111 protein-coding genes, 1 rRNA gene, 3 pseudogenes, 3 riboswitches and 1 other annotated feature (1 of these 119 running past the window's edge) are annotated in these 115,343 nt (G+C 41.4%); of the genes and pseudogenes, 88 read left to right on the plus strand and 27 right to left on the minus strand.

Annotated elements, in window-relative coordinates; all coding sequences use genetic code 11:
• From rrf to purD, 14 genes are all read left to right on the plus strand, one after another.
• Nucleotides 1-104: ribosomal RNA gene (gene rrf / locus ACIQYG_RS12695) — 5S ribosomal RNA — on the plus strand; the annotation flags it as partial.
• Between the two features lie 459 nt (nt 105-563).
• Nucleotides 564-764: an NETI motif-containing protein gene (locus ACIQYG_RS12700; protein WP_095390347.1), complete on the plus strand. Its 201-nt coding sequence runs from the start codon at nt 564-566 to the stop codon at nt 762-764.
• Between the two features lie 74 nt (nt 765-838).
• A riboswitch (purine riboswitch) is annotated at nt 839-940 on the plus strand.
• Nucleotides 941-1,121: 181 nt separating this feature from the next.
• On the plus strand, nt 1,122-1,610 hold the full coding sequence (gene purE, locus ACIQYG_RS12705) for a 5-(carboxyamino)imidazole ribonucleotide mutase (RefSeq protein WP_252279620.1): 489 nt from the start codon (nt 1,122-1,124) through the stop codon (nt 1,608-1,610).
• Nucleotides 1,594-2,754 (plus strand): 5-(carboxyamino)imidazole ribonucleotide synthase, encoded by a 1,161-nt coding sequence (gene purK, locus ACIQYG_RS12710; protein WP_402838509.1) that lies wholly within the window; start codon nt 1,594-1,596, stop codon nt 2,752-2,754. Before purE ends, purK begins: the two co-directional genes overlap by 17 nt.
• Nucleotides 2,751-4,043 (plus strand): adenylosuccinate lyase, encoded by a 1,293-nt coding sequence (gene purB / locus ACIQYG_RS12715; protein ID WP_402838511.1) that lies wholly within the window; start codon nt 2,751-2,753, stop codon nt 4,041-4,043. Before purK ends, purB begins: the two co-directional genes overlap by 4 nt.
• Before the next feature lie 102 nt (nt 4,044-4,145).
• Nucleotides 4,146-4,865 carry a phosphoribosylaminoimidazolesuccinocarboxamide synthase gene (gene purC / locus ACIQYG_RS12720; protein WP_402838513.1) on the plus strand — a complete coding sequence of 240 codons (720 nt, stop codon included), beginning with the start codon at nt 4,146-4,148 and terminating at the stop codon, nt 4,863-4,865.
• Entirely contained in the window at nt 4,858-5,112 is a 255-nt protein-coding gene (gene purS, locus ACIQYG_RS12725) for a phosphoribosylformylglycinamidine synthase subunit PurS (RefSeq protein ID WP_034306118.1), read from the plus strand. Before purC ends, purS begins: the two co-directional genes overlap by 8 nt.
• The gene (purQ, locus tag ACIQYG_RS12730; protein WP_402838516.1) at nt 5,109-5,795 is read left to right on the plus strand and encodes a phosphoribosylformylglycinamidine synthase subunit PurQ; all 687 of its coding nucleotides are present in this window, start codon (nt 5,109-5,111) and stop codon (nt 5,793-5,795) included. Before purS ends, purQ begins: the two co-directional genes overlap by 4 nt.
• Nucleotides 5,779-7,998, plus strand: a complete 2,220-nt coding sequence (gene purL / locus ACIQYG_RS12735) for a phosphoribosylformylglycinamidine synthase subunit PurL (protein ID WP_402838517.1) — start codon at nt 5,779-5,781, stop codon at nt 7,996-7,998. Before purQ ends, purL begins: the two co-directional genes overlap by 17 nt.
• The gene (gene purF / locus ACIQYG_RS12740) at nt 7,983-9,398 is read left to right on the plus strand and encodes an amidophosphoribosyltransferase (protein ID WP_192207627.1); all 1,416 of its coding nucleotides are present in this window, start codon (nt 7,983-7,985) and stop codon (nt 9,396-9,398) included. The genes purL and purF overlap by 16 nt, the downstream gene beginning before the upstream one ends.
• 42 nt (nt 9,399-9,440) lie before the next feature.
• Nucleotides 9,441-10,466 carry a phosphoribosylformylglycinamidine cyclo-ligase gene (gene purM / locus ACIQYG_RS12745; protein ID WP_098370360.1) on the plus strand — a complete coding sequence of 342 codons (1,026 nt, stop codon included), beginning with the start codon at nt 9,441-9,443 and terminating at the stop codon, nt 10,464-10,466.
• Nucleotides 10,466-11,041, plus strand: coding sequence for a phosphoribosylglycinamide formyltransferase (gene purN / locus ACIQYG_RS12750; protein WP_402838521.1), 576 nt, complete (start codon nt 10,466-10,468; stop codon nt 11,039-11,041). Before purM ends, purN begins: the two co-directional genes overlap by 1 nt.
• 18 nt (nt 11,042-11,059) lie before the next feature.
• Nucleotides 11,060-12,595 (plus strand): bifunctional phosphoribosylaminoimidazolecarboxamide formyltransferase/IMP cyclohydrolase, encoded by a 1,536-nt coding sequence (gene purH, locus ACIQYG_RS12755; protein ID WP_063595367.1) that lies wholly within the window; start codon nt 11,060-11,062, stop codon nt 12,593-12,595.
• 19 nt (nt 12,596-12,614) lie between these two features.
• On the plus strand, nt 12,615-13,889 hold the full coding sequence (gene purD, locus ACIQYG_RS12760) for a phosphoribosylamine--glycine ligase (protein WP_402838523.1): 1,275 nt from the start codon (nt 12,615-12,617) through the stop codon (nt 13,887-13,889).
• Between the two features lie 49 nt (nt 13,890-13,938).
• On the opposite strand, the gene ACIQYG_RS12765 is transcribed toward purD, so the two are convergent.
• Nucleotides 13,939-14,205, minus strand: coding sequence for a YgaP-like transmembrane domain (locus ACIQYG_RS12765; protein WP_402838525.1), 267 nt, complete (start codon nt 14,203-14,205; stop codon nt 13,939-13,941).
• Between the two features lie 145 nt (nt 14,206-14,350).
• Between ACIQYG_RS12765 and ACIQYG_RS12770 the strand changes: the two genes are divergently transcribed.
• From ACIQYG_RS12770 to ACIQYG_RS12845, 16 genes are all read left to right on the plus strand, one after another.
• Complete coding sequence (locus ACIQYG_RS12770; RefSeq protein WP_402838527.1) at nt 14,351-16,096, plus strand: adenine deaminase C-terminal domain-containing protein; 1,746 nt, start codon at nt 14,351-14,353, stop codon at nt 16,094-16,096.
• Nucleotides 16,097-16,139: 43 nt separating this feature from the next.
• Nucleotides 16,140-17,177: a DUF3048 domain-containing protein gene (locus ACIQYG_RS12775; RefSeq protein WP_402838528.1), complete on the plus strand. Its 1,038-nt coding sequence runs from the start codon at nt 16,140-16,142 to the stop codon at nt 17,175-17,177.
• 26 nt (nt 17,178-17,203) lie between these two features.
• Nucleotides 17,204-17,518, plus strand: coding sequence for a YerC/YecD family TrpR-related protein (locus ACIQYG_RS12780; RefSeq protein ID WP_402838530.1), 315 nt, complete (start codon nt 17,204-17,206; stop codon nt 17,516-17,518).
• A 215-nt stretch (nt 17,519-17,733) separates the two neighbouring features.
• On the plus strand, nt 17,734-18,417 hold the full coding sequence (gene pcrB / locus ACIQYG_RS12785) for a heptaprenylglyceryl phosphate synthase (protein WP_402838532.1): 684 nt from the start codon (nt 17,734-17,736) through the stop codon (nt 18,415-18,417).
• A 61-nt stretch (nt 18,418-18,478) separates the two neighbouring features.
• The gene (pcrA, locus tag ACIQYG_RS12790) at nt 18,479-20,725 is read left to right on the plus strand and encodes a DNA helicase PcrA (protein WP_402838534.1); all 2,247 of its coding nucleotides are present in this window, start codon (nt 18,479-18,481) and stop codon (nt 20,723-20,725) included.
• 103 nt (nt 20,726-20,828) lie between these two features.
• Nucleotides 20,829-22,835, plus strand: coding sequence for an NAD-dependent DNA ligase LigA (ligA, locus tag ACIQYG_RS12795; RefSeq protein WP_402838537.1), 2,007 nt, complete (start codon nt 20,829-20,831; stop codon nt 22,833-22,835).
• Nucleotides 22,836-22,846: 11 nt separating this feature from the next.
• The gene (locus ACIQYG_RS12800; protein WP_402838539.1) at nt 22,847-24,016 is read left to right on the plus strand and encodes a CamS family sex pheromone protein; all 1,170 of its coding nucleotides are present in this window, start codon (nt 22,847-22,849) and stop codon (nt 24,014-24,016) included.
• Between the two features lie 379 nt (nt 24,017-24,395).
• Nucleotides 24,396-24,686 (plus strand): Asp-tRNA(Asn)/Glu-tRNA(Gln) amidotransferase subunit GatC, encoded by a 291-nt coding sequence (gene gatC, locus ACIQYG_RS12805; protein WP_034306082.1) that lies wholly within the window; start codon nt 24,396-24,398, stop codon nt 24,684-24,686.
• A 12-nt stretch (nt 24,687-24,698) separates the two neighbouring features.
• Nucleotides 24,699-26,159 carry an Asp-tRNA(Asn)/Glu-tRNA(Gln) amidotransferase subunit GatA gene (gene gatA, locus ACIQYG_RS12810; protein ID WP_402838916.1) on the plus strand — a complete coding sequence of 487 codons (1,461 nt, stop codon included), beginning with the start codon at nt 24,699-24,701 and terminating at the stop codon, nt 26,157-26,159.
• 12 nt (nt 26,160-26,171) lie between these two features.
• Nucleotides 26,172-27,599: an Asp-tRNA(Asn)/Glu-tRNA(Gln) amidotransferase subunit GatB gene (gatB, locus tag ACIQYG_RS12815; RefSeq protein WP_076372752.1), complete on the plus strand. Its 1,428-nt coding sequence runs from the start codon at nt 26,172-26,174 to the stop codon at nt 27,597-27,599.
• A gap of 142 nt (nt 27,600-27,741) precedes the next feature.
• Nucleotides 27,742-28,314: an RNA polymerase sigma factor gene (locus ACIQYG_RS12820; RefSeq protein WP_402838918.1), complete on the plus strand. Its 573-nt coding sequence runs from the start codon at nt 27,742-27,744 to the stop codon at nt 28,312-28,314.
• Nucleotides 28,311-28,778 (plus strand): hypothetical protein, encoded by a 468-nt coding sequence (locus tag ACIQYG_RS12825; RefSeq protein ID WP_402838542.1) that lies wholly within the window; start codon nt 28,311-28,313, stop codon nt 28,776-28,778. The genes ACIQYG_RS12820 and ACIQYG_RS12825 overlap by 4 nt, the downstream gene beginning before the upstream one ends.
• Nucleotides 28,771-29,841: a hypothetical protein gene (locus ACIQYG_RS12830; RefSeq protein WP_402838544.1), complete on the plus strand. Its 1,071-nt coding sequence runs from the start codon at nt 28,771-28,773 to the stop codon at nt 29,839-29,841. Before ACIQYG_RS12825 ends, ACIQYG_RS12830 begins: the two co-directional genes overlap by 8 nt.
• Nucleotides 29,838-30,764, plus strand: a complete 927-nt coding sequence (locus ACIQYG_RS12835; RefSeq protein WP_402838546.1) for a LiaF transmembrane domain-containing protein — start codon at nt 29,838-29,840, stop codon at nt 30,762-30,764. Before ACIQYG_RS12830 ends, ACIQYG_RS12835 begins: the two co-directional genes overlap by 4 nt.
• 181 nt (nt 30,765-30,945) lie before the next feature.
• The gene (locus ACIQYG_RS12840; protein ID WP_095390365.1) at nt 30,946-31,860 is read left to right on the plus strand and encodes a diacylglycerol kinase; all 915 of its coding nucleotides are present in this window, start codon (nt 30,946-30,948) and stop codon (nt 31,858-31,860) included.
• A 62-nt stretch (nt 31,861-31,922) separates the two neighbouring features.
• Entirely contained in the window at nt 31,923-32,498 is a 576-nt protein-coding gene (locus tag ACIQYG_RS12845; protein WP_402838549.1) for a GNAT family N-acetyltransferase, read from the plus strand.
• Between the two features lie 45 nt (nt 32,499-32,543).
• Here ACIQYG_RS12845 and ACIQYG_RS12850 read toward each other — a convergent pair whose 3' ends face one another.
• Complete coding sequence (locus ACIQYG_RS12850; RefSeq protein ID WP_101225004.1) at nt 32,544-32,762, minus strand: methionine aminopeptidase; 219 nt, start codon at nt 32,760-32,762, stop codon at nt 32,544-32,546.
• A gap of 189 nt (nt 32,763-32,951) precedes the next feature.
• On the opposite strand from ACIQYG_RS12850, the gene rlmD reads away from it, so the two are divergent.
• Nucleotides 32,952-34,322: a 23S rRNA (uracil(1939)-C(5))-methyltransferase RlmD gene (rlmD, locus tag ACIQYG_RS12855; protein ID WP_402838552.1), complete on the plus strand. Its 1,371-nt coding sequence runs from the start codon at nt 32,952-32,954 to the stop codon at nt 34,320-34,322.
• 491 nt (nt 34,323-34,813) lie between these two features.
• The gene (locus ACIQYG_RS12860; protein ID WP_402838554.1) at nt 34,814-35,335 is read left to right on the plus strand and encodes a YitT family protein; all 522 of its coding nucleotides are present in this window, start codon (nt 34,814-34,816) and stop codon (nt 35,333-35,335) included.
• An 8-nt stretch (nt 35,336-35,343) separates the two neighbouring features.
• Here ACIQYG_RS12860 and ACIQYG_RS12865 read toward each other — a convergent pair whose 3' ends face one another.
• The 4 genes from ACIQYG_RS12865 to ACIQYG_RS12880 all read right to left on the minus strand — a co-directional run bounded on the left by ACIQYG_RS12865 (nt 35,344) and on the right by ACIQYG_RS12880 (nt 38,314).
• Entirely contained in the window at nt 35,344-36,204 is an 861-nt protein-coding gene (locus ACIQYG_RS12865) for a DUF421 domain-containing protein (protein ID WP_402838556.1), read from the minus strand.
• Nucleotides 36,205-36,235: 31 nt separating this feature from the next.
• Entirely contained in the window at nt 36,236-36,442 is a 207-nt protein-coding gene (locus ACIQYG_RS12870; RefSeq protein WP_076372773.1) for a DUF1657 domain-containing protein, read from the minus strand.
• Nucleotides 36,443-36,637: 195 nt separating this feature from the next.
• Complete coding sequence (spoVAD, locus tag ACIQYG_RS12875) at nt 36,638-37,663, minus strand: stage V sporulation protein AD (protein WP_402838558.1); 1,026 nt, start codon at nt 37,661-37,663, stop codon at nt 36,638-36,640.
• Nucleotides 37,664-38,110: 447 nt separating this feature from the next.
• Complete coding sequence (locus ACIQYG_RS12880; protein WP_057278507.1) at nt 38,111-38,314, minus strand: DUF1657 domain-containing protein; 204 nt, start codon at nt 38,312-38,314, stop codon at nt 38,111-38,113.
• A gap of 282 nt (nt 38,315-38,596) precedes the next feature.
• Here ACIQYG_RS12880 and ACIQYG_RS12885 point away from each other — a divergent pair, with 282 nt between their 5' ends.
• From ACIQYG_RS12885 to ACIQYG_RS12895, 3 genes are read left to right on the plus strand one after another with little or no spacing between them, the layout of a single operon-like run.
• Nucleotides 38,597-39,001 (plus strand): hypothetical protein, encoded by a 405-nt coding sequence (locus tag ACIQYG_RS12885; protein ID WP_402838560.1) that lies wholly within the window; start codon nt 38,597-38,599, stop codon nt 38,999-39,001.
• Entirely contained in the window at nt 38,998-40,275 is a 1,278-nt protein-coding gene (locus tag ACIQYG_RS12890; protein WP_402838562.1) for an ammonium transporter, read from the plus strand. Before ACIQYG_RS12885 ends, ACIQYG_RS12890 begins: the two co-directional genes overlap by 4 nt.
• A gap of 45 nt (nt 40,276-40,320) precedes the next feature.
• A complete protein-coding gene (locus tag ACIQYG_RS12895) occupies nt 40,321-40,548 on the plus strand; it encodes a group-specific protein (RefSeq protein ID WP_076372781.1) in 228 nt (75 codons plus the stop codon).
• Nucleotides 40,549-40,952: 404 nt separating this feature from the next.
• Here ACIQYG_RS12895 and ACIQYG_RS12900 read toward each other — a convergent pair whose 3' ends face one another.
• The gene (locus ACIQYG_RS12900; RefSeq protein WP_402838565.1) at nt 40,953-41,390 is read right to left on the minus strand and encodes a hypothetical protein; all 438 of its coding nucleotides are present in this window, start codon (nt 41,388-41,390) and stop codon (nt 40,953-40,955) included.
• A 249-nt stretch (nt 41,391-41,639) separates the two neighbouring features.
• Between ACIQYG_RS12900 and ACIQYG_RS12905 the strand changes: the two genes are divergently transcribed.
• The 5 genes and pseudogenes from ACIQYG_RS12905 (at nt 41,640) to ACIQYG_RS12925 (ending at nt 46,077) form a co-directional block, all read left to right on the plus strand.
• Nucleotides 41,640-42,296, plus strand: a complete 657-nt coding sequence (locus ACIQYG_RS12905) for a 5-bromo-4-chloroindolyl phosphate hydrolysis family protein (RefSeq protein ID WP_402838567.1) — start codon at nt 41,640-41,642, stop codon at nt 42,294-42,296.
• Nucleotides 42,293-43,465, plus strand: coding sequence for a toxic anion resistance protein (locus ACIQYG_RS12910; protein WP_402838568.1), 1,173 nt, complete (start codon nt 42,293-42,295; stop codon nt 43,463-43,465). Before ACIQYG_RS12905 ends, ACIQYG_RS12910 begins: the two co-directional genes overlap by 4 nt.
• Nucleotides 43,466-43,476: 11 nt before the next feature.
• Entirely contained in the window at nt 43,477-44,046 is a 570-nt protein-coding gene (locus tag ACIQYG_RS12915; RefSeq protein ID WP_402838570.1) for a nitroreductase family protein, read from the plus strand.
• A gap of 621 nt (nt 44,047-44,667) precedes the next feature.
• Nucleotides 44,668-44,745, plus strand: a pseudogene (locus ACIQYG_RS26970) (SEC-C metal-binding domain-containing protein); the annotation flags it as partial.
• Nucleotides 44,746-45,078: 333 nt separating this feature from the next.
• Nucleotides 45,079-46,077, plus strand: a complete 999-nt coding sequence (locus ACIQYG_RS12925; RefSeq protein ID WP_402838574.1) for a S8 family peptidase — start codon at nt 45,079-45,081, stop codon at nt 46,075-46,077.
• A gap of 49 nt (nt 46,078-46,126) precedes the next feature.
• Here ACIQYG_RS12925 and ACIQYG_RS12930 read toward each other — a convergent pair whose 3' ends face one another.
• Together ACIQYG_RS12930 and ACIQYG_RS12935 are read right to left on the minus strand one after the other, a co-directional pair.
• The gene (locus tag ACIQYG_RS12930) at nt 46,127-46,789 is read right to left on the minus strand and encodes a YcnI family copper-binding membrane protein (protein WP_402838576.1); all 663 of its coding nucleotides are present in this window, start codon (nt 46,787-46,789) and stop codon (nt 46,127-46,129) included.
• A gap of 21 nt (nt 46,790-46,810) precedes the next feature.
• Nucleotides 46,811-48,442 carry a copper resistance CopC/CopD family protein gene (locus ACIQYG_RS12935; RefSeq protein WP_402838578.1) on the minus strand — a complete coding sequence of 544 codons (1,632 nt, stop codon included), beginning with the start codon at nt 48,440-48,442 and terminating at the stop codon, nt 46,811-46,813.
• Between the two features lie 300 nt (nt 48,443-48,742).
• On the opposite strand from ACIQYG_RS12935, the gene ACIQYG_RS12940 reads away from it, so the two are divergent.
• Complete coding sequence (locus ACIQYG_RS12940) at nt 48,743-50,182, plus strand: cadherin-like beta sandwich domain-containing protein (protein WP_402838919.1); 1,440 nt, start codon at nt 48,743-48,745, stop codon at nt 50,180-50,182.
• A 59-nt stretch (nt 50,183-50,241) separates the two neighbouring features.
• Here ACIQYG_RS12940 and ACIQYG_RS12945 read toward each other — a convergent pair whose 3' ends face one another.
• The 3 genes from ACIQYG_RS12945 to ACIQYG_RS12955 form a co-directional block, all read right to left on the minus strand.
• Nucleotides 50,242-51,867, minus strand: coding sequence for a PAS domain S-box protein (locus ACIQYG_RS12945; protein ID WP_402838580.1), 1,626 nt, complete (start codon nt 51,865-51,867; stop codon nt 50,242-50,244).
• A 115-nt stretch (nt 51,868-51,982) separates the two neighbouring features.
• On the minus strand, nt 51,983-52,639 hold the full coding sequence (locus ACIQYG_RS12950) for a TVP38/TMEM64 family protein (RefSeq protein WP_402838582.1): 657 nt from the start codon (nt 52,637-52,639) through the stop codon (nt 51,983-51,985).
• A gap of 122 nt (nt 52,640-52,761) precedes the next feature.
• On the minus strand, nt 52,762-53,247 hold the full coding sequence (locus ACIQYG_RS12955) for a QueT transporter family protein (RefSeq protein WP_402838584.1): 486 nt from the start codon (nt 53,245-53,247) through the stop codon (nt 52,762-52,764).
• 6 nt (nt 53,248-53,253) lie between these two features.
• A riboswitch (PreQ1 riboswitch) is annotated at nt 53,254-53,298 on the minus strand.
• 169 nt (nt 53,299-53,467) lie between these two features.
• Between ACIQYG_RS12955 and ACIQYG_RS12960 the strand changes: the two genes are divergently transcribed.
• Together ACIQYG_RS12960 and ACIQYG_RS12965 are read left to right on the plus strand one after the other, a co-directional pair.
• Nucleotides 53,468-53,989 carry a YbaK/EbsC family protein gene (locus ACIQYG_RS12960; RefSeq protein ID WP_402838586.1) on the plus strand — a complete coding sequence of 174 codons (522 nt, stop codon included), beginning with the start codon at nt 53,468-53,470 and terminating at the stop codon, nt 53,987-53,989.
• Between the two features lie 46 nt (nt 53,990-54,035).
• The gene (locus ACIQYG_RS12965) at nt 54,036-54,914 is read left to right on the plus strand and encodes a hypothetical protein (RefSeq protein WP_402838588.1); all 879 of its coding nucleotides are present in this window, start codon (nt 54,036-54,038) and stop codon (nt 54,912-54,914) included.
• A gap of 85 nt (nt 54,915-54,999) precedes the next feature.
• Here the strand turns inward: ACIQYG_RS12965 and ACIQYG_RS12970 are convergent, their stop codons facing one another.
• Nucleotides 55,000-55,296, minus strand: a complete 297-nt coding sequence (locus ACIQYG_RS12970) for a DUF3892 domain-containing protein (protein ID WP_402838590.1) — start codon at nt 55,294-55,296, stop codon at nt 55,000-55,002.
• A 275-nt stretch (nt 55,297-55,571) separates the two neighbouring features.
• On the opposite strand from ACIQYG_RS12970, the gene adhP reads away from it, so the two are divergent.
• Nucleotides 55,572-56,585, plus strand: coding sequence for an alcohol dehydrogenase AdhP (gene adhP / locus ACIQYG_RS12975; protein WP_402838921.1), 1,014 nt, complete (start codon nt 55,572-55,574; stop codon nt 56,583-56,585).
• A gap of 41 nt (nt 56,586-56,626) precedes the next feature.
• Here the strand turns inward: adhP and ACIQYG_RS12980 are convergent, their stop codons facing one another.
• From ACIQYG_RS12980 to ACIQYG_RS12990, 3 genes are read right to left on the minus strand one after another with little or no spacing between them, the layout of a single operon-like run.
• A complete protein-coding gene (locus tag ACIQYG_RS12980) occupies nt 56,627-58,057 on the minus strand; it encodes a sigma-54-dependent transcriptional regulator (RefSeq protein ID WP_402838592.1) in 1,431 nt (476 codons plus the stop codon).
• A gap of 1 nt (nt 58,058) precedes the next feature.
• Nucleotides 58,059-59,678, minus strand: coding sequence for a GAF domain-containing sensor histidine kinase (locus tag ACIQYG_RS12985; RefSeq protein WP_402838594.1), 1,620 nt, complete (start codon nt 59,676-59,678; stop codon nt 58,059-58,061).
• A 12-nt stretch (nt 59,679-59,690) separates the two neighbouring features.
• Nucleotides 59,691-60,839, minus strand: a complete 1,149-nt coding sequence (locus ACIQYG_RS12990) for an iron-containing alcohol dehydrogenase (RefSeq protein WP_402838595.1) — start codon at nt 60,837-60,839, stop codon at nt 59,691-59,693.
• A gap of 271 nt (nt 60,840-61,110) precedes the next feature.
• On the opposite strand from ACIQYG_RS12990, the gene ACIQYG_RS12995 reads away from it, so the two are divergent.
• From ACIQYG_RS12995 to ACIQYG_RS13045, 11 genes and pseudogenes are all read left to right on the plus strand, one after another.
• A complete protein-coding gene (locus ACIQYG_RS12995) occupies nt 61,111-62,514 on the plus strand; it encodes a M28 family peptidase (RefSeq protein ID WP_402838597.1) in 1,404 nt (467 codons plus the stop codon).
• Nucleotides 62,515-62,749: 235 nt separating this feature from the next.
• Complete coding sequence (locus ACIQYG_RS13000; RefSeq protein WP_260398000.1) at nt 62,750-63,175, plus strand: DUF5082 domain-containing protein; 426 nt, start codon at nt 62,750-62,752, stop codon at nt 63,173-63,175.
• On the plus strand, nt 63,175-63,465 hold the full coding sequence (locus ACIQYG_RS13005) for a YwqI/YxiC family protein (RefSeq protein ID WP_098373749.1): 291 nt from the start codon (nt 63,175-63,177) through the stop codon (nt 63,463-63,465). The genes ACIQYG_RS13000 and ACIQYG_RS13005 overlap by 1 nt, the downstream gene beginning before the upstream one ends.
• Nucleotides 63,462-65,618: a T7SS effector LXG polymorphic toxin gene (locus tag ACIQYG_RS13010; protein WP_402838600.1), complete on the plus strand. Its 2,157-nt coding sequence runs from the start codon at nt 63,462-63,464 to the stop codon at nt 65,616-65,618. The genes ACIQYG_RS13005 and ACIQYG_RS13010 overlap by 4 nt, the downstream gene beginning before the upstream one ends.
• A 52-nt stretch (nt 65,619-65,670) precedes the next feature.
• A complete protein-coding gene (locus tag ACIQYG_RS13015) occupies nt 65,671-65,913 on the plus strand; it encodes an Imm59 family immunity protein (protein WP_252279664.1) in 243 nt (80 codons plus the stop codon).
• A gap of 198 nt (nt 65,914-66,111) precedes the next feature.
• Nucleotides 66,112-66,351, plus strand: coding sequence for a hypothetical protein (locus tag ACIQYG_RS13020; protein WP_402838603.1), 240 nt, complete (start codon nt 66,112-66,114; stop codon nt 66,349-66,351).
• Nucleotides 66,352-66,668: 317 nt separating this feature from the next.
• Nucleotides 66,669-67,689: pseudogene (locus tag ACIQYG_RS13025) on the plus strand (ADP-ribosylglycohydrolase family protein).
• Between the two features lie 148 nt (nt 67,690-67,837).
• On the plus strand, nt 67,838-68,227 hold the full coding sequence (locus tag ACIQYG_RS13030) for a hypothetical protein (RefSeq protein WP_402838605.1): 390 nt from the start codon (nt 67,838-67,840) through the stop codon (nt 68,225-68,227).
• Between the two features lie 107 nt (nt 68,228-68,334).
• Nucleotides 68,335-68,610: a hypothetical protein gene (locus ACIQYG_RS13035; protein WP_402838606.1), complete on the plus strand. Its 276-nt coding sequence runs from the start codon at nt 68,335-68,337 to the stop codon at nt 68,608-68,610.
• Between the two features lie 233 nt (nt 68,611-68,843).
• Complete coding sequence (locus tag ACIQYG_RS13040; protein WP_402838608.1) at nt 68,844-69,017, plus strand: hypothetical protein; 174 nt, start codon at nt 68,844-68,846, stop codon at nt 69,015-69,017.
• A gap of 145 nt (nt 69,018-69,162) precedes the next feature.
• The gene (locus ACIQYG_RS13045; RefSeq protein WP_133351656.1) at nt 69,163-69,354 is read left to right on the plus strand and encodes a hypothetical protein; all 192 of its coding nucleotides are present in this window, start codon (nt 69,163-69,165) and stop codon (nt 69,352-69,354) included.
• Between the two features lie 230 nt (nt 69,355-69,584).
• On the opposite strand, the gene ACIQYG_RS13050 is transcribed toward ACIQYG_RS13045, so the two are convergent.
• The gene (locus ACIQYG_RS13050) at nt 69,585-70,841 is read right to left on the minus strand and encodes a DUF445 domain-containing protein (protein WP_402838611.1); all 1,257 of its coding nucleotides are present in this window, start codon (nt 70,839-70,841) and stop codon (nt 69,585-69,587) included.
• A 302-nt stretch (nt 70,842-71,143) separates the two neighbouring features.
• Here ACIQYG_RS13050 and ACIQYG_RS13055 point away from each other — a divergent pair, with 302 nt between their 5' ends.
• From ACIQYG_RS13055 to ACIQYG_RS13070, 4 genes are all read left to right on the plus strand, one after another.
• Complete coding sequence (locus tag ACIQYG_RS13055; RefSeq protein ID WP_402838613.1) at nt 71,144-71,821, plus strand: response regulator transcription factor; 678 nt, start codon at nt 71,144-71,146, stop codon at nt 71,819-71,821.
• Nucleotides 71,818-73,197, plus strand: coding sequence for a sensor histidine kinase (locus ACIQYG_RS13060; RefSeq protein ID WP_402838615.1), 1,380 nt, complete (start codon nt 71,818-71,820; stop codon nt 73,195-73,197). Before ACIQYG_RS13055 ends, ACIQYG_RS13060 begins: the two co-directional genes overlap by 4 nt.
• Before the next feature lie 99 nt (nt 73,198-73,296).
• Nucleotides 73,297-74,403, plus strand: a complete 1,107-nt coding sequence (locus ACIQYG_RS13065) for an ABC transporter permease (RefSeq protein ID WP_402838923.1) — start codon at nt 73,297-73,299, stop codon at nt 74,401-74,403.
• On the plus strand, nt 74,400-75,077 hold the full coding sequence (locus tag ACIQYG_RS13070) for an ABC transporter ATP-binding protein (RefSeq protein ID WP_402838617.1): 678 nt from the start codon (nt 74,400-74,402) through the stop codon (nt 75,075-75,077). The genes ACIQYG_RS13065 and ACIQYG_RS13070 overlap by 4 nt, the downstream gene beginning before the upstream one ends.
• A gap of 180 nt (nt 75,078-75,257) precedes the next feature.
• Here ACIQYG_RS13070 and bioC read toward each other — a convergent pair whose 3' ends face one another.
• Genes bioC through bioF form a run of 3 tightly spaced genes read right to left on the minus strand, consistent with a single transcriptional unit; the run spans nt 75,258 to nt 78,020 of the window.
• The gene (bioC, locus tag ACIQYG_RS13075; RefSeq protein WP_402838619.1) at nt 75,258-76,085 is read right to left on the minus strand and encodes a malonyl-ACP O-methyltransferase BioC; all 828 of its coding nucleotides are present in this window, start codon (nt 76,083-76,085) and stop codon (nt 75,258-75,260) included.
• Nucleotides 76,075-76,824, minus strand: coding sequence for an alpha/beta fold hydrolase (locus ACIQYG_RS13080; protein WP_402838620.1), 750 nt, complete (start codon nt 76,822-76,824; stop codon nt 76,075-76,077). The genes bioC and ACIQYG_RS13080 overlap by 11 nt, the downstream gene beginning before the upstream one ends.
• Nucleotides 76,821-78,020, minus strand: a complete 1,200-nt coding sequence (bioF, locus tag ACIQYG_RS13085) for an 8-amino-7-oxononanoate synthase (protein WP_402838622.1) — start codon at nt 78,018-78,020, stop codon at nt 76,821-76,823. The genes ACIQYG_RS13080 and bioF overlap by 4 nt, the downstream gene beginning before the upstream one ends.
• Before the next feature lie 420 nt (nt 78,021-78,440).
• Here bioF and ACIQYG_RS13090 point away from each other — a divergent pair, with 420 nt between their 5' ends.
• The 15 genes from ACIQYG_RS13090 to ACIQYG_RS13160 all read left to right on the plus strand — a co-directional run bounded on the left by ACIQYG_RS13090 (nt 78,441) and on the right by ACIQYG_RS13160 (nt 91,508).
• Nucleotides 78,441-79,280 carry a YitT family protein gene (locus ACIQYG_RS13090; protein ID WP_402838624.1) on the plus strand — a complete coding sequence of 280 codons (840 nt, stop codon included), beginning with the start codon at nt 78,441-78,443 and terminating at the stop codon, nt 79,278-79,280.
• Between the two features lie 153 nt (nt 79,281-79,433).
• Complete coding sequence (locus ACIQYG_RS13095) at nt 79,434-79,619, plus strand: hypothetical protein (RefSeq protein WP_034305959.1); 186 nt, start codon at nt 79,434-79,436, stop codon at nt 79,617-79,619.
• 360 nt (nt 79,620-79,979) lie between these two features.
• Nucleotides 79,980-81,269 (plus strand): ABC transporter substrate-binding protein, encoded by a 1,290-nt coding sequence (locus ACIQYG_RS13100; protein ID WP_402838625.1) that lies wholly within the window; start codon nt 79,980-79,982, stop codon nt 81,267-81,269.
• A gap of 149 nt (nt 81,270-81,418) precedes the next feature.
• Nucleotides 81,419-82,279, plus strand: a complete 861-nt coding sequence (locus ACIQYG_RS13105) for a carbohydrate ABC transporter permease (RefSeq protein WP_076370709.1) — start codon at nt 81,419-81,421, stop codon at nt 82,277-82,279.
• The gene (locus ACIQYG_RS13110) at nt 82,279-83,097 is read left to right on the plus strand and encodes a carbohydrate ABC transporter permease (RefSeq protein ID WP_402838629.1); all 819 of its coding nucleotides are present in this window, start codon (nt 82,279-82,281) and stop codon (nt 83,095-83,097) included. Before ACIQYG_RS13105 ends, ACIQYG_RS13110 begins: the two co-directional genes overlap by 1 nt.
• Before the next feature lie 57 nt (nt 83,098-83,154).
• Nucleotides 83,155-84,189 carry a LacI family DNA-binding transcriptional regulator gene (locus ACIQYG_RS13115; RefSeq protein WP_402838924.1) on the plus strand — a complete coding sequence of 345 codons (1,035 nt, stop codon included), beginning with the start codon at nt 83,155-83,157 and terminating at the stop codon, nt 84,187-84,189.
• Between the two features lie 226 nt (nt 84,190-84,415).
• Nucleotides 84,416-85,144: a ThuA domain-containing protein gene (locus ACIQYG_RS13120; RefSeq protein ID WP_402838631.1), complete on the plus strand. Its 729-nt coding sequence runs from the start codon at nt 84,416-84,418 to the stop codon at nt 85,142-85,144.
• Between the two features lie 13 nt (nt 85,145-85,157).
• Nucleotides 85,158-86,180 carry a Gfo/Idh/MocA family protein gene (locus tag ACIQYG_RS13125; RefSeq protein ID WP_402838633.1) on the plus strand — a complete coding sequence of 341 codons (1,023 nt, stop codon included), beginning with the start codon at nt 85,158-85,160 and terminating at the stop codon, nt 86,178-86,180.
• A 17-nt stretch (nt 86,181-86,197) separates the two neighbouring features.
• On the plus strand, nt 86,198-87,238 hold the full coding sequence (locus tag ACIQYG_RS13130; protein WP_402838635.1) for a Gfo/Idh/MocA family protein: 1,041 nt from the start codon (nt 86,198-86,200) through the stop codon (nt 87,236-87,238).
• Nucleotides 87,239-87,259: 21 nt separating this feature from the next.
• Nucleotides 87,260-88,228: a sugar phosphate isomerase/epimerase family protein gene (locus tag ACIQYG_RS13135; protein ID WP_402838636.1), complete on the plus strand. Its 969-nt coding sequence runs from the start codon at nt 87,260-87,262 to the stop codon at nt 88,226-88,228.
• A 646-nt stretch (nt 88,229-88,874) separates the two neighbouring features.
• Nucleotides 88,875-89,195, plus strand: a complete 321-nt coding sequence (locus tag ACIQYG_RS13140; protein ID WP_402838637.1) for a PadR family transcriptional regulator — start codon at nt 88,875-88,877, stop codon at nt 89,193-89,195.
• 70 nt (nt 89,196-89,265) lie between these two features.
• Nucleotides 89,266-89,619, plus strand: a complete 354-nt coding sequence (locus tag ACIQYG_RS13145) for a DUF1048 domain-containing protein (protein ID WP_402838639.1) — start codon at nt 89,266-89,268, stop codon at nt 89,617-89,619.
• A gap of 198 nt (nt 89,620-89,817) precedes the next feature.
• Complete coding sequence (locus ACIQYG_RS13150) at nt 89,818-90,579, plus strand: ABC transporter ATP-binding protein (RefSeq protein ID WP_402838641.1); 762 nt, start codon at nt 89,818-89,820, stop codon at nt 90,577-90,579.
• Complete coding sequence (locus tag ACIQYG_RS13155) at nt 90,580-91,329, plus strand: ABC transporter permease (RefSeq protein WP_402838643.1); 750 nt, start codon at nt 90,580-90,582, stop codon at nt 91,327-91,329.
• Between the two features lie 14 nt (nt 91,330-91,343).
• A complete protein-coding gene (locus ACIQYG_RS13160) occupies nt 91,344-91,508 on the plus strand; it encodes a carboxymuconolactone decarboxylase family protein (RefSeq protein ID WP_402838926.1) in 165 nt (54 codons plus the stop codon).
• A gap of 99 nt (nt 91,509-91,607) precedes the next feature.
• On the opposite strand, the gene rluF is transcribed toward ACIQYG_RS13160, so the two are convergent.
• The 4 genes from rluF to brnQ all read right to left on the minus strand — a co-directional run bounded on the left by rluF (nt 91,608) and on the right by brnQ (nt 95,870).
• Nucleotides 91,608-92,315 carry a 23S rRNA pseudouridine(2604) synthase RluF gene (gene rluF / locus ACIQYG_RS13165; protein WP_053533639.1) on the minus strand — a complete coding sequence of 236 codons (708 nt, stop codon included), beginning with the start codon at nt 92,313-92,315 and terminating at the stop codon, nt 91,608-91,610.
• Between the two features lie 101 nt (nt 92,316-92,416).
• On the minus strand, nt 92,417-93,319 hold the full coding sequence (locus tag ACIQYG_RS13170) for a DMT family transporter (RefSeq protein ID WP_402838645.1): 903 nt from the start codon (nt 93,317-93,319) through the stop codon (nt 92,417-92,419).
• A 164-nt stretch (nt 93,320-93,483) separates the two neighbouring features.
• Nucleotides 93,484-94,416, minus strand: a complete 933-nt coding sequence (locus ACIQYG_RS13175) for an aldo/keto reductase (protein ID WP_402838646.1) — start codon at nt 94,414-94,416, stop codon at nt 93,484-93,486.
• 122 nt (nt 94,417-94,538) lie between these two features.
• Complete coding sequence (brnQ, locus tag ACIQYG_RS13180) at nt 94,539-95,870, minus strand: branched-chain amino acid transport system II carrier protein (protein ID WP_402838648.1); 1,332 nt, start codon at nt 95,868-95,870, stop codon at nt 94,539-94,541.
• A gap of 98 nt (nt 95,871-95,968) precedes the next feature.
• Nucleotides 95,969-96,215 (minus strand) — a binding site (T-box leader).
• Between the two features lie 206 nt (nt 96,216-96,421).
• Here brnQ and ACIQYG_RS13185 point away from each other — a divergent pair.
• The 6 genes from ACIQYG_RS13185 to ACIQYG_RS13210 all read left to right on the plus strand — a co-directional run bounded on the left by ACIQYG_RS13185 (nt 96,422) and on the right by ACIQYG_RS13210 (nt 104,460).
• Nucleotides 96,422-96,595, plus strand: a complete 174-nt coding sequence (locus ACIQYG_RS13185) for a hypothetical protein (RefSeq protein WP_164468807.1) — start codon at nt 96,422-96,424, stop codon at nt 96,593-96,595.
• 498 nt (nt 96,596-97,093) lie between these two features.
• Nucleotides 97,094-99,835, plus strand: coding sequence for a GTPase domain-containing protein (locus tag ACIQYG_RS13190; protein ID WP_402838649.1), 2,742 nt, complete (start codon nt 97,094-97,096; stop codon nt 99,833-99,835).
• Nucleotides 99,836-99,929: 94 nt separating this feature from the next.
• A riboswitch (SAM riboswitch) is annotated at nt 99,930-100,035 on the plus strand.
• A gap of 115 nt (nt 100,036-100,150) precedes the next feature.
• On the plus strand, nt 100,151-101,263 hold the full coding sequence (locus ACIQYG_RS13195; protein ID WP_402838650.1) for a sugar ABC transporter substrate-binding protein: 1,113 nt from the start codon (nt 100,151-100,153) through the stop codon (nt 101,261-101,263).
• Between the two features lie 56 nt (nt 101,264-101,319).
• Nucleotides 101,320-102,822: a sugar ABC transporter ATP-binding protein gene (locus ACIQYG_RS13200; protein WP_402838651.1), complete on the plus strand. Its 1,503-nt coding sequence runs from the start codon at nt 101,320-101,322 to the stop codon at nt 102,820-102,822.
• Nucleotide 102,823: 1 nt separating this feature from the next.
• Nucleotides 102,824-103,828 carry an ABC transporter permease gene (locus tag ACIQYG_RS13205; RefSeq protein ID WP_402838653.1) on the plus strand — a complete coding sequence of 335 codons (1,005 nt, stop codon included), beginning with the start codon at nt 102,824-102,826 and terminating at the stop codon, nt 103,826-103,828.
• Nucleotides 103,829-104,100: 272 nt separating this feature from the next.
• Nucleotides 104,101-104,460 carry a winged helix-turn-helix transcriptional regulator gene (locus ACIQYG_RS13210; protein WP_402838654.1) on the plus strand — a complete coding sequence of 120 codons (360 nt, stop codon included), beginning with the start codon at nt 104,101-104,103 and terminating at the stop codon, nt 104,458-104,460.
• A 76-nt stretch (nt 104,461-104,536) separates the two neighbouring features.
• Here the strand turns inward: ACIQYG_RS13210 and ACIQYG_RS13215 are convergent, their stop codons facing one another.
• Complete coding sequence (locus tag ACIQYG_RS13215; RefSeq protein WP_402838655.1) at nt 104,537-105,067, minus strand: NAD(P)H-dependent oxidoreductase; 531 nt, start codon at nt 105,065-105,067, stop codon at nt 104,537-104,539.
• A gap of 1,116 nt (nt 105,068-106,183) precedes the next feature.
• Here ACIQYG_RS13215 and ACIQYG_RS13220 point away from each other — a divergent pair.
• Nucleotides 106,184-107,020, plus strand: coding sequence for an alpha/beta fold hydrolase (locus ACIQYG_RS13220; RefSeq protein ID WP_402838657.1), 837 nt, complete (start codon nt 106,184-106,186; stop codon nt 107,018-107,020).
• Nucleotides 107,021-107,568: 548 nt separating this feature from the next.
• On the plus strand, nt 107,569-108,552 hold the full coding sequence (locus tag ACIQYG_RS13225; protein ID WP_402838659.1) for a ketoacyl-ACP synthase III: 984 nt from the start codon (nt 107,569-107,571) through the stop codon (nt 108,550-108,552).
• 158 nt (nt 108,553-108,710) lie between these two features.
• Here the strand turns inward: ACIQYG_RS13225 and ACIQYG_RS13230 are convergent.
• Nucleotides 108,711-108,959: pseudogene (locus tag ACIQYG_RS13230) on the minus strand (hypothetical protein); the annotation flags it as partial.
• A gap of 254 nt (nt 108,960-109,213) precedes the next feature.
• Here ACIQYG_RS13230 and ACIQYG_RS13235 point away from each other — a divergent pair.
• Nucleotides 109,214-109,666: a helix-turn-helix domain-containing protein gene (locus ACIQYG_RS13235; protein ID WP_402838660.1), complete on the plus strand. Its 453-nt coding sequence runs from the start codon at nt 109,214-109,216 to the stop codon at nt 109,664-109,666.
• Nucleotides 109,667-109,798: 132 nt separating this feature from the next.
• Here the strand turns inward: ACIQYG_RS13235 and ACIQYG_RS13240 are convergent, their stop codons facing one another.
• Nucleotides 109,799-110,155 carry a hydrolase gene (locus tag ACIQYG_RS13240; protein WP_402838662.1) on the minus strand — a complete coding sequence of 119 codons (357 nt, stop codon included), beginning with the start codon at nt 110,153-110,155 and terminating at the stop codon, nt 109,799-109,801.
• Between the two features lie 174 nt (nt 110,156-110,329).
• Here ACIQYG_RS13240 and ACIQYG_RS13245 point away from each other — a divergent pair, with 174 nt between their 5' ends.
• The 5 genes from ACIQYG_RS13245 to qoxB form a co-directional block, all read left to right on the plus strand.
• On the plus strand, nt 110,330-111,025 hold the full coding sequence (locus ACIQYG_RS13245) for a hypothetical protein (RefSeq protein ID WP_402838664.1): 696 nt from the start codon (nt 110,330-110,332) through the stop codon (nt 111,023-111,025).
• Between the two features lie 190 nt (nt 111,026-111,215).
• Entirely contained in the window at nt 111,216-112,451 is a 1,236-nt protein-coding gene (locus ACIQYG_RS13250) for a S1C family serine protease (RefSeq protein WP_402838665.1), read from the plus strand.
• Between the two features lie 365 nt (nt 112,452-112,816).
• Nucleotides 112,817-113,131, plus strand: a complete 315-nt coding sequence (locus ACIQYG_RS13255; RefSeq protein ID WP_402838667.1) for a hypothetical protein — start codon at nt 112,817-112,819, stop codon at nt 113,129-113,131.
• Nucleotides 113,132-114,217: 1,086 nt separating this feature from the next.
• A complete protein-coding gene (gene qoxA, locus ACIQYG_RS13260) occupies nt 114,218-115,147 on the plus strand; it encodes a cytochrome aa3 quinol oxidase subunit II (RefSeq protein ID WP_402838669.1) in 930 nt (309 codons plus the stop codon).
• Between the two features lie 73 nt (nt 115,148-115,220).
• On the plus strand, nt 115,221-115,343 hold the beginning of the coding sequence (gene qoxB, locus ACIQYG_RS13265; protein WP_402838671.1) for a cytochrome aa3 quinol oxidase subunit I. Its footprint extends 1,824 nt past the window's final position; the window shows 123 of its 1,947 coding nt (coding positions 1-123); its start codon is at nt 115,221-115,223; its stop codon lies off the right edge, out of view.

Below are 115,343 nucleotides of genomic sequence, written 5' to 3' on the forward strand. Positions count from 1 at the left end.
AGCGAAGAGGTCACACCCGTTCCCATTCCGAACACGGCAGTTAAGCTCTTCAGCGCCGATGGTAGTTGGGGGTTTCCCCCTGTGAGAGTAGGACGCCGCCAAGCCATTTAAAAAGATCAGCCATCCGGCTGGTCTTTTTTTGCATTGCGATATTTTCAGCTTCAGGGAGGAGTGACGTAAATTAACATCTAAATCGGCCTGTAGGTTAATTTATTTCCAACAGCTTTCTTATATAATCGGTCTAACTTGAATTGAAATAATTCATGGGAGTAAGATACGAATATGTACCGATCATGAAGCAGGGGTTAATATCATGAAACAGGCTCTAGTAATTCAGGAGGGGGAGAAGGATAGGATATTGAAGGGGATGCATAGTTTATGAGTGTGGTGCTTTTACGGAAGGCAGGGATATCATATTCTGAGGCATTACGGACCTTCCATTATAAAGTAATCGATTTTATTCAAATGTATTCTTGTCTTTACTTGTGCTTTTCATTATACTAGGAAGAATTTATTATTGATAATATGCAAGGACAAAATAGAACTATGAAGGGATCGGTATTGTGAGTAAAAAGAGTAAGGAAAAGTTTGAAGTTATCGAGGGCGAGACGATTGATGCATGTTTAGATCGAATTAAAGCGGCAGGTTACTTTCCTGTAAGGCGAACGGAAGAGCCTATCTTTGCCGAGAGAATCGAGAATGGCAAAGTCCATTATGTGCCAGTTGATCGAAAAATTGTATTCGAAGCAAAATTAATTGAGTAAAACACGAACGATTAATTAATATCATGTAAAAATATTCGATTTTAACTTGACATTAAAATGTCCGGAAGGTAAGATGAAGTTACATTAATACATCTCATATAATCATGGGGATATGGCCCAAAAGTTTCTACCTGATGACCGTAAATCATCGGACTATGAGAAAAGCATCTGACTATTTCGGAAATTAGCCAAGTCTTTTTGTACTTTTTGCAAAAGGGCTTTCTTTTCCGGACAGGTTGCTTTCTCGATGAGGAAGCAACCTGTCCGGTTTTTTAATTTACATGTTTAAAGATAAATGATAAGCGTCCGTCTGCATACTCGGGACGCCATAATATGAGTGTTGGAGGGAAAGATGATATGAAACCGCAAGTTGGGGTTATTATGGGAAGTGTCTCGGATTGGGAAACGATGAAATACGCTTGTGAATCATTGGAACAGCTTGAGATTCCCTATGAAAAAAGAGTCGTTTCCGCCCACCGGACGCCGGATTTACTATTTGAATATGCAGAGAGTGCAAAAGATAGAGATATTAAAGTGATTATTGCCGGTGCAGGCGGGGCTGCACATCTTCCAGGTATGACCGCCGCTAAAACGATTGTCCCTGTTATTGGCGTGCCAATACAGTCGAAGGCATTAAATGGGATGGATTCGTTATTATCGATTGTTCAAATGCCTGGTGGCGTACCGGTTGCAACGGTTGCGATCGGAAAAGCCGGCGCAGTCAATGCCGGTTTGTTGGCGGCGCAAATATTAGCGGCTTTTGATTCTGACATTGCTGATAGGTTAGAGGCCTTACGAGACGAAACCAGAGAAAAGGTGTTACAGAGCAGTGAACAACTTAAATAATACAATCATTTTACCGGGACAGACCATTGGAATTATCGGCGGTGGGCAATTGGGCAGGATGATGGCCTTGTCGGCTAAGGCATCGGGCTTTAAGATAGCGGTCCTTGAGCCGACTGCAGAAGGTCCATGTGCTCAAGTGGCGGATATTGAAATCACTGGTGCTTATGATGATATCGAAGCATTGAAAAGGTTAGCTGACGTCAGTGATGTCATAACATACGAGTTTGAAAATATCAGCTCACAAGCCTTGGATTGGTTAAAGCAACATGCATTTCTTCCACAGGGCTCAGAATTATTAAAGCTGACACAGGATAGATTGACTGAAAAAAAAGCCATATCTGATGCAGGGGCTTCCGTTGCTCCATATCAGGAAATACAGGATATTTCAGAAATTTACCTTCATATAGAGAAATTAGGGTACCCTAGTGTGTTAAAAACGACGCGGGGCGGTTATGATGGAAAAGGGCAGTTGGTCATTAAGGAAGAAGCCGATATCAAAAAGGCTGAATCCCTGCTCAAAACAGGTGTATGTGTGCTGGAAGCCTGGATTCCTTTCGTAAAAGAAATATCCATCATCGTGACGCGTAAGGCGGATGGCGAGACAAGTCATTTTCCGATTGCGGAAAACATTCATATTGAAAACATTCTTCATAAAAGCATTGTTCCAGCCCGTATTAGTCAACAAGCTGAACGGAAAGCTATTAATGAAGCTTTGCAGCTTGCAGAGAAACTTGATTTGGTGGGGACATTGGCAGTCGAGATGTTTTTAACCGCTCAGGATGATATCATCATTAATGAATTAGCGCCAAGACCTCATAACTCAGGCCATTATACAATGGAGGCATGTGAGACTTCACAGTTTGAACAGCATATAAGGGCTGTCTGCAATTGGCCTCTCGGAAATACCGCGTTATTGAAGCCTGTTGTAATGATAAACATCCTTGGTGAGCATATCGGGCCCTTAATGGATGAAATTCCGACGCTTTCAGATTGGAAGGTTCACCTTTACGGTAAGAAAGAAGCCAAGCTTAAGCGGAAAATGGGTCATGTGAATATTTTACGTCCAACGATTGAGGAAGCTCTTTTGGAAAGTGATCGAAGCAAAATATGGAATCAACAGGTTGAAACGGAGGAAGTAAAATGATTGAACGTTATACCCGCCCAGAAATGGGAAACATTTGGACAGAAAAGAACCGCTTTAATGCGTGGTTGGAAGTTGAAATCTTAGCTTGTGAAGCATGGTCTGAACTAGGTGTCATTCCAAAAGAAGATGTGAAGCTTCTTCGCGAAAATGCTACATTCGATGTGGACCGTATCAATGAAATCGAAAAAGATACACGCCACGATGTTGTTGCTTTTACACGTGCGGTTTCTGAAACATTGGGTGAAGAACGGAAATGGGTCCATTACGGACTGACTTCTACTGATGTGGTGGATACAGCTCTTTCATATGTGATAAAGCAAGCGAATGAGATCCTTGCCAAGGATTTAAATAATTTCGTGGAGATCCTGAAAAATAAAGCGAAAGAACATAAATACACGGTTCAAATGGGACGTACACATGGAGTTCATGCTGAACCGACCACTTTTGGGTTGAAACTGGCTCTTTGGTATCAAGAAATGAAACGCAACGTAGAACGTTTTGAAGAAGCTAGAAAGAACATAGAGGTTGGGAAAATCTCTGGAGCTGTCGGAACCTACGCAAACATCGACCCGTTCGTTGAAAAATACGTTTGTGAAAAGCTTGGCCTTGAAGCAGCGCCAATTTCAACACAAACATTGCAACGCGATCGCCACGCACATTATATGAGCACATTGGCTTTAATTGCGACATCAATTGAAAAGTTCGCAGTGGAAATTCGCGGCTTGCAAAAAAGTGAAACACGCGAAGTGGAAGAATTCTTTGCAAAAGGGCAAAAAGGATCTTCGGCAATGCCTCATAAACGGAATCCAATCGGTTCTGAAAATATGACGGGTATGGCTCGTGTAATCCGCGGTTATATGATGACAGCATATGAGAATGTGCCATTATGGCATGAACGTGACATTTCGCATTCTTCTGCTGAGCGCATCATCTTGCCCGATGCAACGATCGCATTAAACTACATGCTGAACCGTTTCAGCAACATAGTGAAGAACTTGACCGTTTATCCAGAAAATATGAAACGCAATATGGACCGTACGCTGGGATTGATTTTCTCACAACGTGTGCTGCTCTCCCTTATCGATAAAGGACTTGTCCGTGAAGAAGCTTATGATACGGTTCAGCCGAAAGCGATGGAAGCATGGGAGCTTCAGGTTCCATTCAGAAGCCTGATCGAAAAGGATGATAAAATCACAAGCTTGCTTACGAAAGAAGAACTTGATGATTGTTTCGATCCTACACATCACCTGAAAAATGTTGATGTAATCTTTGATCGTTTAGGTTTATAAAAGTGAAGGCGGCAAACATGGCACCTCTAATGGTGATATGTTTGCCAAGCCTGATCAACGGCAGGAAGATTCATAATATTCACAATGTGGGGGTCTTGACAGATGGAAAAACGAGAATTGTTGTATGAAGGAAAAGCGAAACAGATTTTTGCAACGGACAACAGTGAAATAGTATGGGTGGAATACAAGGATTCCGCAACAGCGTTCAATGGTGGGAAGAAGTCAGAGATTGCTGGAAAAGGTAAGTTGAATAATCAAATTACTAGCTTACTATTTTCAAAGCTTGCCCAAGAGAATATCCCGTCCCATTTCATTGAAATGCTTTCCGACCGGGAGCAGCTAGTCAAAAGGGTATCCATCATTCCGCTTGAAGTCGTTGTCAGAAATACGGCTGCCGGCAGTTTTTCTAAAAGGACGGGCATTGAAGAAGGCCAGCCGCTCAAGAAAACGCTGATTGAGTTTTACTATAAAGACGACGAGCTCGGAGATCCTCTGTTAACGGAAGACCATATTGAAGAATTGGAACTTGCAAGCAAGGAAGATGTAGCGATTTTAAAAGAAAAGGCACAAGAAATCAGTATCGTCCTAACTTCCTTCTTTAAAGAGTTGGACATTAAATTAATTGATTTTAAATTAGAGTTCGGCAAAACCCCGAATGGAGACATTCTGCTGGCAGATGAAATTTCACCTGATACCTGCCGATTATGGGATATTAACACGAACGAAAAATTAGACAAAGATGTATTCCGCCGTGATTTAGGCAGTTTAACAGATGCTTACGAAAAAATACTAGCAAAGTTGGAGGGTACTCAACATGTATAAGGTTAAGGTATATATCACACTACGCGAAAGTGTACTAGATCCACAGGGAGCAGCAGTGCAACAATCACTTCATAGCTTGACATATAACGAAGTCAGTGATGTTCGAGTGGGGAAATACATTGAACTTACAATTAAGGATACGGATCGTGATTTAGATCAACTTGTGAAGGAAATGTGTGAAAAGCTATTGGCCAATACGGTAATTGAAGCTTACCGTTATGATGTTGAGGAGGTTATCACCCAATGAAATTTGCTGTCATAGTTTTCCCTGGCTCCAATTGTGATGTCGATATGTACCATGCGATAAAGGATGCACTGGGGGAAGAAGTGGAGTATGTTTGGCACTCTACAGACAATCTCGATCAGTATGATGGGATTCTCCTTCCTGGAGGTTTCTCTTATGGAGACTATTTACGCTCTGGAGCAATTGCACGATTTTCGAATGTAATGGCTGAAGTCGTAAAAGCGGCACAAGCAGGAAAGCCTGTCTTGGGTGTCTGCAATGGTTTTCAGATTTTACTAGAAGCAGGACTTTTACCTGGAGCGATGCGCCGTAATGAAGGCTTGAAATTCATTTGCCGCAATGTAGCATTGAAGGTTGAAAATAATCAATCGATGTTCACGACAGGATATGAATTAAATGAAACGATTACGATCCCGGTTGCCCATGGTGAAGGGAATTACTACTGCGATAATGAAACATTGGCTGAATTAAAACGAAATAACCGCATCTTGTTCACTTATGATGGTGAAAATCCAAACGGAAGCTTGGAACAAATAGCGGGAATTACAAATGAACAAGGAAATGTCCTCGGAATGATGCCTCATCCCGAACGTGCTGTTGATTCGCTGCTTGGCAGTAAAGACGGCTTAAAGATTTTTCAATCCATCGTAAAAAACTGGAGGGAATCACATGTTATTACAGCTTGAACCAAGTCCGGAAAAAATTAAATCGGATCGATTGTACGCAACTATGGGACTATCCGATGATGAATTTGCAATGGTGGAGAAAATCTTAGGCAGACTGCCGAATTATACGGAAACTGGATTGTTTTCAGTTATGTGGTCAGAGCATTGTTCCTACAAAAATTCAAAACCCATCTTAAGGAAGTTCCCGATTACAGGGGAGAAAGTGCTGCAAGGTCCTGGTGAAGGAGCAGGTATCGTTGATATCGGTGACGATCAGGCTGTCGTTTTTAAAATAGAAAGTCATAACCACCCTTCGGCAATAGAACCTTATCAAGGTGCTGCTACTGGTGTCGGCGGTATTATCCGTGATGTTTTCTCCATGGGTGCACGTCCGATCGCGATGTTGAACTCGCTTCGCTTCGGTGAGCTAGACAATGATCGCGTGAAATATTTATTTAAAGAAGTGGTTGCAGGGATTGCAGGATACGGGAATTGTATCGGAATTCCAACTGTCGGCGGAGAAATTCAATTTGATCCATCGTATGAAGGAAACCCTCTAGTCAATGCCATGTGTGTCGGTTTGATCGACCATAAGGACATTAAAAAAGGCCAAGCGCATGGAGTGGGCAACACAGTGATGTATGTGGGTGCCAAAACTGGACGTGATGGCATTCATGGAGCAACATTTGCATCTGAGGAGCTATCAGAGTCTTCTGAAGAAAAACGCCCTGCCGTACAAGTAGGCGATCCATTCATGGAGAAACTGCTATTGGAAGCATGCCTTGAATTGATTCAAAATGATGCCCTTGTTGGCATTCAGGATATGGGAGCAGCAGGTCTTACAAGCTCATCTGCCGAGATGGCGAGTAAAGCTGGCTCAGGAATAAAAATGAACCTTGATTTGGTACCGCAGCGTGAAACGGGAATGACAGCATATGAAATGATGCTTTCTGAATCACAAGAGCGGATGCTGATCGTTGTCACTAAGGGACGCGAGCAGGAAATCGTTGACTTGTTTACGAAATATGACCTAGAAGCGGTCGCTGTTGGAGAAGTAACGGATGATAAAAATCTAACTCTTTCCCATCAAGGTGAAATCGTTGCTGAGGTTCCTGTTGATGCACTGGCTGAAGAAGCTCCGATTTATCACAAGCCATCTGCAGAACCGCAATATTTCCGTGACTTCCAAAGCATGACGGCAGAAGTGCCGGTCATTGGAGATTATAAAGAAACATTGGTATCACTATTGAAGCAACCGACAATTTCGAGTAAGGAATGGGTCTACGACCAATATGATTATATGGTTCGCACGAATACAGTCGTTTCACCTGGATCGGATGCTGCAGTAGTGCGTGTACGGGGTACGAATAAGGCCCTTGCCATGACGACGGATTGCAACTCCCGCTTTATTTATTTAGATCCTGAAACAGGCGGCAAAATCGCAGTGGCTGAAGCTGCCCGTAACATCATTTGCTCGGGTGCTGAACCTTTAGCGATCACGGATTGCTTGAATTTTGGAAACCCAGAAAAACCTGAAATATTTTGGCAATTGGAAAAAGCGGCAGACGGTATGAGTGAAGCGTGCAGAAGCTTAAGTACTCCTGTAATTGGCGGAAATGTTTCCCTTTACAATGAAACGAATGGTGAAGCGATTTACCCGACACCTGTAGTTGGGATGGTTGGATTAGTCAGTGACCTTCAGCACATCACAACACAAACTTTTAAAAATGAATCCGATTTGATTTACGTGGTCGGCGAAGCGAAAGTTGAATTCGGAGGCAGTGAATTACAGAAAATGCTCGAGGGTAAAATCTTTGGACGCGCTCCAGAACTTGATTTGGCCGTTGAACAAAAACGTCAGCAGCAGATTCTAACTGCAATCCAAAAAGGACTTGTTGCATCTGCCCATGACCTTTCGGAAGGCGGTCTGGCAGTGGCTTTAGCTGAATCTTTATTCGGGGCTAGCAAACTTGGCGCAAAAGTGAATATATCCGGTGAACCGGTATCCGAATTATTCAGTGAAACGCAATCACGATTCCTACTGTCCATCAGTCCTGAAAACCAAACGGCATTTGAAGCACTTGTTGAAGATGCGATATGCATAGGCTCAGTAACGACAGATAATAAATTAGTCGTGGCAACAAGTGATAGTAAAGTATTGGAAGCGGACGTTGAAGATTTACAAACAGCTTGGAAGGGAGCCATACCATGCTTGCTGAAATAAGAAGCCTAAACGAAGAGTGTGGTGTTGTTGGAGTCTGGGGACACCCCGATGCTGCACAGCTTGCTTACTACGGTTTGCATAGCTTGCAACATCGTGGTCAAGAGGGAGCAGGCATCGTCGTGACGGATGGTGAGCAGATGTCCATCTCAAAGGGCGAAGGACTTGTCACAGAGATTTTCACTGCCGAAAAAATGCAGGCACTTTCCGGTACCGGAAAAGCGGCAATCGGCCATGTCCGTTATACAACGGCAGGCGGCGGCGGGTATCAAAATGTTCAGCCTTTCCTGTTCAATTCGCATACAGGAGGGCTGGCCCTTGCTCATAATGGGAATATCGTCAATGCCCATCAGTTAAAAGCACAGCTAGAAGGACAGGGAAGCATTTTTCAAACGACATCTGATACGGAAGTTCTGGCACATCTGATTAAACGCTCTGGCTACTCTGATGTAAGAGATTCCGTGAAGAACAGTTTAAGCATGCTGAAGGGAGCCTATGCCTTTGTCATCATGACCGAAAACCAAATGATCATGGCAAGAGATCCGCATGGCTTCCGCCCGCTTTCCTTGGGGAAAATAGGCGATGCCTATTTCGCTGCATCAGAAACATGTGCCCTTGACATTGTAGGAGCAGAATTCATCCGCGATATTGAGCCGGGTGAACTCGTTGTCATTAATGATGAGGGAATCACATCCGAGTACTTTTCGCTTTCCAGTCAACAGGCAATGTGCACGATGGAATACGTGTATTTTTCCCGTCCGGATAGCAACATTGATGGAATCAATGTTCATACGGCACGAAAAAACCTTGGTAAGCAAATGGCACTGGAAACTAAAATTGAAGCCGATGTAGTTACAGGTGTACCTGATTCCAGCATCTCGGCAGCGATTGGCTATGCTGAAGCTGCAGGCATTCCCTATGAAATGGGTTTAATAAAGAATCGTTATGTTGGACGGACATTCATTCAGCCATCACAAAGTTTGCGTGAACAAGGCGTGAAAATGAAACTATCACCTGTAAGAGGGGTAGTGGAAGGTAAGCGGGTCATAATGGTTGATGATTCAATCGTCCGTGGGACAACGAGCAGAAGGATTGTCCGCATGTTAAAAGATGCCGGGGCAAAAGAAGTGCATGTAGTTATCAGCTCACCACCGATCAAGAATCCATGTTTTTATGGCATAGACACGTCTAAAAAGGAAGAACTGATCGCGAGCTCTAAATCGGTGGAGGAAATAAGGGAAATCATCGGTGCTGATTCCTTAACTTTTTTAAGTGTCGAAGGTATGGTCGAAGCTATTGGACGACCGTTTCCTGGAGAAACGCGCGGTTCATGCCTAGCTTGTTTCACCGGAAATTATCCGACTGAAATTTTTGAATACGAACGAGAAAAAACAAAATGTTAATCAAGTCGGCAATGATGATTGATTTTCGGAGGAGGATTTCAAATGGCTAATGCATATAAACAGGCTGGTGTGGATATCGAGGCTGGTTATGAAGCGGTAAATCGAATGAAAAAACATGTAAAGCGCACATTTCGTCCAGAAGTAATGAATGGTCTGGGCGGTTTCGGCGGCATGTTTGATTTATCTTCCTTGAACCTTAAAGAACCTGTGCTCATTTCAGGTACGGATGGAGTGGGTACAAAACTTTTATTGGCGTTCATGATGGATAAACACGATACAATTGGAGTGGATTGTGTAGCTATGTGCGTCAATGATGTTGTCGTTCAAGGTGCTGCACCTTTATACTTTTTAGATTATATTGCCTGCGGTAAAGCAGATCCCGAAAGAATTGAAATGATCGTCAAAGGAATTGCAGATGGCTGTGAGCAGGCGGGCTGTGCTTTAATCGGCGGAGAAACGGCTGAAATGCCAGGCATGTACGAGACGGAAGAATACGATGTGGCAGGTTTTACTGTAGGTGCCGTTGAAAAATCACGTCTTATTACTGGTGAAGCAATCTCGGCTGGTGATGTCGTTATTGGACTCGCTTCAAGCGGCATCCACAGTAATGGGTATTCCCTTGTTCGTAAAATTCTTCTTGAAGACTCAGGCATGGGGCTTCATGACTTCGTGCCGGAATTGGATTGCAAGTTGGGAGAGGAATTATTAAAACCGACAAAAATCTATGTGAAGTCCGTTTTATCGACGTTGGAAAAATTTGAGGTTAATGGTCTTGCCCATATCACAGGTGGAGGATTCATCGAGAATATTCCGCGTATTCTTCCTGAAGGATGCGGTGTTGAAATCGAGCTTGGAAGCTGGGAAATTCCAACTATATTCTCATTCCTTGAAGAAAAAGGGAACCTTGTAAAAGAGGAAATGTTCAATATCTTCAATATGGGAATTGGAATGACGGCTGTCGTGAAAAAAGAAGTGGCATCCGATGTGCTAGCCCACCTGCGGTCTTGCGGTGAAGAAGCCTCAGTTATTGGAACGGTTGTGGATGGAAATGGAGTGTCGTTCAAATAATGAAACGCCTTGCTGTCTTTGCATCAGGTAACGGTAGTAATTTTCAATCAATTGCTGAAGCAATAAAAAGGGGGAAGTTGGAGGCGGAAATCTGTCTTGTCGTTTGCGATCGTGAAGATGCATATGTGCTTGAGAGGGCTAAGCTTGAGAATATTGATTCTTTCTCCTTTTCAGCGAAAAATTACTCCAACAAGACTGAGTATGAATCGGAAATCCTGGAAAAACTTCGCCAATATGAGATAGAATTTATCATTCTGGCTGGTTATATGCGTTTGATCGGACCGACATTATTACAAAAGTATTCACAGAGGATTGTGAATATCCACCCTTCACTTCTGCCTAGTTTTCCAGGCAAGGATGCAATTGGCCAGGCTTTTGATGCCGGGGTGAAGGAAACCGGGGTAACGGTTCATTACGTTGATGATGGAATGGACACAGGACCGGTCATTGCCCAAAAAGCAGTGCCAATTCTTGAGGGGGATACGAAAGACATCCTTCAAAAAAGGATTCAGGAAATGGAGCATGACCTATATCCGTCAGTTTTGCAGGAGCTATGCCACAAGAAACTTACTTAATGGAGGGACCAACATAACATGAAGAAACGTGCATTAATTAGTGTATCGGATAAAACAGGTATCGTAGAATTTGCTCAAGGTTTAATTGAAGCAGGTTTTGAAATCATTTCTACAGGCGGTACCAAAAAAACGCTGCAGGATAATGGGATTGAGGTAATTGGAATCAGTGACGTCACCGGTTTCCCGGAAATATTGGATGGACGTGTTAAAACGCTTCACCCGAATGTCCATGGAGCAGTGTTGGCAAAACATGATGACAAAAATCACGCAGCACAGCTTGCAGAGCATAATATTGAACCCATTCAACTTGTCTGTGTGAACCTATATCCATTCCAAGCGACTATTTCCAAACCGGAAGTCACTGTGGAAGATGCTATTGAAAACATCGATATCGGTGGACCGACAATGCTTCGTTCTTCTGCTAAAAACCACGAATATGTGACTGTTATCGTTGATTCCAATGATTATCCTACCGTATTGGCTGAGCTGAAACAAAACGGCGGGGTATCAAAAACCACGAATCGCCGCCTGGCTGCAAAAGTTTTCCGTCATACAGCAGCATATGATGCCGTTATTTCAGAGTACATGACAGAGCTTGCCGATGAAGAAAATCCTGAATCATTGACTGTTACCTATGAATTGAAACAGTCGCTTCGTTATGGGGAAAATCCACATCAAAAAGCCGCATTCTATAAAAAACCGCTTGGTTCCGTTTTCTCTATTGCAGAAGCGAATCAATTACATGGGAAAGAACTTTCATACAACAACATTAATGATGCTGATGCAGCACTTCAAATCGTTAAAGAATTCAATGAGCCGGCTGCAGTTGCAGTCAAACATATGAATCCTTGCGGCGTCGGTGTCGGTGCGACCATTTTGGAAGCATATGAAAAAGCTTATGAGGCAGATGCCACTTCCATTTTCGGTGGAATCATCGCTTTGAACCGTGAAGTCGATAAGGCGACTGCGGAAAAGCTTCATGAAATTTTCCTTGAAATCATCATTGCCCCTGGGTTTACACAAGAGGCAGTGGAAGTATTGACAAGCAAGAAAAACCTCCGTTTATTAACGATCGATTTCGACGCGGTTAAAAAGCCTGAACGTAAATTGACATCCATTGAAGGCGGATTACTTATTCAAGATCAGGATGCACATAGCTTAAAGGATGCAGAGGTAAAAGTGGCAACGAAACGTGAGCCTACCCCTGAAGAGTGGAAAGCCATGGAACTTGGCTGGAAAATCGTGAAACATGTCAAGTCGAATGCAATAGTGGTTTGTAACGATCAAATGACATTAGGTGTCGGCGCAGGCCAAATGAACCGTGTGGGAGCTGCAAAAATTGCTCTGGAACAAGCTGGGGAAAGAGCAACAGGAAGTGCATTGGCATCAGATGCTTTCTTCCCGATGGATGATACTGTAGAAGCGGCAGCGAAAGCGGGCGTCACGGCGATCATTCAGCCTGGTGGATCTGTTAAAGACGAGGATTCAATCAAGAAAGCTGATGAATATGGGATTACGATGGTGTTTACAGGAATTCGTCACTTTAAACATTAATCAAGAATGAGGTGCGATAATGAATGTACTAGTAATTGGCCGGGGCGGCAGGGAGCATGCAATAGCCCGCAAACTATTTGAAAGTAAACGGGTTGGGACCGTTTTTGCAGCACCGGGAAATCCAGGGATGACCGATGTAGCGACTCTTGTTCCAATTGATGAAAACAATCACCGGGATTTGGTTGCCTTTGCAAAGAAGAATGCAGTTTCATTAACGGTGATCGGGCCCGAAACCCCATTGTTGAATGGACTTGCAGATGATTTTACGGAGGCAGGATTACAGGTATTTGGCCCTAATGGCCGTGCTGCAGTCATCGAGGGAAGTAAATCGTTTGCTAAAGATTTAATGAAGAACTACAGCATTCCGACAGCGGAATATGAAACTTTTTCTGATTATGATTCAGCAAAAGCATATATCGAAAAAATGGGTGCCCCCATCGTCATAAAAGCGGATGGTTTGGCAGCAGGAAAAGGTGTCGTAGTTGCTATGACGATGGAAGAGGCGTTAGACGCCATCCATGATATGCTAGTCGGAGCAAAGTTCGGGGAAGCATCTGCCAAAGTCGTTATTGAGGAATTCCTTGATGGCGAGGAATTTTCATTGATGGCATTCGTTAATGGGGAAAAGGTGTACCCGATGGTCATTGCTCAAGATCATAAGCGGGTTTTTGATGGAGATCAGGGTCCGAACACAGGTGGAATGGGTGCATACTCACCGGTTCCGCAAATTTCCGATGAAATGATCCAGACTGCAGTCGAAACGATTCTTAAGCCCACGGTAAATGCGATGATTTCGGAGAAGCGGAGTTTTACAGGAATATTATATGCCGGGTTGATCGCTACTGAAAAAGGCACAAAAGTCATTGAGTTCAATGCCCGTTTTGGCGATCCGGAAACGCAAGTTGTTTTACCGCGCCTAAAAACAGATTTCGTAGATACGCTTGAAGCTGTTCTTTCTGGTGAGGATTTAGAACTTGAATGGCATGAAGAAGCTGTGCTTGGAGTGGTCGTCGCAGCAGATGGATATCCAGGGGAATATAAAAAGGGGTCTATCATTAAAGGCTTGGAAAAGATTGATGCGAATGCACATGTTTATCATGCGGGAACGGCTCTCAATAACGAGGGGAATTTCATCGCGAATGGCGGACGTGTACTTTTGGTTGCTGCAAAAGGGAAAGATTTGGCCTCTGCCCAAGCTGAAGTATACAAAGAGTTAGGGCATATTGAGAAAGACGGCTTATTTTGGCGAACGGATATTGGCTACCGTGCAATAAAATACAATTTTTCATCATAATATAAAGAAGCTGACTCTAAGCGGAGTCAGCTTCTTCTTTAAGAAAAACTTAATATGAATCAGATTGATTAGATTCATTTTCCTGTTTTGGTTCTTTTGTCATCAAGTTTTGTCCGTTTTCCATCGCATCGACGACAGGACAATAACGGAGGATTCCTTCGCCTATTTTCATGGCAGAAAGCATGACCACGATTATATAAGATTGGCTTTTCCATGGTTTTTTCACCATCTTAGCCGTAGCCCATGTTAGAAATGTAAAACCACAAGTAATTCGCATTAATGCATTTATTATACTGATATTTTGTTTAAACTTCATATAAAATCCATCCCTTCACAAAAATTTAACAATAATCTGGATAACATTACTGTTCTAATGGGGCAAGTATGTTACTATGAAATAAAATTGGATTGAAAATGGTTTTTTCATACATCTGTTTCTAATAACTTATGGGGGAATGTTTATGCTTGAACAGCGCTATAGATGGAAAAATAAACATCTAAGAGAACATATAGATGTGCTGGATGGCAATAGGGCACCACACATTCTGCTAAAAAATACGACTTATTTAAATCAGGCTTTACGAAAATGGGTAAAAGCGAATATATGGATATATGAAGATCGCATCATATATGTTGGCGATAAGCTTCCTGATAATATAGACCGCTGTGAAATGGTCGACTGTACAAACCAGTACTTGGTCCCGGGTTATATTGAGCCGCATTCACACCCTTCTCAATTATATAATCCCCTTTCTTTTTCACGTTATGCATCTCATTTTGGCACAACGACATTGATCAATGATAACTTGCCGTTTCTATTGCAGTTAGATAAAAAGAAAGCGTTTTCTCTTTTGAAAGAATTACGTAACATTCCTGTAACAATGTATTGGTGGAGCCGCTTTGACGGACAAACGGAATTGATCGATGAAGATATGGTCTTTTCCCATGGGGCCGTTAAATCATGGCTGGAGCATGATGCCGTATTACAGGGCGGGGAACTAACAGGATGGCCGAAGCTTCTCGATGGGGATGACATGATGTTGCACTGGATTCAGGAAGCCAAGCGAATGAGGAAGAAAATAGAAGGTCACTTTCCAGGTGCTTCAGAGAAGACTTTAGCAAAAATGACCTTGTTCGGCGCCGATTGTGATCATGAGGCAATGACAGGTGATGAAGTCATGTCACGCTTGCTGCAGGGCTATTATGTATCGTTAAGACATTCTTCGATCCGTCCGGATTTACCAAAGCTGATACAGGAAATCCATGAACTGGGCATCGACCACTATGACAAATTCTTTTATACGACAGATGGATCGCCGCCGTCCTTTTATGAAGGTGGTTTCATAGACTGCTTGATCAAAATAGCGATAGAGCATGGAGTTCCGGTCATCGATGCTTATAACATGGCAACTATCAACATCGCACGATATTATAACATTGAATACCTTCATGGCAATATTGCCACGGGAAGGGTAGCGAACATCAACTTCCTGACCGATGTAAAGGAACCCGCACCGGTTTCGGTAATGGCGAAAGGGAAATGGGTTAAAAGGGATGGTGAAATCATTCCGGATAAACAGGAAATCGAATGGAGTGATTTCGATTTTAAACCGCTCGATCTTGATTGGGATCTCAGTTTAAAGGAAGATTTTGAATTTTCCATGCCGTTTGGAATTGAATTGGTCAATAATGTAATTACGAAACCGTACTCCCTTGCCAATGATGTTGGACATGAAGAACTGAACTTTGAGGATGATGAATGCTTTTTCATGCTAATCGATCGCGAAGGGAAATGGCGTATCAATACGATATTAAAAGGGTTTGCGGACAAATTGTGTGGCTTTGCCGGCTCTTATTCCAATACAGGTGATATCATACTGATCGGTAAAAGGAAAAAGGATATGCATTTGGCATTTAACCGGCTGAAGGAAATCGGCGGTGGAATCATTTTGACGGAACAAGGCAAGGTGATCCATGAACTTCCTCTGAAATTAAAGGGAGTCATGTCCACCAAGGAGGTTCCCGAATTGATAGAAGAAGAAAATGAATTGAAACATTTACTGCGTGAGAGAGGTTATCGCTTCGCCGATCCTGTGTATACCCTTTCATTCTTTTCGACAACCCATCTGCCATATATAAGGCTGACCCAGCGAGGAGTATATGATGTAATGAATAAAACTATACTCTTTCCTACTATAATGCGTTAAAATATAAGAGAAGAAATGGCTAATAAATCAGAGGAGTGGAAAGATGAATTTTAAGAGAGTTCTTTTCATCGTTATTGCTATTTTCCTGCTGGCAGGCTGTTCGACTAAAGAAGATCCTGCATCGGATGACAGTAAGCCGAAAGACCAAGCTGTCATCAAAAATACAGATGTGAAAAATGAACCTTCCAATGAGTTTCCACTTACAGGTGTAGCCACCGAAGCAGGCAGTGAACGAAGGGCTGCAGCAGTGATGATTAATAATCATCCGGAAGCACGCCCACAATCGGGCCTCTCAGAAGCCGATATGGTTTACGAAATGCTCGCAGAAGGTGACATAACCAGATTTTTAGCTATCTTCCAAAGTGAAATGCCAAGCCAAATCGGTCCGATCCGGAGTGCAAGGGACTATTATATCGAATTGGCTAAAGGCCTTGATTGCATCTATGTCTGTCATGGGAATAGCCCCGAGGCAAAAACCATGCTGGACAAAGGGTATATTGATAACTTGAACGGATTATATTATGATGGTACTTTGTTTCAACGTTCGGCAGATCGAAAAGCACCGCATAATTCCTACACCTCCTTTAAGGATATCCAAAAAGGTGCAAAGGAAAAGGGATATGAGTTGAATGGTGCACCGGAGCCTTATGCTTTCCTTACAAAGGAAGAGGCAGCTGGACTTCAAGGGGAACAGGCATTGAAAACCGAGGTTTCCTACGGATCAGACGAGTATGATGTACAGTATGAATACGAAGCCACGGAAGAGAAATATAAACGTTATTCGAATGGAGAGCAAACAGTCGAGCATAAATCGAATAAACCTATTTTACTGGATAATATATTGATCATTGAGGCTGCTCATCAAGTGATCGACGATAAAGGGCGTCGTAAAATCGACTTGAAAAGTGGCGGAAATGGTTATTTACTTCAAAAAGGAAAAGCGAATGAAGTAGAATGGGTTAGTAAGGATGGTCGGATTACACCAGTGAAAAACGATAAGGAAGTAGGGTTGATTCCAGGGAAAACTTGGATCAATATTATTCCGGATGATCCTGGTTTAGTAGGAGACGTCTCATTTTGATACCCATGAAATTGAGGGGGAGTAACATGCAAATTGATAAGTTAAGAGGAAAAGAAACGGATCAGCTGTTTAAGTCGATCCTTTCCTTGCGTGATTTGGACGAATGCTATCGATTTTTTGATGATTTATGCACAGTTAATGAAATTTCATCATTGGCACAGCGTCTTGAAGTAGCCCGCATGCTTGAAGAAGGAAAAACCTATCATAAGATCGAAACGGAAACGGGTGCAAGCACGGCTACGATTTCCAGGGTCAAACGCTGCTTGAACTACGGAAATGATGCTTATTCCATGGCTCTGAACCGTATTAAGGATAACGTAGAGGAAACAAAAGAATCTTAATTCTTTCGATTATAATAAAAAGCCGGGGAATTCATATCCCGGCTTTTTATTTTGAGTTCCCTCATTGCCGGCTGTCTTTCAGCAGTATCCATGTTATATTGGATTTTAGATTCAGAGGTTCCATTTGGTAATAACATTTTATCGATACTTCTCTTTTTTAATGAAAAATCTTAATGCTATAATGGTGTAATGGGAAGTGTGAATGGAGGATTATAATGTACGATTTTCGCGAGTGGAAACATGTTTTCAAACTCGATCCAAATAAAGAAATAAGTGATGAGGCACTTGAGAAAGTCTGTGAATCAGGTACTGATGCAATCATGGTCGGGGGAACGGATGGAATCACGCTTGAGAATGTGCTTCATTTAATGGCACGTGTCAGACGATATACCGTCCCCTGTGTGATGGAAATTTCTTCAGTTGAAACGGTGACGCCAGGGTTTGATTTATATTTCATTCCGAGTGTCCTGAATAGCACCAACCCGGATTGGATGATGAAACTGCATCAGAAAGCAGTCAAGGAATACGGATACCTTTTGAATTGGGATGAAATTTTCGTTGAAGGGTATTGTATCCTGAATCCTGAGTGCAAGGCCGCCCAATTGACGAAAGCCAATACCGATTTGGATATGGATGATGTGGGTGCATACGCTATGATGGCAGAAAAGATGTTCAACCTGCCGATTTTTTATTTGGAATACAGCGGTGATTATGGCGATGTCCAGGTGGTGGAAGCGGCCAAAGAGAGTTTGGAGGATACCGTACTATTCTATGGCGGTGGGATAAAATCGGTTGAACAGGCCAAAGAAATGTCTAAGATTGCGGATGTCATCGTTGTCGGCAATGTGATTTATGAAGATTTGAAAGTGGCACTTGCAACAGTTACGGCTGTTAAATGAAAACATGTAATAAATATAGTATACTAAAACAGAAACGAATGTTCGTATAGGTGGTGTGATAATGCAATATTTAGCGGAAAAATTATTAATAGGTTTGAATGAACAGCAACAAAAAGCAGTGAAAGCAACAGATGGTCCACTTTTAATCATGGCTGGGGCAGGAAGTGGAAAGACGCGTGTGCTGACTCACCGGATAGCTTACTTGATGGTCGAGAAGGAAATAGCGCCTTGGAACATCCTTGCAATCACGTTCACCAACAAAGCGGCACGTGAGATGAAGGAGAGGATCCGTGCCATACTTGGCGGTGCGTCCGAAGATATCTGGATTTCGACTTTCCACTCGATGTGTGTCCGTATTTTACGAAGAGATATCGACCGTATCGGATTTAATAGGAACTTTTCGATATTGGATACGACGGATCAGCAATCGGTCATAAAACAAATCATGAAAGACCGTAATATGGATACAAAGAAATATGATTATCGTGCCATTTTGGGTAGCATCAGTTCAGCGAAAAATGAATTGGTCGGGCCGGAAGAGTACCTAAAGACGGCGTCTGATTACTTCACTAAAGTAACTGCCGATGTCTATACGGAATATCAAAAACGGCTGCGTAAAAATTCAGCGCTCGATTTCGATGATTTGATCATGATGACGATTCAATTGTTCCAGCTCGTACCTGAGGTGCTTGAATATTATCAGCGTAAATTTCAATACATTCATGTAGATGAGTACCAAGATACGAACAGGGCTCAATACATGCTTGTTAAACTATTGGCTTCACGCTTCCGTAATCTCTGTGTCGTCGGGGATTCCGATCAATCGATCTATCGTTGGCGCGGTGCGGACATTGCGAATATCCTTTCATTTGAAAAAGATTATCCGAATGCAAACATGATTTTCCTTGAACAGAATTACCGCTCGACGAAAAAGATCCTTGCAGCTGCGAATAAGGTTATCGATAACAATCAAAACCGTAAGCCGAAAAATCTTTGGACCGAGAATGCAGATGGCAATAAGATATTCTATTACCGTGCGGACAATGAACAAGGGGAAGCACAATTCGTAGCCGGAAAGATAAATGAGTTAGTTCAGGACGGCAGCAGGAAATATTCAGATATAGCAATACTTTACAGAACGAATGCACAATCACGTGTCATGGAGGAAGTTCTGCTTAAATCCAATATAAATTATGCAATAGTCGGGGGCACTAAGTTCTATGACCGTAAAGAGATTAAGGATTTACTTGCCTATCTTCGCCTTATTGCGAATCCTGATGATGACATCAGCCTTCGCCGTGTAATCAATGTACCAAAACGCGGAATTGGTGCAACTTCGATGGATAAAGTGGCAGATTATGCAGATCAATATGATGTTTCCATATATAAAGCACTGGAGTCTGTGGAAATGGCAGGAATAAGCGGGAAGGCTACCAAAGCGGCAAGGGAATTCCATACGCTGATCACGAACTATACAAATCAGCAGGAGTACTTATCCGTGACGGAACTTGTGGAAGAAGTCATCAAGAAAACCGGTTACCGTGAGATGCTGCAGGCAGAAAAAACGATTGAATCACAAAGCCGGCTTGAAAATATAGATGAGTTTTTATCTGTTACGAAAGCATTCGAAGATAACAGCGAGGACAAATCATTGGTGGGCTTTTTGACTGACCTTGCGTTGGTTGCCGATATAGACCAACTTGACGAGAATACCGAAGAAGCTACAAATATGGTAACGTTGATGACATTGCATTCAGCGAAGGGACTTGAATATCCGGTGGTCTTTCTATTGGGCCTTGAAGAAGGGGTTTTCCCTCACAGCCGCTCGCTTATGGATGAAGAGGAGATGGAAGAAGAACGCCGTCTGGCTTATGTGGGAATTACAAGGGCCGAAAATGAACTATTCATAAGCAATGCCCAAATGCGGACATTGTATGGACGGACGAGCATGAATCCCGTTTCACGTTTCATCAGTGAAATACCAGAGGAACTTCTCGAAGACTTAAAGCCGAAACCTGCTCCTAGAGCTAGGCAAACGCCTTTCAGCTCTTCGAGAACTGGGTCTCCTTCAACAGCTTCAACAAGAAAAGTGCCTGCCTTTGGAAAAGCTGTTTCTTCACCATCCGCAACGGGCGGTGAAGAAATCGGCTGGGCTGTCGGTGACCGTGCATCCCATAAAAAATGGGGTATAGGAACCGTAGTGAGCGTAAAAGGGGAAGGCGAAGGAAAGGAATTGGATATTGCCTTTCCAAGTCCAATCGGCATTAAACGCCTATTGGCGAAATTTGCACCAGTTGAAAAAGCATAAGCTATTAATACGCTCCTACTGGTAAAGAATAGGGATATCTGACTTTAGACACCGCTCTTCTATAAGAAGTGCGGTGGAGTCTTCTTTAGAAAGGATTGAACGTATGGACTTACAAGCTGCAGAGAAGAAAGTTCTGGAACTGCAAACGTTATTGAACCAATACAGCTATGAATATTATGTGATGGACCAGCCATCAGTACCTGATGCTGAATATGATCGGCTGCTCCGTGAACTTATTGGGTATGAGGAGAAATTTCCGGAACTGCAAACGGCGGACTCACCGACACAACGGGTCGGTGGCGCCATTTTGGATATGTTTGAAAAGGTGGAGCATACCACACCGATGCTTAGTTTAGGCAATGCCTTCAACGAAAGTGACTTACGGGATTTCGACAGAAAGGTCAGACAATCTGTAGGTGACAATTTTTCCTATGTATGTGAATTGAAAATTGACGGACTTGCCGTCACACTTCAATATGAGAATGGATACTTCGTAAGAGGGGCAACCCGAGGAGATGGAACGATCGGTGAAGATATTACCGCTAATTTGAAAACGATCAAGTCGATCCCATTGAAGTTGCGGGAGCCGGTCGCCATAGAAGTGCGCGGCGAGGCCTTCATGCCCAAAAAATCATTCGAATCACTAAACAAGGCTAAGGAAGAACGCGGTGAGGAACCATTTGCAAACCCACGAAATGCCGCTGCCGGCTCGTTAAGGCAGCTTGATCCAAAACTTGCTGCGAAACGGAACTTGGATATTTTCCTTTATGCGATTGCCGATTTGGGGGAAACAGGGGTCCGCTCCCACAGTGAGGGTCTGGATTTATTGGATCGACTCGGGTTTAAGACGAATCGGGAGAGAAAAACATGCTCGAATATAGAGGAAGTACTGGCCTATATAGTAGAATGGACGGAACAACGTTTAAACTTAGCCTATGACATTGATGGAATTGTCGTTAAGGTGGATTCCCTTGAACAGCAGGATGAATTAGGTTTCACTGCAAAAAGTCCGCGATGGGCCATTGCTTATAAATTCCCAGCTGAAGAAGTCATTACAACCCTAAGGGATATCGAGCTGAATGTGGGCCGTACGGGTGTATTGACCCCGACTGCCGTTTTGGATCCCGTCCGGGTAGCGGGTACGACTGTGCAGCGAGCTTCACTTCACAACGAAGACTTAATCCGTGAAAAGGACATCAGAATCGGAGATCAAGTGGTTGTGAAAAAAGCGGGTGATATCATTCCAGAAGTAGTCAATGTACTGGCAGAGCGCCGTACAGGGGAAGAAGTCGAGTTTCAGATGCCGACTGAGTGCCCTGAATGCAGCAGTGAACTTGTCCGGCTGGATGGGGAAGTTGCTTTACGCTGCATCAACCCGAAGTGTCCTGCACAAATACGGGAAGGCTTGATTCACTTTGTTTCCCGTACAGCAATGAATATAGACAGTCTTGGTGAAAAAGTGATTAGCTTGTTATTTAAAGAAGAACTCATACAAGATGTTGCTGATATCTATAAGCTTACATACGATCAACTGATTGCTTTGGAAAGGATGGGGGATAAGTCCGTCAATAAACTTCTCCAAGCAATTGAAGCTTCGAAAACCAACTCGTTGGAAAAATTACTATTCGGGCTGGGCATTCGCCATGTTGGTTCAAAAGCTGCCAAGACGCTTGCGAGGGAATTCGGGACGATGGAAGCCTTAAGCAAGGCGAGCCGTGAAGAACTAACGGCCATCAATGAAATAGGCGATAAGATGGCTGATTCCATCGTAGCTTATTTTGAATTGGAAGAAGTCCATGCATTATTGAATGAGTTGGATGCAGCCGGTGTGAATCTTACTTTCAAAGGGCAAAGAGCTGTTGCTATAGAAGATATCGACTCCATTTTTGCCGGTAAAACAGTCGTTTTAACGGGTAAACTGCATCAGTTAACACGTAACGAAGCAAAAGAGAAATTAGAGGCGCTAGGAGCTAACGTTGCTGGAAGTGTCAGCAAGAAAACCGATTTGGTCGTAGCTGGTGAAGATGCCGGTTCCAAACTGGCAAAAGCTGAAAGCCTAGGCGTCATGGTATGGGATGAAGAGAGACTGATTGAGGAACTAAATAAATAAGAGGTGTAGCTATGAGGAAACACTCTATTTTGGGGATGATTCTTATACTGCTTCTTGCTGGATGTGCGCCTAGTTTCGAGGATAAGCAAGAGGTAGTTCAAGACTCCAAAGACAAAAAAGAAACGGCAATTATTCCGAAGTATAAAATTTCGGAAGAATATTATCAAACAATCCTACCGTTTGAACCATCAAAAGCACGCGGTTTGGTCGTATCCAATCTAAATACCCGATATGACATTGAAGAATTCGAAAATGGATTGATGCGGTTGGCGCAAACCCAATTCGATCCGGAAGATTACCTTTTTCAAGAGGGGCAAATGCTGAATAGTTCCACCATATCTTCCTGGCTGAACAGAAAATATACCGATAGTCAGTTGAAAGAAAAGAAAAAGAAAGCCTCAGAGAACCTTGGCTTGAATCCGGTTGATCCAGGTAAAGGTGACATTGATAAGCGAAATGAAGAAAATCCGATTTATCTTGCCCATATTTTAGAACATAATTACTTGGTGAAAACAAAAGATAATTCAGTGAGCCTTGGCGGAGTTGTAATCGGTCTTGCGTTGAATTCAGTGCATTACTATCAAAAAGAGGCATTCGGTGCCACCTATGAAAATAAAATCGATAGTAAAAAGCTAAAGCAAGAAGGGGAGAAAATTGCTGCAGAAGTCTTAAAAAGGCTGCGTAAAATGGATAAGCTGAAAAATGTTCCGATTACGATTGCCTTATTCGAGCAAAATGAAAAATCTTCAGTAGTCCCTGGGAATTTCATTTCCTATACAAATATCGATAAAAACTCTGACAATATTGGAAAATGGACGAACTTGGACGAAGAGTATTTCCTATTTCCTTCTGCTGCTGCTGAAAAAAAATACCGTGATGACGTCAATACTTTCACGAACTTTAAAGAAGATGTCGAAGAATACTTCCCTAACTTTAACGGAGTCATCGGCAGGGCGTTCTATATGGATGATCAATTGCAAAGCCTGAACATCGATATCCCGATTCAATTTTATGGGAACTCGGAAGCGATTGGCTTTACCCAATATGTTGCTGGGCTCATAATGGAACGTTTCCCGAACTATATTGCCGTACAGGTATCCATTACGTCTGTAAATGGACCTGAAGCGCTCATAGTCCGTGAAGCAAATCAGGACGAACCAACCGTGCATATATACGAATGAAAAAAGATGAAGCTTAGCGGCTTCATCTTTTTTGCGACCTGCTTTTCATTGAAACCTATTTCCTTGTGGACTTCAAATAACCTTTAACAAGGAACAAAAATATAAAATAGAAAGAAACCCTTCCATCTTAGGGAACAAGTGCTTTAAAAAGGAAACATTTGTCGGATATTAAAAGCCTTATTGTCATTTCCCCGGAAATTTCGGCAACTTTCCCATATTTCCCGGAAAATATCTCTTTTTCCTTATGAAATAATTGAATTTCGACAATGTATCTCTTGTTGCTTTACTGTGCAATAGTTTGATATGATTTAAGCGTTAATTATTTGGAGAAAAGCGACGAAATTCAGTCGATTTGGATATTTTTTCGGAGGTGAAGAGAATGTCACGTATTTCTATGGAACAAGTTAAACACGTTGCCCATTTGGCCCGATTGGCCATTACGGAAGAAGAAGCAAAACAGTTTCAGCATCAGCTTGACCAAATGATTTCATTCGCAGAGCAGTTGAATGAGCTTGATACGGATCAAGTTAACCCGACTTCTCACGTTTTGGATATGAAGAATGTTATGCGCGAAGATGTCGCAAAACCGGGATTGCCAGTGGAAGAAGTAGTTAAAAATGCACCGGATAGCAAAGAAGGATATATCCGTGTACCATCTATAATTGAATAAGGAGGGACAATGATGTCGTTGTTCGAACAAAAGGTTTCTGAGCTTCATGAACGCTTACATAAGAAAGAGATAAGTGTCACTGATCTTGTTGACGAATCGTATAAGCGGATCGGACAGGTAGAGGACAAGGTGAAGGCATTTTTGACACTTGATGAAGAAAACGCCCGCAATCAAGCAAAACGATTGGATGATCAATTGGTAAAAGGCGAGAACGAAGGCGCTTTATTTGGTATGCCAATCGGAGTGAAGGATAATATTGTCACTAAAAATTTGCGTACGACTTGCGCGAGCAAAATTTTGGAGAACTTTGATCCAATCTATGATGCAACAGTTGTCCAAAAGCTACAGAAGGCAGAAACGGTTACGATCGGGAAATTGAATATGGATGAGTTTGCGATGGGTTCTTCCAATGAGAACTCCGCATTTCAGGCAACACGCAACCCTTGGAACACGGAATATGTGCCAGGCGGTTCTTCGGGTGGTTCAGCTGCATCTGTCGCTTCCGGTGAAGTCCTATTCTCTTTAGGTTCCGATACGGGTGGATCGATTCGCCAACCAGCGGCATATTGTGGAGTCGTCGGCTTAAAACCTACATATGGACGGGTTTCCCGATTCGGACTTGTAGCATTTGCGTCTTCATTGGACCAAATCGGGCCAGTTACAAGAACTGTTGAAGATAACGCTTATTTGCTTGAAGCGATTTCGGGTGTAGATCCAATGGATTCGACCTCTGCAAATGTTGACGTGCCGAATTTTGTGAATTCATTAACAGGCGATGTTAGAGGATTGAAAATAGCTGTGCCTAAAGAATATCTTGGCGAAGGCGTTGGTGAGGAAGCGCGTAATTCCGTACTTGAAGCGTTAAAAGTATTAGAGGGTCTTGGAGCTGAATGGGAAGAGGTATCCTTGCCGCATTCCAAATATGCTTTAGCTGCCTATTATCTGCTATCTTCATCGGAAGCTTCGGCTAACCTTTCACGTTTTGACGGTGTGCGTTATGGACATCGTACAGATAATGCAGAAACTCTTATAGAAATGTATAAGCAAACCCGTGCAGAAGGATTCGGTGACGAAGTGAAACGCCGTATCATGCTTGGGACGTTCTCCTTAAGTTCCGGTTATTATGATGCTTATTATAAAAAGGCTCAAAAAGTACGTACATTAATCAAAAAAGACTTTGAAGATGTCTTTGAAAAATACGATGTCATCGTTGGGCCGACTACACCTACGCCTGCATTTAAAATTGGTGAAAAAGTCGACGATCCATTAACGATGTATGCTAATGATATTTTGACGATTCCAGTCAATCTTGCTGGTGTACCGGGTATATCCGTGCCATGTGGATTCGCAGCGAATGGTCTTCCGCTTGGACTGCAAATGATTGGGAAGCATTTTGATGAAAGCACGATTTACCGCGCTGCTCACGCATTTGAGCAAGCAACAGATTTTCATAAACAATTTCCTAAGCTGTAAGGGGTGAAAATAATGGACTTTGAAACGGTGATTGGTCTAGAAGTACACGTAGAATTAAAAACGGATTCTAAAATTTTCTCAGCGAGCCCAAATCATTTTGGTGCCGCTCCAAATAGTAACACGACTGTAATTGACCTAGGCTACCCAGGTGTATTGCCTGTCGTCAATAAAAAGGCTGTTGATTTTGCAATGAAGGCTGCAATTGCCCTGAATTGCGAAGTGGCGGAAATTACGAAATTCGACCGGAAAAACTATTTTTACCCGGACAATCCTAAAGCATACCAAATTTCACAGTTCGATCAACCGATCGGTGAGCATGGTTGGATTGAAATCGAAGTGGGCGGCAAGAAAAAGAAAATTGGCATTACCCGCATTCATATGGAAGAGGATGCTGGAAAGCTGACACATAAAGGGAACTATTCACTTTGTGATTATAACCGCCAAGGTACGCCTCTTGTTGAAATCGTATCCGAACCGGATATCACTTCCCCGGAAGAAGCATATGCTTATTTGGAAAAGTTGAAATCCATCATTCAATACACCGGCGTTTCCGATTGTAAAATGGAAGAAGGCTCACTTCGTTGTGATGCTAACATTTCCTTGAAACCTGTCGGCCAAAAAGAATTCGGTACGAAAACCGAATTGAAAAACTTGAACTCATTCAACTTCGTTCGCAAAGGGTTGGAGCATGAAGAAATCCGACAAGCGGAAATCTTGAATGAAGGCGGCATAATCGAACAGGAAACTCGCCGTTTCGACGAAGCTACAGGCAGAACCGTACTAATGCGAATTAAGGAAGGCTCCGATGATTACCGTTACTTCCCGGAACCGGACTTATTGACGATCCATATCGATGAAGAATGGAAAGCGCGTATCGCTGCCGAGATTCCGGAACTTCCGGATGCCCGGAAAAAACGCTATGTCGAAGAATTTGGCTTACCTGAATATGATGCAGCCGTTTTAACGGTGACGAAAGAAAGTGCTGATTTCTTTGAAGCGACAGTCGCTTCAGGCGCGGATGCAAAACTAGCATCCAACTGGATCATGGGTGAAGTTTCCGCTTTCTTGAATGCAGAAGGCAAAGAGTTGCATGATGTCAAATTGACTGCTGAATCGTTGGCTGGAATGATCAAGCTGATTGAAGATGGCACGATTTCTTCTAAAATCGCTAAAAAAGTTTTCAAAGAATTGATTGAAAACGGCGGGGATGCTGAAACGATCGTCAAGGAGAAGGGACTAGTCCAAATTTCCGACGAAGGCGCATTGCGTACAGCCGTTGAAGAAGCATTGAATAATAACCCGCAATCAATTGAAGATTTTAAAGCCGGTAAACAAAAAGCAATCGGCTTCCTTGTCGGGCAGATTATGAAAGCGACAAAAGGACAAGCCAATCCACAACTTGTTAATAAAATTTTGGTGGAAGAAATCAATAAACGTTAATATTGACCGTATCACTTTTAAAGTGGTACGGTTTTCTCTTGAGTAATGAAAGAGTTTACTAAGAAAAATAATAAGCGGGAAAATAATTTTGATTTTTTTTGAGTTATCTGTAGGGGTAACTCCTTTTTGTGTCGTCTATTACATGAATGTTTATCAGGAAAGGGGAAGAGAAGTGACCGATGAGTTAGTTGAGAAGGTAAGGGCTGGGAATGATCATGCATTCCGAATGTTGATTGAAACATATAAACAGACGATTTATAGAACCGTCTATTCCGTCTTGCGGAATCAAAAGGATGCAGAAGATGTTACCCAGGAAGTCTTTATCAAAATCTACACTTCTCTTCCTCAATATAAGAACCAAGGCTTCAAAACTTGGATTACCCGAATTGCGGTCAATCATGCAATCGATCTAAAGAGAAAGAGGGAACGCCAAAAGGAAGAATTACAGGACGAACATTCATCGGAAGTTAATTTGGGCTTAACTGATGAAGTCGAGGCAGTATTTTTTCGGAACGAAAGGCGAAAGCAAGTATTACGGAAGCTGAATGACCTTCCAGAGGGATATCGGGACGTTGTATATGGCTATTACATAAATGAAAAGACATTCAAGCAAATTGCAGAGGAACAGCAGATTCAAGTGAAATCTGTGGAGGTAAAGCTATATCGGGCAAGAAATTGGATGAGAAAACATTGGAAAGAGGAGGATTTTTCATGAATCATGTTCCAGAGGCAGGATGGGCTGCATATTTGGCAGATGAAATACCAGAGGCTCTAAAAATTGAATATGAAAATCATCTATACTCCTGTGACAAGTGTTTGTCCACCTATATGGAAGCGATGGAAAAAGAAGAAACAAGTCTGGGAATTGAAGGATTTGATATTGCAGGTCCAGTCATGGACTCGATTAGCCGATTGAAAGGCGGCTCTGTTGAAGAGGCTAAGCTACACCGGAAAGAGAAGTCACTTCGGACAATCACAAGACATTACCTGATTGCGGCCGGCTTTACGATTTTATTAATGGCAGGCGGAGTATTTCAATCATTGACAGAATACGTGGATTCTGTGGAATCAAGCAGCGATAAGAAAACGCAGTCCTTAACCGATGGACTTATTGATAAAACATTTAATTGGATGGATACAATCGAAAAGAAAAATAAGGAGGGGTTTAGGAATGAATAAAAGTCCGGTATTAGCTTTTTTATTATCCTTTCTGCCAGGTTTCGGACATTTTTACCTAGGAAGGAAATATAAAGGGTTATTTTATTTTCTTGCCACGGCTGGATTGGGGCTAGGAGGTCTTTTTCTTTCGTTGATTAGTCAATCGGATGCGTTTCTGGCTTTTTCCGTTATTGGAATGGTGTTTTATTTCATCAGTATATTTGATTTGGTGGTCACCTCACTGAGGAATCCTAAAAGTGAAGAGGATGTGGAGGGAATGGCAAATCAGCCGGAAGCCGAAAGATTTTATGTAATCATCCTTTCATTCGTTCCTGGATTAGGGCATTTTCAATTAGGCCTCATGAACCGTGGGCTCATTTTTCTCATCGGCTTTTTAGGCCTTGGCATCATGGTGATATTCATCAGTGTGATGACACAAATGGAAGGCCTGTTAATATTCATGGCACTATTGCCTGTTATCTGGATTTACAGCTTTTTTGATTCTGTTCAACAGTTGAATAAAAAGCAAAAAGGTGAGGAGCTCATCGATCGGACCGTTTTGGAAGATTTCGAGGAGAGACGGGAATCCGGGAAGAAGAGTAAATCGGTCGCGACTTTATTCGCTATTTTCCCTGGTGCAGGTCACTTATATTTAGGGCTGCAAAAACGTGGGATACAATTGATGGCTGGCTTTTTATTCGCCATTTACATACTGGATTTACTCCGGTTAGGTTTCTTCTTTTTCCTTATTCCAATTATCTGGTTTTATAGTTTTTTTGATGGATTGCAAAAAGCATCGAAAATGGAGGAGGGTCCAATAGAAGATACGCCCATCATTTCGGGAATGGTCAATCATCAAAAATGGTTAGGACTGGGGTTGGTGGGACTTGGAATCTATTTCTTGGCTAGTAATATGATCGTCCCGGCCATTGCTCCTCATTTAGATGAATGGATTGGAAGTAACTTGGAATATTGGTTTAGAGATTATTTTCAAAAAGGTCTTGTATGCATCCTTCTTATAGGCGGGGGAATCAAATTGCTGTCGGGAAGTAAAAAAGGGAGTGTCAAGGAGGAGAGAAAATGAGAACATGGAGAGTCGGAACGATTTCAATGGGAATCTCCCTGATTGGTTTGGGTTTGGTTTTACTGGTTTCTCAAATTGCGGATATGAATTTGACGACGATTCTGCTATCATGGTGGCCGTTGCTATTCATTATCTTGGGTGCAGAGATTCTCTTCTATATTTATTTTTCCAGAAAAGAAAGTTCTTTTGTGAAGTATGATATTCTTAGCATTCTTTTCGTGGGTTTGCTTGGAACGACAGGAATAGTTTTAATCCTGCTTACATCAAGCGGATTGATGGATCAAGTCAGGGCTGCCGTGAATAGTGAAGAGAGAACGGTCAATTTGCCTGGTTTCAATCAAAAGGCAGGGAAAGGCATACAGAGAGTTGTCCTGGACTCTGGCCCATACCCATTGACAATTGAAAGTAGTAATGACGGGGAAGTTTCCGTTTTTGGAACATATGGTGAGCGGGTAATGGAAGGTGCTGATTCGTTGTTGAAGAAGGCGGAAGATTATTTACTCGTTGAGAGAAATGGTGATACGCTTTATATAAGCTTCAAGGATTTGCCGATTCAAAATGGACTTTTGGACAGTGGTACAATGAATCTTAAGGCATCCCTTATAATCCCTGCTGAGTTGGCAGTGGAGATAGACGGACAAAGTACCGATCTTGTCTTGAAGCCTAGAAAGCTCTTGAATGACTGGAGTGTGAAGGATAGCGGAAATCTAAGTGTTTTCCTTCAGGATAATAGTGATATCAAGATTGATGCTAGAGGGGTCGAGGAACTTGAAGGTCCTGAGAATGGCTGGAAGATGAATGAAGTGAAAGAAGAAACAAATGAAGAAGGTATTGTAAAAAAGAATGGGATATTCAATATTGGTGAAGGGAAACATACATTGACGGTTACTGACACATTTAACGTGAATGTTCAATATCCATGATTGAAATCATTTACTAGAATAAAATTGTAAAAAGCATTATAATTTTCCCTGATAAGATTTCTAGTAAAAATGCAGAAGATATGGACCGGAATACGGTCCTCTTTTTTTCGAATATTGCTTTTCATGTAACGAAGGATTAAGATGTAAATTATGGAATCAATATGTATAAGGATGATGGGAAATGAAAAGAGCAAGGTTGATTTACAACCCGACTTCGGGCCGGGAAGCCATTAAGAAGAGCCTGCCAGGTGTGCTAGCAAAGCTTGAAGAAGCTGGTTATGAAGCTTCTGCACATGCGACGACCGGTGCTGGGGATGCGACGAAAGCGGCTAAGATAGCGATTGAACGCGGCTATGATGTAGTTATTGCAGCAGGGGGCGACGGTACGATTTATGAGGTTGTTAATGGACTGGCCACTGCAGAGAAACGTCCGAAACTAGGAATCATTCCGACGGGAACGACCAATGATTTCGCGCGGGCGCTGCATTTACCGAAGTCGATTGAAGGGGCAGCCGAAATTATTGCCGGTGGGCATACGATGCCGATCGATATCGGGAAAATGAACGATAAGTATTTTATCAATATCGCTGGCGGGGGCAGATTGACCGAATTGACCTACGACGTTCCGATCAAGCTGAAAACGATGCTTGGTCAGCTAGCATACTATATTAAAGGAATTGAAATGCTACCTTCAATTAAGCCGACTGAAGTTTCCATTGAATATGATGGAAAGCTTTTTGAAGGAGAGATCATGCTTTTCTTGGTGGCTAACACGAATTCGGTCGGCGGCTTCGAGAAACTGGCCCCTGACGCGTCTTTGAATGATGGTATGTTCACGTTGCTTATTTTAAAAAAGGCAAACCTAGCTGATATTGTCCGTGTCGCAACATTGGCAATGCGCGGTGAGCATATCCATGACAAAAACGTCATTTATGAAAAAGCCAATCGAATTAAAGTACAGGCCAAAAAGGACATGATGCTTAATTTGGATGGGGAATTTGGCGGGATGGCCCCGGCTGAATTCGTCAATCAGTACCGCCATTTTGATGTATTCATCCCGCAAGGACTATTGCCGGATGATCCGGCAAATAAATAAGGTGAAAAGGCCACTGAATCTGGTGGCCTTTTCAGTTTAATGAAGCAAGGAGAATGGCAAACATGTATATCAGGAAAGCGACACCGGAGGATGCGGACAAGGCCGCCATATTGACCCGGTTAGCGATTAAGGAAATTGCAGAGGTTCTGACAGGTGAAACGGAAGAAGAAAGAATACTTTCCGTTCTTGCCGATTTGTTCAGGAAAAGTGGGAATCGGGTCAGCTATGAAAATACGCTTGTCAGTGAACATGATGGACAAGTATCTGGATTGATCATTGCTTACCATGGCAAGGATGCCGAAAGCTTGGATGAACCGATAGTGAAACAATTAAGGATGAAAATGAAAGACCCAAGCGTTACGCTCGATAAGGAAGCGGAAATGAGAGACTTTTATTTGGATACAGTGTCCGTTGACCCGGATTTTCAGGGAAGAGGAATAGGTAGTGCACTGATTCAATATGTGGAGGGATACGCTAAACATAAGGGATATCCAAGGATTTCTTTAGTTGTGGAAAATGAAAATGAAGCGGCGAATCGTCTCTATAGCAGATTAGGATATATAGAAATGAAAACAATTTCGATTAGCGGCCATGAATTTCGCTATATGGTAAAGGAAATGGAAGAACCTCCTGTTTAACAGGGGGTCCTTTTTAGTCTTTTGAAGTTTTGGCACTGTATGCGATTACATTTGCTGCCCATTCATGGCTGCCCAATCAGCGTAAGCTCCGGTGCCATTACAGCCGGGACAGTCGTGGATATCGGAAAAATGATATTCCGTAGGTACGAAGGAGCTGTATCCACGTCCGTAACAATCCGGACAGAGGCCCTTTTCCTCCATACTTGCTCGATGTTTTTCTAACCTTGTAGCATTCCAGGCCGATATAGAGTTAAATAAACCCATTTCCTCACCTCATTTATTTTTCCTTATTTTTCTTTTTTTATTGAACTTTTATACATGGAACTATGAAAAATCCGTAATTCCTTCCACTATATTTTTATGAAAAACAAGGTAAATTGGTGAGTGGTTTTGTGGCAAGGCCTCTATTGTGGTAAAATACAGGCTAGCATAAAAAAGAAAAGAGAAGATGATATGAAAAAAACAGCACCAGTTGCTAAAAATGATATAGTAGAGGTTTTATTTGAAGATTTAACCCATGAAGGAGCTGGCGTCGCCAAAGTCGATGGCTACCCGATCTTTGTTCAGGGCGCCCTTCCAGGTGAAAAAGCAAAAATCAAAGTGATGAAGGCTAATAAGGGTTATGGTTTCGGACGCTTGATGGAGATTATCGAAAACAGTCCATACCGGGTTGAGGTCACGACTGAAGATTACCATAAATACGGTGGTTGTCAGCTGCAGCATATGAGCTATGAAGGGCAGTTGGAATTCAAGGAAAAGCAAGTACGTGAAGTGATGACGCGCATTGGGAAACTTGAGGATGTAAAGGTTCACCCAATCATCGGGATGGAGAATCCAACCCATTATCGCAATAAAGCGCAAGTGCCTGTTGGTGAAAAGGATGGCCAGCTAATAGCAGGGTTCTTCAAACCGAGGACACATGAAATCGTTGAAACGAAAGAAAGCATTATCCAAAATGAAGTGATCAATGAAGCCGTTCAAGTTGTTAAAGAGATTTTTAGTAAACTTGGTATCCCTGCTTACGATGAAGAGGCACATAAAGGCGTATTGCGGCACATCATGGCCCGTTATGGTAAGCAAACAGGGGAATTAATGATTGTTCTTGTTACAAGAACGAAAAGTATCCCTTTCATCGAAACCATCGTGAAGGAAATCGTTGAGCGTCTCCCGCAAGTGAAATCCATCGTTCAAAACGTGAATTCCAAGAAAACGAATGTTATCTTGGGCGATAAAATGACTGTGCTATGGGGCGACGAAGCAATCCATGATATGATCGGTGATGTGAAATTTGCGATATCAGCAAAATCCTTCTACCAAATTAATCCAGACCAAACGAAAGTCCTTTATGATAAAGCTCTTGACTATGCAGGGCTGACTGGTGAAGAAACGGTGATAGATGCCTATTGCGGCATTGGAACCATCTCTTTATTTTTAGCAAAAAAAGCGAAAAAAGTAATCGGTGTCGAAGTGGTCGAAGAAGCGATAGAGGACGCACGCCGCAACGCTGAATTGAATGAAATCTCAAATGCAGAATTCATGGTCGGCGATGCGGGTAACGTTATTGCTGAATGGTATCAAAAGGGCAACACTGCTGATGTCATCGTTGTGGATCCGCCTCGCAAAGGTTGTGAAGAATCCCTTCTGAATACGATCATCGAGATGAAACCTAACAAAGTCGTATACGTATCATGCAACCCAGGCACTTTAGCGCGTGATCTTCATATCTTGGAAGAAGGCGGATATAAAGCGGTTGATATCCAGCCTGTCGATATGTTCCCAATGACGACACATGTTGAAAATGTAGTGTTATTAGAGTTGAAATGATTGAATGAGGGCCCGGTCTAATTGACTGGGCCTTCATTTTTATTATGCTTGTACAATATGGACGTTGATTTCCGCTCAGGCACTCGCTTTCCCGCTTGGTCGGCCCTTAGCGTGCGCCGCGGAGGCTCCCTTAGACACGCTTTTCACGCAGGAGTCTCTCGCACCCGCTCCAATCAACTTAGTTACAAAAGTTAGATAGAAACCATGCCTAAAGGAGTTGCAGGGCTGCTTTGGGTCAGTTGTTTCGGGAACCTCATTTGAAGAGGGATATGTGTTCAGAACCCCTTTTGTCAACAAACTGTGGGTCCCGGTCTAAATGACCAGGACCTTTTTTACATAGTTGAATTGAAGAAAAGGAAGAGGGATTTTTTTTTGCATGTTTATTCTTGACGCCCTGACTTGGACATATATTAAGAAATATATGGATTGGGAGGCAAGGTGATTTTATTAATTTTCAAAAAGCGGTGGCTGTAATTGTTGGTAGCTTTTTGGTGGGCATTGGAATTAATGGATTTTTGGTTCCTCATCATTTAATAGATGGCGGCGTAATTGGGATTGCGCTCATCCTACATTATTTCTTTGGTTTTCAAACGGGACTATCCATGTTGATCCTTAGTATTCCTATATTTTTATATGCCTGGTATTATGAACGGCCTTTTTTCTATAGCAGCGTTCACGGATTGCTTTTGACATCCCTTTTTATGGATTGGCTTAATCCATTGAAAAAGGTCTTTTCCATTTCAATTCTGACAAGCTCTTTGATTGGCGGTGCCATCATAGGCATGGGCATAGGACTCATGCTTCGATATGAGACAAGCAGCGGGGGAACGGATATGTTAGCCAAAATCATCTCAAAATCTACCTCCATGGATATTGCTTTGGCGATTATCGTCATAGATACACTAATCATTTCAGCAGCAGCATTCACCTTAGGTATCGAAATTTTTCTTTTTTCATGTGTGACGATCGTCATCATTGGACTGATCACATCGCTTATGAAAATGAGGAGATGAATAAATAATCAGTTCCTTAAGATATGGGCTACGTCATCTATTGCCTTTTGCAGCTTTTCGCTATTTTTAGTATACATCTCTTTAGCTTCCTTTGATTCAGTTCCAAGTGCAAACAACTCTAAGTCCGCTTGGCATTTTTTCAAAGTCGCGAGAATAAGAGGCTTTTCTTGAGGAGAAGGAACTTTAAGTTTATCATCAAAAAGGTCCACAGTTAATTCTCCGTTAGAATTGGCTTGACCAAGAAAAACATTATCGAGGATTACCCCCAACTTATCCAGTTCAGTATGAAGCCAATGTCGGTTCAGACCAATCGTGGAAAGTGGTTCATCAAGTATATGGCCGTCCATGATGATGGTTTGTGGCTCCTTTACTGCAGCCACTGGGAGGTTAAGGTCCTTAGGTGTTATAGGTTGATTTTGCTTCTTTAACATTACGGAAAAATCCCCATTGGCTTCCAATAAGGCAAACTCAACTTCAGAAATATCAAAGACATCCTTTTTTCGGAGCAATCCCAGCAATTCATCAATGGTATATTTCTCTTTTTTTAAATTATCTTCCATGACTTTCCCATCTTTGATGAATACCGATGCTTTTCCTTCAATAAGATCACGAAAGGTTTTACTTTTTAGGGATATTAATCCTGCAATGTAGGGGGCTATGGCAAAAACGAGAATGGACAGTACGCCATACATAATATTGCCTTCCACTTTTGTAGCTAATTCTGCCCCAACATTACCAATGGTTATGCCCGTTACATATTCAAAAAAGGAGAGCTGGGACAATTGTTTTTTTCCTAACACTTTAGTGATCAAAAAAAGAACAATTAAAAAGAAAAATGAACGTAAAAGAATTTCTATCCAATCCGGCATTACCAAACACCTCCTGCTTTGATCATGGTTATTAAAAACCTTTATATTGTGGTTCTTCCCGTTCTAACTCGCCCACACGCTTCTGTACATCCTTCATAACTTCATTCACCACCAGCATCGTTTCATGTAAAATGCGTTTAGATTCATCATCTTGAGTCCGGAGTGCTAAGCTGGATAAGCCTGCTTCAACTCCTTTTAGGCTAGAGACACATTGTTTGACATTGGAAGCTATCGTCATGCAGCATCCTCCTTATCTTTTTAGGTCTAAAATAATGACACGGAACAATGAGGTCAGGCACTGGTTGCTTCAAACATGTCAGCGGCAACAACCGATCAATCGGTGCTTTTCCACATCCGCTAAGGCTACGGAAACAATCCCCGCAGCCAAGAATGTTCATCGAGTATGAGCAGGGATGTGTTTAAACATCAAACCTTAGTTTTGTGCTTCTCCATCACCATCATATTCAATCGATACGGCATGGGCGATGCATGGAATCGTCTCACTTTGTTGAAAGGATAGGGGAGATAGCAAGGCACCGGTAGCCACGACGAGCAATCGTTTTATTTCTCCTTTTTTCATGCGATTTAATAGATGTCCATAAACGACGGTTGCGGAACATCCAGGGCCACTTGCCCCGGCCAGGACCGGTTGACCATCCCTGTATATCATTAAACCGCAATCTTTATATTGCTCTTCTTTAATCGGGGTGCCATGTTTCTTAAATAATGCCAGAGAAACTTCATGTCCAATCTTTCCTAAATCCCCGGTCACTATTAAATCATAATAGGATGGGTCGAGGTTTCTTTCTCTGAGATGTGCTTCAATCGTATCTACAGCGGCTGGGGCCATGGCACCGCCCATATTGAAAGGATCGGTCAATCCCATGTCGATGACACGGCCTATCGTAGCTGAAGTGACTCTTGGTCCCTCCCCGGCACTGCTCAATAAAGCCACCCCGGCCCCTGTAACGGTCCATTGGGCTGTTGGAGGTTTTTGCCCTCCGTATTCAGTTGGGTAGCGAAATTGCTTTTCTACTGCGGTGTTATGACTTGATGCTCCTGTCAATAAGTACTCTGCTCCTTTGGTATTGACAAGGTAGGCACCAAGAGCCAGTCCCTCCATGGAGGTGGAGCAGGCACCAAATAAGCCGAGATAAGGTGTTCCAAGTGTTCGACAGGCAAAACTGGTAGGGGTTATTTGATTGATAAGGTCGCCTCCGAGGAAGAATTGAATCTGTTCCTTCTGAAGACCCGCCTTTTCGATTGCTTTTGTACTCGCTTCTTCCAATAAGACTTTATGTGCTTTTTCATAGGTATCTTGATTGATCCATAAATCGGAATGGAGAAGATCGAAATCATCCGCAAGCAAACCGTCTGCTTCAAATGGACCGCCAACGGTTCCTGTGGAGACGATGACGGGCTTTTGATCAAACACCCATGTGCGATGCCCCGTAAGCATTATTAACCACCCCATTGTATGAGTATTGTCAGTAAGATAAAGCAAAGGAATAATCCTAGCCAATTTGATATCTAAAACGAAACCTGAAAGTGGAATGAAGCTGCCAATTCGTTCAAACACTCCAAGTCCGATGAGGAGCAGTCAGCTTCTTCTTTTTAATCAAGGAACATCCTCGTATCACTTCTTTCATTCATTCCCGTACAAACGGAATTTTCAAAACGATCGTATACGATGGCAGTCGATCCAAGATTTCCACTTTAAGAATTCACGCCCTTTTTAATCCAGGACCCGACTGATTCATTAGCTTGATTTCCGCAGTTAGGTCAATTCAGGTATGTAACCCTTTGGTAGTTTGGGATTAGCTTAAAGATTCTGTACTACATTAAAACGACGATGAAAGATATAAAAAAGGCTGGTTGCTTTAACCAACCTTTTTTATATGAATGATTATTGTTTATATTGTGGTTCCTCGTTTTGAATCTCTTCAATGCGAGGAGTGATGCTGTCCACGATCGTTTGTGTTTGTTGGGCAGCTTGTTGGTACAATTGTTTGGCTTGTTCATTATCTGTTGAAAGGGCGAAGGTTTCGAAGCTTGCTTGAGCGCTTTTTAACCCTGCTATCGTTGTTTTGACATCGTTTATAACTGTCATATATAAACCCCCTAGTTTTTTTAAACTGCCTTATTAGAGTGAGAAGAAAATGATTATCTATACCTTCCAAATTTATCTATGAATTGAATCGAATGACTAGCAAAAATTCCATTAATTAAACGTTTGATTAACGGGAGGGCAACAGGCAGAATTCCTTGTTAAAATCCTCCTTTTTCGTTGTGCTAATCGTTTTTATCGTTTAATTATTGACCGAATTCAGAATTTTAAATATAATTGTAGAAAACATGACGTAATTACGTGAGGTGATGTGACATTTATATTATGGATGATTTATATAGTAGAGTTGTTTTTGAAATTTCATCTGAAGAAGTGATAAAAGGACTGCTATTCCATAAAAGCAAACAGGAGTCGGAAATTGAATCGATCAAAGGTAAAATTCATAAATATGAACAAAAACGAAGAGCTGAGGAAGCTTGGTATCAATCCCTGTCTCCATTTAAACGTTTTTTTACAGGGCGTGCCCCAAGTCATCACCAGGCGGTTGAACATTTGGTGAATGTTAAAGATAGATATAAACAAATCGAGAAAATAAAACGGAGGGTCGCTTTTTTAAATGAGGTGATCGGTTTACTTGAGGCTGAACCGGAAAAAAGGGAAATGAATCTACCATCAGACATCATTAAAGAAATAATGGCCTGGCAGAAAGCGGAGGGAACGCCGAGATGACTCTAGAAACGTTAAACGCTGGCTTGGATACGATTTGGGTGGTTCTGACAGCAGCCATGATACTATTGATGGAGGGCGGGTTTGCCTTATTGGAGGCAGGGTTCGTCCGTACGAAAAATAATGTGAACATCATCATGAAGGTTTTTGCCGATATTACGATAGGAACGCTTTGCTATTTCGTCGTTGGTTTTGGTTTAATGTATGGAATGGATGTATTTGGAATCATCGGGGCAAGCGGATTTCTGCTTAAAGGTGATCTGTCGCATATCGACCTTACAATTTCCATGGATGCATTTTGGTTATTTCAAGGGGCATTCGTCATCGCCGTCATTTCCATCGTTTCGGGAGCAGTTGCGGAAAGGATCAATTTTCGGGCGTACCTTATTTTTGTTGTAATGATGACGGCATTCATCTATCCGATTGCCGGTCACTGGGTATGGGGTGGCGGCTGGTTAAGCGGGTTGGGCATGCAGGACTTCGCAGGGTCTGCTGTCATTCATGCACTAGGCGGTTTTTCTGCACTTGCGGCTGCCATTATAATCGGGCCGAGAGCAGGTAAATTCACTTCACGGGGGACCAGCTCCATTTCACTGCCGAGTAATCTCCCGCTGGCATCTGTTGGGGCATTCCTTTTATGGTTTGGCTGGTTTGGGTTTAATGCAGGAAGCACCTTGCAAGCTACAGATGTCCGCATTGGCCATATTGCCATTGTCACGATGCTCTCAGCTGCATCAGGGGGAGCGGCGACCTTGATTTATACACTATTTAGATATGGACGATCGGATGCACCTTCCGTCATCAATGGCTCACTTGCTGGTCTTGTCGGGATTACAGCTGGATGTGCATTCGTTAGTGATCTGTCGGCGTTACTGATTGGAGCAGTTTCTGGAATGTTGATGTTAGCTGCGACAAATTGGTTGGAGGCCCGGAAAATCGATGATCCCGTCGGTGCCTTTCCTGTTCATGCGGCATCAGGAATGTGGGGTACGATAGCGGTAGGGCTTTTCTCCATTGAAAATGGATTATTTGCCGGCGGGGGATGGCATTTGCTCGGAGTTCAAATATTAGGATTAGTGGTGTTATGCATCTGGGGCTTTTCAGTGACATGGCTTGTTTTTAAAGTTATAAATGTTTGGTTGCCTATAAGATCCACTGAAGAAGAAGAAGAACTTGGGTTGGATATCAGTTATCATGGCATCATGGCCACACATACCTCGCCGGGGTTCATCAAGGTAGAGGACTACTATAAACAGGATGAAGAATTGACAAGGTAATTGACTATAATACCATGGTAAAATCAAGTAAGAGGTGAATTTTAAATGGGTGCATGTAATCTTAACCATTCGCAACAAGATGTCAGGCTGAAATTTGAGAGTCAAAAGGCATTTTTACCAACCGAATTGAGTCAAACATTAGATCGATATCTTGAAAAAGGGAATTCGCAGGAAACATTGAATGAACTTTTTCATCTATTGAAGAAGTATGACTTGTCTACCCAGGAGGAACAGGAATCTAGAAACGAAAAGTTGAAACGGATAATGTTGTAAACGAGAAAGAACGGGGGTGTGAGTATGACTCCCGTTCTTTTTTGTTTTTTCCATTATGGAATCTTATGTTAAATGATTTAAGGGATTCCGCGGAAAGGTGGCTGATTCCATTTCCTTTTATTCAGCCCGTCAGTAATTTAACTATTTTTTTAAAGAAGATAGCAGGATTCACATTTAAGGCGGCGAAAACAATTGTGTATATTACACATAGTGAAATCGTAAAGCTCTGTAACCGAAATGGTGTAACTTAAAAATGGATTAATCAGTTTAAGTAACGTGGACAAGGGTTTAGTGAACCTTTAAAGATTTAATCAATCGTTTGATTAAATTTCATATACCGACATTTAAAGCCTCGGAAAATGAAAAAAGCGGGAGCTCACAATGAGCTCCTGCTATTTCTTTCATTAAAAACCATCATCCGTTGCGGTGAAGGGGATGTTAAGGTTTCTTTCCACGGCCCGAAGTCTTTGATTCAGTCTATTTAACCTATTCGTATGTCGCTGGTCCGTTTGACTCAGCCTGGTGATTTCCTGGTTAATGCGGTTCACTTCACGATTTATCCGCGTGATTTCTTGGTTCTGCCGATTGAGTTCCCTGGTTTGACGCTCGTTTTGACGCTCAAGTTCCCGAATTCTTCTTTCAATTTGTTGAGGCTGCCTTTCAATATCGAATTGGTCTGGCACTTGGCTATATGGATGCTCTTGTACCTGCGGAACGTTCCAATCTTGCTGTGGCATATAATCAAATCGTTCAGGCTGTTGGAAATATGGGTTAAAATTAGGCTCATAGTACTGGTGATTTCCATTTTGTTGTGGATAAGGATAAAATCCGTATGAATTCATGGTCAACTCTCCTTTTTAAAATCAGGATGGATACCTTATAACTTATGTAAGTTCCAGTGAAGTGACTAGGCGTTTGCCCATATGAATGGGAAGAAGAGGTAATTCACAGAAAAAATTTCAATAAATTTGCAGAAACCATCCGGTTCCTATATCGTTTAGGATAGGAGAAATTCTTTTATCCGACTTGAAACCAATTCCAAGGATAATCCGTATATAAAGAAAAGAGTGTAAGTCAGGAGTGTAATGATAATGAATCGATTTCTTGCTGATCTTGTTCCGATATTGATTGCATTTCCAATGGTTTTGCCGGTTTGGATGATTAGCTATTTTGCATTGAATCAACCGTTTGCCCTGTCCGTTGTCATATCTTTAGCAGGAGGGGTGCTTGCATACTGGCTAAGTTCCGTATATTTTTCATCAAGATACCTCAAAAAACATGAATTGACGAGAAAAGAATATCAATATATAAAGAAAAATTTAATTGAAGCAAAACCGAAGATATGGAGGGTGCAAAAAGCACTAATCTCGGTCAGGCATATCTCTTCTTTTAAACAGAGGAAAGATATGATTAAAATGATCAGGAAAATATATAGTCTGACAAAAAAAGAACCGAAGCGGTTTTATCAGGCAGAACAGTTTTATTACTCGCATCTTGATTCCGCCATGGAGCTTTCGGAGAAATATGTTTTTTTAGCACAGCAGCCAAAAAAGAATAGGGAACTCGAACTTTCACTAACAGAGACTCGTAAAACCTTAACGGAACTTACTAATACGATAGAAAAGGATTTATATAAAGTGATTGCCGATGATATCGATAACCTTAACTTTGAATTGGATGTTGCTAAGCAATCCATTAAAGCTAGAAAAGAGTCACAAGTAATTGATGAAAGCAGGAGGTTAAAATGAATAACAATGATCCAAACCTGTTGAATAAAACGAATAATGCCAATTTGATGGATGACCTTTTAGCCAATCCATTTGATGGGATGCAGGAGCTTGAGAAAGTATCTTCCCAAGAAGCGAAACCGGTTAAACTGATTGATGTCATTCCTGAAGAGAACAGGGCAAAGGCTTATCAGCTTGCCGAACAAATCGACCCAACGAATCATCAGGCAATGATATCCTATGGTACACCCGCCCAATCAAAGCTCCTGACCTTTTCTAATTCCATGCTTGAGCATGTCCAGAAAAAAGATGTGGGTGAAGTGGGCAACATTATCAGTGATTTAATGAAAAAGTTAAACGAACTGAGCCCAGATGAGTTAAAACCGGATAAGCCCTCATTTTTTGCGCGTATGTTCGGGAAGCTCTCGGGATCTGTACAGGAGGTGCTATCCAAGTATCAAAAAACTGGTGCCCAAATTGACCGAATCAGTGTTAAACTCGATCGGAGCAAGAATATCCTGTTATCGGATATCGTAATTCTCGAAAAGCTATATGAAACGAATAAGGATTATTTCCAGGCATTGAATGTCTATATTGCAGCTGGGGAAATCAAACTCGAAGAAATCCATGAGAAAACGATTCCGGAGCTAAGGAAGGCCGCGGAATCAAGCAATGATCAAATGAAGTTTCAAGAAGTCAATGATATGCTGCAATTTGCTGAACGATTGGATAAAAGGCTTCATGATTTGAAATTGAGTCGTGAAATCACGATTCAAAGCGCACCGCAAATCAGGCTGATCCAAAACACGAATCAGGCACTAGTCGAGAAAATACAATCTTCGATCATGACAGCTATTCCACTTTGGAAAAATCAAGTTGCGATTGCACTGACCCTAATCAGGCAAAGGCATGCTGTAGAAGCACAAAAACAGGTTTCCAAGACTACAAATGACTTGTTATTAAAGAACTCCGAGATGCTGAAAACGAATACCATTGAAACAGCAAAAGAAAATGAGCGCGGGCTTGTCGATATCGAAACATTGAAGAAAACTCAAGCTAACTTGATATCCACGCTTGAAGAGACCATGCGGATTCAAGAAGAAGGCAGGCATAAACGCCGTCAAGCCGAACAGGAATTGGCGTCTATGGAAAATGAACTGAAACAGAAACTATTAGAGATAAAGGGATAAGGGGAGATAATATGGATACTATCGAGGCTATAAAAACGAGAAGAAGCATTGGAATCGTTAAGCAAGATCCTGTTCCTAAAGAAATGATCGAGCAAATCATTGAAGCTGGAACATACGCACCTAATCATCATCGGACGGAGCCTTGGCGTTTTTTTGTATTGACAGGGGAAGGAAGAAATAAACTTGGGCAGGTATTCGAAGAAATAACAAGAATTGAAAATGCTGATGATACCCCTGAAAGTTTAATCAGCAAGCTCGAAAGGCAAAAAAAGAATCCATTAAGGGCTCCAGTCATCATCGCAGTGGGCATAGAGCCTAGTGAAAAGAATAATGTCCTCGTGGCAGAAGAATATGCTGCAGTGAACAGTGCCATCCAAAATATGCTTCTTGCAGCACATTCTCTAGGTCTGGGAGCAGTATGGAGAACGGGGAAAATAACTTATCATGAAAAAGTCCGTGAATTTTTCAATTTATCTTCTAAGGGTGAGGTATTGGCTTTCATATACTTGGGTTATCCTGACATGGAACCGAAACCTGCTAAGAAAACACCGATTGATGAATTGACCACATGGATCGGATGAAGGATTGAGGGGGCTGCATCAGTTTATAGACACTGATGCAGCTTTTTTTATTGCCTTGATAAGGCTTCCTTGAGTCTCCTTTTACTGATAGGGATTTGGCTTTGTCAGGCTTCGTTTCAAGTGACGATTGATGAATTAGGTTGTACAATACAAAAGAAGAATAAATTTTGATGAATTAGGATGTGTCTATAGATGAGAACGATTGATCCATTTGAGATACTCGATGGAAAAGCGATAAAATATTTGGATGTATTTGGCGTTGAGGATGGCATTGCTTTAAAGAGTAAATACGAAGATAAATCGTATTGGATTTATGATTACTATTGCATGCATCAGACTTGTGATTGCCAGGAAGTATACCTTGAATTCGTTGAGGAGCGCAAGGGAAATAAACAGGCGGGACAGCATTTTGGAGTAAGGGTTTCTTTCGGGGATAATCAATTTGTCCTGGAGGATTATAATATTTCGAAGCAAAAGGCGATGGATATCGCGGAAGATACGCTGAAGTACAGTAAAGATGTAATGGAGTTATTTAAACAGCGGTATCAGCAAATGAAGGAAAAAGGCACGCAAATTATCGTGGAAAGTGCAAAGGCAGCTAAAATGCCGCATGTTCATACAGAACCCGTCATTGGCAGAAATGAACCTTGTCCATGCGGAAGCGGGAAAAAATATAAAAAATGCTGCGGTGCAGCATAACATCTTGGAAGCTGACTCGATTCGGGGTCGCTTCTTTTTTTATTGGAAAAGCGCATGCTTGGAAAAAAAATGAGTAATGAATGAAAAAAACGTGGCATTAAACGAACGTTTGTTCTATAATAAGAGTACCAGATAATTACTCAAAAAGAAATAAAAAGTAGTCATTTAGACGGAATTTTCCGAAAACTTCTTTTTTATTTTCATAAATCTGGTATATATAAGAGAGAAGAGTTTTTTGATCTCATCTCTTTCAACGGTAGACGGCAACCAGACGGGATAAAAATCCTTACACTGATGGCAGTTTAACTTTTGAACGAAGGAAGGGGTAATCAAATGACAAGGGAAAAAAGATTAATACCTTACAAAGTTCTTGAAGTAATGGAAACGGTGAAAGAGAAGGTTCCTGAGGGTGTCGAGCTTGTGAAAGCACCGGCAATTTGGGAAAAAAGCAATCATGGTGAGGGCGTGGTAGTTGCCGTCATTGATACAGGCATTGACAAAGGGCATCCAGACCTCAAGGAAAGAATCATTGGCGGGAAGGATTTTACTAATACCGGGGATTATCAAGATGATAACGGACATGGGACACATGTTAGCGGTACGGTTGTGGCTGCCATTAATAATGCTGGTGTAGTGGGAGTGGCTCCGAAAGCAAGCATATTAGCGTTGAAGGCCCTAAATGGTCAAGGACAAGGCGACATAGATTGGATTAATGGGGCTCTAGAGTATGCAATCAATTGGCGGGGACCTAATGAAGAAAAGGTTTCGGTTATTTCACTTTCACTTGGCGGACCTCCGGATGAGACTGAACACAAACTCATTCAAAGGGCCCTTCAGAACGATATCCTTGTTGTTTGTGCAGCTGGAAATAGCGGTGATGGGCGTCATGAAACGGATGAATTGGATTATCCAGGAGCATATCCCGAGGTAGTGGAAGTGGGAGCTGTGGATTTAAGCAGAAATTTAGCGGATTTTTCAAATACGAATGATGAAATTGACTTGGTGGCTCCAGGGGTTGATATTCTCTCTACGTATCCAGGAAATAAATATGCCAGGTTGAGCGGAACGTCAATGGCTACTCCTCATGTAAGCGGTGCGGCAGCTCTCTTGAAAGTGATTGCTGAAAAGGAATTTGATCGCAATTTAACTGAAGCGGAATTATATGCACAGCTGGTGAAAAGTACGGAAGATCTGGGAATAAGCAAAAAAGCACAGGGAAATGGACTGCTTAACTTAACGATTACGGAACAAAGAGCTGAAAAATCGATTAAGATTACAATAGAATCAGAAAATCTTAAGTTACCGAGTAAATCAGTGGTCATGGAATATTAGAAGAGAAAAAAGGTGCCCCAAGAAATTTTTGGGGCACCTTCCATGACGGTCATTTTTTAGTTTTCCTTAGAGCTGCAAAAAGCGCTACAATGGAAAGAATTAGTGAGATGACAGCAAGGGTGATGATCAGCGTTTGATTGCTACCATCTTCTGTTGTTGCTGTATCCTTTAAATTGTTAGTAGTCGTGGAATCATTAGTGTCACCTTCATCTTCGTGACCATGGTCCGCAGGTTCTGCATCAGCCTTGGGCGCTACCGTAATTTCCGTTACAGAATGCGGTAGGTCTGAGCCTTCTTCCCCGCTCCATTCAACAATTTCACCATCTTCGTAATATTGAAATGCATCCCAGGCAACTTTCGTTTCTTCTTTAGGATTTTGTGCTACGAAAGAGAATTGCTGGAACTGTCCAGCAGCTATCCCTTCATCAGTTGCTGCCCAAGTTACCGTTTTTACATGCCCATCTTTGTCACCTTCTGTCGTTACTTTCCATCCCGGTACAGGCTGATAGCTTTCAAAAGTAACCCCTTCAGGTACTTTTATAGTCACCTTTGTAGTGGCAGTTTCCTTTTCTACGGGTACTTTAATTGTATAAGTTTCCCACGCTTCAGGTGCAGATGAACTAGGCTTGACTGTAACGTGAGCATATGCTGAACCGGAAAAAATGAATAATGCAGCAAATGTGAAAATAAGTAGCTTTGAAAAATTTTTCATTTGTATAAATCCCTCCTGTTATCAATTCCCTATGAAAATTATAAAATCAGCATTGATTGATTCCAGGCTTTCAGTTAATCCGTGAACATGGATCTTCCACTTTCCTGGCATGGTTAATATAGACTTTGATGTAAATGTACCTGTGTTTTTCTCCTTCATCTGCAGCTTTATTTCACCGCGTGGCGTATCCAATGGCTGCATAGTGATTGTAAGCTGCTCTATTTCAGCAATTGGCTTGCCTTCATTGGATAGATTTACTTGAATCAGGTTATCCCCGACTTCATTGGGAGTCACCATTAATGTAATCTCGTTATTTTGTTCAGTCCGTAACGTTTTTTCAATGGGACCGGGAGAAGACATGGCAGTTTGGACATTTGTCAATAAAGCTGCAACGAGAAGTATGGCGATTCCTAAACCAAACTCCATTCCCACACTATAACCAAGTTTTTTCGTTTGCTTTTTCCCACTGAGAAAATGAAAGCCTCCTAAAACGATCATGATCAACATGAGACCGATTTTCGCTAGTAACAATTGGCCATATGTTGTGTTAAACATTGAATGGATAGTTGGTACATGCTGTAAACTGCTATATATCCCGCTAATGATCAGTATGATTACAAACAGAAATGCCCATTTGGAAAACCTTTGAATGATCGACCAGTAAAATGTTTTCTTGTCTTCTTGGACTGCCTGCCGATCTGCAAGCCCAGGCAAAATTACCAATAAGGCCATAAGGCCGCCGAGCCACAAAGCCATGGACAATAAATGAAGGAAATCCATCAAAACGGCCAGAACCTGATTAGGAACGGTTGCTGTATGTCCAGTGAAAGCCTTACAAATCATCAAGCTGGCAATTATGATGAAAGAAATGATAGGCAGTGATTTATTCAAGGAGTTCTCGAGCATGAAATAAATTACTAAAAATAGAAGGAGCAATATTAGAATTTCTATGATCCAGACCGTTCCAAAGTTTGTAGCATTCAATACTTCCTTTATATAACTTACTTTAAATGCATCGGTCCAACCTACGCCAGCATCGATCGTAACTTTTAAAGGCAGACTGCAGAAGATGGAAAATGCTAAACCTGCATATGAAAGCCAAAGGTATAGACGGGTTCTTCTGCTGGCTTCAAAAAGACGAGAATCCTTCATTAACGATAATCTGAAAAAAAGGATTCCGGTAAGGGCAGCGAAGCATATGTATTGAAGACTTTGCAGTATAACGTTGATGGAATTCGGAAAACTTGCATTCACCTCGGAATTTTTTTGATCGGATAGGCCCGCCGAATCTCCGAATTGAAAGGGAATTGTTCCTTCAATGGGATGGCCATCACTCGAAACCACTCTCCATTTAATATAGTAAATCCCTTCATCGATAGCGCCCTTCCACTTAGCTTCCAGTACTTTTTCACTTTGTTGCGAGATTGTACTGTCTTGAGTGTGGATTTTGTCTCCATCTTGGCTGAATACCTCAAGCGAATGAAAAGCTGGTTGAATATTCTCGCTGAATTGAATGCTGATCTTTTCAGGAAGAGTATCCATCGCTTCATTCGGGCTAGGATTAGAGCTGATTACTGTAGCATGACCGGAAGCCATTGCCGGGTATAAAAGCAAACTGAATAGGCTGACTACCAGCCATAAATATTTTTTCATCTTGGTGTGCCATCGTCCTTTCATCAGATTATGTAAGCCCATTATAAAAGGAAAATGTGAAAAAACAGTGAAAATAATTTAGTTATCTAAAGGCAGTTTAAGAGGTTCGCTAGGTTTAGATTTGCCTTCCGCTCCAGTATAGCCATAAATAAGGGGTAGGGATTCCACTTTGCACAAAGTTGTTTACCAAATAGGCATCCTCCTGTTGGTATAAACTCCATTAAGAAATAATTAAGGTTCCTTTATTAATCTGTTCCTATCATGTTTAAGGAAATATAGGGGGAATAGGTTTTGATAAAGATGGGATTAAAAGAAAAAAGTGTGAAGGTGATTTTGGTTGGTTCCCTTGTGGGGATGGGAACATCCACTTATATGTCAGCGGCAGAAGCTGCGGAAGGCACTTCTATCATTCTGGAAGAAGCACAAACGGTGAATAGTCTTTCAAAGTTAGAAATAGAGGGTATAGCACTGGATCAAAAATTTTCAGATGATGTACACAACTATAGTTCAGCAGTGGGGAATGATGTGGAAAAGATCACCTTGCTTGCAGCGAGCCCTAACGAGAATGCAGTTATTTACGTGAATGGTATTAAAATGACAGATGGTAAAGTGAAGGATTTAACTCTTCAAACTGGGATGAATACGTTCGAAATCACCGTCAGCGATGGGGAAAATGAAACCGTTGCCTATACTCTCAAGGTCGAAAAACATGAAAGTGATGATAACCATTTAACATCGATTGGATTATCAAAAGGCTCATTAACATTCGATTCTAAAGTGACAGCTTATCATGCTTCAGTTGAAAATGAAGTCCAGTCCGTTAAGGTAACTCCGACATTGAGTGACAGTAAGGCAATTGTAAAGGTGAATGGAAAGGATGCAACCAGTGCAGGTGTGAAGGTTGCCCTTCCAGTCGGTAAGACAACGGTGAAGATAATCGTTACAGCAGAAAATGGAGATGAAAAAATATATACACTCACGATTACACGGGCCGCAGCAAAGGAAACTGAATCGAAAGCTGTTCCTAAAGAGGGTGAAGTTCAAAAGGAGCCCTCAACAGGAACGAGTAAAGCCCAACCTTCCTCAGATAAGGGGAATAAATCATCTTTAGCATCAGCAGGATCCTCCAATAATCAAAAATCAGGCGGTGGTGTCAGCCAAGCACCGAAAGCACAGCAAATTGAAAGTATTTCAACACAAAAAGTGAAAACGGATTCTGTTGAGAAAGTTACGTCAGCAGATTCTTTAAGCGAGGAAGGCAATGATGCACCAGTGTTGAACGGTCTGACGTTATCATCCGGAGTATGGAACAAATCTTTTGAATCTAATGAGCATACCTATCATATCAAGGTCGATAATGATATTTCTTCAGTCGAAATGAATGCAGCGACAAATGCCAGCGGAGCAACGATTGAATACGACGGTAAGAGCAGTGAAAAAGTGAAAATCAAGGATAAAGCGAAAACGGCTATTTCCGTTACCGTTTCAAAGGATGGGGAGCGTCGTACTTACGTCCTTGTTTTCGAAAAGGATATGGATGTTGAAATGGATGTGGAAGAAACCGTGGATGATGTCAAAACAAAAGAAGTGGAAGTTGAGGCAAAGCAAACGAGTACAGCTGGCAAGGCGGATAGCGAAACATCCAATGATACAGGTGGCCAGGTTAATGGGAAACAACAGGTTGAGACCGTGTCATTCTTTAGGAATATAAAGGATTTCTTCACCTCCCTGTTTAAATAGGATGGTTTTGAATCCTGCAAAAAAAGGACAAGGTTTAGGCTTGTCCTCGAAATTCATATTTAGATGGGCAAAATGATTTGGACCTCGGTTCCTTGGTTTAGTTCACTGTTAAAGCGGACCTTTCCCCGATGCGCCTCAATGATTCGGCAACTGACTGTCAATCCTAATCCGGTTCCTTTTTCTTTTGAAGAATAGAAAGGCTCTCCAAGATGCTTTAAGCGGTTTTTTTCTATTCCGCTTCCATTATCTTTGATGGTGATGGAAAGGTTATTGTTCATACGTTCGAAATCAATCCAAATGTGATCGGCGGATGCCTCCATGGAATTCTTGAGCATATTTATGAAAACTTGTTTTAATTGGTTTCCCTCACATAATAGAAGCGGTATTTCATTTTTGACAGATATTGATATTTGGGTGGGGTACGAGTCCGCCTCAGGTTTTAACAAGGTTTTGACATCATTCATCAGGTCGATGATTTGATGTTTGCTGAATGGAAGTTCCTGTGGTTTTGCCAGAACGAGTAACTCGCTTACAATAAGATTGATCCGGTCCAATTCACTTAACATGATCGTATAGTATTGTTCATAGGGATGGTCGCTCTTTTTAAGCAGCTGGACGAAACCCTTTAAAGAAGTCAGCGGATTTCGTACTTCGTGGGCTACACTTGCGGCAAGTTCGCCGACTATCGATAATTTTTCGGTTCTTCTTAAGCGTGCTTCGGTTTCTCGAATTTGAGTGACTTCTTTAGCATAAGTAATGATACCGACTAAATCCTCGCCAACCATCATTGGGACAAACGTACAAGAAAGTAAGATGGACTTCCCGTACTTCGTCAGGAATTCTATATCCTTCCCTTTTTTGATCCCCTTTTGGTTTTCCATGACATATTGGCATGATGTACGGATCAATTCCGCGTCTTCTGCTGAAAAGTTCAAATTAATGAATGAGGCGCCATGTATTTCTTCCTGTTGAAAGCCTGTTACCGTTTCAAACCTTGGATTCACGGTCGTGATCATTCCATTTAAATCAAGCATCAGCATCGGATAAGGGTTGTGTTCAAACAATGATTTATAGCGTTGTTCGCTATCGAATAATTGATTCTCCGCGACAACTCTTTCAGATATATCCCTGCCAATGACGACTAAGCCTTTACGTGAACCATCTTCATTGAACAGGGGAACTTTAATTGTATCAAAAGTCTTGTGATTGCCATCGGGAAGAGGGATGATTTCCTCACACCTTGTAATTTCCCCCTTTACCCACGTTTCTTCATCGGAATCTTCACAGTAGATCAAAGACTCTTTATAAAATTCGGAGTATTCTGCGAGCTCACTGTCTCTTTTTCCCTTATAATCTACATGCTCCAATTGAAATAATTGCAGCCCGAAGGTATTGGATTCAAGCCATCGGCCATCCCCATCCTTGAAGTTAACGAAATCCACCATTGAATTGATGAGTGTGCGCCGACGTTGTTCCGCTTCTTTTAATCGTTTGAATTCTTCCTTTTTAGCTAAATAAAGATATAAGATAAAGCCTATTGATAAAAGGAAAACGATGCCTTCAGCCCTTTGGAGTTGAATGAAGACCTCTTTATTATGGATATTTGTAATTAAAAAATAGTCGAATACGACTAATGTAAGAATCCCGGATAGGATATATATTGCTAAGATGGAGCGTTTGGACATGGAGATTCTCCCTGATTTTAAGACATTTCAAAGGTAAAATTACATACACATTTTAACAAACTATCGGTAAAAAATATATGCAGAATCCTAAATAAAAAAACAGGGGCCAATGTGGTCACCTGTTTTTTCTGAATAAGGTTAGTTTCTTCTTCTTTTTTGCACGCTTATAGATAATGAAGAATAGTAAAAAGAGGAGTGCGAGAGCAGCTAGCGTATATTGGTTCATTTCAACAGATAGCAGTCCATAGGGAATCAGCGATAGGAAGAAAAAGTATATAAGGTTGCCAAGTGCCGTCGCTAATAAAAAGTCCTTGAAAGTGACGGTGCTGACTCCAGCTGCCAAGTTAATTAAGCTTGTTGGGATAAGCGGGAAAATCCTGCCTGTAAAAACGTACATGAAGCCATGCTCCACAGCAACTTTTTGCCATTTTTCTCCAATCCTCTTTAAGAGAAGCTCTTGAAACCAGTTTCTTGCTGCATAAAAAATGAATCCTGAGGCAACAACACTTGTAAACCAACTCCATAGATAGCCATATATGAATCCGAATATCGTGACATTGATGGTCAGGAGCAAAATTAAGGGTATGATTGTAAAAGAATTTTGTACAAACATCAATACGAATGTCACAATAAATGTAAGCCAAAGGTTTTCCTTCAATATACCAATAACAGAATCCAAATCACTTTTCCAAACCAAAGTGAACAACTCTGCATTAGAGTAAATAAATACTGCGATTATCAGTAGACCAATTATGGTCAGGACTTTTTTCAATGGGCCACCACCATTCATACTAATAGTTTATCATTTTCGAGTTCATTGGTGAAAAAAAAGAGCTGCCGCATCATGCAGACAGCTCTTTTCCATTATAGTGGGTTAACGACGCGAAGATTCCTTTAAAGCCACTTTTCAAACTGAATTCTTTTGTTCATTGCATAAATGATTGGCGCGCCAATCAGGAGGACAACGAACTCACCGACAGCCGTAGTCATCCAGCTTAGCCAGAATGGCAAGCCAAAGGCAAGGTTCAGTTCAATTGCAATTAAAAACATTGTGAACGTGAAAAAGATAATCGTGGCGATCATCCGTCCTTGAATGCTTTTAATGAAACGAGAAACGAAGATGACAAGCAATAAGGCGAGCAGGGATTGCCCCACCCCAAAAATCAAATCATATGGCACCATCGGTGAAAAGAGCAGATTCGAAATGAAGACCCCGCCAACGATACCGTAGATATACTTTTTATTGAATACAATCAGATGATTCAACATTTCCGGGACACGAAATTGGAACATCTCAAAAGCTATTGGTTTAAACACCAATGAGACCGCCACATACAGGGCAGCCAATAACCCGTTTATCACGAGTGTACGAACATTCATTTTACTCTCTCCCTAGTTTTTTATCGTGGGATGGTTACGAACCACGTGCAGGCGTTTACCCGATGATTAATAGTATCCCATGTAAGCTTGTTTCGTCAATTTGTAAAGAATGGTTTTAAATTATAAGTTTCCAAGCGGAAGAAGTCGCACAATAGGATTTTGATTTATTGCAATGAAGGATGATATTATTTCAATATGTACTTTAAAGGAGTGAATATAATTGTCGATCGAGAGTGTCAAAAGCCATTTTAAGCAATGGAATCGGGAAGGCGACGTAAAGGAGTTCGAAACATCGAGTGCTACGGTGATTGAGGCAGCGGAAACCATCGGTGTAATCCCAGCGCGGATTGCCAAGACTCTTTCCTTTAAAGGGGAAGGTGAACATGCAATTTTGGTTGTTGCCGCTGGGGACGCGAAAGTGGATAATAAGAAATTTCGTCAGGCGTTCGGTTTCAAGGCACGAATGCTTTCACCTGAAGAAGTGCTTGCACAGACCGGCCATGCAATCGGAGGAGTTTGCCCGTTTGGGCTGGCAAACGATTTAGCTGTTTTTCTTGATGTATCGATGAAGCGCTTTGAGTCATTGTTCCCGGCATGCGGCAGTACGAACTCTGCAATAGAACTTACACTCGCTGAATTATTTGAATATTCAGGTGCGAAGGAATGGGTCGATGTTTGTAAGGGTTGGGAAGAAAAGGCGAATGAGGAAACGGCGGTAGGCAATGCAGCTGATGTCATCTGATGAATAGTTCCATAAAGATTCACTGAATGGAATGGAGTCCACTAGTGTGGACTCTATTTTAGTGGCGATCGCATGCATCGTGAAGAAAGTGTTCCTGAGCGGAGGTTTAAAGATGTTAAATGGAAGCCAAAGAAAAAGCAATAGCAGCTATCTCAGTCTTAAAACTCTTTATGAAGAAAATATAACGGTTAAGAGCATTGCCCAGGAGCTTGAGTTTTGCCATAAAAACGATTTGGCGCTGGATATCCAGAAAGCAATGGAAAAAAAGAATTTTGATATATTGGCAGTGCAAGATCAGGGGGAAATCATCGGGTATATCGAGAGGGAAGAACTAGGTGAAGGGATCATTTCTGAATATTTAAGAAACTTTTCACCAAGGGAAATGGTTTCGGATTCAACCCCTTTGATCCAGCTTCTCCATATCTTCAAGAATAAAACAAGGGTGTTCGTATTAGAGAATAATTCAATTAAAAAGTTGATTACTCATGCCGACCTTCAAAAGCCTCCGATCAGGATGCTGATATTCGGATATATTACCTTATTGGAAATGAGGATGAGCGATATCATCCTGGATAGATTCGGTGATGGCAGCTGGTATCCAATGATCAGTGAAGACCGTTTAGAAAAGGCAACCGAATTATATAGAAGGAGAATTGATAAAAATGAGGATATCAATATAATAGAGTGCCTGCAAATCAGTGATAAATTCGATATTATACATAAAGATAAAGAATTGAGGCACTTCTTCCAAATCCCTTCGAAAAGTAAAGGGAAGAAGGATGCGAATGCCATCCGGAAATTACGGGATAAGATTTCCCATGCTAATGAACTGGGTCTGGACATGTCATGGATGGAAATCATCGAGGTTGTCGAGTCCTGCGGCCGACTGCTCGAAATCTCTGAATCCTATCACTATGAAAAATAAGATCCGGCTAATCATGCTGGTTCTTTTTTTTAGCGCATCCAGACAGAAAAAAAACTGCCCATATCAGGCAGTTTCCCCGAAAAACTCAAAACTCCGGCAGTTGATCCAGGTTATTTTCCTTTATCCCATCGGGCTCACTCCGCAATATGTCACGTCCATATTTATGAAAGACGTCAACGTTGGCCAGGTTGCCCGCCTTTGCTTCCGCAAGGGCTGTCGGGTAGTCGAGTTCGCGGCCGGAGTTCGTCTTGATGGCGATAATATTGTCCTCTTCATTTTTCCTTACGGCGATGATTTCTTCTTTTCCTGCTGAATCAAGTTGGTTTGCTTGCGGTGTTCCCTGCTGTTTATATGATTCATAGGCTTCTTCAAATTGGTCCATGTTTTTGATACCTCCTATTTATAGGGTGAACCATTTTTTCTGCAATATACAAACCGGATTTCGTCCAACTTGAGCCGTTAATTCGTCCAAATGGGCCGATTTTTCGGCACTTTTATTAGTGAATGCTGTCGTCTTGGCCTTTTTGCAGTGGCATGGCACTTGCATCTTGTATAAGAGTAGCAAGAATTAATATCCACTAGATTAAGGGAGGAATATGAATCATGAATGTAAAACAAGGGGCAAGCACTGTAAATGCAAAACAACAGGTCAAGACAATGAAAGCGGCCGTCGTCAATGAATTTAACCAAAAACTTGAGATAAAAGAAGTTCCGATCCCAGACTTGGAATATGGTGAGATATTAGTGAAAATTAAAGCCTGTGGCGTGTGTCATACCGATTTGCATGCGGTACATGGTGATTGGCCGGTAAAACCGAAACTTCCGCTTATCCCCGGACATGAGGGTGTGGGCATTATAGAAACGGTGGCGGAAGGAGTAACTTCCTTGAAAGTGGGTGACCGTGTTGGGATCCCTTGGCTTTATTCGGCCTGCGGCGATTGTGAATACTGTCTGACCGGCAGGGAAACGCTTTGCTTGGATCAATTGAATGCAGGATATTCCGTGGACGGCGGGTATGCGGAATATTGTAAAGCACCTGCCAAATATGTGGTGAAGGTTCCTGAGGGGCTTGACTTTGCGGAGGTATCACCGATTTTCTGTGCAGGTGTAACGACTTATAAGGCGCTTAAGGTATCAGAAGCAAAACCTGGCGATTGGGTAGCGATTTATGGAATTGGCGGATTGGGACATGTTGCTTTGCAATACGCAAAAGCGATGGGCTTTAATGTCATTGCTGTCGATATTCAAGATGATAAGCTTGATCTGGCAACGGAATTGGGGGCGGATTACACGGTTAATGGGCTTAAGACCGATCCTGTACAGGCCATTAAGGATAAAGTTGGCGGTGTGCAGGCCTCCATTTCTGTAGCGGTTACGAAAAAAGCATTCGAACAGGCTTACAGTTCAGTCAAGAGGGGCGGGACACTTGTCGTAGTCGGATTGCCGAATGATGAACTTCCAATCCCAATTTTTGATACAGTGTTAAATGGGGTAACTGTAAAAGGGTCAATCGTCGGGACGAGAAAAGATTTACAGGAAGCTGTTCAATTTGCGGCTGAAGGTAAAGTCAGAACGAATATAGAGACGAGGAAACTTGATGAAATCAATGATGTATTTTCAATGATGGAAAAGGGAGAAATCAACGGACGCATCGTATTGACGCTGGAATAGGAATGGATGAGGATGCCCTGGAACGGGGCATCCTCTTTTTATTATGTCTGGTTCTTCTCATTTAATATATAGCGTAATTTCCTTATGGATATCTGCAAGCGTTTGGCTGCTTCATTCCGGTTGCCGTAGGTTTTTTGCAGTGCCTGCATGACAAGCTCCTTTCCAATTGTCGATTGAAGCTGTTTGATTTCCGTAAGTATATCTTCAAGCATCAGTTCATCCTTCTCATTAAAGTCATCCACTAGCCTTTTTCGCCATTCTTCAAGAAGGTTTTCAGTTGACTGAGTCTCATTAGGGGACAAGTTTTTGTCAGGGGTGATCTGGCTGTTGGATAGAGAGATATCATTGGCGGTTATTACCGACTTATGGTCTGCAAGAGTTAGCGTGCGCATGACCACATTAGATAGTTCGCGTATGTTGCCTGGCCAGTTGTATTGCTGTAGTTTTTCAATGGCTTCATTGGAAAATGAGATATCTCCATGACCATTTCTCTCGATCAAGTGACGGACAAGCAAGGGAATATCTTCTTTTCGGTTCCTTAATGGCGGGATATCCAGAGTCACGACGTTCAGTCGGTAAAATAGGTCTTCCCGGAATTTATTTTTGTCCACTGCCTGCTGCAGGTTTTCATTGGAGGCCGCCACTAACCGGGCGTTCGTCCGTAATGTCCCGCTGCTGCCAACCCTCATGAATTCCCGCGTTTCCAAAACCCGAAGCAATTTGACTTGAATGGCCGGACTTGCATCCGCAATTTCATCAAGGAAAAGCGTCCCGTTCCCGGCAATTTCGAAAAACCCTTTTCGCAGCTGGGTCGCTCCGGTGAAAGCCCCCTTTTCATGACCGAATAATTCGCTTTCAAGCAGGGATTCAGAGATCGCTCCACAATTGATGCCGATAAAAGGTTCATGGTTTCGGGGGCTGGCTATATGGATGAAGCGGGAAAGCACTTCTTTTCCGCTTCCGGTTTCTCCTTCGATTAATACATTGACGGATTTTTGGGCAACCTTGAAAGCCGTTTCAATCAAATTCTTCATTAAAGGACTTTCACCGACAATGAGTCCTGAATCCTCGGCTAGCTTATGGATGAAATGCTGATTCAAAGCTTCATTTTCATTCAATAGGTTGTCAATCTGTCTTTCCAGTACTTCAATATCCACAAAGGGTTTTTCCATGTAATCACTCGCGCCAAGTTTCATTGCATCAACAGCGGTCTTGACGGTGCTGTATCCGGTCATGATCAGTATCTTGCAACGCGGCTGCAGTTGTTTTAGATGCTGCAGGAGGGAAAGTCCATCACAATCCGGAAGCTTCAGGTCTATCATCGCGACATCAAATCGCTGCTGATTCCAATCGATTTCATGAAAATCCTTCCCGCTATTCACAACTTGTACGAGATAACCTTTCATCGTAAAAAGGCGGGATAGAAAAGTCCCAACCTCTTTCTCATCGTCTACCACAAGTAAATGAACCACCTTATCGTCCCCTTTCCTCTTCTGCTTGTAAGGGAAGCCTCAGGAAAAAAGTGCTTCCTTGTCCTGGTGTGCTCAAAACGTCGATCTTTCCGCCATGGTCTTTGGCAATGCCAAGGCTTACAGACAGCCCCAAGCCTGTACCTTTTTCACGGTCTTTAGTCGTATGGAAGGGATGGAATATGAAGGGCAGGCGTTCTTTTTCAATCCCCGTTCCGTTATCAGTCACCTGAACCACCATGAACTTGTTTTCTGAATAGGTAGTGATTGCAATCGATTTTTCCGTTTGGGCGGACTCATCCAATGCGTCCTTGGCATTCAATAGCAAGTTGATGATGATCTGTTCTATCTGCGGCTGGCTGCCCTTTATGTAAGGAAGGTCTTCCTGAAGGGTAAGATGGAGGGAGATCTGCTTCTTCCCAAGCTGGAACTTCAAAAGGTTCAGGACCTGGTGAATGGCTTCGTTAATAGAGTAATAGTGGAATCTATACTCATCCTGCCTTGAGAAGGTAAGCAGGCTTTTAACTATTTGCCTGCATCGGTCCCCGCAAATCCTGATATCGTTCAATAGCATATAATCCAGATTGTCCTGAGGGGTTTTCCGCATTAAAATTTGCGAGTTACCTAGAATGGCCGTTAATGGGCTATTCAATTCATGGGCAATCCCTGCTGCCATTTCACCAATCGCCCCAAGTTTACCGGCATGCAATAGCTGGACTTCCATCTGTCTTCTTTCGGTGACATTTTTATAATAAGCAATGACCCCATATACTTGTTGCTCCTTATTCTGAATCGGGTAAGCATGCATTTCCAAGATGGTATCATGCTGAAGGAGAATTTCCTGAAACCCTGGCTTATTAAATGAAAAGGTATCTGTAATCAGATTTTGCGATTTTTCAATTAAAGGAACCAGCTCGGGAAAGTCCCTGGCTGAATCATTGGATTGATAAACCGTTCCTTTGTGATCGAAGACGATGATCATATCTTCAACTGCCTTGAATGTATCCTCCCACTCCTGTTTGGAATGAAGAACTTCCTTATAAAGCTGGGCATTCTCCAAAGTTAACGCAAGCTGGTTGGATAGTTGCTCAAGAAATTCGAGTTCATCTTCATGCCATGTTTTCTTTTTCTTCCTGCCGAAAGTCCAAATTCCGATTTTTTTACTTTTTCCGTATAAAGGGACTAATAGAAGTGATTCGATCTCAAGGGATAATAGACGTTCCTTTTCCGGGAAGTCCGGTAACTGGTTAACTTCCACCTGAATCGGCTGCTTTTCTTTCAGGGCGGATGAGAAGTCCTGAAAAGGGTGTAACAAGTTTTTGGAATCCATTTCAAGTTCGCAGTGACCATTAGGGCAGATGTGAAGCAGGGCAGGTTCTTCCTCATACAATATGACAAAATGACTGTCATCGAAGGTAATGAGCTGCTTAAGTTTTGCAATTACATTTCGGAGAATCTCTTGGATGTCGATGTCCATATTCATATTTTTTGTGATGTCATTCATGATTTCAAGCTGCATATTCTTCTTCTTCAGCTGATCCACGGTTTTCTTAAGTTCCGTATAATACGTTTTCTTTGAAGATTTAACGCCTGTCATTAAATCTATCATTTCAAGTTTGTTCATGCTTTTCACCTCTTAAAGGGCTGTAAGAAGCAGCTGATTAATCTGTTCCAATGACATATCACGAGGGTTTGTGATCATGCAGGCATCCTCAAGAGCGGTCATCCCTATCGAATCTATCATTTCTTTCGTAATGCCGACATCACTTAAACTCTTGGGAGCCCCTATATCCTGGGATAATTCCCTTACGAAGTGAATGGCTGCCATTCCTGCTTGCTGCTCGGTCAATGCCCGTGTATCGATGCCCATGATGCCTGCAATCTCGCTGAATCGCCTTGGTGAAGCAATTCGATTGAAATCCATGACATGGGGAAGGAGTATCGCATTGATTTCACCATGCGGAAGGAGGTACTTGCCGCCTATGGCATGTGAAATGGCATGGGCAGCTCCCAAAATGGCATTGGAAAAAGCCAGTCCAGCCTGCAGGCTCGCCATCGCCATCGCTTTTTTTGCTTCCTCATTATGCCTGGAGGCAACAGAGGGGCGTAAGTGGCGGGAAACGATGAAAAGCGCGTTTTTAGCTTGTACATCTGTCATTGGTGTGGCCGCGAGTGAAACATAGGATTCAATGGCGTGGGTCAAAACATCCATTCCCGTAGCTGCGGTCAAATCCGGTCCCAAGGTGGTCAAGGTACCAGGGTCGACTATTGCAATATCGGGGACGAGTGATTTTGAAATGATCGTCATTTTTTTCTCGCGGAATGAATCGACGATCACCGAAAACTGTGATACTTCCGAACCCGATCCTGCCGTGGTCATGATCATCACCATGGGCGGGAGGGGAGAGTGGACTTTATCAACACCTTCATAATCACTGATGATGCCGCCATTCGTTACTAAAAGGGCAACCCCTTTGGCGACATCCAAAGCACTGCCTCCGCCCAAACCGATGATGGCATCACATTCTTGTTCTTTAAATGCCAAACAGCCGGCTTCGATCTCCCTGTCCTTCGGATTGGTCGTCATTTCAATGAAGGTAGCAAAAGCAAGGCCTGCATCTTGGCAGGATTTAATGACTATATCTAACCAGCCGGCATTGGCCACCCCTGAGTCGCTTACTATCAGCGCCTTTTTGGCGCCCAGCCGCAAGCAGGCCTCGCCAGCTTGTTCAATCGAACCTTTTCCAAAAATCACTTCCGGCATCACGAATTTAGTTATCGACATCTTTGCGCCTTCTCCCTGTGAAAATTCTATCTCTTCTGTATTATTTTCCCGAAAAAGAGCGAAAATCCTGTTTGGTTTCCAGGTATTTTTATATAATATGACAAAATATCGATTGATAGAGAACTTTCGGCATGAGTCAAAACTCCCGATAACTTCTTTAATTTGTAAATTCGTTACTTTAGACATGCATGAATAGGGATAAACCTACCTAGTTAGTATTATCTATATATTGTAAAATTATGGAGAAATCTATTAAACTGGGAGGCAATCTATGAAAAAACAATTTCTATCTGTAACCTTGATCGCAGCATTGACACTCGGGACAGCCGGGACAACCACCGCTTTAGCAGCGCCACATTCATCGCCGGTGCTATCTGCACCATCCACGGACAAGCAAGTCATTAAAAGAATCGATGCCGATAAAATCTACAAGAATATTGAATACCTCTCACAAACACCTCGGGTGGCTGGTACGGATTCTGAGTATAAAGCCGTCCAATTCATCAAAAAGCAATTTCAATCTTATGGCTATAAAGCCGATATTGAAGAGTTCAAATTTTTATCTTATACAGACCCAAATCTGGTCGAGCTGTCCGTTGCTGGATTTGATGGGGAAATCCAAGCGAACCATTTAACCTATTCAGTTAATGGGGACCTATCCGGTGAAGTGGTATATGCCGGTTTAGGAACGAAGGAAGAGCTTGAGGAAACCGATGTTGCAGGGAAGATTGCCCTAATACAAAGAGGGAGCCTCACTTTTGCAGAGAAAGTATTGAATGCAGCGGAAAAAGGGGCATCGGGAGTCATCCTATTCAATAATGCAGATGGGGAATTAAACGGGACACTCGGAGAGGATAATGACAAGTATATTCCATCCGTCACGATCACCAAGAAGGATGGAGAAGCCCTTTTGGAAAAATTGAATGCTGGAGTCAAATTGACAGCATCATTAAAAATCGAAGGAGCCCATTCCGGAGAAAAAACCTCTTATAACGTAGTTTCAACTAAAAAAGCAACAAAGAACAATAAAGCAAAAAAGAGCGATATCATTTATATTACTGGACATCATGATTCCGTCGCGGGGGCACCCGGAGCGAATGATGATGCATCAGGAACATCCGTCACCCTTGAACTTGCACGTGTTCTGAAGAATCTTCCTACAGATACGGAAATTCGCTTCGTCACCTTTGGGGCAGAGGAAAATGGATTGTTGGGTTCACAGCATTATGTGAGCAATCTTCCTGATGATGATATCAAGCGGACCATTGCTAATTTCAATCTGGATATGGTGGGAAGCAGGGATGCCGGGGATTTGGTCATTTTGACTAATGATGGAGAAATGAACCTTGTAACCGAGCTGGCCCAGGCATCAAGTACAAGACTGAATGGCGAGCCGACTCCATATGGACAAGGCGGGAGAAGTGACCATGTATCCTTTGCTGAGGCAGGAATACCCGCTGCGTTATTCATCCACAGTCCTACAGAACCTTGGTATCATACACCTGATGATACCATTGATAAAATCTCAAAAGAAAAGCTTCAAGATGTAGCTGAAATTGTCGGCACCGCCGTCTATGACCAAGCTAAAATCGAAACTAAAAAACCTGATCTCAATCATAATAAAGGGAAAAAGGTGAAAGTACCGCATTTATTTAATGAAAAGGAATTCAGATAATGCAGTAAATATTTAGAGGGTGCAGCCTGCACCCTCTTTTTATGTTTAAAAATGGAAAAGAAGGGGTAATAAGTCTAATTCGGAATTGATGCCTATGGGAAGGATTCCCTAAATCGGTGGCATAAATAGCTTATTTATCCCTATTTAACTCTAAGACTATAATCCTTATAATAAAAATTATGAAAAATATGACAGTCTACATAATGAGAATAGTATGTTTGAGGTGATTTTTTAAGTGTATGCAAATTCATTGAGTGAAATTCACTCAGCCCTCTCCAGCAAAATGTCCGATGTGAATGAAAAAATCAATCGTTTGGAGCAGGCAAAAAGACAAATCAAAGACGAACAGAATGCTTGTCTGGGGGAAATTGCTAAAATTAAAAATCCGGATTTGGCAAAAAGCTGGACGGGAAACCGTGCAGAAGACTTTCAAGATGCCCGCAGTGATGCATATAAGGCAATGTCAACGATCATTCATGATGATTATGACGACTATCAAGAGAAAATCGACGGTAAAATCATGATGCTTAATATAGAAAAAAAGGCTCTGAGTGCAGCAGGAACCATAGCACATGAGGCGGATGTTCTTTTAGGTAAAGGGGAAGCCGTCATAGATCAATTGGAAAGCAAAATATCATATTTAAAAGGGTGGTTGTTTTAATGACGACGATCAAACTGAATCATCCTGCCGTAACGAAACAAGTCGATCAGGTGAAGACGGCACTTGGTACAGTCACGCTTGGAAATTTGCCGGCAGGCGAGCTTGGCAACAATAAATTGGAATTCACTTCGAAATGGATCGACCGGGAAACGAACCTGGAGAAGGTCTTTGAACAATATATCAAAATCGTCCAGAAAAATGTGGAAGATACCCGTGCCAACATTGACTTATTAAAAGAACAGGATGAAGCCATCGCCCATGCGTCTTCACATGGGTATCCTACGCGATGAAAATATATGAAGCCGAGACATTGACGGCCGCAACCAAGTCGCGTGCCAAGCAATATGAAGAACTAAAGAAGGAAGTCTCAGCCCTGAAAAAGGAATTTCAGGGCATTGTCGGCCTGGATAACGAGTTTCAGGGAGCCGGTGCTACCGCTATCAAAAGCTTCTATGAAGCGCAAATTGAGGTGGCGGACGCCTGGATGGAACTATTCACGACCCAGATCAGTTTTTTGGAAGGCATTCCGGCCAGTCTGGAAGAGGCGGACCTCTCCGGAAATACGGTGGTCGAAGTTCCCTTTTTAGATGGCGAAGTCTCAAACGGCATCAACCAAGCGAAGTCGCTTGTCGATCAACAAGCGAACGATCTTCAAAGGATCCTCGACAGCATTGACGATATTCTGCCTCTTGATATGTTCGACCAAAAGGACTTTAATGAAAAAATCACGCTGGCCGGGCATAGACTGGATGACACCGTGACAAAGGTCGAGAATGTGGACAGGCAATTGGTCGAGGAATATGATGTGTCCATTGGGCAGGAAAACGTGGCCGTTGGCCTCTTCCGTGCCTTGCTTGATGCCACCAAACAGGATGGAAACGTTTCGCCGATGACATTCAATCAATCGGCCTTCAAGAGCAGTGACGTCTATCAAGTGAAGGATGAAGTCGCAAGTCAGATGAAAGACTATCAGACCTTCAAAAAGCAGCAAGCCGAAGCCCGGAAAATCGAACAGGAAATGGAAGAACTCGAAAACCGCCCATGGTACGAAAAAGCCTGGGATACGACAAAAACCTTTACAGGGGAATTCACGGGTTATTATGATTCAATCAGGGCCTCGACCGGAGTCGATCCAGTAACAGGGCGCAAGCTGTCCGATGCTGAACGAATCGCCGCCGGCGCCATGGCAGCCGCTGGATTCATCCCCGTCGTCGGCTGGGCCGGCCGGGCCATCAAAGGCGGCAGCGCCATCTACAAAACCGCCAAAGGGCTCAACGCAGCGAACCACGCGCTCGATGCCTATAAAACGACAAAAGGCTTTAGCCTCCTCCAGAAAACCGAATACGGAATATACGGACTCCTCGCAGCCAACGGCCTCGGCGAAGCGGCCACAGGAAAAGACATGTTCGGCAACCAGCTAACCGAGGAACAGCGCCAGAACGGGCTGTTAATGGCACTCGGAATCGGCGGTGTGGCAGGTGCCGCCAAGGTCGCTGATAAAGTAGCGAGTGGTACAAAGTTCATCCCTTACAGCAAAGAATTTGCGCAAAAGCAGGTTCAGAAGGTTCAAGCTACAATAACAGATATAGCGAGATCAGGAAAAAACACGTTAAAAAATATAGGTGAAGAAATCGGTACAAAAGAAATCCCTAAACGGATAAGTATGGAACAAGTATCCCTTGCAGGAGGACGAACCCTTCGCCAAGTTATGCTGGAAAAACAGACAATTAAGGAAGCCTATCAGAAATTCACGGTGAAGGATAGCAAAGTAGAGGGTGTTTCTGGGGAGAGTATTTCTAAGGATACGGTTAAACATGTAGAAAACTTATTAAAGAAATCGACATGCAATTCAGTTGAGCTTAAAACTTATCTCATGAAAATAGATGAATACAAAGGAACAAATTATGCTGACGAATTTGAATCATTTGGTAAGTGGCCTGAGGACATCCAGATACCCAAAGAGTCTAGCATACTGAATGCAGATGGTTCAATTAATTGGTCAGAAGTTCCTCAAGGTGGATATGTGCTTGATAAGAATGGAAATGCAATAAAAGAAGAATTTATACCTAAATTAGGGGGAATTATTGATAGGTACGGGCCACCAAATGGTAGATATACCTCACCAGTTATGGATGGAAAACCGTATGAATATGTACAGAGGTCCTTGCCTTATGTTGAGGATGCGACGAAATATCATCAGTACAAAGTAATAGGGGATTTTTCAAGATTAAAAGAGTATGTTATGAATTGTACGGATAGAGAATTAAAGATGAAAGTAGAAGCTCAAATTGAAAGGTACTACAATGGAGATTACAGCAAAGTTATAACCCAAAAAGGAGGAATTGCAGAAGGTTTTGGGTCACCAGGAGGTGGAATACAATATGAACTTCCTTTACCTGTAGAATGGCTTGAGGGGTTAGGGATGTTAAAAGAAATTAAGTAATCAATTCAAAAAGATATTTTTCTATTTATTTAAATTAAAGGAGATTAAACAAATGACACAACAGGAAGCAAAAGAAATTATCGAGCAAGAGAAATTAAAAAGATACAATTGGTTTAATGAACATCCACAAAGAGAAAATGAGGTAGGAATTAGAGTTGATGGTGATCAATGGGTAGTATATGTAACAGATGAAAGGGCTAGTGTGGTTACAGGTTCTATTACAGAATTTAATAATGAAAGTGATGCTTTAGAAAACTTTATAAAAAGATTAAGATTAGAAAAAATATTGTTTTAGTATCATATGATAGTATTTATGTGTTTAAAATGTGGTTACCCAGTGCCGAATAAACCATCTTTCAAACCTAAAACACATAATCCAAGGAACGCATATTTTTTAAAAAATTGTTTTACCGCACCTTCAAATGCTTGAACTTTTTTTAACCTAAATAATAATGGTCAAGCTGAGGAATTTGTCCAATGGGGTAGTGGTAAAATGACACGAAGTGAATATGAAAATAAGATAAAAGAGTTAGGTGTAGATTTACAAGAACTCAATATTGTTATTGGAAAAAAAACTAATGTACCAATTTCAACAGGTTGTTACTTTGAAGATGGAAATTGGATATTGTATAATGTGGATGAAAGACAAAATTTTTCAATTATTGAAAAGGGTAACGAGGATCGAATTTTCAAGTTTTTATTTATGATAACGATGGGGAAAATAGGGAAGTAGAATTATTGGAGATAAACCAGTTGATTTGAAAACCAGACTACTTAACCAATGCACCAAAAACCATTGCAAGCCGTGGTAACATAGTTAAGAATATCGAAAATGAAAACCGTATTTTGCTAGAATAAAATGAAACCTTGAGTGGCTAAAGCCATTCAAGGTTTTTTTATAAAAGGAAAAAAAACTAAAGTAATTTTGTGGTATAGGTATTAGTGTATATAAAACCAAAGTGTTACCTTAATCAATCCGTAGTACATTGAATTGAGCAAGGAGTACAGAAGCAGACAAAATAGTACTTAAATAAAAAGTAGGTGTAAAGAATGGCAGGCAGAAGAATGGTAGACAGATGGGAAGACGATAGTAAAAGTTTTTTGAGATATAATCTAAAAAAAAGAATGTTACCAAGTCTGTATGGCGGTATTGTTGGAGACTTGCTTGGTGTCCCAGTTGAATTTAAAAAAAGAGGGACTTTCACTATTAATGATATAACGGGATATGGAACCTATAATCAGCCGCCAGGCACTTGGTCGGATGATACTTCATTAACTTTATGTTTAATTGAAAACTTAATTGAAAAAGGCGATTCAGCGGAGCTCATGCAAAAATTCGTTCAGTATATGGAATCTGGCTATTGGACACCACATCATGAAATGTTCGATATTGGCAGAACAACCAGTGAAGCCATAACCAAGTTTAGAAATGGATCCCCGGCACCAGAATGTGGCGGAAATGCCATGTTTGATAATGGGAATGGGGCGTTGATGAGGATCGCTCCCGTGGCATTTATCCTTTTTAATAACTTTAATTTCATTGAAAAAATCCAAACCATTAAAAAATATACGGAAGTTACACATTCTCATCCGCGTTCTGTGGTAGGTTCCATTATTTATGTCGAGTTTTTACTTAGACTTTATTATAATAATTCTCCTGAAGTTTCAAAAAGGGAAATAAAAGAACTTTTTGATGAGAATTTTGATAAAGATCATATATACCAAAGAGCTGCAATTCTATTCAAGGATTTTTGAGGAAGATTTCTTTTCATTACCACATGAAGAAATTCAGTCAGATGGTTATGTCGTTCATACGTTGGAAGCAGCCATTTGGTGCTTAGGAAATTCAAATTCGTTTAGCGATGCCGTTTTAAAAGCAGTGAATCTAGGGGATGATACGGATACAGTAGGTGCCATTACAGGGACAATGGCAGGTATGTACTATAAAATGGACGACATTCCTAAAGAATGGCTTGAGAAAATCACAAGAAAAGAAGATATTGATAAATTAATTGAGCAATTCCATAGATTTTGTGCAGATAAAGCAATTAAAGAACAATATGGGGATTGAAGTAAAACCCCTCATATAAACATAAGAAACGCCCTATAAAAGTCCTTTATAGGGTTTTTTTATGTTCTGAGGACAGATTATGCTATGTTAAAAGGGAAGCGAAGCAGTTTATTATTGGTGATGGAAAATTAAATAATGGAGTGGGAAAATGATAAGAAAAGGTGAGTATACGATCTATAATGGGAGAGAGTATAGATTCATAGAGTCTGATACAGTGGAAGCTATTGAATTAATTAGCAATGATAAAAAAGATATGGACAATGGCTTTACTTATTACAAAAATAATATTTACACGAAAATGGTAGGTGTAAGTGAAGTTAAAGAATTATATTCTATTAATCCCTATGCTGTATATAAGGGAGAGGTGTTTCCAGCATCTGAAGAAAAAAGAACTGGAAATGTATTGTTGGCTACAACAAACACTAAACTTGCTAAAAGGATGGGGTTTGAACGGACAGATAAATATATGTACTCCAAATCTGTGGAATGGGATGAAGTGAAAATAATCGAGGAGAGGAAACCTTATTCATTAGATTAATTTCTTCATTTCAAACGCGATTATATTTATTGTACTATCCCCTCTAATGAGCTTTGGAACTGTTTTGTTAAGGGTCTCCTTTATAGGCGAGTAGATAGGAAGATGAAATGGATAAGAAAAAGCAGTTAATCGATCAATTAAAAGTTGAAATAAATAATCTTGAAAAAGATTATAGTAATGAAATTACTAGCGGCGTTTTTCAACTTATATATATTAGATATAAGAATGCATTGGATGTAATGGAGTGTAATGAAGATATAAGGGAATTAAATATTATTGGCGGCGTAAGGGCTTATATGGATAGTTTTAATGACTATCAAAATCCGTTATTAGGAGAATTACATAAAGCTGAAAAATTAAATAGAGAATTATTCCATGCTTGATAAAGTTTGAAAATGGAGGAACCTATGATAAGAAAAGGAAAGTATGCAATACATAATGGTAGCGAGTATAGTGTTAGTCTACTGAAAGATAAGCTATAAGGTTAATAAGTAATAAATATGCTGATCTAACTCAAGGTTTCAAACATTTAGATGAAAATATCTATATAAAAAATGTTTCTGTAGAAGAGGTAGATTTATTTAAGATAAATTCAAAGGCAGTATATAAGGGAGAGATGTTTTCAGCTTCTGAAGAAAGAAAAACCGGAAAAGTATTGTTGGATACAACAAACACTGAACTTGCTAAAAAGATCGGGTTTGAACGAACAGATAAATTTATGTACTCAAAATCTGTGGAATGGGATGAAGTGGAGATAATCGAAGAAAGGAAACCTTATACATTAGATTAATTTCCTGATTTAAAGCGCCTACATAAAGTAAAAGCGGTTATTTCTTCAAAAAAGTGGGTATTAAGAATTAAGCGGTCTTTCATTTAATATCTAGCACTAAGTTTTCTTTATGTTGAATAAGGAGAATTTGGTGGGAGGTGATTAAATGAGGAAAGCCTATGGTATAAAAAGTTTGATGATCTACCTTGAGTCGGTAAATTATCCAATTACTGAAGAGGAAATCAATGATCTAATATTAAATAAAAAGATACCCCACCTCAGACCCATCGATAATTTGTTGATTTTTAATTTAGATCATATTGATGGCTGGCTTAGTGATCAGCATTTCAAACCTTAGTTAATTGAAGCCCCGCTTTGAGTGGGGCTTTGATTAATATGTTGTACCTGTAATCTAAGTCTATTGATGCAAACACGTGAATATGAAAATGGGAAGGCTAGCCGAGGTGTTTCATGAAAACCTTGGCTGGCCTTTTGTTTATCCCTACATTTTCAGAAAAACGAATCAGCGCCAGTTGATTTAGTAACAACAGTATAATGCCTTTACCAAACCGGCCGAAGGTGCCTGGATTATAACAGCTTAAGCAGAGCCTGTACACCTGTTAGGATAAGCCCTATGATAAAACCACAGACCGCCCCGTTCACCCGAATCCATTGTAAGTCTTTTCCTACACCATTTTCCATCATATCAATCAGCGTTTCATTGTCTAGCTTATCTAAGTTTTCTTGTACAAGATTGCCGATTTGCGTATGATTTTTTTCAATGAGAACAGTAATTTGTTTCTGTATCCAGTTATCGATGTGGATGCTATTTTCCTTAATATTGTCCAGTATATGATGAATCAGTGGCGTAAGGTAAGTATCCATGAAATGTTCATCTTCGACGAAATCCAATGCTTCTTGTTGAATTTGTTTTAGGCTTCCCTCTATTGTCGCCTCAGGCTCCCATTTTGTCAGAAGTTGATTTTTCCATTTTTCAACTCCTTCCAACAGTTCCCGGTTATGGTTAATGCCTTGTATCTCTTTCCGGATATATAAGATTAAAGCTTCTCTATTTGGTTCTTTCTCGTTTTGTAAATTATTTACGACACTTAATAACAGATTTTGGATGATATTCCCAAGTTTCTCTTCGTTAAGTAGACTTTGAATGGATTTAACGGCAAACTGAAGCATACCTTCCAGTTCAATCTTGCTGAGTACATCCATGGAAACAGTGCCAAGTCGATGACTGGTTTCTTTTTTCCCTAACCAATCTTCCGCTTTTTTCAAAACATGATCCAAAGCCTTCTTATCAAACTCTTCGTTAAGTAACTCTGAACTTACTAAATGCAGAATCTTGTCCATGTCTATGTTAGAAAGTGATGCTTTAATTTTTTTTGTAACGAAAGGTGTAACCTTTTCTATATCTATATAACCAATCATTTGCTTGATCAGTTTAATCAGGACTTTTCTAAAAGTATCACTTTGAATCTCTTTTACTAAAATAGGGATCAATTTTTCAGTAAAAGGAATATGTTTTACTTTGTCCTGAATGCTTTCCTTAGAAAGCCAGTCGTTTTTTAGCATCGAAACAAGTGCATTTGTCATTCTTTTACGATTGTTGGGCAAAAGCGCTGTATGGGGGATTGGTAAACCAAGTGGATGGCGGAATAATGCAGTGACTGCAAACCAATCTGCCAATCCGCCGACTAAACCAGCCTCAAACCCTCCATGTAATAAATCCAGCGGCAACGTACCTTGAAATGGAGTGGTTGCAATATAACCCGCCCCCATGATAATTAGTGAATATCTAGCTATTTTTCTTGACGATTTTATTTTTGGTGACATTATATTCTCTCATCCTTAAAATTCATCTATATGTTTAATGCCTTACTTTTATCTAGTAGTAGTATAGCAGGTAGTTCAAAAAAATACTCCCAACAAAGACAGTAAGTTCATTTATTGGGGAATGGGAAAATCACTTATTAAGTGATGAAACTTTAAAAAATGCATTTCAATATGAATCGAAATTATTGGAAAGCTAATTTATAAGGAACCGGAAAATGAATTAGATTTGTTGTTTTACAGGTTTAATTATTGCTATTGTATGTTTAGCCAGAGCCTATAAAAGAAGTGGAGATGTGGTTTCTTTGATACATATTTTAATTGCGGATGATGATCGGCATATTCGGGAGTTGCTTAAATTCCACTTGGAAAAGGAAGGGTACATGGTATCGGAAGCGAAGGACGGGAATGAAGCTTCCTTGCTACTGGAGAAGGAACGGATCCATCTGGCTGTTGTCGATATTATGATGCCGTATAAAAACGGACTGGATCTTTGTAAGGAAATCCGCGATCAATATGATCTGCCGGTCATTTTATTGACAGCTAAAGATCAACTAATCGATAAGGAAAAGGGCTATTTTGCGGGTACGGATGATTACCTCGTAAAGCCGTTTGAGCCAAGGGAACTATTATTTCGGATAAAAGCGCTATTGCGAAGGTACCGTATGGTGAATTCTGAATCCATCTCATTGAATCAAACGGTGATTGACCGTAAAAGTTACGAAGTGCGAATAAAGGGGAATACGCTGCTCCTGCCGCTTAAGGAATTTGAGCTGCTGGCTCAGCTGGGGAGTTTTCCTGATCATGTTTTTACGCGTGAGCAGCTTATCGAACTTGTGTGGGGTGCTGACTTTGCAGGGGATGATCGAACGGTTGATGTCCATATTAAACGGTTAAGGGAACGTTTTGCCGGGCGGACCGATGATTTTGTTATAACGACTGTCCGTGGCTTAGGTTATAAACTGGAGGTCAACAAGAAGTGAAAACACTCTATTTCAGGATAGTTATTCAAACCATTTTGATCATGGTGCTTGCCAGTGTCATCGCTTTTTTAATTTCCAATGTTTATTATCACCAGGTTCAAAAACCCTACAATGGTGAGAAGATAAGCAAAGTCGCAAGTGAGATCGTCTCCTTATATGAGGAGAATCCTGATCAGGATATTGATGCGTATTTAAACCATGTTGCAGGATTGCACTATCAAATGTATCTATTTAATGAGCAAGGTGAAGGAACTTTATATGGTGAGCCGTTTCGGGATACGAGCTTGGATCGCGACACGATTTCCGGAGTTTTGAATGGGAAGACCTATCAAGGGATCACCAATTATAATAATGGGTTATTTATTACGGGGTTTTTTGAAGATGTATTAATTAATAGCATTGGGGTCCCGATGAAAGTGAATGGCGAAAAGCATGCATTGTTTGTAAGGCCGAATATAGAGCTGCAGTTTGGCGAATTTCGCTTTTTCCTTGCAGTTTTGCTTGTACTGACGCTCCTTCTCAGTTTTTTATTTGTGATCATTAACACGCGTTTCATCGTTAAGCCGATTACGAAATTAACGGAGGCTACAAAAAGAATCGCCGATGGGGATTATAGTAGTGAATTGAATGTCTCCCGAAGCGATGAAATAGGGGACTTGGCACAGCATTTCTCGAAAATGACTCAAAGCATACAGCGGTTGGATGATATGAGGCAGGAGTTCGTATCGAATGTATCTCACGAAATTCAATCTCCGCTTGCATCGATCCAAGGTTTTTCCCAAACCCTTCAATCGGAGGAATTAACAAAAGAACAAAGAAATCAGTACTTGTCCATCATTGAAAAAGAAAGCAGGCGCATGTCGTCGTTAAGCAAACAGCTGCTCATGCTTGCTTCGTTGGATAAAGTAGATGAACCGCTGCAGCGGTCAAAGTTTGATTTAGCGCAGCAAATCCGGCAGGTGTTGTTCATGCTGGAATGGAATTGGCGGGAAAAGGATATGGTGATCGAAATGGATTTGCCGTCAACCGTCATTTCTGCAGATGAAAAACTGTTAAATCAAGTTTGGACGAATTTGATAACCAACGGCATTAAATACTCGGAAAGCGGCAGTTCAATCGATATTCGGATTAAAAGAATAGGCAGTACTGTTGAAGTGATGATCGCGGATACGGGCATCGGAATTCCAGAAGAAGACCTCCCTTATATCCTTGATCGCTTTTATAAAGTCGACAAAGTGAGGAATAGGAGTGAAACCGGAAGCGGATTAGGACTTTCGATTACGAAGAAGACGGTTGAACTTCATGGGGGAACGATTGAAGTTCAAAGCGAACTTGGTAAAGGGACCACTTTTTATGTACGGATGCCCCTTATGTAATCAGTTGTTCATCTTCCATTCATATTGATTGTTTACAATCTGGTCATACCGATTCAAGCAGAACTTGATCGGTAAACAAAAGGAATGGGAGATGAAATGATGTTTTTGGCAATACGTGAACTAAAGCATTCAAAATTACGTTATCTGCTGATTGGACTGATCATGGTATTGGTCGCTTTGCTTGTCTTTATCATTTCAGGATTAGCTAATGGACTTTCTTCAGATAATGCTTCATCCATACAAAACATGAAGGCCGACTATTTCGTTATGGAGCATGACTCTAAAAATAAATTGAACCGATCGATCATATCGATGGAAAAGCTGGATGAAATCCGAGCTTCATCGGATGTTAAAGCAGCCGAAGGACTTGGGCAAATGATGATCACATTGAATAAAGTCGGTTCTTCGGAGAAAACGGATGTCACGATTTTTGCGACTGATGCCAGTGGGATTTTAGCACCGAAGCTCATAGAAGGAACGAGCTATGACAATAAGAAACAAGGCGAAGTCGTTGCAGATCGTTCTTTAAAAGAAGTCGGTTATAAATTGGGTGATTCACTTAAAGATGACCTATCTGGTAAGGTTTTTACCATTGTTGGTTTTACTGAAAAGCAGTCTTATAGCCATTCACCTGTAGTGTACATGAATGTTAAGGGGTGGCAGGAGATTAATCCTGGATTGAAAAATCACGGAAAAGACTCAATCAGCACAATAGCCTTGCAAATGGATTCGAAGTCAGAAGAGAATGTACGTGAATCATTGCCTGAAGGACTAACGCTCATTTCGAAAGAAGAATCACTTCAGAGTATACCAGGGTTCAAAGAGGAACAGGGTACGTTGACGATGATGATTGCCTTCTTGTTTGTCATCGCAGCTTTCGTTTTGGCTGTATTCTTTTATGTGATTACCTTGCAGAAGACGAATCAATTTGGAGTCCTTAAAGCACTTGGGGCCAATACTGGCTACCTGGCAAAAAGTATCGTTGGTCAAGTATTGCTGCTTGCCGTGACATGCATAACCATCAGTGTTGCCCTGACATATGGCGTCACTTTAATCATGCCAGAAGGAATGCCATTTGAATTGAGTACCGATTTGGTCGTTAAATATTCCGTGTTACTTTTGGCTGTATCCGTATTGGGTTCGCTGCTATCACTATACCGAGTAGCGAAGATAGATGCGATCGAAGCAATAGGGAGGGTATCATGATGGGGGATAAACTATCATTTGAAAACGTCAGTAAGATTTATGGGGAAGGCGATAATAAGGTTATAGCCCTTGATGATATTTCCCTGAATGTGAGAGCGGGGGAATTCGTCGCCATCGTGGGTCCTTCAGGCTCAGGAAAAAGTACTTTCCTTTCAATAGCAGGTGCGTTACTAACCCCGAGCAAAGGCCGCCTACGGCTGAATGGCGAGGATATTACAACACTATCCCCAAAAGAATTGACTCGAGTGCGCCTTGAAAAGATCGGGTTTGTATTCCAATCGTCGAATCTTGTGCCATATCTCTCCGTACGAGATCAGCTTCTGCTACTTTCTGAACTGATTGGCAAGCGAGATAAAACAACTGTTAAAAAAGCGGACGAATTGCTTAGCCACCTCGGACTTGGACACCGGGCTGGCCACTTTCCGGAAGCACTGTCGGGCGGTGAACGGCAGCGTGTAGCCATCGCCCGTTCGCTGATGAATGATCCAGAAATCATTTTAGCGGATGAACCGACCGCAAGTCTTGATTCCAAAAGAGGCAGGGATGTTGTTGAAATGCTTGCAAATGAAGTGAAATCAAGAAATAAAGCAGCCATCATGGTGACGCACGATGAAAGAATGTTGGATTTATGTGATCGAGTGGTCAATATTACGGATGGCAAGGTATTTGGATGAAGTTATACGTAAAATGGCCGCCGCCTCTCCAAAGGAGTTAGGAGAAGCGGCGGCCTGAATTGCTTGACTGGGAACCTGGCTAATTGACAGTAAGCGGCTGAAATACTAGTCGTTACTATATATGAACGGTCTGCAATTATGTATAATATTTTGCTTGTATCCCAAATGCTTATCTTCGGATCAATCATGTTTTTCCATCTTTAAGAACAAACAGTGATAGGTTGCTTTCACACCTGATTCGTTTCGGTATTCTGCTTCGTATATGTTCATTAACTCTCGAAAAAAGGATGGGCGCTGGCAGTAGTTTTCTTTGTTGCTGTTAGCTGCGCCAATCTTTTTAATAGAAGTGAAAAATTCACGTACTGTCTGAAAGTACTCCAGTTCAAGCTTTTCTATTTTTGTTATCTCGATTGGAACTGCTGCTGGATAGGGGATTGCCGCTTCACAAACTTGGGATAATTCTTCCAGAGTGTAAAACATTTGGCCTGGTGAACTATCCATGGATAGTTGAAGCTTTTCTTTCGCATGTTCATATGACCGATGAAGCTCTTGAAAGGTATCTATTCCGAACGTTGAAAATATCAGGCTTCCTTCAGCCGTTAATCGTGTACACAGTTTTTCAAGGGTTGCAGGAAGATCATTCAGCCATTGAAATGTTGCATTGGAAATAATCAAGTCGTAATTTTCATTTAGCGCCATTTCTTCGATGTCCGTACATAAAAATGTAACACGGTCTTCCTTTGTCATTCCTTTTGCTTTTGCCACTTCAACCATTCCAGGTGCCAAATCAACAGCCGTAATAGCGGCATTAGGGAATGTTTTGACGAGTAACCTGGTTAAGTAACCGGTGCCGCAGCCGATTTCAAGAATATTGATTTTATGATTGGTGTTTTTTTGAGGAAGCAAATCCACTAATTGCTTTGCCATGTTTTTTTGAACATTGGCATACGCATCATATGTTTTCGCGTGTTCACTGAACCGCTTGCTTAACAATCGTTTATCTATCATGAACGTACTCCTTTTGAATAAATGTTTTTATATGCTCCATACATTCCTGTGGTTTTGTGAAAAATGGAATATGACCAGCCCCTTCGAGAATACGAACCTCGGCTTTCCCACCCAAATTCTCTTTAATGAAAGATGAGGCTTCAAGTGGACAAATGTTGTCTTCCCTCCCATGAAGCATTAAAAAGGGGGCTTCAATCCGGTCTAGTCTTGCTCGAGCATCTTTCTGAAGTAAATAATCCAAACCAACCAGAAGTGAAGACACATCATCGCCATGAAACTCGTGTTGAATTGTCTTGATGAATTGATGATAAAAACCTGCTTCTTTTTCAGCATCGGAAAACATTGCTTCATAGAAAGAAGTCAAAGTCTTCTCTTTATTGCGCTGCAGTTGTTTCTTCATGCGCTCGACCATTCTTGGATTCCAGCCAAATGAATAATTTTCTCCTGTAGTGAACCGACTTGTTGCGCCAAAAAGGATAAAACCTTTTATTTTTTCTCGAAACGAACTTGAAAGTTCAAGTGATACTAGTGATCCTAATGACCAGCCCAATAAATAAACAGGACCATCGATGGAAGCGATTGTGTCTATGACCCGTTCATCAAAGTCATTTAGTGCCTTCATATCTCTCCAGTCTATAAATGAAAGGTGAAATGCTTCTGACAGCGGTTTGATTAACGGTTGAAACGCATCTTTTTCCATTCCCCAGCCAGGAAGCATGACTAAATTCGGCCGTTTCATTCAATAACACCCATTTCTTTTCCAATGATCGAAACTTTTTCAACTGCCCAATCAAGATCTTTTTTATCGTGAAGAGCTGTTACGGTAAACCGGATTCTTGCCTCATTTTCAGGAACGGTCGGCGGCCTCACAGCAATGGCCGCAATTCCTTCTTTTTGTAAACGTGCTGCAAATTCCATCGTTTTTTCGTTTTCCCCGATGACGATAGGAACAATTTGTGAGCGGCTTCCGCAAATATTAAATCCGTTATATGTGAGTTCTTTTCTAAAGTGTTCTGAATGTGTTCGGAGCAATGAGCGGCGTTCTGGTTCTTGCTGTACAAGTGCAATCGCTGTTTTTATAGCACCGAGTATGGCCGGGGGAAGTGCAGTTGAATAAATGAATCCGCGCATGCGATTTTTTAAATAGTCGATGAGCCATTTTTTTCCGACAACATAGGCCCCGAATGAACCGAGCGCTTTACTGAATGTTCCCATTTGGATATCAATTTTATTTTGAAGATGGAGATGACTGGCATAGCCTTCACCGTTTTCACCGTAGATGCCGCTTCCGTGTGCTTCATCTGTCATCAACAGTGCGTTATAACGTTCCTTTAACCGAACAAGGTCTTCAAGAAAAGCGAAGTCACCATCCATGCTGAAGACCGTATCCGTCACGATTAATTTACGTGCTTCAATCGGTGATTTTTTTAAAAATGCTTCTAAATGAGCTAAATCATTATGCCGATAGCGTATATGCTTTGCACGGCTTAAAAGAGCTCCATCTACAATGCTTGCATGATTCAATTTATCGCTGTAAATAATATCGTTCCGCGACAGCAGGGTTGAGATAATTCCAAGGTTCGCGTTATATCCACTGTTGATGATCAGTCCTGCTTCGGCCTTCTTCCAATTGACAAGAGCTTGTTCCGCTTGCTCGTAAAGAGGATGATTGCCAACAATTAAACGTGAAGCCGTTGCTCCTGCACCATATGTATGTACTGCATCAACCATAGCCTTTTTCAGCCGCTCATCTCCTGCATATCCTAAATAGTTATTAGAAGCTAGATTAAGCATCCTGCACCCGTTGATCGTAAGCCAAGGCTGTTCGGCACATCCGGTTGATACGAGTTCACGCTTTTGAGAAATCTCTTCTAAATGAGCCAGTTCTTTTTTTATTTTTTCTTCCCAACAAGGTAATTGTTTTTCACTGTGCATGGCCATTCTCCTTTTTATATGTTAACTAAAATTAGTATAGGTTAACATATAAAACATTCTAATTCTGACTCAATGAAACTGTCAAGGTTGAAAAGGGGCATGAGAACAAATTAATAATCCATTAATCTGGGAGAAATCAAGGGTCGAAAAAAGCTTGTTGGTTATTTAGATCCAAGCCAGGAACATGTAGCTAACCATAAAAAAGGTTTAACCGGGAAGCGGTTTTGTTAAGCTAATAGCTTAGTGAAAATCAGTGCCTTTGTATGTATTAAGCTCGTTCATTGAAGAGAACCTAATTTCCAAGGTAGTCTTTTTGTTAAACCTTCAAATCTTTGAAGGATTAAATGGAATTCCATGTTACTATAGAGCAGTGAAATTAACCAATTCACATTAACCATTACATAAAGGAAGGGTATAAATATGAAAAAGATTTCTTTAGATGTTTTCTTTATATTAATAGGAGCTTTTATTTTCGCTTTGGCAATAAATCTTTTCGTCATTCCCAATGAACTTGGCGAGGGAGGGGTCACGGGGATAACCATCATTTTATTTTATCTTTTTGAATGGTCACCAGGGCTGTTAAGTTTGATCATTAACGCTTTCCTGCTTATCGTCGGTTATAAATATTTGTCGAAAATGACAACGGTATATACAATCGTAGCCGTTGCATTCAATTCACTTTTCCTTCATTTAACCGAAAATTGGACGATATCTTCAGATGAATTGGTCATCAATGCGATATTTGGCGGGGTTTTTGCCGGTGCAGGAATTGGCATGATCATTCGTGTTGGAGGCACTACTGCCGGTACGACGATCCTTGCCCGAATTACGAATAAGTATTTGGGGTGGAGCTTAAGCTACGGACTTCTGTTTTTCGATTTAATCGTTGCGTTCTCATCTTATTTCATCATTGGTGCAGAAGGTCTGATGCTCACTATACTAATGCTTTATATTGGAACAAAAACGATGGAATTCATCATTGAGGGATTGAACCCGAAAAAAGCGATCACCATCATTTCAAAAGAAGCGGACCAGATTGCAAAACAAGTAACCGAATTGATGGACCGGGGGGTCACTGTTTTTAGCGGTCATGGATACTATACAAAAGCATCCAAGGATATTTTATATATCGTTATAAGTAAGCAAGAGGTTCTGAAGTTAAAGAGGATAGTGCAGTCAACCGATAGCAATGCTTTTATAGCCATACATGACGTTCGGGACGTATTTGGTGAAGGATTCCTGGATATCTCGAAGTCATGATGTGAATAAGGTATTGGCGAAATGAAAAGGCCTATTAGGCTTTTTTATTTTGCATTGAAAAAAATCTGTAAATTCCGAATAATTCGTTATATTATGTAAGGAAGAAACCACACACCCTGAGGAGTGCAGCCATTAAATGTGGAGGTGTCCAAGATGATCCTTTTAAAAGTGGATGACAGAAAGTTTGGGAAAAGCAATATCAAGTACAGTGTCGTTGATAAGGAAACGAATGAATTGATCATTAGTGGTGTGTTTAAAGAATTTGGACAAGCAAGCGATAAATATTATGAATTGAAGGATGAATACGGTCCTTCCAATGTGAAGATGATATTGAAGTGAAAAGAAGGGGACCGTAGGGTTTCCCTTCTTTTCGTATAATGCCAGGATGAAAATGCCCGTACAATAAATAATCGGATAAAGGAATAATCAAAGGTTTCTGAATCATATAATTAGATTAAGAGAGTTCTCAACATCCTTTTTTTACAATATACTACAATTTTATTGTAAAGTATGGAATTTGGTGGTAATATAAAGCGCATAAATGTAAACGTTTGCAGTGTATTTGTGAGGAGGTGATGTAAAAGAAGTATGATAGACTATGAATTTTATAGAATGAAGGGCTTTTATTTTACTAATTTTATGCAAACGTTTTCTTAAAATTGCATGAATATTATGAGAAAAAGGGGAGAGTGGGTAAGCATGAGGCGTAAAAAATGGTACGGGGGAATTCTTACTGTTTTATTAATTTTTAGTGTGATTTTGGCTGGATGCTCTTCTTCAACTGGCGGAAACAGCGACTCAAAAGATGTCGTTACGCTGGATATATTTCAATTCAAGGTAGAATTCAAGTCGCAATTCGAGACATTGGCAAAACAATATGAAAAAGAAAATCCAAATGTGAAGATAAAGGTATCGACAGTCGGCGGCGGAAATGATTATAAATCAGCCATTACGGCAAAGTTCGCTTCAGGTGAGGAGCCGGCGGTTTTTAACATTGGCGGACCCGTGGATGTCGAACAATATAAAGATAGATTAACAGATTTAAAGGACACGAAGGCCGCTGCTGCAGCACTTGACGGTACTTTGGATGGCGTGGAAGAGGACGGGCAAGTCCTTGGACTTCCATTTAACCAGGAAGGATACGGCTTGATTTATAACAAACGGATATTTAAAGAAGCCGGAATTAATCCTGATGAAATTACAAGTTATGAAGCCTTAGAGGCGGCAGTTAAGAAAATCGATTCACAAAAAGACAAATTGAAAATCGATGCAGTTTTCGCTTATCCGGTTAAAGAGAAGTGGGTGACAGGAAACCATTTATCCAATGTATTCTTATCTCCGGAGTTTGATGGGAATGTGTTAGAAGCAAGCAAGGCACCAACGGTTAAATTCACGGATGGTGACAAGTTTAAACAACTGGTCGATATCCAAAATGAATATTCCGTCCAGCCGACAGCAAGCCTCGATTACTCGCAACAAGTGGAAGAGCTGTTCTCACTTGAAAAGGTTGCGATCATACAGCAAGGTAACTGGGTGTATAACACAGTCTATGATATGGACCCTGAGTTGGCTGAAAAGGGAATTGGCATCATCCCGATTCCAAATGGAGACAATGCAGGCATGCCGGTCGGCGTACCGAACTATTGGGCAGTGAACAAGAAATCGGATGAAAAGGTACAGGAAGCAGCGAAGAAGTTCCTCGATTGGATGTATACATCCGAAGAAGGGAAAAAAGCCGTTTTGGAAGATTTTAAATTCATTCCTGCTTATGAAGGATATGATGTAGAAAAAATTGCCGATCCAATTTCAAAAGAAATTTATAAATACTCCCAAGAAGGAAACACGATTGGGTGGGTGTTTAATGGATATCCGGTCGGTTGGAATGATGATCTTGGAGCAAGTGTCCAAAAATACGTAACTGGTAAATTGACTTGGGAGGAACTTGTCCAACAGAACATTAAAAATTGGGAGAAGATTCATAGCAAATAAGTGGTGGGGAAATGCAAGTGACCAATCGGCATGAAAAGTGTGTCGATTGGTTGTTCCTTATTATAGAAAAGTCGCAAAGGGAATCATCAAATAACCCAGTCATGATCTAAACCCATTAACTATTAAATCATTCAAGGAGGTCGGTTTCGTTGAGAAATCGGGATGCCGCATATTGGCTGTTTTTGACACCTGTTCTTGCTGCACTCATTTTGGTTGTGATCGTGCCACTCATCTACGGTTTTTATTATTCCTTTACGAATTGGAACGGTTTAGGGACACCGGATTTCATCGGTCTTAAGAATTATATGGACTTGTTTACGGATAAAGGGTTCCTTGATACATTTTGGTTCACCATTAAATTTTCCGTAGCGGCAATTGTGGTAATCAATATCATCGGATTAAGTTTGGCTCTCATCGTGACTTCGAAAATTAAATCAAGCAACATACTGCGGACAGTTTTCTTTATGCCCAATTTAATTGGCGGCTTGATTCTCGGCTTTATTTGGCAGTTCATTTTTATTAAGGTCTTCGGTGCGATTGGTGATTTGACTGGGATCGAAGCATTTAATGGTTGGTTATCTACGACTGATACAGGTTTTTGGGGGTTGATCATTTTAACGTCCTGGCAAATGGCCGGATATATCATGATCATTTATATCGCCTATCTGCAGGCAGTTCCTGAAGACTTGATCGAAGCGGCAAAAATTGATGGAGCTAACAGTTTCCAGCGTTTTCGCCATATAACTTTTCCACTAGTGGCACCTGCTTTTACCGTCAGTTTGTTTTTGACGCTTTCCCACTCGTTCAAGATCTATGATCAAAATCTCTCTTTGACGAACGGAGCTCCCTATAATTCAACTGAAATGGTTGCGATGAACATTGTAAAATCCGCCTTCACCGAAAACGATATGGCATATGCACAGGCAAAAGCCGTTATCTTTTTCGTAATCGTGGCGGTCGTTTCGCTGACACAAGTCTATTTCAATAAAAAACGGGAGGTTGAGCTGTAATGAGGGGAAAATGGAAATTGTGGCTGATTGGATTCATCGGATTCATTTTGGCCATATTATGGCTCACCCCGTTTTATTTAATGCTTGTCAATGCTTTTAAAATGAAACGGGATATATTTGCCGATACATTGGGACTGCCTGAAACCTGGACGTTCGAAAACTTCATTCAAGCTTTCGAGCAATTGGATTTCCTCCGGACTTTATTCAATTCTTTATTGATATCGGGCGTCAGTGTAGCCATCATCATCATTTTTTCTGCGATGGCAGCATACGCTCTTTCCCGAAACAAAAGTAAAATAAGTTCCCTGCTTTTCTTTATATTTGTAGCAGCCATGCTTATCCCGTTTCAGTCTGTGATGATACCGCTCGTTGCCCAATTCGGTCAATTTGGGATGCTGAACAAGGCGGGACTGATTTTCATGTATTTAGGTTTTGGCTGCAGTCTATCCATATTCCTATATCATGGTACCTTAAAGGGCATTCCCCTCTCACTTGATGAGGCAGCAAAGATTGATGGTGCAAACCGCTTTCAAGTATTTTGGTATATCATATTTCCATTATTAAAACCGATGTCCATTACAGTTGGGATCTTAAATGTCATTTGGATATGGAACGACTATTTGTTGCCATCCCTTGTTATTGGCGGTGCGGGATCGGAGACCATTCCACTTAAATTGTTCTTCTTTTTCGGTCAATATACGAAGCAATGGCATCTTGCCTTGGCTGGACTTACTTTATCCATCATTCCAGTCATCATTGCGTACTTTTTTGCTCAGAGGCAAATAATCAAAGGAATTGCTGATGGAGCCGTTAAATAACTATTTAAATATAGGGAATATTAAACCATGTGCGGTGAACGGGGAGTGTTGATGAAATTGTCTGTTACTATAAAAGACGTTGCCAAAAAAGCGAATGTCGCTCCATCAACGGTATCGCGTGTAATCCATAACAGCCCGACAATCAGTGAAAAGACCAAGCGCAAGGTACGCAAGGTATTAAAGGAAATGGGCTATCATATGAATGAAAATGCCCGGAACTTAGTCACGAAGTCAACTAAGGCAATTGGGATCGTCATGAAAAGTTCGGCAAGGGAATCACTTTATAATCCTTTTTTTCCAGAAGTGATCCGAGGAATCGGGGATTTCTGTAATAAAGAAGGGTACAGTCTTTCTCTGACAACCGGAGAGACGGAGGATGCCATCTTTGAGGACGTCGTGAAAATGGTTCAGGGCAGAAGAGTGGATGGCATGATTGTTTTGTACTCTAAAAAAGACGATAAAGTGGTGCCGTATTTATTAAAGCAGGGCTTCCCGTTCGTTTTGATCGGGAAGCCAAGTACGAACATGAGCGGTATCACATTCATTGATAACGATAATGTTCAAGCGGCCAGGGAAGTATCGGAGTTTGTCATCAATCTTGGACATGAGCGCATCGCCTTTTTAGGGGGCAGCCCCGAGTTTGAAGTGATCCAGGACCGCCTGACAGGCTTTCAACAAGCGATGGAACAGGCTGGGTTGGATGTGCGGCAGGAATATATCAAATTGATTCCTTTAAATCGAACGGATGGAATAAAGGCGATTGACGAATTGCTGGAATTGAAAGAGGCACCAACCGCTTTTTTGGTTATGGATCTTTTATTGGGTGTTCTTTTACTTGGAGTGTTAGCCGAAAAGAACTTGAAAGTGCCGCATCAAATAAGCGTCGTCTGTTTTAACCACTCAGAATTCATAGAATTTTTAAGTACGCCGCTGACAACGGTTGATATCCATACGTATCAGTTAGGGTATGAGGCGGCAAAATGCGTGTTCGACCTAATTGCAAATCCGGAAATGATGGAAAAGAGCATCAGTATTCCTACCAAAATCATAAAGGGGGAGTCGCATTTTGTTGCTGAAAAGGAAATTAAATGAAAAATGTAGAAATGTTTTACCAATTAAAGCTTGATTTTTGCTAACATGAATTTACAATATAGATTATCACTATTATTTTTGAAAATTCATACATTCTAAAATCAATAAGTATGTCCTTATATTTTGATCACGCCTAACGCAAACGTTTGCGTTATGAATAAAGAGGTAATAGTTAAAATACAAAGCAAGTTGCCGTGAAATGATTCTTGAATGGAGGAGGTTGTTCATGAGAGTCCTTGTATGGAATGAGTTTCGCCACGAGAAAACAAAGCCTGAAGTAGCAAAAGTATATCCGGATGGTATCCATGGTGCAATTGCCGGCTTTTTACAAAGTGAACAGGTCGAGGTGACGACTGCTACTCTCGATGAAGAAGAGCACGGATTAACCGATGAAGCATTGAAACGAACCGATGTACTACTTTGGTGGGGGCATGTTGCACATGATGAAGTTCAGGATGAAATCATTGCAAGGGTTCACAAGCGAGTACTCGAGGGAATGGGCCTCATCGTCCTCCATTCTGGTCATTTTTCAAAGATATTCAAACGATTGATGGGAACGACTTGCGATTTGAAATGGCGGGTGGCGGATGAAAGGGAACGGCTCTGGGTTGTCGATCCGAATCACCCTATCGTTGATGGAATCGGAGAATATATAGAGCTTGAGAAGGAAGAGATGTACGGGGAACATTTTGATATTCCTGCACCAGATCAATTAATATTCGTCAGTTGGTTTGAAGGCGGGGAGATATTCAGAAGCGGTTGCACATATCAGCGGGGAAAAGGGAGGATTTTCTATTTCCGTCCAGGACATGAAACATATCCTACCTACCATAATCCGGAGATTCAACGAGTAATTAAGAATGCCGTTGATTGGGTCAAGCCGGAATTTGGGATCATAACGAACTATGGTAAAGCCGAACCGTTGGAATCCATCTCATGCAAAGAGATGAAGTGAAGGAGAGAACAATATGGGCAAAGTGAAGGTAGGAGTCATTGGATGCGGGAGTATCGCAAAAAACAGGCATTTTCCGGAGTATGAATCACATCAGGAAACGGAGATCTTTGCCGTTTGTGATATTGTGCCGGACCGGGCGAATGCAGCAGCACAAAGGTATGGAGCGCAAGCATATACTGATTATATAGAACTTTTGAAGAATGAGGAGATTGAAGCGATCAGTGTATGTACACCGAATTACCTGCATGCGCGCATCACGGTTGCGGCCTTGGAAGCGGGTAAGCATGTCCTATGTGAGAAACCAATGGCTACTTCTTTAGTAGACGCTGAAAAAATGAATGAAGCAGCAGCGAAAAGCGGCAAAATACTAATGATTGGTCATAATCAGCGTTTTGTTCGCTCACATCAAAAAGCGAAACAGCTTATTGAGAGCGGGGAGGTAGGGAAGGTCTATAGCTTCAGGACGGCTTTTGGACATTCCGGGCCGGAAACCTGGAGCGTGGACGGACTGGAAAGCTGGTTTTTTAAAAAGGATCAGGCAGTCATTGGTGCAATGGGCGATTTAGGTGTTCATAAAGCTGATTTATTACGGTATATCCTTGGAGAAGAATTTGTTGAAGTGGGAGCCTTTGTGGAAACGACTGCCAAGAAAAATACAGACGTTGATGACAGTGCGGCCTGTATCCTCCGGACGGAGAGCGGTATCATCGGGACTCTTACCGCCAGCTGGTCTTATGCAAAAGAAGACAATGCTACGGTCATTTATGCGGAAAAAGCGGTATTGCGCCTTGAAGACGATCCGAAATACTCACTGATCATCCATCATGACAATGGAAAGACCGAAACCATCCAATTAGGAAGCATCCAGACTAATGACTCAGAAGGACAACATGATTCCGAAGTGATCAGCCACTTTGTAAAATGTGTGATGGACAATGAGGAGCCACTTGTCTCGGGAGTTGAAGGATTAAAATCATTAAAAGTCATTCTTGGCGCGATGGAATCAAATGCATCCCGAAAAATCATCCGCTTATAAAGGGGTTAAAAGTCATCATGTACAAATTAAAAATGGGTATTATCGGTGCTGGCGGAATTGCCCAAAAAAGGCATATCCCAGCTTTTCAAAAATTTCAAGATAAAGTGGTTTTATACGCCATTCAGGATATAGATGAAATGAAGGCGCGGGAAGTGGCGCGTGAATTTCATATCGAAAAGGTTTTCACCAATTATAAAGAAATGTTTGCTGAAGTGGATGCTGTTACGATTGCAACGCCAAACAAGTTCCATGCGGAGATTTCCATTGCTGCCCTGCAAGCGGGTGTACATGTGTTATGCGAAAAGCCGATGGCCATTACAACCGAGGAATGTTTAGCAATAACCGAGGCAGCGAATATATCTGGTAAAGTGTTATCGACTGCATATCATTACCGCTTCATGAAGGAAGCCCAGGCTGCAAAGAAAATGATTCAAGCCGGTGAAATCGGTGAACCATATGTAGCGCGTGTACAGGCAATAAGGCGGCGCAAAGTCCCGGGCTGGGGGGTTTTTACAAGCAAGGAATTACAAGGCGGGGGAAGCGTGATCGATTACGGCTGCCATTTGCTTGATTTGGCATTATGGCTGATGGATGACCCAGAACCGATTGAAATCGTAGGTTCGACATATAATTATGTCAGTAAGGGTGTCGATCAAGTCAATTTATGGGGGAATTTCGATGCCTCGGTATTCGAAGTTGATGACCATGCCACGGCATATATCAAATTTGCCAATGGAGCATCTCTATTATTCGAAACATCTTGGGCCGCGAATATCCGAGAAGAAGCGACTGTTTTGAGTTTATCCGGAACGCAGGGCGGACTTGATGTGTTCCCGCTGGTCTTGAATCAGGCTAAGCACGGCATGCTTTTAAACAGTGAGGCAGTATGGATGCCAGGGGAGGATACACCAGACCTGCAACAGGCAGAGAACTTTATTAATAGCTGCCTGGGGTTGGCAGAACCATTGGTAAAACCATCGGAAGCCATGAAAGTTTCAAAAATAATCGAAGCCATTTATCAAAGCTCGGCAAGTGGGAAGGTCATGAGCATAAATTAATGAAAAGGTGAGGTGGGGCATGTGAAATTAGGGATCTTTACAGTGCTATTTGCTCAAAAATCATTCGAGGATATGCTTGATTATGTCGCGGATTCCGGATTAAAAACAGTTGAAATCGGTACAGGCGGGTATCCAGGGAATATCCATTGTCCACTCGATGAACTGCTGGACAGTGAAGAAAAGCGCCAAAAATATCTCGAAGCCGTTCAAACAAGAGGGTTAACGATCAGTGCATTCAGCTGCCATGGCAATCCAATCTCTCCAGATGAAGCATTCGCTAAAGAAAGTGATGAAACACTGATCAAAACAATCAAGCTTGCATCCTTACTGAATGTCCCGGTCGTCAATACCTTTTCTGGTACAGCGGGTGATCACGAAGGAGCTAAATATCCAAACTGGCCCGTCGCCCCATGGCCGAATGAGTATACAGATGTGCTGAAATGGCAATGGGAAGAAAAATTGATCCCCTATTGGAAGAAAGTGGCCGCCATTGCCGATGAACACAATATAAAAATCGGCCTTGAACTCCATGGAGGCTTTCTCGTCCACACACCCTATACCTTGTTAAAACTGCGGGAAGCTACATCTGATGCAATAGGCGCCAACCTTGATCCAAGCCATCTTTGGTGGCAGGGCATCGAACCAGTCGGGGCCATCAAGATCCTAGGGAAAGCGGGAGCAATCTACCACTTCCACGCAAAAGACACATACCTGGATCAGGATAACATCAATATGTATGGACTAACCGACATGCAGCCTTATGGAAATATCCAGAGCCGTGCCTGGAACTTTCGCTCTGTAGGATGCGGTCACAGCCTACAAGAGTGGTCCGACATCATGAGCGCACTTCGCACATACGGTTACGATTACGTCGTCAGCATCGAACACGAAGATCCGCTGATGTCAGTTGAAGAAGGATTCCAACGGGCCGTAACCAATCTGAAAACTGTACTCATCAACGAAAGCCCAACTGATTTATGGTGGGTATAACTTAGAGCCGATAACGAGCAGCCTAATTCCAGGTTGCTTTTTATTTTCGCCCTTACTCGTGGAACTCACGAATAAAAGTATAATTCACAAGTAAAAGCGTTAAACTTACGAGTAAAGTGGAATTTATGAGTAAAAGTGCGAAATTCACGAGTAAAAGTGTAAAACTCACGAGTAAAGTGGAATTAATAATACGTCAAAATTTCTTTTTTACATAAACAAATATATTGTGACCCTTTCCACCCTTACGTTTAACGGTTCTTCCCTGTCAATATACTGAAATCTTTCGCCTTTCTTAACACGTGTAATCATTGTGAAAGAGGCATGGGGAAAGTAAAAGCTCCATAAAAGAAATCACCAGTATCCATTGGAGATAGCTTGTTTTTTAAAAAATTAATCAATTTGCAGTCACCCTACTACGTGTTACAGCATACCTTGTAGTAAGTAACACGGGATACCAACAGCACTGAATAGTGAAGTTGCAAAAATATTCTTAAGAAAAAAAGTTGACACCTCTGCTACTCAGTGTTACGATTTAGATGTAATAAGTAATACTAAATAGCGTGATTTCCCAAAAGCTATTCAGTAAAAATTCCCCTCGGAACTACGTTATATTTATATAAGTCACAAAATAGAGGAGGCTCTGAATATGGAAAATTTAACTGAAATGCTGAAGGGTTCGCTGGAAGGCTGCGTGCTGGAAATCATCAGCCGCCATGAAACCTATGGCTACGAGATTACCCGCCGCCTGAACGAGCTTGGGTTTACTGAAGTCGTGGAAGGGACGGTCTACACCATCCTCGTGCGATTAGAAAAGAAAAAACTGGTGAACATAGAGAAGAAACCGTCAGATATGGGGCCGCCCCGCAAGTTTTACTCACTTAATGAGGCTGGCCGAAAGGAACTTGAATTGTTTTGGGAAAAATGGGATTTTGTATCATCGAAAATCAACGTCTTAAAGTCAATCTAGCTTCATAAGATATTCCGTACGATATTTTTGGAGTGACTTGTTCAGCTTTATAAAAAAGGAGGAAAAATAAATGATGGAATTGTTCAAAAAAATGATTGGTGATAAAAAAGAGTATAAAATGATGATGGCACGGGTTGAAGCCCTGCCAGAGGACTACCAGTTTGTATTTAAGAAGATTCAAAACTATATGTGGAATTTCTCAGCGGGCAACGGGATGGATATGCTGCACATGCAGTATGAATTAATCGAGTTGTTCGAAGCCGGTGCGGCGGAAGGCAGACAAGTGCTGGAAATCACTGGGGAAGACGTTGCGTCCTTTGCCGACGAACTAGTGGCAAATGCTAAAACCTATTTCGCCAAGTATCGTGAAGATTTAAATGACAGTATCATGACGCGATTGGGAAAAAATAAATTCAATAAATAATTCCGACTGAATAGCTGGTTACAAAGGTGAAATGCCACCTTCGCTATTCAGTTATATTTTAACTCGGTAGTAAGTTATACAGAATATCAGTCAGACTAAATAGAGGAGTCTATTCAATCTAGTTCAGCAAGGCGCTCGACCGGATAATTACGGATCTTACAAGCGGCTTTACTGCGATATTAAAAGGAGGAAAAAAGTATGAATAATGCAGTGATTTCTGTAAAAGGGTTAAAAAAATCATTTAAAGACAAGGAAGTCTTAAAGGGGGTGGATTTTGAGGTACGGCGTGGCGAAATTTTCGCACTGCTGGGCTCAAATGGAGCGGGCAAGACGACGACGGTAAACATCCTCTCGACTCTGATGAAGGCCGATGGCGGCGAAGTAGGTATTTGCGGCTTTGACGTTCAGCGTCAACCGGATCATGTTCGCCAGAGCATCAGCCTGACAGGGCAGTTTGCAGCTATAGACGGCATGCTCACCGGGCGGGAAAACTTGCTGATGATCGCCAAGTTGCGGGGAGTTTCCAATCCCGCTCAAGTCGCCGACAATCTGCTTGCAAGATTCAGCCTGACCGATGCGGCCAACCGCCGGGCGGACAAATATTCCGGCGGGATGAAGCGCCGGCTTGACATTGCCATGAGTCTGATCGGGACGCCAGCAGTCATTTTCCTCGACGAACCGACGACAGGGCTTGACCCCGAAGCGCGGATTGAAGTCTGGGATACCGTCAAGGAGCTTGCCGGCGGCGGCACAACCATCTTGCTGACGACCCAGTACCTGGAGGAAGCCGAACAACTGGCGGACCGAATCGCCATCCTTCATGGCGGAAAAATCATCTCAACCGGCACCCTTACCGAACTCAAGGAGATGTTCCCGCCAGCGAAGGTGGAGTACATCGAGAAGCAGCCGACATTAGAGGAAATTTTCCTCGCGATCATCGGCAAAAAGGAGGAGATGTAAATGAAAAGAAAAACAGGGGTATTACTAGGGCGTTTAATGCGCAACATCATGCGCAGCCCGGATACAATTATCACGGTGGCGATTACGCCGATTATGATGCTGCTGCTGTTTGTCTACGTATTTGGCGGCGCCATAGAGGCAGGAACGGACAACTACGTCAATTATTTATTGCCGGGAATCTTGCTGATGGCTATCGCATCCGGCGTCGCTTACACATCCTTGCGGCTGTTTACGGATGTAAAGAGCGGGCTGATGGCGCGTTTCATAACCATGCCCATCAAGCGTTCGTCGATATTGTGGGCTCACGTGTTGACCTCGCTTGTTTCCAATGCGCTTACTGTCATGGTGGTTATCTTCATCGCGCTCTTGATGGGCTTCCGTTCGAGCGCTGATATCCTGGATTGGCTCGCGGTAGCTGGGATACTCGGGCTGTTTACGCTGGCGCTGACATGGCTAGCGGTCATTCCAGGGTTGACAGCGGGGTCTATGGAAGGGGCGACGGCCTACTCGTACCCGCTGATTTTCCTGCCGTTTATCAGTTCGGCCTTTGTCCCAACGGAAACCATGCCTAAAATTGTCCGTGCGTTCGCTGAAAACCAGCCAGTGACTTCAATCGTGAATGCGATTCGTGCCCTTTTGTATGAAGGGTCTGTTGGCAACGATATCTGGATCGCGCTTGCCTGGTGCGTCGGCATCATGGTCATCGCTTACTTCTTTGCCAGTAAAGTATTTAAACGCCAATTAGGGTAAGTATCGGTTTAGCCATATCAATAGTCAGCCGCTGCGATGAATGCAATTGCTATCACATGGAATGCTGCTTAAATGCCGGGGCAACCATCGATGAAATCATGGAGGCGCGAAACTCACGAATAAAGTGGAATTCACGAGTAAAAGTGCGAAACTCACGAGTAAACCAGCAAAATTCATGAGTGAAAGCACCAAATACGTATAAAAAAGCAAATGATTGCTGAAAATTCTTCTGAAATTAAAAAAGCGATGCCCCCGGAATTCTGGGGGCATCTTCCTTATCATCTTTTCCTTGGGGTATAATCCAATTCCTTAAATAGTTCCGTCAATTCATCCTCGGTCAGGTCGCGCCATTGTCCGATCGCCAGTCCGTCCAGATGGATGTTCATGATCCGGATTCGATGTAAATCACGGACTTCATAACCTAGTGCTGAGCACATACGGCGGATTTGTCTGTTCAGTCCCTGCATCAAAGTGATGTTAAATGTGTATTTGGTCAACTGCTCAACCTTACAAGGAAGTGTTTTCGTATCCAAAATCTCCACTCCGGAAGACATATCTTTAATGAAGGAAGCGGTAAGTGGCTTATCCACGGTTACGATGTATTCTTTTTCATGCTTGTTTTCTGCACGAAGGATTTCATTAACGATATCTCCGTCATTTGTAAGAAGGATCAGACCGCTTGAGTCTTTGTCCAGACGTCCGATATGAAAAATGCGAAGCGGATGATTTACAAAATCAACGATATTCCCTTTAATGTGTTTTTCGGTCGTACTTGTAATCCCTATCGGTTTATTCAGTGCAATATAGACATTTTGCTGTTCCACTTTTATCGGCTTGCCGTCCACCCGAACATCATCACCGGGTTCAGCTTGACTGCCGAGCTCAGCTACAGTGCCATTAATCGTCACGCGACCCTCGGCTATCCATTTGTCTGCGCCTCGTCGCGAGGTAATTCCGGATTCACTGATAAATTTATTGATCCTCAACTAAAGCACACCTTTACATTCAGATTTTCTTCTTTAAAGGATAACGTAAATCATGGTGCATAGACAAGGGGAAAAGACAAGAAAGCGTTCATTGATGAGAATTACTGGATGTTCTTCGTGACAGCTGCCGGATATGCCTTTTTCTTTTTGCTTGTCAGGTAGACGCCAATGAAGACAAGGAGGCCACCGAGGATTTGGATGATCGTAATCGCATGACCCAAAATCAGGCTAAGAATGGCGGTAAATACAGCAATCAGATTTAGATAAATCCCAGCTTGGCCGGCATTGATATGACGAAGGGAAATATTCCAGAAAATAAATGAGCCGACAGATGGGAAAATCCCAATATATAAGAGACCCGTAATGGCTTTATTGCTTAAAGCAAGGTTCATTCCCGAGCCAATGGCAAATGGAGCGATGAGAATCAATCCGAGAAAAACGGAAACGGCAGTGGCTGAGATGATCGGAATGTTTTTCAGCTTTTTACCGATTATTGAATAGAAGGTCCAAACAAGAATCGCTAGGATCATCAATAGGTCGCCTTTATTATAAGTGAGCTGGAATATATCCTGAAGATGTCCTTTTGTCAAGACCAATAAAACGCCGAATAAAGATATGATAAGTCCGAGTGCATGGAGGGGTGAAATTTTCTCCTTTAACAGCAAAGCGGAAAAAAGAACAATTAAGGCAGGGTTCATGGAATTGACAAGAGCGGCATTCATGGAAGTTGTATAGGTCAGAGCCCAATAAAGGAAAAAATTATAACTGATGATTCCGAGCACACCCATGACTAATAGTAATTTCCAGGCTTTCCATACACTCTTCCAGTCGGGCTTTTCAATCCATTGCGCTAAAGGAAACAATAAGAAAACGGCGATTAGCCATCGCGTAAATGTAAGTTGGATCGGGGAAAGTTCGGTCACTACGTATTTTCCGAAAATGTAATTACCGGCCCAAAACAAATTTGCCAAGATAAGAAATAAAATAACAATAGATTTTTTCATTCAGACTGCCTCTTCCTTAATTGATGGAATATTCACTAAATATAACAAAACAGAAGTACCTAAGCAATATAGAGCCTAGCAGTCAATTTTTGTACATGGATGAACCACTTAGCAGATAAAAAGGCCGTTCAACTTGAGCTGAACAGCCTTTTCACACATCTATATTAAGCGAAAATGGCACTGATTTCGGCGATTTCATCCATGGTTAGATCGACATCCAATGCTTGTAGGTTGCGTGTGACCTGTTCTGGCTTTTTCGCCCCGGGAATCAGTACATCTATCGAGTGCCTAGTTAAATACCAAGCTAGTACGACATCGGTGACATCGGTATGCTTCCTGTTGGCGATCGCCCGTACTTCTTCCACTTTTTGCAGGTTGCTTACAAAGGCTTGTCCTTGGAAAAGCGGACTTTTAGCCCGGCCGTCATTGAATGTTGATTCCTGGTTATATTTGCCGCCGAGCAAACCGGAAGCAAGGGGGAAATAAGGAATGAAGGAAATATTATTTTCGGCTGTATATGGCAGCAGGTCTTGTTCTGCCTCCCGCTTGAATAGATTGTACTCGGATTGCAGTACATCGACATAGCCGTCTTTATTCGCTTCCTTCAATTGTTCGAACGAAAAGTTCGAGACGCCGATTGACTTTATTTTGCCTGCATCCTTCAATTCCTTTAAGGCACCTACTGCTTCATCTTTAGGGGTATCACCATCAGGGAAATGGATATAGAATAAGTCGATGTAGTCTGTTTGGAGCCTTTTTAGACTCGAGTCCACGGCATTTTTCAGAAAAGCGGGAGAGTTATCAAAGACGATGTTGCCATCGACAAATTTGTGTGCCCCTTTAGTGGCAAGGACAATGTCCTCGCGTTTGCGACTCTCTTTAAGGATTTCACCGATAAGTTCTTCTGAGCGTTCAGGACCGTAAATGTAAGCTGTATCCCAAAAGTTGATTCCTTCTTCCAATGCCGTTCTCAAAACATCCCTTCCTGTATCCTCACTTAGATTAGGGAAAAGGTTATGTCCGCCAATTGCATTCGTGCCAAGGCCAATCGGATTTACATACAGATCTGTTTTACCAATACGGGTTTGCTTAGACATATTACTTATCATCTCCTTTGACCCCATCATAACAAAAAGTGGATGTCGATTTCCAAAATAAAGCAATGTAGGTGTGTACAAAATAAGCAGGCGATCCTTAAAATCACCTGCTTACTTCATTATTATAGTGTTTCGATTTCCAACTCCTCAGCTGGAGAGGATTCCCCGATTTGACTGAGCAGAAGGCCAAGGGCTGTACCGACGAGAGCAGGGATGATCCACTCCATGCCGTAAGCGGAAAGGGGAAGGACATCAGTCAACTTTTGCACGGGCCCTAATTGTAGGCCGAATGCATTCAGTCCGTCCATCAAGGCGAAAACTCCTGTGAAAGTCATTGCACCGCGATAAACCTTCTTCGGGTTTTTGAAATGACGGCTGAAGAATGTCAGGACAATCAGGACAATCGTTAGCGGATAAGCCATCACAAGGAATGGTACCGATACTTTCAGAATTTGATTCAAACCCATATTTGAAAGGATGAAACCGACAATCGTTACAATCAGAATGACGGTTTTGTAGTTCAGCTTGGGGAAAAGTTTCGAGAAATACTGTCCACAAGCAGTCGTCAACCCGACGACGGTGGTGAAGCATGCCAAAGTGAAAATGATGCCAAGAAGGACCTTCCCGCCGGTTCCTAGTAAAAGGGTGGATGCGACAGTGAGGATATCCGTTCCGTTTTCAAATGACCCATCGGCTGCCATGCGTGCTCCCATTACACCTAAGGAGATATAAACTAAAGAAAGCAAAACTCCAGCGATGAGACCCGCTTTTACTGTATATCTCGTCAATTGTTTTCGTTCGGAAATCCCCCTTTGCTGGATTGAATTAAGGATGACGATCCCAAAAGCCAGGGAAGCTAGAGCATCCATCGTGTTGTAGCCTTCAATGAACCCTTTCGAAAATGCTCCTGCAGCATATGCTTCGGTTGGAGGTTGGAATGGAGCATCAAGCTTCACGAACCCAACGACACAGAGAATGACCATGGACAAAAGAAGAACGGGTGTAATCCAGCGTCCCATGAAGGTTTCCATTTTTGCTGGATTCAATGAAATGGCATAAACGACGATGAAAAATATGGTTGTGAACATGAATAGAAATAGTGATTGATCCATTGAGTCGCCAAGATATGGCTTGAAGCCCATTTCATACGCAACATTCGCATTCCGTGGAATGGCCAGAAACGGCCCGATGCTTAAATAGATGACCACCATGAACAACGTGCTGAATAGAGGATGTACTCGGGCACCGATGGTTTGTGCCCCGCCTTTAACAAGTGAGACAGCAAGAAGCACCAGAATTGGCAGTCCGACTCCGGTGGCGACAAAACCGGCAATGGCTGGCCAGAAGGAAGTTCCTGATGACGCTCCTAAAAATGGAGGGAATATGAGATTCCCCGCTCCGAAAAACATTGAGAAAAGCATAAGGCCAATAAATAATGTGTCTGTTTTTTTCATGATGATTTCTCCTTTTTTTAAAATGATAACTCCCGCCGACTGGCCTGAAAAAGGCAAATTAAAGTGTTTTGTGCAAATAAAAAACTCGCCCCTGAAAAATCAGGGACGAGTTTGTGCTCGCGTTACCACCCATATTCCGCACTTCAAAGAAGCTGCGGCACTCAGTCAACGTACGAATTCATACGTGATCCATTGTAACGGCGGAAACCCGTCAAAGCCTACTGTATTTTCAGCTTTGCATCTCAGAGATGATTTTCGGATAGGCCTTGGACATCGACTTCCACCATATGTCGACTCTCTGTGGAACAGGGTTCTCATCTTACTCTTTCTCTTCATAGATTTTATAATATAAAGATAATTTAGCAAATTCTGATTATGAAGTCAACATAATTTATCATTAATCCTTTAAAAGGAGCAGGAAATTAGTCCCTGGTTGGCGAAACTTCCTTTATCCAGAGGATTTTTTAAAGAAGAATAGGCTATTACTCCCTATTATCTTTCTAATCGCAACTATATTATAATAGAAGCAGTACACAAAAGGAGACAACAGTATGTCTGAAAATAAAAAATTAAGCCTGGCGGATGCAGTCAAACAAAAACTGGCTCAAAAGCAAGCAGGATCAAGTAAAGATAAACTGGAAACAGGCGTTGTGAAGAAAACGAAACAACTTAAAAGCCAGTTGACCAAAAAGCCGAATAACCAACGTAAGCGTACAGGGGTATAATCCTAATTTGTCAAAGGACAACGACTGTTCGGAGCTTATCAATGAGCAGTTACCTTTTATGAATGAGGGTACTGCTTTTTTTATATGAATACAAAAATGGGGATTAAGTAATGGGACGGGGCAGAGTGATTTTGTTCTTTTACCGTTTATAGGTAAGTTGAAGGGTTGGGCTTCTGGTAATTTAGAGCTAAAAAGAATGGTTCGCTCACTTCTGGCTGATATTTGGTAAAACTAGAAAAACATATTTTTTCGAATATGGAAATGACATCTTTGTATCGGTTTATTAAAAACATTACAGTTCCATTTGTTTCTGTTTTAAAATTGTAAGAGTGGTGACATGTTGTTACCATATTGTTTTGCTAAAATAATATTTTAAGGTTTTGTAAATGATTTTTTAACTAAAGGAACCTATAAATTGAATGTTAGTTCTACTAGAAGGCTTATAGGACCAGTGATTATCCTTTAATTGAAAATATGAAATATATCGGGGGAATAAAGATGGACGAACGGCTGATCGGAAAAAAATATTATGAAACGATGCTTGAGGATACAAGGAAGCACCCCATTCAAGCTTTGGGTGAAATGTTCCTCGTGGAACAAAAAAAGGAAAGAGCCGATTTAACCGCAATTAGATTTGCTCAAGGTGAGGTATATTTTCAGCACAATGACTATGAAGCAGCCATTTTCAAATGGGAAAACATAGAAGGGGAACTTGGTTCATGGGCGAAGAAAAACATCGCTGATGCTTATTTTGAATTGGAAATGTATTCAACCGCAGAGGATATTTATAAATCCGTCGATACGAATGAAGCGGTCTTGAAAACAGAAGTTCTTTTGCAACTGTTTTCCCTGTACATAGTGGAATCGAGAAATGATTTGGCTTCCAAAGTCGTGAAAGAAGCAGTCGAGTTTCAACCTGACTACCCGAATGTCACGGAAATCGCACGCGCCTTTTTTGAAGAACAAAAGGATTGGAACAGTGCGGTGGTATTAGCGGCGAATGAAAGTATCCGTACAGAATCAATGGGTTGGTTCGATGTGCTGAAAACGTATATTCAGCAGGGTGTTGCCCAATCGATGGAGCCGGATTATTTTTCAACTGTCCTTGGTTCGCTATACACACTAGACCAGGAGCGTTTCGAGAAAATGACGGTTGCCCTTTGGAAAAATTATAAATATACGGATTCGTATTTCGAATGGTTAAGAGTGATTAATAACTTGATAGATACCATCGAATTGAACCATGCGGATGTATGGGATGAGCTTTCCATCTATTACAGGGATGCATATGCAGGTCTGTTAGAAGGAACGCACCTAATCAAAGAATTAAGTCCAGTCGTGCCAAGGTTGCTGGAAAACTGGCTCAAAATCGCAGACGGGGAGCTCTCGCTGTTTGCGGCGGCATCCGCGTTGTCCTGGAATGAAATCTTCCCGGATACGATCAATGCGCTGGTCATTCAGGATGCAGAGAGTCTATTGGCGAAATCGCCTAAATTGGGAGGCGGACTGGAAGCGGGAGAGAAACTGTTCAATTCCATTATCCAGTGGGCTGAAGATAATGATTTAAGGGTTGGCAATAAGCTTAAATGGATGGTGGATGGGCTTAAGGATACTAGGAATTTCAATCTGCTTCTTGCAGGAAGTGCAGGGAATGGCAAGACATCCTTTATTCAGTCAATCGTTGGCGAGAGCATTGCCGCTGAAGATCATTCGTCCCTAGTCAGTGTCAAAGACGGGGATGACTTGGAAATCCTTGAAATTACCGATACAGATAGCAAAGTTGTCGAGGAGCTAACTGATCTGGATGAAACACGCCGTCAGCGCGGGACTATTGTCGATGTGACGATCATCAGTGACTATTTAAGAAATAATCAGCTGCGATTATTGGATACACCGGGTTTCAATGGGGAAAAAAGCGTGGAATCCGATTTCCAAGGTTATTTACATGGCAGTGATGGCCTGATGTTCGTTCTTGACGCCCGGGCGCCTTTCACCGGCAGCGAACGGGATCTGTTATTGGAAATTCAAATGATGGCTCCGAAACTGCCGATTCATTTCCTATTAAATAAAATGGATACGATATATAGTGATCAGGTCGCAGTCCGGATGGAAGACGAAACATGGGATAAAGTGAATGCATATTTCCCGAATGCGAAAGTATTCGCTTTCTCCAAACATTATGACAGCAGGCAGCAATTGAAGGACCTTTCAGCCTTCCTTCAATCGAATTATCAAGATGATAATTGGAAGGAAAGAAGATCTGAAAAAATCCTGGCATTCATTCGTAAAACTTTATCATATCTATTAGAAAAACGGGCAGCCAATGAGCGGAAATGTGAGCATTCCATCTCTTGGAATGAACAGATGGAAGTCAAACTGAATGGAGCGGTCAATCAACTGGCTGATCTGGAAAAAGAAAAAAGTGAAAATATCATACGGTCGTATCGTTCGCTTAAGGACGAAGTGAAAAATCAGCTTTATTCAAAAATTCCTGAATTACTGAGGGATTGCTCGAAATCATTAACGGAAAGCAGTGATTTCAGTCAGGTCCATGTACAGTTAAACGAGGAAATGAATGAGCGGATTCAAACCTTCATATCTGACAAGATCATGCCTCAATATTACCGTTCTCTTCAAGACTGGATTGCCAGTTCCCAACTGGAGTTCTCTCAAAGCCAGCAGTTTATGGATGAGATGAGTGCCGGTTTCAATGAACTATACAAAGAAGAACGGATAACTCTGGCAGGTGACTTCAGGGTATTGGATGACTGGCGCCGTGATGCCGACCGGATGACAAGCAGTATCCGCATCGACAACGTTAATATCCTTTTGCGCAGGACTCCATCACAATTGCTGCTTAAAGGAGCAGGGAAGCTGTTTGGGGCGATACCGCAAAATAAAGCCAATATGTACAATCGTTATAAGAAATACCTGGAAAGTGAAGATTACTTGGATGTTGCCGAAATGATTACGGAACGTTTCCTCACCCAATTTGGATTGTTTGAAAAATCATTGGATCGGGACATCTCACTTTTCTATCGCAGTTCATTTGCCGTACTTCAAAAAACGATAGAGCAGACACAGACTGAAATAAAAGACTACCAGGCTGCATTGGAGCATATGAAAGAAAATCCGGAAGTTTACCGTGATCCGATCACTTTGTTCGAAGTGAAATTAAGGCAGTTGGAGAGGCTTGAAAAAATCGAGAAAAAGCGTCTAGCCCAGCTTCAAAGAAAATAAAAATAACAGGAAAGATTTCAAATATTCAAAAATCTATTGACTTTACGACTATATCCCTATAAAGTGATAATTACGAAAACGTAACACAATATATCTCTTATCAAGAGTGGCGGAGGGACTGGCCCTAAGATGCCCAGCAACCGTTCCATTAGGAATTGGTGCTAAATCCTGCAAAACAGAAATGTTTTGACAGATAAGAGAGGGACAAGTCTGCAAAACAGCCGATTAAACCTCTCTATATTAGAGAGGTTTTTATTTTGGAATTTACACCGACTTAACTGATAAGACTAATAAGAAAACATGGAGGGAAACAAGATGAGAAGGTCTATTAAAGGGGTATTCATTTCTGCCATCGCTTCGGCTTTGCTTTTAACGGGTTGCTCTACAGGGCAGAGTTCCACAGAATCGAAGAAAGAAGAAAAAGTATCATTTGAAAATGTCCCGGAAAGATTTGCTGACGGTGATGGAGCCAAGATCAAAGTGATCCGTAAAATTGGCGGTGATGATCATACTGCCCAATACTTGGCGGGGGCGAAAGAAGAAGGAGAAGCGCTGGGGTTTCAAGTGGATACGTACACGGCCAATGGTGACACGGCTAAATTCCATGATGCGATAGCGCAGGCTTTGGAGGAAGATTATGACGGCTATATCATTTCACATGGTGATGATGCCGCAACTGTAAATGACGTTCAAAAGTTGGTTGATGCAGGTAAAAGCGTTGTCACATTCGATTCAATAAGCGATCTATCTAAAATAGAGGGCGTGACGTTAACTTCACAAGATGATGAAGCGTTGGCAACACTGGCTTTTGATAACCTGATAAAGGAACAGAAAGGTGAAGCTGCAATTGCCTATCTTTGGGTGGACGGTTTTCCTCCGATGGTAAGAAGAAATGCAGTCTATCAGGAAAAATTAAAAGAAAATCCTGGGATTAAAGAAGTCGAAAGATTCGGAGTGGCATCTGCTGATACTTCGGTCCAGACACAAAATGCTGTGGCCGCAATGCTGAATAAATACCCTAAAGGTAAATTGGATGCCATTTTTGCAACATGGGATGCCTTTGCTATCGGTGCAGCCCGTGCGATTAAAGAAGCGGGCCGCGATGAAGTGAAGATATATGGAATTGATGTTTCGAATGCAGATCTCCAGGAAATCCAATCGGCTGATAGCTCATGGTCCTACACGGCAGCAGTCGATCCCAAGTTGATCGGTGCAGTGAATATGAGGATATTAGCTAAAAAATTAGCGGGCGAAGAAACGCCGCAAACATATGATTTGGAGGCTTCACTTATTTCACAAAAGCAAATCCAAGCTTCAAAAGAAGCCGTAAACATGGCAAACCTGTCTGATATTGTCGATGGTTGGGGTGTATCCACGGAATTTGAAGAAGATTGGATGAAGATTTTGAAAGATCATTACAAAAAATAAAAAGAGACACTCTCTTTCCGGTGAAGGGAGTGTCTGTTCTATAAGGGGGAATGGACATGGGCACTCAACTAGAGATGAAGAAGATTTCGATTGAATTTCCGGGAGTGAAGGCGCTGAGTGAAGTTGATTTTTCAGTACAATCAGGGACAGCCCATGCATTGGTCGGTGCAAACGGAGCAGGGAAATCGACGTTAATGAAAGTTTTATCGGGAGCCCATGTTCATTATTCAGGTGACATTTTTATTGATGGGATGAAGCAGGATATTCGCTCGCCAAAAGCTGCTCAGGAACAAGGTATTCAAATTGTTTATCAGGAAGTGGATACCGCGCTCATCCCATATTTAACAGTTGGGGAAAATGTAATGTTGAATGATATGGTCCAAAACATGGGGAAAAAACAGAGGGTCCAATGGAAAGAGCTGCACAACAAAGCCACTTCTATTCTTGAAGGTATGAAAATTCGTGTCCCTTCGAAAAAGCTGGTTAGAGACCTTACCTTGGCTGAAAAACAGATGGTCCTGATAGCAAGAGCCGTTTCGACAGAATGCAAATTCCTGATTCTCGACGAGCCAACTGCGCCGTTAAGTCATACGGAGACGACAGAACTTTTTCGAATTGTAAATGAATTAAAGCAAAAAGGCGTGGCGATCGTTTTCATTTCACATCGTCTGCCTGAGATTTTTAATATCTGTGAGGAAATTACAATCATGAGGAATGGGAAGCGTGTCACTTGTCGAAAAAGCGAGGACATAACCCGTACCGAAGTGGTAGAGAACATGCTCGGGAAAACCATGGATGAACAGTTTCCTGAAGTGAAAGCTTTAATTGGAGACGTAATTCTGGAAGTGAACGGTTTGTCAGATGCCGAGAAAGTCAAGAATGTCAGTCTGAATATTAAAGCAGGTGAGATAATCGGCTTGGCAGGGTTGGTCGGGGCTGGGAAAACGGAGCTGTGTAAAACCCTTTTCGGTCATGCGTCCATCACAGCCGGTGAAGTCATCCTGAATGGTCGAAAGCTTTCTTTGAAATCACCGTATGAAGCTGTAAAAAGCGGGCTGGCACTCGTACCTGAAGAACGCAGGAAAGAAGGGGTCCTTGTAAAGGAATCAGTCTCGGCCAACTTGACTGCAGCCAGTCTCGGCAAATTCTGCAAAACATTCAGTTTCGTGGATCGTAAGGCGGAAAAGGAAAAGGCGAAGGAAATGATCGCAAGTCTCGGCATTAAAACTCCTTCAGGAGAAGTGAAGGTCGAAAACCTTTCCGGTGGTAACCAGCAAAAAGTTGCCATTGGAAAGTGGCTTATGGCAGATGCGGATGTATACATATTCGATGAACCAACGAAAGGGGTCGATGTTGGAGCCAAGAAGGATATATTCGAATTGATTGCAAAGCTTGCAAGGAATGGAAAAGCGATCATTTATGCATCATCCGAGCTTTCCGAAATCATTGGCATTACCAACCGGACATATGTGTTATATGACGGGAGCACTGTCATCGAATTAGAAACAAGCAAAACGAATGAAGAAGAACTACTATTCTATTCAACAGGAGGTAAATAGGATGAGCATACCCATTCCTGTTACACAGACAGCGAAAGCGAAGAAAAAGGTGGAACTATTCGACTTTTTCTATAAATACGGCACAATATTGACGATTATCATTCTGATTGGGATTTTCGCCGTGTCCAATCCATCTTTCATTCAGACTTCTAATCTGATAAACATCCTGCGTTCCATTTCAATCGTGACCATCATTGCGATCGGCATTACGATATCACTGACCGTGGATGGCTTCGACCTTTCCGTCGGCTCCGTAGCATCATTGGCCAATGCCATCGTCATATCAATGTTTGTCTGGTTTTCCCAGGATACATTTATCGCCATATTAGCTGCAATCGGTGCCTCACTTTTCGTAGGGGCTTTGAATTCATTCATGATCGTTAAATTGAGAATTCCCGACATGCTGATGACATTGGCTACCATGTTCATTATTCAGGGAATTGCCCTTACTTATACGAAAGGGGCCACGGTTTCACAAAATATGGTCATGCCCGACGGGACATTCGCAACAGGACTGATCAGCCCGTTTTTCACCAAAATTGGCCAGGTACCATGGATAATCCTGATCATGGCCGTCATTGTGATAGCGACCCATATCTTTTTGACTTATACGAAGCACGGTCGTTATATGTACATTATTGGGGGGAATAAGGAAGCGGCGAGACTTTCCGGGATATCGGTTAATAAATACAAAATCCTTGCCTATCTGCTTTCAGCTCTATTTGCTGCAATCGGGGGGATAGTCCTTGCTTCAAGGGTCATGACATCGGAAATCAATTCAGGGTCCCCCTATTTAATGGATGCCGTTGCAGCAGCCTTCATTGGTTCCTCCGTTTTAGGAGCGGGAAAACCGAATGCCTTTGGAACCTTCGTCGGTGCAGTCCTGATCGGAATCCTTCAAAATGGACTGATCATGATGTCCGTTCCGTATTATGCGATGGATATCGTCAAAGGAACAGTGCTGGCCCTTGCGCTCGCGGTAACCTATTACAAACAAAAACACTAAAATGAATCCGTTACGTTACTCTATAGAAATCCAAAATCATGAAAAAAATCCTGTTGGATGCAACAGGATTTTTCCTTTTTTAAAAAGGGAGGGTTATGGATATTAATTTCTGCAACTTCATCATGTTGTTTAATAATGAAATCTTCTTACTTCCGAAAATGGGGGCAGGAGGACTATAGGGACCTTATTTACCTTTCAATAAGATTGATAATGCTCTATTGTAAAGTATGAACATTCATATCCTATACTTATCTAAAGGAGAGTGTAAACTTATGAGTGAAACCTGTGTTCCGACTGGCGTGAAACCAAATGACACTGGCTTTGGTTATACGTTATCCTTAATAGGCGGCAAATATAAAATGATCATAATGTATTGGCTGTCCGAAAATAAGGTTATGCGGCATAATCAACTGAAGCGAAGTATCGGTACCATTTCCTTTAAAACGCTAAGCATCATGTTAAAAGAGTTGGAGGCAGACGGCCTTATCATACGCAAGGAATTTCCCCAAATACCTCCGAAAGTAGAATATTCATTATCTGAACGTGGTCTATCTCTCATTCCATTGTTAAATATGATGTGCGAGTGGGGAGAGAAAAACAGTTTGCCAGCTCAGGAGACTGTACAGCCGTAGGTGTAGCTATTTTGATTAAATCAAAAGAAAGAAGTATTTCCCTGACAAGGAAATACTTCTTTAATGAAACTGCCTATTAAAGGTTATCGACAAAATTCAAAAAATCTTGTGCGCTTTTTGCCAATTCGCTTGAGGACGGCTCATTTTCAGCACCATAAAACGCAAAGAATGAACGATAGTCTGCATTGCAGTATAGAAAGGTAGTTTCAAAAGGAGATAATAAATGTTCAAGTGGATAGCGATATCTTCCTTTTTCACTATAATCCTCTTTGTTAATTCCAGCAGATACAGCTAAAGCAGCCTTGCGATTCTTTAATTTATCGCCTCCATTTGAACCATATGCCCAACCATAAGTAAAAACATCGTCAAGCCATTTTTTTAGGAGGGGCGGGCAATTGAACCAATAAAAAGGGAACTGTAAAACAAGATTACTATGCGCTTCAATTAATTGCTGTTCTTTTTCCACATTAATGTTTCCGTCAGGATAAACTGTATTCAATTCGTGTACTGTATACTTTTCCGGATATTTCCTTAGCTCTTCCACCCATCGCTTATTTATGACGGATGTTTCAAGACTTGGGTGTGATACGATAACAAGAGTTTTCAAAGATTTCTCCTCCTGGATTATTATTTATCTTAAGTATAAAGTGCACCCTGCAAGAACGTAAGTATGCACTTTTAGTATAGGTACTTACCTAAAGGAGAGTGTAAAGCAGGCATGAAATATTGTGTGATACTATACACCACGATTTAATCTTTCCCATTCAAAACATCCAAGATAAGGTCCAGTTGTTGAAATATTTAATCATAGGCCAGATCCGTTAGGTGAGAAACGGGTGACACCAAATAATTCGTAACCCAGCGTTCATAGCCGAAAGTGGGGAAAATAGCTAAAACAAGTTTTCTTTTGAACTTGCTTAAAACAGACCCGGTAGGTTCAATCCCTTAGTGAATTGTGCCATCGTTTGAAAATACCCCTGATGATATCGTTTTTTTCGTCAGTAAGCACTTTTTGATTATCCCGATGGTAAGGCAATTATTTTTTCGGGGATGCCTTCTGGAATTCCCCGACCATTATCAACAATGGTTTTGGTCATACCATTTCCTCCTTGTTTGACAAACCTTTCGTTGATACTATAATCTATCAATTATGGGAAGGGGTGTAAAAAAATGTAAGAAAAAAGATTGATGGTTGGAACTTTTTATGATTTGCCATTTGTGAAAGCAGTTGCAGCTGCTGCTCATGTTTTACTTCGTGTTAAAAAAGGTATATTCCTCCAGAATATTTACTAATGGTGGGTTGGACTGGAAAACAATGTTTATAACGGTTTGGATAAGATTTTTTGAATCAACGTAGCTTTATGATTCAAATGTTATTTGTCCTTATTATGACATCCAGCTTATCGGCATTTGGTAAAATCCCTGACCAATTTACATATTGAAACTATTACTCTTAAAAGAGAACAGGGTCAGTATATACAACTATTTTATGGTATAAATTCTTTTAAAGTTTTAAAGGAAGTAAGACCCTTGTAGAGAATTTCAAGTGTTCTTTAATAAAAAAAGTAATAGATGGGGAATTGTTAAAAGTACAGAAAATGAATTTCATCTGAACAATAGGATGCTTGGAGTCTTCAACATAAACGTACAGAAAAAGGTTGCGAGACCATCTGGATTATTGGAGAAAAGGAAATATATCCGAATATCAATTGGAGGTAGAAGAATGGCAAAAATTACTGTAGGAACAGAAAATCAAACACCTATTGAACTATATTATGAGGATCATGGCACTGGGAAGCCAGTTGTATTAATTCACGGTTGGCCATTAAGTGGTCGATCTTGGGAATACCAAGTTCCTGCTCTCGTTGAGGCTGGATACAGAGTCATAACTTATGACCGCCGGGGGTTTGGGAACTCCTCTCAGCCATGGAACGGTTACGATTATGATACATTCGCTACTGATTTACATCTGTTACTAGAGCATTTGGATCTCCAAAATGTGACACTAGTCGGATTTTCAATGGGGGGTGGAGAAGTAGCTCGCTATATCGGAACCTACGAAACAAATAGAGTAGAGAAGGCGGTATTTGCAGGAGCTGTACCACCATTTCTTTATAAGTCAGGATATCATTCTGAGGGAGTATTAGATGATGCAGCAATTCAAGGATTTGAAAATGGAGTAAAAAATGATCGCCTAGCATTTCTTAATGAGTTTACTAGAGGATTTTTTGCTGCTGGAGATCGAACTGACTTAGTCAGTGAACCATTCCGACTTTACAATATAGATATTGCAGCGGGGGCATCGCCCAAAGGGACATTAGATTGTATCGCTGCTTTCAGCAAAACGGATTTCAGGGGAGACTTAGCGAAGTTTAATATACCTACCCTTGTTATTCATGGTGATTCAGATGCAATTGTTCCATTTGAAAATAGTGGGAAGCTAACACATGAAGCAATTCCTAATTCTAAAGTAGCTTTAATAAAGGGTGGTCCGCATGGGTTCAATGCAACACATGCCAAAGAATTTAATGAAGCGCTGCTATCATTTTTAAAGGGCTGATTCGGGCATTATTTTACTTTCGCTATACAAGACTGAAATAAAGCATAATTTGTTCTTTCTTTTTTCCTCATAATTAACGTGTCTATGTATTTCTTAATGAACGAACAGAAGAGTTCGTATTATAAGGTTGACCAGTAAAAATTACTGGGTGACCTTTTTTTTAATTTTAATGAAAGGTTTTTCTATATGGCCATCCGATAATGAGTGTGAACCTTTCAAATACTAAATAAGGAGACGTGATTAGGCAGAAAAACTGGAAGTGACGAGTGATACCACAAGAGACGAATATGGAGATAATTCAATTAAAACACATCAGTGCAAAACAATCGAAGTGATTAAAAATGAAAACAACCAGGATGAGTATGTTTTAACAGGATGTTCTGGCTGATGCTATCAGTCGCGATCGTTCTTTGACGTTCAGCTCTTTTTCTTACGGGTTTAAAGGTAACGGTTAGTTGCATAAGATTTTTTTTGCTTTATAATCAGTACCAGGTGTTAATATCAAGTTATAAAAATGATGCAATTCATACACACGAGGTGGCTATTCTATGTTCAAATCCAAAGCACGTATTACTGCGATAGGTTCGTATGTTCCTGAAAAAAGGTTAACAAATAAAGACTTAGAAAAAATGGTTGAAACCAATGATGAATGGATTGTTAAACGTACTGGTATTAAAGAACGAAGAATTGCACATGAAGAGGAGTTTACTAGTGATATAGGTTATAAAGCTGTAAAGGATTTAATGGAACGGTATGATAAATCTGTCGAAGATGTTGATATGATCATTGTTTGTACCTTTACACCTGATTTCAACACTCCAAGTGTAGCATCTTTAGTCCAAGCAAAGCTAGGTATTAAGAATACTGGAGCTATTGATTTAAACGCTGCCTGTGCAGGATTTACTTATGGGTTGCATGTTGCTAATGGATTAGTAACATCTGGGTTAAATAAGAAAATCCTAGTTATTGGAGCTGATACTTTATCGAAACTTATGGACTATGAGGATCGAGCCACTTGTATTTTATTTGGAGATGGCGGAGGAGCAGTTCTTGTAGAATATGATGAAAAACAGCCAAGTTTTATTTCTTCACATTTATATTCGGAGGGTGAAGGCGGTAAACATTTATATAGTACAAACCTTTCGGCACGTATAAATGGTGAAGACTTAAATAATAGTGGCAACCTTGTACAGAATGGGCGTGAGGTTTATAAATGGGCTGTCACGACCGTTCCAAAAGGAATGCAAACTGTGATGAAAAATGCTGAATATCAATTGAATGATGTTGATTGGTTCGTACCGCATAGTGCAAATTTAAGAATGATTGAGTCAATATGTGAAAGAAGCGGCTTTCCAATTGAGCGAACTTTATATAGCTTAGTGGAGTATGGAAATACTTCTTCAGCAACAATTCCATTATCTTTAGAAATAGGAATAAAAGAAGGGAAGCTCAATGGTGGTGAGAAGGTTTTATTATATGGTTTCGGCGGTGGATTAGCTCAAGCTGGATTGCTTATCAATTGGACCTTATAAAGCTATTTTCCACAACTAATAACTGAGTTTGCCCAAGGAAGGAAGCCTTAAGGCATGAACCCGGTAATTTACCGGGCTCATGCCTTTTTATCGTATATTTGGTCAAAAAAACTGCACCTCCAATTTGGGTGCAGTTCATTTTACGGTCCTCTTTTATCTTACTTAACATTCTTCTCTGAAACGGTTGTTTTCTCTAACGAACCAATCTCTTGGTTGTTTATTGCATTTTCAGCGATATTCAACTTTTTTCTCATTGGGAAGTAATACAAAACAGCTGGGACAACTAACCCAATAATCCAAGCGATATCTGCTCCTTCAAAGGCCTTGGCTATCGGTCCAACATAAAATGATGTGTTTATAAAAGGGATTTCCGCCAAGATTGATACAAGAAATGCCATACAAGAAATGCCATACAAGTAATGCACTTGCTTTGATGAGGCTTGGCAGACAGTCGGCGGAAAGGGAGCGGATTTCTGAACTCAACTGGGACTTTTTGTTTTTTTACTTCTGCAGCAGTTCCATAAAAATTAAAATGATACTCTTGATATATCAAGGTTTTTTTCGGTGTCACTCATAAGTTGCATAGTAATGCGCTTATTACTATCTTTACTTTGCACAATTCACTCACAATACTTGGAGTAGGAAAGGCGATGAACTCATTATGATTTTTAGCGAACGGTTAAAAAAAGAACGGGAAAAAAGAAAATGGTCACAAAATGATCTTGCAGAGAAGATTCATGTGAGTCGCCAATCTGTGTCCAAATGGGAAACGGGAAAAAATTACCCAAGTATTGAAGTACTCATTAATTTAAGTGATTTATTTCAAATTACGGTGGATGAATTATTAAGGAGTGACGAGGAATTGAAAGAAAAAATAATACGGGAAAGTAAGCAGTTAGCATTTCCAAAAAGGAAAATGTTTTTTGATATCTTGTTAATGATAGGAGCATTTTTGTTAGTGTCTAAATTAATCATTTTTGGTCTTAACAAATTTGCAGGCACCGAAATTACAATTTTAAAAAGTATGCCAGTTGTATCTAATTTTTTACCATTAGCTTTGATGGTTATTGGCGGTATTGGTTCAGATTATTTTAAAGATAAATATGTAGATTGAAAAAACTCTGCCTATAAAACTGTATAGTGAATCACAAAGGGGAATCTTTTTTATTTGGGGCATGATAACCTTTTGGTGAAACTTGATCATAAATGAACAGAACCTTTGAACTTCAGGTTCTGTTCCTATTTCTTATTTGAACTTTTGCACTTCTTCTTGTCCCTCGAATTTGTTATCTTTCAATATGCCAATTTCTTCAATATGATTTCGTGCCCTTTCATCCCCTAATTTATAAATTAGGGCATAAAGCCTTTTCATGGCTGCATCGTATTTATCATTTGCCCGGTCATGATGATAGAGAAGGTAAGGCACATGTGATCGGGCATATGCCTCCAGGTCATCTGTCCGGTGTTCCTCCAAGCATTGTTTCAATTCTGCAAGTTCCTCATCAGTTGCGTGTACAGTGAAGCTCGGATTCTCTTCAAGTTTTTGTCCGAGTACGTCGCCGCTTACCAAATCGACATGATAGGTCTGTTTTTCCTGCATCATTCTGCACATCACCCTTTCAAGTGTTTGTCTATTCAGTACCACTATTTGTAAAAAGTTAATCATGAAAGTAAACATTTCCTTAATGAAAAAGATAGGAAATAGAGGTATCGGATTCCTTATTAAATGGTTTAAGATGGATTTACAGAATAATATGTAAAATTGAGGAGTGATATAGTGAAGAGGTCAATCATGGTCATTTTTTTTGTGTTGATTGCTTCAGGCTGCGTAACAAGGAATTATGATTCCAATATGGATTTAGGGAAAAGTCAGTTGAATGAGGAAAATTATTTAGAAGCCCACGAGGCTTTTCAATTAGCTTATAAAGAAGCAGAAACACCCGAATCAAGGGAATTAATGGATCTTTCAGGTTTGCTGGCGAGTGGAATGAAGAAATACGATGAACAGGATTTTGATTCGGCCAAAAGAGATTTTGAAGAAGCAGCCGCATATAAAGCAAAATACCGGGAAGGTAAACAAATGGTTTCAAAGGCGGTGGAAATGCACCCGGTATCAGACTCCGCCACGATAGAAGCAGTAGTGGGAAATGATGATGTGAAACCGGAGGAGGAAACAACTGAAGACGGATCCAAAGCAGAAGAGGGGGCGGCAACGGATACAAAAAGTAAAGAAGTAAGCAAGGATTCGGATAGTACATTAAGTAAATCTCAGGCGGAGAAGCTTGTGAAGGATTACGTGGATATGGAAAACTTTTCGCATTTGCAAATCGAATATGATCATGATGCCGAAAAGGGAGATTATATTTTTCATGTTTTCGAGGTAGATGAACCTAGTCAGAAAAGCGGCCACAAAACCACTTGGGGCTGGTATGGCGTGAATAAGGAGACCAAAGAAGTTTATGAAGTCATGTAAGGATAACTGAATGGTCGAATTGAAGGCCCCGGTTGTGGCCTTTTTATTTTGTTGCGCGACAAAATGCAGGATTCGATAAAAATTTATATTTTTTTTAAAAAGGTAGCCTATTTCTTTATTTCTTAAGAATTTTTTAATATTTCCTGTTTATGATTGAGCCAAGTAAAGGACAATCATAGGAGGGATAAAGATGGAGAATTATAATGGTGAGGAGCAAGTCAGAGTCAATGCAGAACGGAAAAAGGGTAAATCTCTTTGGTTAGCTAGCCTTGTTTCCGGAACGGTTGCTTCTATGGTTACATCGTCTGTATTTCTATTTGGCGGAGACTTTATAGATCAAGGGAAAAGTTCAGTGAATGAGTCAACCGAAACGGCAGGTGTACAGCAAACGGACAGTGTTGAAAAGGATAAAAGTGTCACGGCGGAAAAGTTATCGACAAGTACGGATTCAAATGATAGGGCAGAGATGGTCGAATCAGCATCCAAATCGATTGTAGGGGTCGTGAATTTACAGGAGATGCAAAACCAGTACCCGTACCAGCGGCAAAGCACGGAGAGCGAAACGGTCGAGAGCGGAACCGGCTCAGGGGTCATTTATAAAAAAGCTGATGGAAAAGCCTATATCATCACGAACAATCATGTTATTGAAGGAGCTAAGGAAGTCGAAATTTCATTGTATGATGGACAAAAGGCAACGGCAGCTGTTGTCGGGGCTGATGCTTTGACGGATTTAGCGGTTTTGACAATTGATGCCTCGAAAGCACCGGAAGGAATTAAATTCGGGAATTCTGATAGCATGCGTCCAGGTGAAGAAGTATTGGCAATTGGCAACCCACTTGGACTTGATTTTTCACGATCGGTTACACAAGGAATCGTCAGTGCGACCGGACGCACCATTTCAGTCGATACCTCGGACGGGGAGTGGGCACTTGATGTCCTTCAAACAGATGCAGCGATCAACCCTGGCAATAGCGGTGGTGCATTGATCAACACCGCTGGGGAAGTGATCGGCATAAACAGTCTGAAGATTTCCGAAAACGGTGTGGAAGGCTTGGGGTTTGCCATACCAAGTAACGATGTGATTCCGATTGTTACGGAACTGATTGAAAATGGAAAGATCGCGCGCCCGTATTTAGGAGTAAGTTTGGCCAGTATAGAAGAACTGCCGCAATATTACATTCAAAATGTTCCAGAAGCTGCAGAATCCGGCGTAATGGTGACGAGTATAGAAGCGGGCTCGGCTGCGGCGAACGGAGGGCTTAAGCAACAGGATATCATTGTTGAGATTGATGGAACGAAAATAAATACTGCCGCGGCATTAAGGAAATACTTATATACTGATAAGAAAATCGGCGATAAAGTAAAAATTAAAGTATATCGAGGTACTGAAGAGAAAACGGTAACGATAACCTTACAAAAACCATGAAAAATGGTAGGCCCCTGATTATTCATCAGGGGCCTAAGTTTGTGGACAAAAGGGGTTCTATCTAAATTTCAAAGTTGATTGTAACGGAGGGTACGAGAGTCCTGCGGGAAAAGCGAGTGCCTGGAGTGAAAAACAACGCTCAAATTGTACAAACCCCTATTTAATAGTATACAAAAGGGTTACTATCGGAAAAATAGATAGTGTATTTGCACTGTTTTACAAATTATTCATATAGTCTTAAATACCTAAAAGTGAATGGTTACGCCTTCTATTTGTCAAGGTTTTCATCGTGGATATGTTAAAAAATAGAAAAGATTTGACAAATTTGTGAAATGTCATAAAATAGAAAGAAAGGGGATGAAATTATGGAAGCTAATCAGAAGATGTTAGATGCAGTGAAATGGGTATCGGGCACAGGTTGTGTAATCGGAATTATTATTTTTGCTTTAAGCTTTTTTGTAAGCGATTACAATAAGGATTATATATTTACCGTTGTTGGAATCGCCATCACACTAAGCGCAGCTGCCATTTTTCTAGTTGGTATATTTTTTGTCCTGACAGAAGAAATGGTAATGAATACACATAAAGGTGAAAGAATTGAACCGGAAACGACTAAAATCATAAAAATGAAATCAAAGACTAAAACTCATACAAAAAGAAGTACGGAATTCAGTAACTAAAACCAGGAATATAGCGTAATAAACTGGCTTACTATCATCAGATTCACCAACATGTTTGAACAAAACCAGCTGTTTTGTTTATCAGGGAGCCAATTTGATTCCAACCATTGAATGCTCTTTCATATCATTTGTATCGATAAATTTTAATTCAATACAATACACGGCACTCGTTATGCATCAAAAAATATTTCAAGCAACCCTTTGTATTAAACGGAATACATAAGATGTGCTTGGATATTCAAACCAAACTGCCCGAAATGCAGAAATAACTTTACATTTCGATAACCACGAGAAAAGGACATTTTTAAAAAGTCCTTTTTTTGTGGTTTTTTTATTGCACTTTTACTTGAAGATACAAAAGGGAAGATTTTGGGCTCCAATGGCGGGGTTGTACTTTTCTGTTAAATGGTTTCAATCCTGTCCTACTGACTGATTAACAAGACTAGTTGCAACAAGTTTGACCTTCAACGGCTGTTTAAGAATACTGACAGGGCAAAAAGTATTGCGAGGGAAAAGAAACCAATTACACACCCGGTGTTTCCTTATATATATATAATATTTGACCAGTGTTGGATCATAAGAGTATTAAAACATGAATACAACATCGTTTCCAATGCGGCTACCAATTATCAACTTCCATGGACAAGTATGAAAAAACCGTTTTAAATCATGTTTTCCAACGATAAATACATACTTGACAGGATAGGTAATATAATTCATATTCTTGAGGGGGGTTGAGGCAATATACACGGTGAATATAATGTGAAATTTTTATTTCATTATATTAGAGTAATATTAAACGGATAGTGGATCGGTAAAAAATACAATCATGTACTGATAAGTGAATTTTCATAGGTGTGTTATTAAACAATTATTATATTTCATTTGCTGAAGATTTTCGAACATTTCAGTTCATTTACCATCTTCTTACTGCTCTTTAATGAACTTTATGTGACAGATGTCACTTTGTATTGTCTTTTTTTTGACTTGGGATTAATATTGGTATGTCGGGGTTTGTGAACATGGTAACACTTTGTCCGAATAATTACCAATTGGAATTTTATTATGTAAGAAAGGGGTAGTACTATGAAAATAAAATGGGCTCTATTAACTATACTTTTTACTATTGCCACTGTGCTAACCGGTTGCGATAACCCATTAATGGTCTTGGACCCTAAAGGGCCAGTAGCTGCAACACAAGCAGATGTTATTATGATTTCGATATGGACAATGGCCTTTGTCGTCCTTGTCGTTATGGTACTGTATATCTTCATGATAATGAAATATCGTGCTTCCAAACAACGTGATGATTATGAACCGCCTCATATTGAAGGAAGTAAAGTTCTTGAAATAATTTGGGTTGCGATCCCAATTTTAATCGTCGCTTTCCTATCCGTTGTTACTGTTAAAACTACAAATGAAGTTGAGGCAACACCTAAAGGATACGGAGATCAAGAACCTTTAATCATTTACGCTTCATCTTCCAACTGGAAGTGGCATTTTAGTTATCCGGAAGAAGATATCGAAACAGTCAACTATCTGTTTTTACCAACTAACCGACCAATTGAATTTAAACTTTACTCATTCGGTCCAATCTCAAGTTTCTGGATTCCGCAACTTGGAGGACAAAAATACGCGATGTCGGACATGGTTAATACGTTGCACTTAGCAGCTGATGTACCAGGAGAGTATATGGGTCGAAATTCAAACTTCAGTGGTTCAGGTTTTGCTCAGCAAACGTTCAACGTTAATGTACTGTCTCCAGAAGATTACGATAAGTGGGTAGATGAAATTAAAGCTACTGCTAAACCGATTACTGAGGAAAAATTCAATGAATTATTAAAACCTGGTCATGTGGGACAATCCACTTACACTGGAACTCACTTAGAGTTTTCGCCAGCTCCTGAAGGGGAAAATGCTGGTCATGACCACGGATCTTCTGATACTGAAGAAAATGATTCCAAGGATTCACACGAGGAACATTCAGAACACAGCAACATGAATCATGATCACTAAGAATTAATTTCGTTCGATAAAACAACTAGGTTTACAAGATAAGGAATATTTTCCTGAAAGGAGTCACAAAAGTATGGATTACTTTGATCGATTTGCCGTACCTCATCCAAGTCCTGCGATTTATGCATCCATGGTTGCCATTGGTTTAACCATGATCGCGGTTGTTGCCGGAATTACCTATTTTAAAAAATGGGGT

It is taken from the genome of Peribacillus sp. NPDC096622 (assembly GCF_044762665.1).
GTDB lineage: Bacteria > Bacillota > Bacilli > Bacillales > DSM-1321 > Peribacillus > Peribacillus frigoritolerans_B.

Excerpts from the sequence above, each read along its gene's own strand:
- purE (WP_252279620.1), top strand. The coding sequence starts at position 1,122 with ATGAAACCGCAAGTTGGGGTTATTATGGGAAGTGTCTCGGATTGGGAA.
- purB (WP_402838511.1), top strand. The coding sequence starts at position 2,751 with ATGATTGAACGTTATACCCGCCCAGAAATGGGAAACATTTGGACAGAA.
- purC (WP_402838513.1), top strand. The coding sequence starts at position 4,146 with ATGGAAAAACGAGAATTGTTGTATGAAGGAAAAGCGAAACAGATTTTT.
- purS (WP_034306118.1), top strand. The coding sequence starts at position 4,858 with ATGTATAAGGTTAAGGTATATATCACACTACGCGAAAGTGTACTAGAT.
- purQ (WP_402838516.1), top strand. The coding sequence starts at position 5,109 with ATGAAATTTGCTGTCATAGTTTTCCCTGGCTCCAATTGTGATGTCGAT.
- purL (WP_402838517.1), top strand. The coding sequence starts at position 5,779 with ATGTTATTACAGCTTGAACCAAGTCCGGAAAAAATTAAATCGGATCGA.
- purF (WP_192207627.1), top strand. The coding sequence starts at position 7,983 with ATGCTTGCTGAAATAAGAAGCCTAAACGAAGAGTGTGGTGTTGTTGGA.
- purM (WP_098370360.1), top strand. The coding sequence starts at position 9,441 with ATGGCTAATGCATATAAACAGGCTGGTGTGGATATCGAGGCTGGTTAT.
- purN (WP_402838521.1), top strand. The coding sequence starts at position 10,466 with ATGAAACGCCTTGCTGTCTTTGCATCAGGTAACGGTAGTAATTTTCAA.
- purH (WP_063595367.1), top strand. The coding sequence starts at position 11,060 with ATGAAGAAACGTGCATTAATTAGTGTATCGGATAAAACAGGTATCGTA.
- purD (WP_402838523.1), top strand. The coding sequence starts at position 12,615 with ATGAATGTACTAGTAATTGGCCGGGGCGGCAGGGAGCATGCAATAGCC.
- ACIQYG_RS12765 (WP_402838525.1), bottom strand. The coding sequence starts at position 14,205 with ATGAAGTTTAAACAAAATATCAGTATAATAAATGCATTAATGCGAATT.
- ACIQYG_RS12770 (WP_402838527.1), top strand. The coding sequence starts at position 14,351 with ATGCTTGAACAGCGCTATAGATGGAAAAATAAACATCTAAGAGAACAT.
- ACIQYG_RS12775 (WP_402838528.1), top strand. The coding sequence starts at position 16,140 with ATGAATTTTAAGAGAGTTCTTTTCATCGTTATTGCTATTTTCCTGCTG.
- ACIQYG_RS12780 (WP_402838530.1), top strand. The coding sequence starts at position 17,204 with ATGCAAATTGATAAGTTAAGAGGAAAAGAAACGGATCAGCTGTTTAAG.
- pcrB (WP_402838532.1), top strand. The coding sequence starts at position 17,734 with ATGTACGATTTTCGCGAGTGGAAACATGTTTTCAAACTCGATCCAAAT.
- pcrA (WP_402838534.1), top strand. The coding sequence starts at position 18,479 with ATGCAATATTTAGCGGAAAAATTATTAATAGGTTTGAATGAACAGCAA.
- ligA (WP_402838537.1), top strand. The coding sequence starts at position 20,829 with ATGGACTTACAAGCTGCAGAGAAGAAAGTTCTGGAACTGCAAACGTTA.
- ACIQYG_RS12800 (WP_402838539.1), top strand. The coding sequence starts at position 22,847 with ATGAGGAAACACTCTATTTTGGGGATGATTCTTATACTGCTTCTTGCT.
- gatC (WP_034306082.1), top strand. The coding sequence starts at position 24,396 with ATGTCACGTATTTCTATGGAACAAGTTAAACACGTTGCCCATTTGGCC.
- gatA (WP_402838916.1), top strand. The coding sequence starts at position 24,699 with ATGTCGTTGTTCGAACAAAAGGTTTCTGAGCTTCATGAACGCTTACAT.
- gatB (WP_076372752.1), top strand. The coding sequence starts at position 26,172 with ATGGACTTTGAAACGGTGATTGGTCTAGAAGTACACGTAGAATTAAAA.
- ACIQYG_RS12820 (WP_402838918.1), top strand. The coding sequence starts at position 27,742 with ATGAATGTTTATCAGGAAAGGGGAAGAGAAGTGACCGATGAGTTAGTT.
- ACIQYG_RS12825 (WP_402838542.1), top strand. The coding sequence starts at position 28,311 with ATGAATCATGTTCCAGAGGCAGGATGGGCTGCATATTTGGCAGATGAA.
- ACIQYG_RS12830 (WP_402838544.1), top strand. The coding sequence starts at position 28,771 with ATGAATAAAAGTCCGGTATTAGCTTTTTTATTATCCTTTCTGCCAGGT.
- ACIQYG_RS12835 (WP_402838546.1), top strand. The coding sequence starts at position 29,838 with ATGAGAACATGGAGAGTCGGAACGATTTCAATGGGAATCTCCCTGATT.
- ACIQYG_RS12840 (WP_095390365.1), top strand. The coding sequence starts at position 30,946 with ATGAAAAGAGCAAGGTTGATTTACAACCCGACTTCGGGCCGGGAAGCC.
- ACIQYG_RS12845 (WP_402838549.1), top strand. The coding sequence starts at position 31,923 with ATGTATATCAGGAAAGCGACACCGGAGGATGCGGACAAGGCCGCCATA.
- ACIQYG_RS12850 (WP_101225004.1), bottom strand. The coding sequence starts at position 32,762 with ATGGGTTTATTTAACTCTATATCGGCCTGGAATGCTACAAGGTTAGAA.
- rlmD (WP_402838552.1), top strand. The coding sequence starts at position 32,952 with ATGAAAAAAACAGCACCAGTTGCTAAAAATGATATAGTAGAGGTTTTA.
- ACIQYG_RS12865 (WP_402838556.1), bottom strand. The coding sequence starts at position 36,204 with ATGCCGGATTGGATAGAAATTCTTTTACGTTCATTTTTCTTTTTAATT.
- ACIQYG_RS12870 (WP_076372773.1), bottom strand. The coding sequence starts at position 36,442 with ATGACGATAGCTTCCAATGTCAAACAATGTGTCTCTAGCCTAAAAGGA.
- spoVAD (WP_402838558.1), bottom strand. The coding sequence starts at position 37,663 with ATGCTTACGGGGCATCGCACATGGGTGTTTGATCAAAAGCCCGTCATC.
- ACIQYG_RS12880 (WP_057278507.1), bottom strand. The coding sequence starts at position 38,314 with ATGACAGTTATAAACGATGTCAAAACAACGATAGCAGGGTTAAAAAGC.
- ACIQYG_RS12885 (WP_402838560.1), top strand. The coding sequence starts at position 38,597 with ATGGATGATTTATATAGTAGAGTTGTTTTTGAAATTTCATCTGAAGAA.
- ACIQYG_RS12890 (WP_402838562.1), top strand. The coding sequence starts at position 38,998 with ATGACTCTAGAAACGTTAAACGCTGGCTTGGATACGATTTGGGTGGTT.
- ACIQYG_RS12895 (WP_076372781.1), top strand. The coding sequence starts at position 40,321 with ATGGGTGCATGTAATCTTAACCATTCGCAACAAGATGTCAGGCTGAAA.
- ACIQYG_RS12900 (WP_402838565.1), bottom strand. The coding sequence starts at position 41,390 with ATGAATTCATACGGATTTTATCCTTATCCACAACAAAATGGAAATCAC.
- ACIQYG_RS12905 (WP_402838567.1), top strand. The coding sequence starts at position 41,640 with ATGAATCGATTTCTTGCTGATCTTGTTCCGATATTGATTGCATTTCCA.
- ACIQYG_RS12910 (WP_402838568.1), top strand. The coding sequence starts at position 42,293 with ATGAATAACAATGATCCAAACCTGTTGAATAAAACGAATAATGCCAAT.
- ACIQYG_RS12915 (WP_402838570.1), top strand. The coding sequence starts at position 43,477 with ATGGATACTATCGAGGCTATAAAAACGAGAAGAAGCATTGGAATCGTT.
- ACIQYG_RS12925 (WP_402838574.1), top strand. The coding sequence starts at position 45,079 with ATGACAAGGGAAAAAAGATTAATACCTTACAAAGTTCTTGAAGTAATG.
- ACIQYG_RS12930 (WP_402838576.1), bottom strand. The coding sequence starts at position 46,789 with ATGAAAAATTTTTCAAAGCTACTTATTTTCACATTTGCTGCATTATTC.
- ACIQYG_RS12935 (WP_402838578.1), bottom strand. The coding sequence starts at position 48,442 with ATGAAAAAATATTTATGGCTGGTAGTCAGCCTATTCAGTTTGCTTTTA.
- ACIQYG_RS12940 (WP_402838919.1), top strand. The coding sequence starts at position 48,743 with ATGGGATTAAAAGAAAAAAGTGTGAAGGTGATTTTGGTTGGTTCCCTT.
- ACIQYG_RS12945 (WP_402838580.1), bottom strand. The coding sequence starts at position 51,867 with ATGTCCAAACGCTCCATCTTAGCAATATATATCCTATCCGGGATTCTT.
- ACIQYG_RS12955 (WP_402838584.1), bottom strand. The coding sequence starts at position 53,247 with ATGAATGTTCGTACACTCGTGATAAACGGGTTATTGGCTGCCCTGTAT.
- ACIQYG_RS12970 (WP_402838590.1), bottom strand. The coding sequence starts at position 55,296 with ATGGACCAATTTGAAGAAGCCTATGAATCATATAAACAGCAGGGAACA.
- adhP (WP_402838921.1), top strand. The coding sequence starts at position 55,572 with ATGAAAGCGGCCGTCGTCAATGAATTTAACCAAAAACTTGAGATAAAA.
- ACIQYG_RS12985 (WP_402838594.1), bottom strand. The coding sequence starts at position 59,678 with ATGAACAAACTTGAAATGATAGATTTAATGACAGGCGTTAAATCTTCA.
- ACIQYG_RS12990 (WP_402838595.1), bottom strand. The coding sequence starts at position 60,839 with ATGTCGATAACTAAATTCGTGATGCCGGAAGTGATTTTTGGAAAAGGT.
- ACIQYG_RS12995 (WP_402838597.1), top strand. The coding sequence starts at position 61,111 with ATGAAAAAACAATTTCTATCTGTAACCTTGATCGCAGCATTGACACTC.
- ACIQYG_RS13005 (WP_098373749.1), top strand. The coding sequence starts at position 63,175 with ATGACGACGATCAAACTGAATCATCCTGCCGTAACGAAACAAGTCGAT.
- ACIQYG_RS13010 (WP_402838600.1), top strand. The coding sequence starts at position 63,462 with ATGAAAATATATGAAGCCGAGACATTGACGGCCGCAACCAAGTCGCGT.
- ACIQYG_RS13015 (WP_252279664.1), top strand. The coding sequence starts at position 65,671 with ATGACACAACAGGAAGCAAAAGAAATTATCGAGCAAGAGAAATTAAAA.
- ACIQYG_RS13020 (WP_402838603.1), top strand. The coding sequence starts at position 66,112 with ATGACACGAAGTGAATATGAAAATAAGATAAAAGAGTTAGGTGTAGAT.
- ACIQYG_RS13030 (WP_402838605.1), top strand. The coding sequence starts at position 67,838 with ATGATAAGAAAAGGTGAGTATACGATCTATAATGGGAGAGAGTATAGA.
- ACIQYG_RS13035 (WP_402838606.1), top strand. The coding sequence starts at position 68,335 with ATGGATAAGAAAAAGCAGTTAATCGATCAATTAAAAGTTGAAATAAAT.
- ACIQYG_RS13040 (WP_402838608.1), top strand. The coding sequence starts at position 68,844 with ATGTTTTCAGCTTCTGAAGAAAGAAAAACCGGAAAAGTATTGTTGGAT.
- ACIQYG_RS13045 (WP_133351656.1), top strand. The coding sequence starts at position 69,163 with ATGAGGAAAGCCTATGGTATAAAAAGTTTGATGATCTACCTTGAGTCG.
- ACIQYG_RS13050 (WP_402838611.1), bottom strand. The coding sequence starts at position 70,841 with ATGTCACCAAAAATAAAATCGTCAAGAAAAATAGCTAGATATTCACTA.
- ACIQYG_RS13065 (WP_402838923.1), top strand. The coding sequence starts at position 73,297 with ATGTTTTTGGCAATACGTGAACTAAAGCATTCAAAATTACGTTATCTG.
- ACIQYG_RS13070 (WP_402838617.1), top strand. The coding sequence starts at position 74,400 with ATGATGGGGGATAAACTATCATTTGAAAACGTCAGTAAGATTTATGGG.
- bioC (WP_402838619.1), bottom strand. The coding sequence starts at position 76,085 with ATGATAGATAAACGATTGTTAAGCAAGCGGTTCAGTGAACACGCGAAA.
- ACIQYG_RS13080 (WP_402838620.1), bottom strand. The coding sequence starts at position 76,824 with ATGAAACGGCCGAATTTAGTCATGCTTCCTGGCTGGGGAATGGAAAAA.
- bioF (WP_402838622.1), bottom strand. The coding sequence starts at position 78,020 with ATGCACAGTGAAAAACAATTACCTTGTTGGGAAGAAAAAATAAAAAAA.
- ACIQYG_RS13090 (WP_402838624.1), top strand. The coding sequence starts at position 78,441 with ATGAAAAAGATTTCTTTAGATGTTTTCTTTATATTAATAGGAGCTTTT.
- ACIQYG_RS13095 (WP_034305959.1), top strand. The coding sequence starts at position 79,434 with ATGATCCTTTTAAAAGTGGATGACAGAAAGTTTGGGAAAAGCAATATC.
- ACIQYG_RS13100 (WP_402838625.1), top strand. The coding sequence starts at position 79,980 with ATGAGGCGTAAAAAATGGTACGGGGGAATTCTTACTGTTTTATTAATT.
- ACIQYG_RS13110 (WP_402838629.1), top strand. The coding sequence starts at position 82,279 with ATGAGGGGAAAATGGAAATTGTGGCTGATTGGATTCATCGGATTCATT.
- ACIQYG_RS13120 (WP_402838631.1), top strand. The coding sequence starts at position 84,416 with ATGAGAGTCCTTGTATGGAATGAGTTTCGCCACGAGAAAACAAAGCCT.
- ACIQYG_RS13125 (WP_402838633.1), top strand. The coding sequence starts at position 85,158 with ATGGGCAAAGTGAAGGTAGGAGTCATTGGATGCGGGAGTATCGCAAAA.
- ACIQYG_RS13130 (WP_402838635.1), top strand. The coding sequence starts at position 86,198 with ATGTACAAATTAAAAATGGGTATTATCGGTGCTGGCGGAATTGCCCAA.
- ACIQYG_RS13140 (WP_402838637.1), top strand. The coding sequence starts at position 88,875 with ATGGAAAATTTAACTGAAATGCTGAAGGGTTCGCTGGAAGGCTGCGTG.
- ACIQYG_RS13145 (WP_402838639.1), top strand. The coding sequence starts at position 89,266 with ATGATGGAATTGTTCAAAAAAATGATTGGTGATAAAAAAGAGTATAAA.
- ACIQYG_RS13150 (WP_402838641.1), top strand. The coding sequence starts at position 89,818 with ATGAATAATGCAGTGATTTCTGTAAAAGGGTTAAAAAAATCATTTAAA.
- ACIQYG_RS13155 (WP_402838643.1), top strand. The coding sequence starts at position 90,580 with ATGAAAAGAAAAACAGGGGTATTACTAGGGCGTTTAATGCGCAACATC.
- ACIQYG_RS13170 (WP_402838645.1), bottom strand. The coding sequence starts at position 93,319 with ATGAAAAAATCTATTGTTATTTTATTTCTTATCTTGGCAAATTTGTTT.
- ACIQYG_RS13175 (WP_402838646.1), bottom strand. The coding sequence starts at position 94,416 with ATGTCTAAGCAAACCCGTATTGGTAAAACAGATCTGTATGTAAATCCG.
- brnQ (WP_402838648.1), bottom strand. The coding sequence starts at position 95,870 with ATGAAAAAAACAGACACATTATTTATTGGCCTTATGCTTTTCTCAATG.
- ACIQYG_RS13185 (WP_164468807.1), top strand. The coding sequence starts at position 96,422 with ATGTCTGAAAATAAAAAATTAAGCCTGGCGGATGCAGTCAAACAAAAA.
- ACIQYG_RS13190 (WP_402838649.1), top strand. The coding sequence starts at position 97,094 with ATGGACGAACGGCTGATCGGAAAAAAATATTATGAAACGATGCTTGAG.
- ACIQYG_RS13195 (WP_402838650.1), top strand. The coding sequence starts at position 100,151 with ATGAGAAGGTCTATTAAAGGGGTATTCATTTCTGCCATCGCTTCGGCT.
- ACIQYG_RS13200 (WP_402838651.1), top strand. The coding sequence starts at position 101,320 with ATGGGCACTCAACTAGAGATGAAGAAGATTTCGATTGAATTTCCGGGA.
- ACIQYG_RS13205 (WP_402838653.1), top strand. The coding sequence starts at position 102,824 with ATGAGCATACCCATTCCTGTTACACAGACAGCGAAAGCGAAGAAAAAG.
- ACIQYG_RS13210 (WP_402838654.1), top strand. The coding sequence starts at position 104,101 with ATGAGTGAAACCTGTGTTCCGACTGGCGTGAAACCAAATGACACTGGC.
- ACIQYG_RS13220 (WP_402838657.1), top strand. The coding sequence starts at position 106,184 with ATGGCAAAAATTACTGTAGGAACAGAAAATCAAACACCTATTGAACTA.
- ACIQYG_RS13225 (WP_402838659.1), top strand. The coding sequence starts at position 107,569 with ATGTTCAAATCCAAAGCACGTATTACTGCGATAGGTTCGTATGTTCCT.
- ACIQYG_RS13235 (WP_402838660.1), top strand. The coding sequence starts at position 109,214 with ATGATTTTTAGCGAACGGTTAAAAAAAGAACGGGAAAAAAGAAAATGG.
- ACIQYG_RS13240 (WP_402838662.1), bottom strand. The coding sequence starts at position 110,155 with ATGATGCAGGAAAAACAGACCTATCATGTCGATTTGGTAAGCGGCGAC.
- ACIQYG_RS13250 (WP_402838665.1), top strand. The coding sequence starts at position 111,216 with ATGGAGAATTATAATGGTGAGGAGCAAGTCAGAGTCAATGCAGAACGG.
- ACIQYG_RS13255 (WP_402838667.1), top strand. The coding sequence starts at position 112,817 with ATGGAAGCTAATCAGAAGATGTTAGATGCAGTGAAATGGGTATCGGGC.
- qoxA (WP_402838669.1), top strand. The coding sequence starts at position 114,218 with ATGAAAATAAAATGGGCTCTATTAACTATACTTTTTACTATTGCCACT.